This is a genomic window from Mycobacterium sp. TY815, from assembly GCF_030755135.1.
Classification (GTDB): Bacteria; Actinomycetota; Actinomycetes; order Mycobacteriales; family Mycobacteriaceae; genus Mycobacterium.
Genome location: NZ_JAUFRX010000003.1, coordinates 1 through 115,343, shown reverse-complemented (window position 1 = coordinate 115,343; position 115,343 = coordinate 1). Strand labels below are relative to the sequence as shown.

The following is a 115,343-nucleotide window of genomic DNA, read 5'->3' as shown; positions in this document are numbered from 1 at the left end:
GCTCGCCCACGTACGTGATCCGCGTTCCGGTGGCCCCGACCAGCAGCTGGGCCAAAATCTCGCAGGCACGGTAAATGGGCTCCGCCATCGGTCACTGCTCCGCGGCTCCAGTGGGGTGCGCCCGCTCGGCACGACGCGCCGCCTTGGCCGCCGCCTCTTCCGCATCCATACGGGCCGCCTCGGCCAGCGACGGGGCCCCGCCGCCCAGTCGCCGCGGCACCCAGAACTCGCCGGCGGGGTGGGGGCCGTACTGCTCCTGGGCGCGGATCAGCAGGTGCTGCATCCGGGAGTGCAGCAGTGTGGTCAGTTCATTGGTCGACAGCGTCGGCTCGATCGGTTCACCGACGATCACCTGAATCGGCACCTTGGGCCGGAAGATCTTCTTGGGGTGGCCCTTCGTCCAGATCCGCTGTGCGCCCCACACGATGTGCGGAACGATCGGCACGCCGGCTTCGATCGCCATCCGGGCAGCGCCGGTCTTGAACTCTTTGATCTCGAAGCTACGGCTGATCGTCGCCTCCGGGTACACGCCCACCAACTCACCGGCCCGAAGGTTCTCGACGGCCGCGGCGTACGACGCAGCACCACTTTCCCGGTCCACCGGGATGTGCCGGAAGGATCGCATCAGCGGGCCGGAGATCTTGTGGTCGAACACCTCCTGCTTGGCCATGAACCGCACTTTGCGGCCCAGCCCCTGCTTGTAGGCCGGCAAACCGGCCAACGTGAAGTCCAGATAGCCGGTGTGGTTGATTGCGACCACGGCGCCACCACTGGTCGGCAGGTTCTCCACGCCGGTCACGGTGATCTTGAGACCCTGCAGGCGGAAGATCATTCGGGCGAGGGTGATGGCGGTGCCGTATGCAGGTTCCACAGCAATTCAGCCTAATGCTCCGGGCTGCCGGATACCCCAAGTGGGCAAAATGCGCAGCCAGACCCGCCCAGGGAGGTGCGCTTTGTCCTTCCCCCTGACGCCACCGCCGGTGCCGGCCGTGGTGCGCCGGCTGGCCGCCGGGCGCCCGCTGCGCGCGGTCTGGCGCAACGAGCTCGGCGACGTCACCTTCCGGGTGGGCGAAACCTCTGGAACAGGCACCGAGTTCATCAAAGTCGGCGGGGTTCACTCCCCCGATTTCGCAGGCGAAGCCCAGCGGTTGCGGTGGGCCGCGCCCTACATCCCGGTGCCACCCGTCATCGACTGCGGCATCGACGACGACGGCGCCTGGCTGCGCACCGGCGGACTGCCCGGTGTGTCCGCGGTGCACCCACGCTGGCAGGCGACGCCCGCTGTCGCGGTTGCCGCGATCGCTGTGGGGTTGCGCACACTGCACGACAGCCTGCCGGTGGCGTCGTGCCCGTTCGACTGGTCGGTCGCCAGCCGGCTGCCGCTGCTGCACCCTGCACACCGCGCGAACCTCCCGAATCCCCCGCCGATCGATCGGCTGGTGGTCTGCCACGGCGACGCCTGCGCGCCGAACACGCTGATCGACGACGCGGGCCGCTACTGCGGTCATGTCGACTTCGGCGAACTCGGTGTCGCCGACCGCTGGGCCGACCTGGCCGTGGCAACGCTGTCGCTGGGCTGGAACTACCCCGGCCGGAACTGGGAGGCGGAGTTCTTCGCCGCCTACGGCATCGAGCCCGACCCGCTGCGGATCGACTACTACCGACGCTTGTGGGAAGACCCGGACCTCTGACGCAGGCTAAACTCGGGGCGTCTCAGCAGAGGTCCCGAGAGGTATTTGTGCAGGTAACAAGCGTCGGCCATGCCGGCTTTCTGATCCAGACCCGGGCGGGCAGCATCCTGTGCGACCCCTGGGTGAACCCCGCCTACTTCGGCTCGTGGTTCCCGTTTCCCGACAACTCGCCGGCTTTTTCAGGTCTGGACTGGGACGCCCTGGGCGACTGCGACTACCTGTACGTCTCTCATCTGCACAAGGACCATTTCGACGCCGGGCTGCTGACGGCTCACGTCAATAAGGACGCGGTGGTGCTGCTGCCGGATTTCCCGGTGCCCGATCTGCGACACGAGTTCGAGAAGTTGGGGTTCCACCGATTCTTCGAGACCACGGACTCGGTGAGCCACCAGTTGTCCGGCCCCAAGGGCGACCTCGACATCATGATCATCGCCCTGCGGGCACCGGCGGACGGTCCGATCGGCGACTCGGCGCTGGTGGTGTCGGACGGGGAGACCACGGTGTTCAACATGAACGACGCGCGTCCGGTCGACCTGGACGTGCTGGCCGCCGACTTCGGGCACATCGACGTGCACCTGCTGCAGTACTCGGGGGCGATCTGGTATCCGATGGTCTACGACATGCCGGCCCGCGCCAAGGAGGCGTTCGCCACCCAGAAGCGGCAGCGCGGCATGGACCGGGCCCGGCAGTACATCGCCCAGGTAGGAGCCACCTGGGTGGTGCCGTCGGCCGGCCCCCCGGCGTTCCTGGATCCCCAACTTCGCGCGCTCAATGACGACCACGACGATCCGGGCAACATCTTCCCGGACCAGATGGTGTTCCTGGACCAGATGCGCCGCCACGGCCACGACCGCGGGCTGCTGATGATGCCCGGCTCGGTCGCCGACTTCACCGGCCCGCAGCTGAACTCACTGCAGCACCCGCTTCCCACCGAGGAAGTGGAGGCGATCTTCACCACCGGCAAGGCCGACTACATCGCCGATTACGCCGAGCGCATGGCGCCGGTGCTGGCCGCCGAGAAGGCTGGCTGGGCTCCCGCCACCGGCGAGCCGTTGCTCGAACCGTTGCGGGCGCTGTTCGAGCCGATCATGTTGCAGAGCAACGAGATCTGCGACGGCATCGGTTACCCGGTGGAGCTGGTGATCGGCCCCGAGACGGTGATCCTGGACTTCCCGAAACGCGCCGTGCGCGAAGCCATTCCCGACGAGAAGTTCCGCTACGGGTTCGAGATCGCACCGGAGTTGGTCCGCACCGTGCTGCGCGACAACGAGCCGGACTGGGTCAACACCATCTTCTTGTCGACCCGGTTCCGGGCCTGGCGCGTGGGTGGTTACAACGAATACCTGTACACGTTCTTCAAGTGCCTGACCGATGAGCGGATCGCCTACGCCGACGGCTGGTTCGCCGAGAGCCACGACGATTCGGCATCAATCACGTTGGACGGCTGGGAGATTCAGCGGCGCTGCCCGCACCTGAAGGCCGACCTGTCGAAATTCGGCATCGTCGAGGGCAATACGCTGACCTGCAACCTGCACGGCTGGCAATGGCGATTGGACGACGGCCGCTGCCTGACCACCCGGGGTCACGAGTTGCGGAGCCGGCGGACATGAGCACCGCGGCCGACCTGTGCTACGACGACGGCGCCGTGCAACTGGACCAGCTGGCGATCACGTTGCGCCGCTATCACTTTCCCTCGGGCACCGCGAAAGTCATCGGCCTGGACCAGGTTCGGGGATACAAGGCCGAGCCACTGGGGCTGCTCACGGTTCGATTCAACATCTGGGGCAGCCCGGACCTGCGGCGCTGGTTGCCGTTGGACCTGTACCGCCCGCTCAAGTCGACGCTGATCACCCTGGACATACCGGGGTCGCAGCCGGCCTTCACGCCGGCGCGTCCCGACGAGTTCCTCGCCTGCCTCGACGAGCTGCTCGCGCAACGCGGCTGATTCCCTCGCCGACTGTGCGGCGGGCCGCACGCTCGGCGTCGAGGGTGCGGCTGGCCGCACGCCGGGCGCAGAACGAGCTAGCGGTCTTCGAGCGCCGCCTTGCCCGCGTTGTAGCCCGGTGTGAACGTGATGCCCGGACCCCCGTGACACCCGGCGCTGCCCAGATACAGGCCCCGCACCGGAATGGGTTGTCCGATATAGCCTCTCGGGCCCGGTCGATTCTGCCCGATCTGATCGGAGCTCAGCAGGCCGTGGCAGTAGTCCCCGCCGGGCGCACCGAACATCACCCCCATGTGCTTGGGCGTGAAGGTGGTGTGGCGGGTGATGCTGCGCTCGAAATTCGGCGCCAGCCGGGTGATCTTGTCGATGACCCGCTGCCCCATCTCGACCTTGGCCTGGCCGTAGTCGGCGCCCCCTTCGATGGGGAACCACAGCGCGAAGGCTGACGCGGCGTGCTTGCCCTGCGGGGCGAGATCCGGATCGTGCACCGAAGGGATCTGCAGCACCAGCGTCGGATCCGCCGGTACGATGCCGCGGCGGCAGTCCTCCCACTGCTGCTGGACCTCCTCCGGTGTGCAGAAGATGCCGATCGACGCCTGCATGGTCGGGTCGTTGAGCGCCTCGTAGGGAGCGACGAACTCCGGCGCCTCGTCCAGTGCGAAGTGCATCTGCAGGTAGCTGCCGCGGTGGTCGATGCGCCCGTAGCGTTCCCGGATCTCGGCGGGCAGCAGCGACGGGTCGATCAGGTCGTTGACCGTGACGTCGGGCGCCACCGAGGAGACGACGATCGGGGCGCTCAGCGTGTCCCCGGCCTCCGTCCGCACGCCGGCCACCCGGCCGTCCGCCACCAGGATCTCGGTCACCTTGGACCGCAACCGCACTTCGCCGCCGTTGTCCTCCAAGACCTGCGCCAGGTGCGCGGTCAGCGCCCCGATCCCCCCGCGCAGCTTCTTCATCTGGACGAAGTCGCCCTCGGGAATTCCCAGCCCGAAAGCCAGGGCGGCGGCGCTGCCCGGCGTGGAAGGACCGCGGTAGAGGGTGTTGACGGCCAGCACCGTCATCGACCCCCGGATCGCACCGTGCTTCTCCCGGTCCGGGAAGTACCGGTCCAGCACGTCGGTGACGGAGCCGAACAGCATGTCGTCGATCGCGGAGCGCTCGAATTCGTTGGTGGCGCAGGCATACATCTCGTCGAAGGTCTTGGGCAGCGTGCCCGCCTCGAAGCGGCCCAGCGCCCGGGTCGGCGCCTGCGCCCACATCAGCAGACCGCCCATCCCGGCCACCGCATCCGCCCCGTGCACCTCGTTGAGGTGGGCGAACATCTTCATCGGATCGCTGTACTGAACGAGAGGATCGTCGCCGACCCCGCGCAGTGCTACCGACATCACCTCCAGGTCCACCGTCGGCAGCGCGTCGAGCCCGAGTTCGCTGATCACCTCCGCCGAGGTCGGGAACTGCACCGAGCCGGCGATTTCGAAGTGATACCCGTCGAACAGCTCCACGGTGGAGGCCATGCCGCCCGCGTAGAGCTTGCCGTCCAGGCAGACGGTGCGCAGACCCGCCCGCTGCAGCATCACCGCCGCGGTCAACCCGTTGTGGCCCGCGCCGATGACAATCGCGTCGTACTCGTTCCCAGTTTCAGACATGCCGACCTCCTGAGTGGGAGGCTGGCACGCAGGCGAAGTTTTGTCAATTATGACGAAACTTAGGCGGTTGCCCAGGTGGCCCAGGAGTCGCTGATGCCCGTCCGCAGGGATTCCAGCGCCACGTGACTCATCCGGGCCAGCTCGCTGAGCGAGCGGTCACCGCCCAGCATCCAGGCCTCCATCGCCCCGAAGATGGCCGCCGCGATGCACCGTGCGATCACCGTGCTGCGCAGCCGCGCGTCACCGGGCTGACCGTTGGTGCAGCTACGACCGAGCAGCTGCGCCTGGATGGCGTCGGCCAGATCGGCCTGCACGTCCCGGATGTGCCGGACGATCCGGCCGGGATCGATTTCGCCGCCGCGCAAGGTCGCAATCTTGGTCACGGCCTCCACGTCATAGGGAAACGCGAAGACAGCCGCCTGCACCGAGTCGATGACCGCCTCGTCGACCGGGCGGGCATCCAGCGCAGCCCGAAACCAGTTCAGACCGGTGTAGTCGGCGAACAGCAGATCGTGCTTGGAACTGAAGTGCCGGTAGAAGGTCCGCAACGAGACTCCGGCGTCGGCCGCGATCTGCTCGGCCGACGTATCTTCCACGCCCTGGGCCAGGAATCGCACCACGGCCGCCTGGCGCAGCGCCTCCCGGGTGCGCTCGCTCCGCGCCGTCTGAGCCGGCCTGACCATGGCAGTAAGGTACCCCAGCCGGTCAGGAATACGTTATGACAATATTGACAAAACTTCGCGGGCCGGGTGAGACTGCGGCCATGGTGTCTCTCATCGCCCACGCCGTCCTGGGTATCGCCGTCATCTTCTGGATCGTCTCCTCCAACCGCCAGGTGTATGCGCGGCCGGCCGTCGGTCCGCTGTTCTCGCCACTGGAAATCACGTACTACGTCGTCGGCATCGCCTCTGTCGCGCTGGGCTGGTACTTCAACATTCGTTTCGTGCAGGAGTACGCCCACATGGGCGTACACAACCCACTCTGGGGTCCGGGCAGCTGGACGCAGTACATCCAGCTGATGTTCACCAACCCGGCCGCCGGCTCGGCCGGCCAGGACTACACGATCGCGAATGTGATTCTGCTGCCGCTGTTCTCGATCACCGACGGCTACCGCCGCGGGTACAAGCGGCCCTGGCTGTTCTTCGTGAGCAGCCTGTTCACCAGTTTCGCGTTCGCGTTCGCCTTCTACTTCGCCACCATCGAGCGCCAGCACCGGCACGAGCGGGCCGCGAGCGTCCGGGTGCCCAAGGTCAACGCCTAGGCACTGATCCCGTCGTTGCGGTAGTCGCCCTGGTGGTGCCAGGTCTGGTTCCCGCCGCGGCGTTTCGCGACGTACATCGCCGCGTCGGCAGCGCAGATCAACTCGTGGAGCGAGGTGCGGTCATCGAATGCGGCGCGCGCGTCGAGTGCGGCGACCGGCTGCCGATCGGCGCCCGCGGTGCCCACGCTGGCGGTGAGGCCGAACGGCAGCGCGGCGATGGCGTCACACAGCCGCTGCGCCCGGCGCTGGACCTCATCGGGGTCGCAGAAGTCGGCGATGACGAACTCCTCACCACCCACCCGGGCCAGCAGCGCGGTGTCGTCGGTGCACTCCCGCAAGGCACGGGCAACCGCGACCAGCGCGGCGTCGCCGGCGCTGTGTCCGTGTTGATCGTTGAGAAACTTGAAGCGGTCCAGGTCGATCATCGTCACGACGAGGCGTGCGGAGAGCTCGCGGTCCTGCGCAATGCGGGCCTTGACATAGCGGTCGAACGCGCGCCGGTTGAGCAACCCGGTCAGTTGATCGCGTTCCGCACGCATCGCATCGGCGCCAAGCACATAGACGACCGCCTGAATGCCGAAGGGGACCGCAAGGTTGAGCAGCAGCACGAGCGACAGTCCGCACGCTGCGCCGACGACGTGGTACATGGCGGCAATCCGGAGTCCGGCAGAGGCGGCGACCACAATCGCGACCGCAAAGTTGTAGGCCATCAGCCGCGGGGTGTGGAAGAGCGCGATGTAGAACGCCATTGCCGCAAAAGTCGTGCACGTGAACATTTCGACGATGGGATCGCTCTGCGCCAGGGCGATCAACGCGATGCTGGCGTTTGAGACCACCGCGAACGTGATCGCCTGCACGCGGGTCGGCCAGCACACGGCCCACAACAGCGAGCCCGCCGCGGCGCCGACGCTGGCGGCGACGGCACAGCCGATCTGGATCCCTGTCTGCGGCCCGGTCGGCGTCCAGATGGTTGCGAGGGCGTCGAGGACCAGCCCGCCGGCAATGACCGAGATGATGGACCGGGCCAAGATGCACATTCGTCGCGCTTCCAGCAGCGAACTCAACTGGTCGTAGTGGTCCGCGCGTCTCCACCACACGCCAAGCAGCCCCATGACGCTTCCCCCCACCACAGGCCCGGAAGAATCGCAGCGCGGCCGCCGGTCCACTTCAGCAAATGTTCACACAGAATGCCCACATTTGCCGTCGGCTAATGCTCAGCCGGCAGGTTCGAGAATTTCGGTGCCCACGAAGGGCACCAACGCCGCCGGCACGCGCACGCTGCCGTCGGGCTGCTGGTGGTTCTCCAGGATCGACACCAGCCAGCGGGTGGTGCCCAGCGTCCCGTTGAGCGTGGCCGCGGTCTGCGGCTTGCCGTTGGCGTCGCGGTAGCGCGTGGCCAGCCGGCGGGCCTGGAAGGTGGTGCAGTTCGACGTCGAGGTCAGCTCCCGGTAGGTCGCCTGGGTGGGCACCCAGGCTTCGCAGTCGTACTTGCGCGCCGCCGACGAGCCGAGGTCGCCCGCCGCCACATCGATCACCCGGTAGGGCACTTCGATATGCGCCAGCATTTCGCGCTGCCAGCCCAGCAGCCGTTGATGCTCGGCCTCGGCCTCCTCCGGCCGGCAGTAGACGAAGCCCTCCACCTTGTCGAATTGGTGTACCCGGATGATGCCGCGGGTGTCCTTGCCGTAGCTGCCGGCCTCGCGCCGGAAACACGACGACCAGCCGGCATACCGCAGCGGCCCGTTGGTCAGGTCCAGGATCTCCCCGGAGTGGTAACCGGCCAACGGCACCTCCGAGGTGCCCACCAGGTAGAGGTCGTCGGCCTCGAGCCGGTAAATCTCGTCGGCGTGCGCGCCCAGGAAGCCGGTGCCTGACATCACCTCCGGACGAACCAGCACCGGCGGGATCATCGGGATGAAACCGTTCTCGACGGCCACCCGCAGTGCCAGTTGCAGCAGACCGAGCTGCAGCAGCGCGCCGCGTCCGGTCAGAAAGTAGAACCGGGAGCCCGACACCTTGGCGCCGCGTTGCATGTCGATCAGCCCCAGCGATTCGCCGAGCTCGAGGTGGTCCTTCGGGTCGGTCAACGTGGGCGGCTCACCGACCACCTCCACGACGGCGTAATCGTCCTCTCCTCCGGCCGGGACCCCGTCGATGATGACGTTGGAGATGGCCATGTGGGCGGCGGTGAACGCCGCCTCGGCCGCAGTCTGATCGGCCTCGGCGGCCTTGACCTGCTCGGCGAGGTCCTTGGCGCGCTGCAACAGCGCCGGGCGCTCCTCGGGGGACGCCTTGCCGACGCTCTTGCTGGCGGCCTTCTGTTCGGCACGCAGCGAGTCGGCGGCCGAGATCGCCGCGCGGCGCGCGGTGTCGGCGCTCAACAGGGCGTCTACCAGGGCCGGGTCCTCACCGCGGCTGAGTTGCGAGCGTCGTACGGCGTCGGGCTCCTCCCGGAGGAGCTTGAGGTCGATCACGGCCGCAAGACTACTTCCCGGGTCTCTGCCGGATCTCACATGCGCAACGATTTTCACGCCTCTGCACCGGTCCTGTCAGAATGGAGCCGATGTTGGACGCGCCCGAGAAAGAACCGGTACCCGACCCTGCCGCCGACGAGGCGCCAGAGCCGTCGGTTGTCGAGGAATCCCAGGCGGCCGACACCCTCGAACCCCAGGAGCCCCCGCAGCGGTCCCGCTGGCCGCGCTCGCTGCAGGCATCCTCGACCAGGCGAGGTTTGCTCCTCACCGCGCTGGGCGGCCTGCTCATCGCCGGTCTGGTAACCGCGCTGCCCACCGTGGGCACCGGCCCCGGACGGCTGGCCGGTTTCATCGACAGCGACCCGGTGCCCAGCACCGGTTCCAAGGGCAACGCCGCGTTCGCGCGTGCCAACAGCGGCGACTGTCTGAACTGGCCGGACGGCACGCCGGAATCGGCCAGCATCGTCAACTGCGCCGACGACCACCGTTTTGAGGTCGCCGAGTCCGTCGATATGCGCACCTTCCCCGGTACGGAGTACGGCCCCAGCGCCGCGCCCCCGTCTCCGGCCCGCATCCAGCAGATCAACGCCGAGCAGTGTGATCCGGCGGTGCGCCGCTACCTGGGCCCGAAGTTCGACCCCAACAGCAAATTCACGGTCAGCATGCTGTGGTCGGGCGACCGGGCCTGGCGCCAGAACGGCGAGCGCCGCATGCTATGCGGGCTGCAGCTGCCCGGCCCCAACAACGAACAGGTCGCCTTCAAGGGCAAGGTCGCCGATATCGACCAGTCGAAAGTCTGGCCGGCGGGCACCTGCTTGGGTATCGACCCGGCGACCAACCAGCCTGTCGATGTGCCGGTGGACTGCTCGGCCCCGCACGCCATGGAGGTCACCGGCACGGTCAACCTCGCCGAGAAGTTCCCTAACGCGCTGCCGCCGGAAGCCGAGCAGGACGGTTTCATCAAGGACGCGTGCACCAAGATGACGGACGCCTACCTGGCGCCCATCAAGCTGCGCACCACGACGTTGACGTTGATCTATCCGACGATTTCACTGCCCAGCTGGTCGGCGGGCAGCCGCGAGGTCGCGTGCAGCATCGGCGCGACCCTGGGCAACGGGGGCTGGTCCACACTGCTCAACAGCGCCAAGGGACCGCTGCTGATCAACGGTCAGGCGCCGGTCCCGCCGCCGGACATTCCTCAGGAGCGGCTGACCCTTCCGCAGATCCCGGCGCAGCTGCCGACTCAGCAGCCGTCGGCGCCGCAGCCTCAGCAGCAGACACCGCCCACCCCGCAGGGTGACCAGCATCTACCCAACCAGCAGCCGGTGGTGACGCCCACCCGGGCGCCCTCGTCTCCGGCGAGCCAGGCACCCTCCCCCACCCAGGCACCACCGCCGGCCGACGGAGGTGCGCCGGCCCAGGCGCCCGACGGCGCGCCGGCCAACGAACCGCCTCCCAATTAGCCGGTGGCCGTGGGGATGGACCCGCAGCGGTTCGACGAGTTGGTCTCCGATGCACTCGACTTGATCCCGACCGAGCTGACCGCCGCGATGGACAACGTCGTGGTGCTGGTCGCTGACCGGCATCCCGAGGAGGATGACCTGCTCGGACTGTACGAGGGGGTGGCGTTGACCGAGCGCGACTCCGACTACGCCGGAGCGCTGCCGGACACCATCACCATCTATCGCGACGCGCTGCTGGACGTCTGCGAATCCGACACCGACGTAGTCGAGCAGGTCGCGATCACGGTGATTCACGAGATCGCCCACCACTTCGGCATCGACGACGACAGGCTCGATGAGCTGGGTTGGGCCTGATTGCCGGGCTCCGAGTAGGCGCGGCAACCAAGTTCTGTCGGCCCACGGTGCTATGAACGGCATATGAGCACAGGCTGCCGCGATTGCCGGGCAGGCTTAGATCACTGCCACGGCACCGTCATCATTCACTGGTCGGGCCGGCCGGAATGCACCGAGCCGGACTGCGTCGCCCCGGAGTTGTTCACTCACGCATTCGTCGTCGACTGCGACGTCGTCGGTTGCGCCTGCGCCGAGTCGTTCGCGGAACCGATCAGATCAGCGCATGGGATCGGTGCTTGACGCCACAGGGTCTTTCCCGGCGTGCTTCGCCGGGTCCGCGATGCCGGGTTCGGGATAGAACGGCGGCGTCAGGCCACCCCAGCGCACGCAACTCCATCGCCCATCGGTGATGGGAGCCAGCGCCACCGATTCGGCGTTGTCCAGCGGATTGTCGAGGACAAAGGTGCCGTCCACGCCCGCCAGCACCGCCGCCGCCAGCCGGATCGCCGCGCCGTGGCTGACCACCACGATGTCGCCGTCGAAGCGTTCGTCGTCCAGATAGCGCATGCGCAGCTCGGTGAGCACCGGCACGTACCGCGCCAGGACGTCGTTGGCGGTTTCGCCGCCAGGCAGCGCCACGTCCAATTCGCCGAGATGCCAGCGCTTGTAGATGGCCTGGAACTCGGCGACCGCCTCGTCGTCGTTGCGGTTTTCCAGGTCACCGACCTGCACCTCGTGGATGCCGGCCACCTCCTGAGCCGGTAGGTCGAGTTCAGTGGCAATGACCGCCGCGGTTTGCGAGGCCCGGACAGCCACGGAATGCGCCAGGATGGCCGGGCGACTGTGCCCGCCGCGCGCGAACGCCCGCGCCTGATCACGCCCCAGCGGGGTCAGTGCCGCTCCCGGCGGCAGGGTGTCCAGCCGTCGTTCGACGTTGCCGAACGATTGCCCGTGGCGCACCAACACCAACCGGCCGCTCATCGTTGTATCTCCCCATGTCGCAGCCCCGCCAGCCAGCTCGAAGCCTCTTCCGAAGCCGGCGGGAGCACCCCCGCAGCCTGACCCGTCGGCCAGGAACCCAAATAACGCACATCGGCACAACGACGGTGCAACGCCATGAGTGCCTGAGCGACCGCATCGTCATCGATGTGGCCGACGCAATCCACGAAGAACATGTACGTGCCCAGCCCGGTACGGGTGGGACGCGACTCGATCCGGGTGAGGTCGATGCCGCGCATCGCGAACTCGGTCAGCGCCTGCAACAACGCGCCCGGGACGTTCTCGATCCGCAACACCGCCGCGGTGCGATCGGCGCCGGTGCGGGCCGGCGGCGGACCGGGTTGTCCGATCAGCACGAAGCGGGTGCGCGCGTTGGACTCGTCGACCACGCCCTCGGCGATCACCTCCAGGCCGCGGTGCGTCCCGGCCAGCGGTGTGGTGACTGCGGCATCGACCCCGCCGTCGGACACCTGCTGCGCGGCGTCGGCGTTGGAGTAGGCCGGTTTGAGCTCGGCGGCGGGCAGATGGGTGCGGACCCAGCGCCGCACCTGCGCCGCGGCCACCGGGAAAGCGGCCAGCGTGCGCACGTCCGCGGCGGTGCGGCCGGGCCGGACCACGATGCTGAACGACACATCCAGCGTGGTCTCGGCGTAAATCTGCAGCGGTGAACCGATGGCCAGGCTGTCCAGAGTGGGCGCCAGCGAGCCGTCGATCGAGTTCTCGATGGGCGCGCAGGCGTAGTCCGCGGCGCCGTCGCGCACCGCGTCCAGGGCGGCGGGGGTGCTGTCGACAGGCAACGGCTGCAGCGCCTGCGGGTCATGGCCAGGAACCAGCCCGTTAGCGGCCATTTTCAGCAGAGCAGCCTCGGTGAACGTCCCCTCCGGACCGAGGTAAGCGATGCGGGCCACGACACAACCCTAACGGCGCGGGTCCGTCGCGCCGGGCCTTGCTCCGCCCGCCCGGCTAAGTTACCTTAGGCTTACCTAACAAACAGGAGGTTACGGTGCTACCGGTCGCATATCCGACACCCACCACCGCCGAACGCATCCGCAGCGCCTGTTCACGGGCCGATGGTGCCCTGCTGGCAGTCGAGGGCCAGGAGCCGGTGACTGCGCCCGTCCACCACCTGCTGCACGACGGCTCCTTCGCCGTGGCCGTTCCCCGCGGGGGTGCCACCGACCTGCAATGCGGCACACAGGCGTTGCTGGAACTCACCGACTATGCGCCGCTTCCGGTCCGCGAACCCGTGCGTTCGCTGGTATGGGTGCGGGGTCAGCTGCACCGGATTCCACCTGGTGCGGTGGCCAAGATGCTGGACCTGATCGCCACCGAGGACCCGAACCCGGTGCTGCTGCAGGTAGATACACCGCGGTCGACGGCGTCGGACGACGATGAACCGCGGTACACCCTGCTCCGCCTGGTGATCGACTCCGTCGTGGTGACCGATGCCACCGGTGCCGAGCCGGTCTCCGTCCGCGACCTGCTCGCCGCCCGGCCCGACCCCTTCTGCGAGATCGAGTCGACGTTGCTGTGGCACCTCGCCACCGCGCACAACGACGTCGTCGCCCGGCTGGTCTCCCGACTGCCGGCGCCGCTGCGCCGTGGTCAGGTACGCCCTCTGGGCCTGGACCGCTACGGCGTGCGGTTCCGCGTGGAAGGCAACGACGGTGACCGTGACGTCCGGCTGCCGTTCCACAAGCCGGTCGACGACATGAACGGTCTGCGTCAGGCCATCCGCGTTCTGATGGGATGCCCGTTCGTCAATGGGCTGCGCGCACGCCGATAACGGGCTTGGCGACGTAAGTTAACCGGGTGAACGGTGATCGACCACCGGCCCGATTGCGCAGACCCGACCCGACTCCGCCGGGCCAGCCAGTCGGTCCGGAGCCCGCCCCGGTGATCCGCCGGGACGCGCGGCCACCGCGTGCGCCGGGACGGGCCGCCTTAACGCCCCCACCACCCGCGGGACGAGCCGGGGCACCGCCGCCGCCGGGACGGGCGTCCACACCACCGCCGCCCGCGGGACGAGTCGCCGCGCCACCGCCACCGGCTCCGCCCAAACCCCGCCGGAGGAAGCGCGGCAAACGCCGGTGGCTGCGCACCGCGGCCTTGACGCTGATGATCCTGCTACTGCTGGCGACCGCGGGCGTGCTGGGCGGCATGCTCTGGTTCGACTCCGCCGTGCACCGCCAGTCGGTGCTGACCAACTACGCGGACCGTCCTGCTCCTGGACGCGGCACCAATTGGCTGCTCGTCGGATCCGACAGTCGCCAGGACCTGTCCCCCGAGCAGCAGGAGCAACTGGCCACCGGCGGCGACGTCGGGACGGGACGGACCGACACCATCATGGTGGTGCACGTGCCGGGGCTCGGGTCCAACGCGCGGACCACCCTGGTATCGATCCCCCGCGACTCGTACGTGCCGATCCCGGGGCACGGCCGCGACAAGATCAACGCCGCCTTCTCGCAAGGCGGTGCGCCGTTGCTGGCGCAGACCGTCGAGCAGGCCACCGGCTTACGTCTGGACCACTACGCCGAGGTCGGATTCGGCGGATTCGCCGTGCTGGTCGACGCACTGGGCGGGGTGAGCGTGTGCCCCGCCGAGCCGATACGCGATCCATTGGCGGGTCTGGACCTGCCTGCCGGGTGCCAGCAGTTGGACGGCCGCAGCGCCCTGGGTTACGTCCGGACGCGCGCCACCCCGCGGGCGGATCTGGACCGGATGATCCATCAACGGGAGTTCATGTCGGCGCTGCTGCACCGCGCGACCAGCCCGACGGTGTGGCTCAACCCCTGGCGCTGGTATTCGGTGCCGCACGCGGCGGCCGGCGCGCTGACGCTCGACCGCGATGACCACGCGTGGGACCTGGCCCGGCTCGGCTGGGCGCTGCACGGCCCCACCACCCCGATGACGGTCCCGATCGGAGAGTTCACCGACACCGGCGTGGGCTCAGTGGTGGTCTGGAATCACGACGCCGCTCGCGACCTGTTCGACGCGCTGGCCGCCGATGCGCCGGTGCCGGCGACGGCTTTGCAGGACCAGCCGTAAGCCGGGCACGACGCCGATCAACCGCTGCTCTCGCTCGCCTTCCGCTTCTCCAGCCACGCCTTGGTGCGGCCGGGGTGATTCGTGGCGATCCACGCCACCCCCACCTCACGGCAGAAATCGATGTCGTCGTACTCATCGACCGTCCAGCAGTAGACCGACCTGCCCTGGGCGGCGGAGCGATCCACCAACTGCGGGTAATCGCGCAGCGCGGCCAGCGACGGCCCCACTGCGGTGGCTCCGACCGCCGTCGCGGCGCTGCTGGTGAGATATCGACCGGTCTTGCCCAGTAACACCGTGGGCAACATCGGCGCCGCCCTGCGCACCCGCCACACGGCGGCGGCGGAGAACGACATCACCACCGCACGCGATCGGTCCGCGGACGGCGGTGCGGCGATGCCGAAGCGGTGCAGCAGCGCCAGCAGTTTGCTTTCCACCAGTGAGCCGTACCTGACCGGATGCTTGGTCTCGACGAAGATCTTCACCGGACGGTGCCAGTCGAGCACCATCGCCACGAGTGCGTCGAGCGTCAGCAGGCCGGTGTCACCGTGCGCGCCATCTGGTCGCCAGCTGTCGTGCCACACGCCGTATTCCAGTTCGCGCAACTCGGCCAGCGTCGCGGTGCTGACCAATCCCTCACCCGTCGAGGTTCGGTCCAGGCGGCGGTCGTGCACGCAGACCAGGTGACCGTCGCGGGACAGCCGGACGTCGCACTCCACACCGTCGGCGCCTTCTTTGAGCGCAAGGTCATAGGCGGCCAGAGTGTGCTCCGGGCGGGACGACGACGCCCCCCGGTGGGCGACCACGAAAGGGTGCCCGGCGAGGACCTCATCCGCCCGCGTCATACGCCTATGCTGCCGGTTCCTGTCCCTCCAGCTCAACCGGAGCGGCTGCTGCTGAAGGCGCGGGCCGATCGGCTTCGACGACGAGCCAGCGGTGCGCCGGGCGTTCGACGGGCTTGCGCTCGAATCCTTCGAAGACGCGTCCCACTCCGGCGACCGTGACCGCGGCGGCCAGATAACCGAACACCACCATCACGGTGTTGTTGGCGATGCCCTGCGCATCGCTGGACAAGCTGGTGGCGATGGCGAACAGCGACACCACGTAGCTGACGGTCCAGGCGAGCCACCACAGGTAGATCGGCTTGCGCACCCGTTCGTAGTGGTCCTCCACAAGTGCGAGTTCGATGACGTAGACGGGCGCCATCACCAGGTTCGCGAAGGGCAGCAGGCAGCCGGCCCACATTCGACGGGGCGAGCGGTGCTCGGGCAGCCCGTGGTAGCTGAAGGCCTCAGCACGACGGGCGATCAACCACTTCACCAGGACGACGAAGGATCCCAGCATCACTGCCATCGCTGCCACGCTCGCGGCAATCCCGATCCAGTCCGCCGCCAGGGCGACCAGCGAGTTCAGCAGCGAATCGCGGTTATAGATCAGCAGTCCATAGCGCGCCGCGTACACCAGCGCAGCGCCGGCCAGCACCAACTGGGTTGCGAACAGCATCACCCGCACGACTTCGGGACTCGGCCCCGCCTTGACCGTGGCGTCCGGTGACGTCGGCGCAACCGGACTGACGCGGTCGACCAGACCCCAGCGGGGAATCACCGTGTAACGCGGTGTGGGGCCCAACGGCCGGCGCATCCGCCGTATCGGTGGTGCGGCCCCCGGCCGCACCGCTATCCAGCGGAAACCCGGCGGAAGCCGGGGCGGCGTGCGCGGCGCGGGCGAGGGCTGGGGCCCGGCTTGCGCGCTCCACCGAGGGTCACCCGGGGGCGCGTCGGCCAGCGGCGCCATCAGGGCGCCCCGGCAGCGTGGGCACCAGGTGCGCTGTCGTTCGCGCACATTCCACCGCGTGCCGCACTGGGAGCACACCTGAATCACCGGACCAGCCTAATAGGTGCTGGGCGACAGGCGGCGGAGCGGCGGGGCCATAGCACAGCCAGCGACGTGCCCAACAGGCGCCACACCGGGCATAGGCGTGACGTAGGACACAGCTAAATGGAGCTATCCACAATTTCCACAGGTTTATCCACAATTGGGATGGGTGGCGGACACAGCCTCTATCGGCCAGCTTTCGGTGGATCTGTGGATAACACAGCGATAACAGCGAGTGTCGATCGACAGCCTCGACAACGCTCCGAGCGAATAGATCGCCGTTTCGATGCCGCGCGGATACCCGGCTCCCTGGACCGCCAAACGTGCGAACCGGCTTCGGCGATATGTCTGCGAGATCGCCACTCCACCACCGCAAACGTGCGGTTGGGGCCGCAACGGAGGATTGCTACAAGACGCGCGGGCGTCCGGTTTTCCAAGCCGCGAATCAAGCGTTATGATCGCGGACGCGGGGCTTCATTGTGACTCACCTCACTCGACTCTTTGGGCGCGGCGAGGTGGACGTGCAGTTGGAAGGCAGTTAATGGCCACACATTCGTTCGGTCCGGGTTCGACACAGTCGAACTCGTACTCGGGGTCGCCTGCCTGGAATCAGGCGTACCGAGTCGCCGCACTGCGCGCCGGTCTGATCGCGCTCGCGCTGCTGGCTGTGCTCGCCCTGATCGCGTTGTCCTGATCCCAGCTTGATCGCCGCGTATACCGGGTATTCGGGGCGGGTTCCCGGGGGTCGTCCTTGCGGCACGCGCGGTCATGGAGCAGGGTTGAAGATGCCAGGTTGCCGCGTGGCGGGACCCCGCGAATGACACGTCAGACGATCCGCTCATCGAAGGAAGGAAAGCCGTGGCTGAATACACCCTGCCCGACTTGGACTGGGACTACGCAGCACTAGAGCCGCACATCTCTGGTCAGATCAACGAGATCCACCACAGCAAGCACCACGCCACCTACGTCAAAGGCGTCAACGACGCGGTCGCCAAGCTCGAAGAGGCGCGCGCCAAGGGTGACCACTCGGCCATCTTCTTGAACGAGAAGAACCTGGCCTTCCACCTCGGCGGTCACGTCAACCACTCCATCTGGTGGAAGAACCTCTCGCCGGACGGCGGCGACAAGCCCACGGGCGACCTGGCCGCCGCGATCGACGACCAGTTCGGCTCGTTCGACAAGTTCCAGGCGCAGTTCAGTGCGGCTGCCAACGGCCTGCAGGGCTCGGGCTGGGCCGTGCTCGGTTACGACACCCTGGGTGGCCGGCTGCTGACCTTCCAGCTCTACGACCAGCAGGCCAATGTGCCGCTCGGGGTGATCCCGCTGCTGCAGGTCGACATGTGGGAGCACGCTTTCTACCTGCAGTACAAGAACGTCAAGGCGGACTACGTCAAAGCGTTCTGGAACGTGGTCAACTGGGCCGACGTGCAGTCCCGCTACGAGGCCGCCACGTCGAAGACATCGGGGTTGATCTTCCCCTGATCGTCTGACTTCAGGGCCGGGGCGTCGCGCGACATCGCGCGGCGCCCTTGTCTTTTGGCGCCACAACGACCGCTTCGCATGTTGCTGATCGGTAACACCGCCGCCGACCTGCCGTGTCGAGTTGCACGGCGCCAAAACCCCGCGCATGCTTGATCATTCGAGCTACCATTTGTTCGAGCTACCAGCGTGGTTACTTCGAATGAAGGCGTCACGGAGGCAATATGGATGCTGGGTCTGGCCGGCCTATAGGGGTGTCCCCCTTTCATGCTCGCGGTGCCCTGAAAGGGTTTGTGATATCCGGGCGTTGGCCCGATTCCACCAAAGAATGGGCGCAACTGTTGATGGTGGCCGTGCGTGTCGCCTCACTGCCCGGATTGCTGTCCACCACAACGGTGTTCGGCGCGCGCGAGGAACTTCCGGATGAGCCCGAACCCGGAACCGTCGGCCTGGTCCTCGCCGAGGGCACCGTATTCGGCGAAACGGCCATCCAGCCAGGATATTTCGCCGACCATCAGCCTCCTGCGTTGCTGATGCTGCATCCGCCGTCGGAGACGACGCCGTCGTTGCCGGAGTGCACCGGCGCCGCCTCTGGCTGTGTGCTGCTGCCCGGCCTGCCCTATTTGGGTCTTGAGCACCGGGCGGCCTGGGTGGAAGCGGAGGCCGACGGCACCATCACGTCGATGGTGAGCCGCGTCGGCGTGGACCCGATCAGCCACCCGGACACTGCAATTCTGGCGATGCTGCTCGCCGCGTAGCGGCGGCTCGCCACCCGGCGGCCCGCCCGCCTCCATGCGACCCGTGGCGATCGCAAGCGCGGCGCAGCCGCGCGCCGCGGGTCGCCACCATCCAAACCGTGGCGATCGCAAGCGCGGCGCAGCCGCGCGCCGCGGGTCGCCACCATCCAAACCGTGGCGATCGCAAGCGCGGCACAGCCGCGCGCCGCGGGTCGCCACCATCCAAACCGTGGCGATCGCAAGCGCGGCACAGCCGCGCGCCGCGGGTCCCCACCATCGGTCCCCCGTAGCCCCCACCGGTCACCCTGCGCCGGGCAGTCACCTCTGCTTGCCGCCGCTTCCCGGGTAACGTCGGCGGACGCCGCGACGGCGCCCACGGCGGCCCGGGCGCAAACTCCCCAGCGCATCCGCGGCGAGGTGTCCGCGCCCCGGAAACCAGCAACCCGACATCGGCCGTCATCCGAAGAGAGCCGACGCCGCCCGTCCGGCCGCGGGTCCGCCGGGACTGCTCAGCCAAACCGCCGACACGGGCCTGCAGATGGACCGATAGCCGGTGGACGATGCCTCATTGGCGCCGAGCAGCAAAGTGACCGGTGGTCGCTTTTTGGCTTTCTGCTGGTTGCCGAGAGTTTCCCGCCGAGGCCTCCCGAACGCCGGCGGCTGCGGCGTTCAGCGCCTCCTGCGGTGAATCACGGCGCGGGCGCGCGCGGTGTATTCTGCGGATAACCTGTGAAATCCGGTCAATTGGTGGACACCAGATGCATTCGTTTGGATGCTCGTCGGGGGTGCCGGTCCCGGTCGCCCTGCGTGCTGCAACCGGTTACGATCAGGTTTGCACTTGGTGGTCGACAAAATCAGTCGCTACCATGATCAGCAAATACCTATTGATACCGCTTGCTCTTATAGCCCCGGTGGAGGTCATATCGATGAGCACGACGTTCGCTGCCCGCCTGAACCGACTGTTTGACACGGTGTATCCGCCCGGACGAGGCCCGCATACCTCCGCGGAGGTGATCGCCGCGCTCAAGGCGGAAGGCGTCACGATGTCGGCTCCCTACCTGTCGCAGCTACGTTCCGGCAATCGCACGAACCCGTCGTCAGCAACCATGGCCGCCCTTGCCAACTTCTTCCGGATCAAGTCCGCCTACTTCACCGACGATGACTACTACGAGAAGCTCGACAAGGAGTTGCAGTTCTACGCAACCGTGCGTGACGACGGCGTGCGCCGTATCGCAGCGCGGGCGCACGGCCTGCCCCCGGAGGCGCAGCAGAAGGTGCTGGACCGGATCGACGAGCTGCGCCGCGCCGAGGGACTCGACGCCTGATACCGGCCGGTCGGTTCATACCTGACCTGGCGAGCTGGCCGCGCGCTGCTCGGATTAGGGTTGGCCCAGCGCTCGCACACGCACCGCGTCAGCTACGAGATACCGGGAGGGCGGCCGGGAATGGGCCTGTTCCGCAAGCGAAAGAGCCGTGCGACCCGTCGCGCCGAAGCCCGCGCGATCAAGGCCCGCGCCAAGTTGGAGGCCCGCCTGTCGGCGAAGAACGAGCGGCGCCGCATCAAGTCCGCCCAAAAGGCGGCCGACAGGGCGCTCGCCGCGCAACTCAGGGCGCAGAAGGATAGCGACCGGGTCGCGCTGAAGGTCGCCGAGACCGAGCTCAAAGCGGCGCGCGAAGGCAAGCTGCTATCGCCCACCCGGATCCGTCGCACGCTGACTGTGTCCCGCCTGCTGGCCCCGGTGCTGACGCCGCTGATCTATCGGGCGGCCATCGCCGCCCGCGGCTACATCGACCAGCGCCGGGCCGATCAACTTGGCATTCCGCTTGCGCAGATCGGCCAGTTCTCCGGCCACGGCGCCCGGTTGTCGGCGCGGGTCGCCGGCGCCGAGCAATCGCTGCGTGCGGTTCAAGAGAAGAAGCCGAAGGATCCGGAAACCAAGCAGTTCGTCGGGGCTATCAGTGAGCGGCTCGCCGATCTGTCCGCGGCCATCACCGCCGCGGAGAACATGCCGACCCAGCGGCGCCGGGCAGCGCACGCCGCTATCTCGAGCCAACTGGACGGGATAGAAGGCGACCTGCTGGCCCGCCTGGGAGTGTGATGACAGCGCATCGGCGCCGGGCACGTCCGGCTGTGCTGTGGGCCGCCGCGGCCATCACCGCCGCCACGACGGCCGGCGCCGCCCCGGTGGCCGCACAGCCGCCGATGGCGGCTGAGTCCTACCCGGTGACTTGTCAGGCGACGTCAGCCGACAGGCACGTGCTGGCGCGGTCCGCCTCCTTGCGGCTGACGACGGCCAGCACCGCCACATCGGCCCCTTCGGCGAAACCGGCGGACCCCAACGGCGAGCTGCCCACGTGGCCGTTCGCGGTAGGAGCCATCGCCGCGGTCGCCGCCGTCGCGATCTGGTCCGTACGGCGCAGGCCGTAGTTCTCGCGCGCGTGCTGGCATGATGGGACCCGAGCGTCCCACGACCACTTAGCGACGACCAAGCTGCAAAGGAGCGGCCGCATGGCAGACCCGCAGGATCGACCGGACGGCGAGCCGCAACCGAATCCGCCGGCCAAGAAGGCCCCCGCCAAGAAGGCAAGCGCCGCGAAGGCGCCCGCCAAGAAGGCTCCGGCGAAGAAGGCCGCCGCGGCCAAAGCACCGGCCAAGAAGGCCCCCGCGAAGAAGGCGACGGCCAAGAAGATACCCGCCAAGAAGGCTGAGCCACCGAAGTTGGCGGAGCAGCCCGCCGAGGCGCCCGCCGACCTCCAGCAGCGCGCAGAAACCAACGGTCAGCTCGCTGCGGCCAAAGATGCCGCGGCTCAAGCGAAGTCGACGGTGGAGAGTGCTGCCAACCCCCTGCCGCGGGAGACACCCGAGTCGTCTCCGCTGCAATCCCCCGGCCCATGGCTGGTTGCGATCACGCTGAGCCTGCTGGCCCTGCTGTTGGTCCGGCAGCTGCGCCGCCGCTGATCGTGGCAGAGACTTTCCGCCCGACGGCTGACCTGGTCGACGACATCGGACCCGACGTGCGCAGCTGCGATTTGCAGTTCCGCCAGTTCGGCGGCCGCACGGAATTCGCGGGTCCGATAACGACCGTCCGGTGCTTCCAGGACAACGCGCTGCTCAAATCGATCCTGTCGGAGCACAGTTTCGGCGGGGTTCTGGTGATCGACGGCGGTGGCTCGCTGCACACCGCACTGGTTGGGGATCTGATCGCCGAACTGGCCCGCTCGAACGGCTGGGCCGGCCTGATCGTCAACGGCGCGGTACGCGACGCCGCCGCCCTGCGGGGCATCGACATCGGCATCAAAGCGCTGGGCACCAACCCGCGCAAGAGCACCAAAACCGGCGCAGGCGAACGCGACGTCGAAATCACCTTGGGCGGCGTGACTTTCGCGCCGGGCGAGGTGGCCTACAGCGACGACGACGGCGTTGTCGTCGTCGCTGCAGGAGATTAGTCCGCGACTAGACCGCTACCGGGGCAGGCTTTTTCGCGAACCGCAAGCCTTCGTCGGCGATCTTGCCGCGCCGGATCAGGTGGATGTCGCGCAGATAGTTCTGATTCAGTCGCCACGGGGTCCGCGAACCCTGCTTCGGCAACTCGTCGAGCGAGCGCAGCACGTAGCCGGGGGTGAACTCCATGAACGGCCGGTCCTCGACGTCGGGGGCCGGCTCGTCGACCACCACCGTGTCGTAGCCGTTGTCATCCATGTAATTCAATAGACGACAGGCGAATTCGGAAACCAGGTCGGCCTTCAACGTCCACGACGCGTTGGTGTAACCGATGGTGTAGACCATGTTCGGGATGCCCGACAGCATCATCCCCTTGTAGGCCATGGTCTTGGTCAGGTCCAGCGGCTGGCCGTCGATGCTGGTGGTCGCGCCACCGAACAGCTGCAGGTTCAAACCCGTTGCGGTAACGATGATGTCGGCCTGCAACTCGGTGCCGGAGTTCAACCGGATTCCGTTGGGGGTGAACCGTTCGATGGTGTCGGTCACCACCTCGGCCTTCCCGTGGCGGATCGCGCGGAACAGGTCTCCGTTGGGCACCAGGCACAGCCGCTGGTCCCACGGGCTGTAATGCGGCCCGAAATGCTTTCGCACGTCGTAACCCTCGGGCAGCTGGCGCTGCGCCAACCCCATCAGCATCTTGCGCATCCGCCGCGGCCACTTCTGGCAGGCACCGTAAAGTGCCGCCTGCTGCACCACGTTCTTCCACCGGACCGCGGTGTAAGCCGCCTTCTCGGGCAAGTAGCGGTTCAGCTTGTCGGCGATGCTGTCCGACTCCGGCTGCGACACGATGTAGGTCGGCGAGCGCTGCAGCATCGTGACGTGCTTGGCGCCCGAATTGGCAAGTGCTGGAACCAGAGTCACGGCCGTGGCGCCGCTGCCGATCACGATGACGTTCTTGCCCTGGTAATCGAGGTCCTCGGGCCAATGCTGCGGATGGATGATCGGGCCGGTGAAGTCCTCGGCACCGGCGAACGTGGGAGCGTAACCCTCCTCGTAGTTGTAGTAGCCGCTGCACAGAAAGAGGAACGAGCAGGTGAGTTCGCTGTGGGTGCCGTTGCTGTCGATCTGCAGGGTCCACTGGTTCTCGGCGCTGGACCAGTCGGCGGCGATCACCCGTTGCTGGAAGCGGATGTGCTTGTCGATGCCGTACATGGCCGCGGTGCTCTTGACGTAGTCCAAGATCGGCTTGCCGTCGGCGATGGCCTGCCGCTCGGTCCACGGGCGAAAGCGGAAGCCCAGCGTGTACATGTCCGAGTCGGAGCGGATCCCGGGGTAGCGGAACAGATCCCAGGTGCCACCCATATCTGCCCGCTTCTCCAGGATGGCGTAGCTCTTCGTCGGGCACCGGTCCTGCAGATGCCAGGCCGCGCTGACCCCCGAAATGCCGGCGCCCACGATGACAGCGTCAAGGTGCTCAGTCATGTCGGCCACGCTATCAACGCGGTGTCGAGTCGGTCAACGATATGTCGATCGACTGCATGAAAACCGCCAGAGAGCTGCGAATATGCAGCTCCAAGCGGAGTGGCAGGGTTATATTGCGCGGCGGCAACGGCGGCAACGGGGGCCAATCCGATCCGGCGACCGGCACCGGCGGCAGCGGCGGCGACGGGGGCAACGCCGTCGTCGTCGGAGACGGCGGCAACGGGGGCAGCTCCGGCGCCGGCAATGCTCCGGGCACCCCCGGCCCGGGCGGCACGGGCGGCTCGGTGCTGGGTGAGGACGGCCGCGCCGGGTTGCCGTGACCGGCGTCGACAAGGTGTCGAGACTCTCGACACGGTGTACGCTGCCTGCGTGGCCACCTCCCGCGCGAGCAAAGCGCCGCTTCCGCGGGGCCGCCGCAGCACGCGGCCTTCCGGCGACGAACGCGAGCTGGCCATCCTGGCGACCGCCGAACGGCTGCTGGAAGATCGCCCATTGGCCGACATCTCCGTCGACGACCTGGCCAAGGGCGCCGGCATCTCCCGGCCCACCTTCTACTTCTATTTCCCGTCCAAGGAAGCGGTGCTGCTGACGCTGCTGGACCGGGTGGTCAACGAGGCCGACACGGCACTGCAGGCGCTTGCCGACCGTCCCGAATCCGGCCGCGACGACATGTGGCGCACCGGGATCAATGTGTTCGTCGAGACCTTCGGCGCACACCGCGCGGTGATCCGGGGCGGTCAGGGCGTCCGGGCCATCAATGCCGAGGCGCGGGACTTGTGGTCGGTGTTCATGCAGAAATGGATCGCCTACACCGCATCCGTCATCGAGGCCGAACGCGAGCGCGGTGCCGCGCCGGTGACCCTGCCGGCGCTGGAGCTGGCTACGGCGCTGAACCTGATGAACGAGCGTGCGTTGTCGGCGTCGTTTCTCGCCGAGGAGCCGTCGGTGCCGGAGACCACCGTGCTGGACACCCTGGTGCACATCTGGGTCAGCGCCATCTACGGCGACAAGCGCTGACCTGTCGGACCCGCATGCGAACATATGTTCGTGCGCTGTGAGGCGTCCATTCTGCATGCGGACCTGGACTCGTTCTATGCCTCCGTCGAACAGCGGGACGACCCCGGTTTACGGGGCCGCCCGGTAATCGTCGGCGGCGGCGTCGTGCTGGCGGCCAGCTACGAGGCCAAGGCCTACGGGGTGCGCACCGCGATGGGCGGGGCGCAGGCGCGCCGGCTGTGTCCGCATGCCGTGGTGGTGCCGCCCCGGATGAGCGCCTACTCGAAAGCCAGCGACGCCGTCTTCGAGGTGTTTCGCGACTGCACACCGCAGGTCGAGCCGCTGTCGGTGGACGAGGCGTTTCTCGACGTCGCCGGTTTGCGCCGGGTGTCGGGCACGCCGCTCGAGATCGGCGCGCGGCTGCGCCAGGATGTGCGGTCGCGGGTCGGGCTGCCCATCACCGTCGGCATCGCCCGCACCAAGTTCCTCGCCAAGGTCGCCAGCCAGGAGGCCAAGCCCGACGGTCTGCTACTGGTCCCGCCAGATCGGGAGCTGGAATTTCTGCACCCGCTGCCGGTGCGCCGGTTGTGGGGGGTGGGTGCGGTGACCGCCGAGAAGCTGCACACCCACGGCATCACCACGGTCGCCCAGGTCGCCGAACTCGGTGAATCGATGCTGGCCTCCATGGTCGGCCCGGCGATGGGTCGCCAGCTATATGCGTTGTCGCGCAACATCGACCGCCGCCGGGTGACCACCGGGGTGCGGCGCCGCTCGGTGGGGGCGCAGCGCGCACTGGGCCGCGCCGGCACCACCATGTCACCCGCCGAGGTCGACGCGGTGGTGGTCAACCTGATCGATCGGATCACCGGGCGGATGCGCGCCGCCGGCCGCACCGGACGCACAGTGGTGTTGCGGTTGCGATTCGAAGACTTCAGCCGGGCAACCCGGTCGCAGACGATGCCGTGGGCCACCTCGGCGACGGCCCCCATCCTGGCCACTGCCCGCCGGCTGGTGGCGTCGGCGGCGCCGTTAATCGCCGAACGCGGCCTGACGCTGGTGGGGTTCGCAGTCTCGGGCATCGACCGCAGCGGAGCGCATCAGTTGGCACTGCCATTCGACGGAGACTCGCCGGCGGTGGATGAAGCGATCGACCAGGTGCACCGCCGTTACGGCAAGTCTGCACTCACGCGCGCCGTGCTGGTCGGACGCGACCCGGGGCTGGAGGTGCCGCACCTACCGGACTGACCAGTCCAGCAGCTTGTCGACGGACCACGTGTTGATGATGCGATCGATAGGAACCTCCGCATCCAGCGCCCGCTGCGCGCCGTAGCCGAGGAAATCCAGCTGCCCCGGCGCGTGGGCGTCGGTGTCGATGCTGAAGACGCAACCGATGTCGCGCGCCAGATTGAGCAATCGCGTCGGCGGGTCTCGGCGCTCGGGACGGGAATTGATCTCGACCGCGGTGCCGTGGTCGCGGCAGGCGGTGAAAACCTTCTCGGCGTCGAACTTCGACTCCGCCCGGATACCCCGGCCGCCGGAAACCAGGCGGCCCGTGCAGTGTCCCAGCACATCGGCGTGACCGTCGGAGACGGCGCGCACCATCCGCCGCGTCATTGCCGCGGGCTCCATCGACAGCTTCGAGTGCACGCTGGCCACCACGATGTCCAGGCGGTCGAGGAGCTCGGGTTCCTGATCCAGAGTGCCGTCCTCGAGGATGTCGACCTCGATCCCGGTGAGAATGCGTAGCGGCCCGAACTTCTCCCGCAACTCGTCGATCACGTCGAGCTGCTTGCGCAACCGCTCCGGTGACAGCCCGTTGGCGATCGTCAGCCGCGGCGAGTGGTCGGTCAGCGCGCAGTACTCATGCCCGAGGGCGGCTGCGGTCGCCATCATCTCCTCGATCGGCGCAGAACCATCGGACCAGTTGGAGTGCAGGTGCAGATCTCCACGCAGCGCCGCGCGAACCTCGGCGCCACCAAGATCCTTTGCCGTCGAACGTAATTCGACCAACTGGTCGGGTTCCTGGCCGGCCCAGGCTTGCGCGATGACCTTCGCGGTCTTGGGCCCGATGCCGGGGATCGACTGCCAGCTGTTGGCCTGGCCGTGCCGCTCCAGGGCGGCTTCGTCCAGCCGCTCGAGGATGTCGGCGGCATTGCGATAGGCCATGACCCGCCGGGAATCCTGGCGGTCGCGATCCTTGTAGTACGCGATCTGGCGCAGCGCGAGAACCGGATCCATCAGAGCAGCTGCCCGGCGATGAACCCGGCGAATACCACCCCGAAACCGCCCATTTCACCGACGATCAGCAGGGCCATCATGACGCCGGTCCCCCGCACCGGCGGGTCGAATTGGTTCTCGGTGTCACGCCGCGCGCCGTGCACGATGTAACTCACGATCGCGCCGACAAAGAACAACACCGCCACGCCCGTCGCCGTCAGATTCACCCACGCCGGCCACGCACTGAGTTCGACGAACGGCGCGAACAACAAGGTGGCGAACGCATACAAGAGCGCCGCCCGGTGGGCGATGTCGACATAGACGTGGGCACGGTGATCTTCGGCGACCATGATCTGGCGGTACTTCCATACGCCGAGGGCCAGCGCGAGCAGAAAGATAAATCCCGTTGCGAGCAGGGTGAGTTTGGTGTCGAGTCCGAGAACCATCGTCTGACCGAGTCTAGTGTCGAGATCATGCGATTTGCATTCAAGACCTCACCACAGAACACCACCTGGCCCGATATGTTGGCTGTCTGGCAGGCCGCCGACGACATCGACGTATTCGAATCGGGCTGGACTTTCGACCACTTCTACCCGATCTTCTCCGACTCCACCGGCCCCTGCCTGGAAGGGTGGACGACCCTGACCGCGCTGGCCCAGGCCACCAAACGGCTGCGGCTGGGCACCCTGGTCACCGGCATTCACTACCGCCACCCGGCGGTGCTGGCCAACATGGCCGCCACGCTGGACATCATCTCGGGCGGCCGCCTCGAGCTGGGCATCGGCGCGGGCTGGAACGAGGAGGAATCCGGCGCGTACGGCATCGAACTCGGCAGCGTCAAGGAGCGCTTCGATCGGTTCGAGGAGGCCTGCCAGGTGCTGATCGGATTGCTCAGCGACGAGACCACCACGTTCGACGGCACTTACTACCAACTCAAAGACGCCCGCAACGAGCCGAAGGGGCCGCAACGTCCGCATCCGCCGATCGCCATCGGGGGCAGCGGAGAAAAGCGGACCCTGCCGATCACCGCGCGGTACGCCCAGCACTGGAATTTCGCCGGCGGGACGCCCGAGGAGTTTGCGCGCAAGCGCGACGTGCTGGCAGCGCGCTGCCAAGACATCGGGCGGGACCCGAAGGAAATCACGCTGTCCGCCCATCTCGGCCTGGGCCCCGACCGCAACTACGGGCAAGTCCTGGAAACTGCGGCTGCACTGGGTGCCGAAGGACTGGACCTCGGCATCGTCTACATCGCCCCGCCACACGAGCCCGCCGTTCTGCAGCCGCTGGCCGAGGCGATCCGGGATTCAGGTTTGCTGAGCTAGCGCGAGCAAACCCACCCAGGACCGGCCTCGCGCCCCCGCCAGCTGACCCAGGGGGTTATATGGCGAAGCGCAGAAGCTCTTCGGCCGTTACCAGACGCTCGTGCTTCGCCGGAAACTCACGGCTCTTAACCGGGTGGCGAACCAGTGACCAGGCGATTCGACCCATTTTTGTCCGTGGAACTGGGTTCATGTGCACGGTGGTAACTCCTGCGATCGATTGACGCGACCGTGGCTCCTGGGCGGCCCGAGCTTGCCTTTATGTGATGGAGCGCACAAACAGTTATTAGACACCCGTGCGCTGGCAAACGTTCGACGGCACGCCGAACATTTATCAAATGTTTCAGGTGTGACTGATGTGATTACGTCAACGGCGCTGCGGTGGGCTTGATCGGCGCCGGAAGTGCGCTGGCACCCATCAGATGGCGGTCCACCGCCGCGGCCGCCGACCGGCCTTCAGCAATCGCCCAGACGATCAGCGACTGGCCTCGGCCCATGTCGCCGGCGACGAACACACCGGGGACCGACGTCTCGTAGTCATCCCCACGCGCGACGTTGCCCCGCTCGGTGAACTTCACCCCGAGCTCGGTCAGCAGACCGGGCTTCTCCGGACCGACAAACCCCATGGCCAACAACACCAGGTCGGCGTCCAGCTCGAAGTCCGTGCCTTCGACCTTGACGAACTTCCCGTCCTGCATCGCCACTTCGTGCACCTTGAGCGCGGTGACATGCCCGTCCTCGCCGAGGAACTCCTCGGTGTTCACCGAGAACACCCGCTCGCCACCCTCCTCGTGGGCCGAGGCGATCCGGTACATGAGGGGGTAGGTCGGCCACGGTGTGGACGCGGCGCGGGTCTCCGGCGGGCGCGGCATGATCTCGAACTGGTGGATCCGGGCCGCACCCTGTCGGTGCGCGGTGCCCAGGCAGTCCGCTCCGGTGTCGCCGCCGCCGATGATCACCACCTTCTTGCCCTTGGCGGTGATTGGAGGCTCGCCGTCCGGCCCCAGCACGTCGTCACCCTCCTGGACGCGGTTGCCCCACGGCAGGTACTCCATCGCCTGGTGGATGCCGTCGAGGTCGCGGCCCGGGATCGGCAGGTCGCGCCACGCGGTGGCCCCACCGGCGAGCACGATGGCATCGAAATCGGCCAGCAGCTGCTCGGCGGTGATGTCCTCACCGACGTTGACGCCGGCCCGGAACTGGGTGCCTTCGGCAGACATCTGCGCCAGCCGGCGGTCCAGCACCCGCTTCTCCATCTTGAACTCGGGAATGCCGTACCGCAGCAGTCCGCCGATTCGGTCCTCGCGCTCGAAGACGGTGACCTTGTGTCCGGCGCGGGTGAGCTGCTGCGCGGCGGCCAATCCGGCCGGGCCGGAGCCCACCACGGCCACCGTCTTTCCGGTGTCGCAGTGCGGAAGTACCGGCTCCACCCAGCCTTCGTCGAAGGCCTTGTCGATGATCTCGAGTTCGATCTGCTTGATCGTCACCGGATCCTGGTTGATGCCCAGCACACACGCCGGCTCGCACGGCGCCGGACACAGCCGACCGGTGAAGTCGGGGAAGTTGTTCGTCGCGTGCAGCCGCTCAATCGCGTCGCGGAAGCGGCCCCGGCGCACCAGGTCGTTCCACTCCGGGATCAGGTTGCCCAGCGGACACCCGTTGTGGCAGAACGGGATTCCGCAGTCCATGCAGCGGGTCGCCTGCTCGCGCAGGCTCTCGGTCTCGAACTCCTCGTAGACCTCTTTCCAGTCCTTGAGTCGCAACGGAACCGGCCGCCGCTGGGGCAGCTCCCGGTGGGTGTACTTGAGAAAGCCCGTTGGATCAGCCATGTGCCGCCGCCATAATCGCCTTGTCGACATCGGTGCCATCGCGTTCGGCATCAGCGATCGCTTGCAGCACCTTCTTGTAGTCACGCGGCATCACCTTCACGAAGTGCCGCTGCTGGTTACGCCAGTCGCCCAGAATACGTTGGCCGACAGCAGAATCGGTGGCGTCGACGTGCGCCGTAATGATGCCGTGCAGGAACTCCGCGTCGTCGGAGTCCAGAGCCTCAGCGTCGACCATTTCGATGTTGAGGTTGTTCGGCAGTTGTTCGTCGGGGTCGTAGACGTAGGCCACCCCACCGGACATACCGGCGGCGAAGTTGCGCCCGGTACTGCCCAGGATGACGACCCGGCCACCGGTCATGTACTCGCAACCGTGGTCGCCGACTCCCTCGACGACGGCGTGTGCTCCGGAGTTGCGCACCGCGAACCGCTCGCCGACCACGCCACGCAGATACACCTCACCGCTGGTGGCGCCGAACAGGATCACGTTGCCGCCGATGATGTTGTCCTCGGCGACATAGCCTTCCGGCGCATTGTCCGCAGGCCGTACCACGATCCGGCCGCCGGATAGGCCCTTGCCGACGTAGTCGTTGGCGTCCCCGTAGATACGCAGGGTGATGCCCTTGGGGACGAAGGCCCCGAAGCTGTTGCCCGCCGACCCCTCGAAGGTGATGTCGATGGTTCCGTCCGGCAACCCTTGTCCGCCATAGGCTTTGGTGACCTCGTGACCGAGCATGGTGCCGACGGTGCGGTTGACGTTGCTGATCGTGGTCGAGAACCGCACCGGCTTTTGGGAGTCCAGCGCCTCGCGGCTCATCACGATCAACTGCTGATCGAGCGCCTTGTCCAGGCCGTGGTCCTGCCGCGAACTGCAGTACAGGTCCTGGTTCATGAACGCCGACTCCGGTTCGTGCAGCACCGGCGCCAGGTCCAGGCGGTGCGCCTTCCAGTGCGCACGGGCCAGGGTGGTGTCCAGCGCTCCTGCCTGGCCCACCGCCTCGTTGACGGTCCGGAAGCCCAACTGCGCCATATACTCCCGCATTTCTTCGGCGATGAACATGAAGAAGTTCTCGACGAATTCCGGCTTGCCGGTGAAGCGTTCGCGCAGCAACGGGTTCTGGGTGGCCACCCCGACGGGGCAGGTGTCCAGGTGGCAGACCCGCATCATGATGCAGCCGGCGACCACCAGAGGTGCAGTGGCGAAACCGAATTCCTCGGCGCCGAGCAGCGTCGCGATCATCACGTCACGGCCGGTCTTGAGCTGGCCGTCGACCTGCACCACGATCCGGTCGCGTAACCCGTTGAGCAACAGGGTCTGCTGCGTTTCCGCCAGCCCCAGCTCCCACGGCGCGCCCGCGTGCTTCATCGACGTCAGCGGCGTCGCTCCGGTGCCGCCGTCGTGTCCGGAGATCAGCACCACGTCGGCGTGCGCCTTCGAAACGCCGGCCGCAACCGTCCCCACCCCGTTCTCCGACACCAGCTTCACGTGCACCCGCGCGGACGGGTTCGCGTTCTTCAGGTCGTGGATCAGCTGCGCGAGATCCTCGATCGAGTAGATGTCGTGGTGGGGCGGCGGGGAGATGAGCCCGACGCCGGGCGTGGAGTGCCGCACCGACGCCACCCACGGATACACCTTGTGACCCGGAAGCTGGCCGCCCTCACCAGGTTTGGCGCCCTGCGCCATCTTGATCTGGATGTCGGTGCAGTTGGTCAGGTAGTGCGAGGTGACCCCGAACCGGCCGGAGGCCACCTGCTTGATCGCGCTGCGCCGCCAGTCCCCATTGGGGTCGGCGTCGAAACGCTTGACGTCCTCGCCGCCCTCGCCGCTGTTCGACCGGGCGCCCAGCCGGTTCATCGCGATGGCCAGCGTCTCGTGAGCTTCCGCCGAGATGGAGCCGTAGCTCATCGCGCCCGTGGAGAAACGCTTGACGATCTCACTGGCCGGCTCGACCTCTTCGATCGGCACCGGCGGACGCAGGTCGGCACGGAATTTGAGCAGGCCGCGCAGCGACGCCATCCGCTCGCTCTGGTCGTCGACCAGCCGGGTGTACTCCTTGAAGATCTTGTACTGACCCGTGCGGGTGGAGTGCTGCAGCTTGAAGACGGTCTGCGGGTTGAACAGGTGGTACTCGCCCTCGCGGCGCCACTGGTACTCCCCGCCCACCTCGAGTTCGCGGTGCGCCCGCTCGTCCGGCCGGTCGAGGTAGGCCAGCGAGTGCCGGGCCGCGACGTCGGCGGCGATGTCATCCAGCGTGATACCGCCGGTGGGACAGGCCAATCCGGTGAAGTACTCGTCGAGCACGTCCTCGGAGACGCCCACGGCCTGGAAGAGCTGCGCGCCGGTGTAGGAGGCCAGCGTCGAGATGCCCATCTTGGACATCACCTTCAGCACGCCCTTGCCCGCGGCCTTGACGTAGTTGTTGAGCGCTTTACTGCGTTCGATGCCGTCGATGACGCCGCGGTCGAGCATGTCCTCGATCGACTCGAACACCAGGTACGGGTTGATCGCGGCCGCGCCGCACCCGACCAGCATGGCCATGTGGTGCACCTCGCGGGCGTCGCCTGCCTCGACGACCAGGCCCACGTGCGTGCGGGTGCGGTCGCGCACCAGGTGGTGGTGCACTCCCCCGACCGCCAGCAGCGACGGGATAGGCGCCATCGTCTCGTCGGAGTTGCGGTCGGACAGGATGATCAGCCGGGCACCGTCGGCGATCGCCGCCGATGCCTGTGCCCGCACGTCGTCCAGCGCGGCCGCCAGCCCGGCGCCCCCCTCGGCAACCGGGTACAGGCAGTGAATCACCTTGGAACGCAAGCCATGCGGCCGCCCGTTGACCTCGTCCTCGGGGTTGAGGTTGATCAGCTTGGCCAGCTCGTAGTTGCGCAGGATCGGCGACGGCAGCGAGATCTGGTGGCAGGACGTCTCGTCCGGGTTGAGCAGGTCGCGCTCCCCACCCGTCGTGCCTTGCAGGCTGGTCACCACCTCTTCGCGGATAGCGTCCAGCGGCGGGTTGGTCACCTGAGCGAACAGCTGGTGGAAGTAGTCGAACAGCATCCTCGGACGCTTCGACAGCACCGCGATCGGGGTGTCGGTGCCCATCGACCCGAGCGGCTCGGCACCGGTACGGGCCATCGGGGCCACCAGCAGGTTGAGTTCTTCGTAGGTGTAGCCGAACGTCTGTTGCCGCACGACCAGCCGGTGGTGCGGCATGCGCACGTACTTGTTGGCCGGCAGCTTCTCCAGCGGAACCAGGCCGTTGTCGAGCCACTCCTGGTACGGGTGCTCGGCGGCCAGCTCCGCTTTGATCTCCTCGTCGGAGACGATGCGGCCCTGGGTGGTGTCCACCAGGAACATCCGGCCCGGCTGCAGCCGCATCCGCTGGACCACGGTGGAGGGGTCGAGGTCGAGTACGCCGGCCTCCGACGCCATCACCACCAGGCCGTCTTCGGTCACCCAGATCCGGGAGGGCCGCAGTCCGTTGCGGTCCAGCACCGCGCCCACGATGGTGCCGTCGGTGAACGTGATGGACGCAGGTCCGTCCCACGGCTCCATCAATGCCGCGTGGTACTGGTAAAACGCCCGGCGCGCCGGGTCCATCGACTCGTGGCGTTCCCACGCCTCGGGGATCATCATCAGCACCGCGTGGGCCAGACTGCGTCCGCCCAGGTGCAGCAACTCGACCACCTCGTCGAACCGCGCGGTGTCCGATGCCCCCGGCGTACAGATCGGGAACAACTTCTGCACGTCGTCCTGCGACCCGAAGATGTCGGTCTCGATCAGCGCCTCCCGGGCGCGCATCCAGTTCTCGTTGCCGGTGACGGTGTTGATCTCACCGTTGTGCGCGACGCGCCGGAAGGGGTGCGCCAGCGGCCAGGACGGGAATGTGTTCGTCGAGAACCGGGAGTGCACGATGCCCAGTGCGCTGGTGATCCGGCTGTCCTGCAGATCCAGGTAAAAGGCCTTGAGCTGCGGGGTGGTCAGCATCCCCTTGTAGACGAACGTCTGCCCGGACAAGCTCGGGAAGTACACCGTCTCGCGACCCGGACCGTCCTGGCCCGGGCCCTTGGTACCGAGTTCGTGCTCGGCCCGCTTGCGGACGATGTACGCGCGGCGTTCCAGCGCCATCCCGGAGGCACCGGCCATGAAGACCTGCCGGAAGGTGGGCATGGCGTCACGCGACAGCGCGCCGAGCGAGGAATCGTCGGTGGGCACGTTGCGCCAGCCGAGCACCTGCAAACCCTCGGATTCCGCGATCTTCTCCACCGCGGCGCACGCCGCGGCGGCGTCCTTGGCCGACTGCGGCAGGAAGGCGATGCCGGTGGCGTAGCTGCCCGCTTCGGGCAGCTCGAACTCCACGACCTCGCGCAGGAAGGCATCCGGGACCTGAATCAGGATCCCGGCACCGTCACCACTGCGCGGTTCGGCGCCGGCGGCACCGCGGTGCTCGAGGTTGAGCAGTGCGGTGATGGCCTTGTCCACGATGTCGCGGCTCCGCCGGCCGTGCATGTCGACGACCATGGCCACACCGCATGAATCGTGTTCGTATGCGGGGTTATACAGCCCGACGCGCTTGGGCGTCATTCCCACCTAACCCTTCAGCAGACTTTCTGCACGGCCGCTTTGCGAATCGACTTTCCGGATCGAAGGGACCGCATCCGGAGGTTGCGGGCTGAACCCCCTCGGTCTCATCGACAGGCTGTCCGCCAAGCGGAGATAATCAGGTCAGGGATTCGTCCGTGCAGCGTTGAACGGTAGCCCCGTACCTATTTCGACAAGTCGTAAAACGATATGACAAAACCCGCCTGACATGCCAACTTACCAATACTAACCTTTCTGCTGGCAGCTCCGTAAATTCGCTGTTACCAGCGATCGACAGGATTGCGGCCTGGCCTGCGACCACGGGCGATGGGGCAGCACTGTGGTGAGAATCGCATTGTGATGCCGGTGTCTGCGCCCTACGCCGTAAAGTTTGCTACGAGGGCCGATGGGGTGGCCGCGCCTCGGTGTTGCGGGTCTGGGGAGCCCGTCACACCGGCAACATGACGCGCGATAAGGCGTGGCAGCAATGTCCGCGCAATCGGCAGGGGGACCCTCGGGTGGAACGGTGCCGGTGCTGGGTCGGCTTCTCGGCAGAGTTTGCGCGGTTGGAACGCGGCTGGCGCGGACCGGTCGGTGACCGATACTGGACGTCAGCATCCGGCGTTGGCTGACCAGCCTGTGCACCCGAGGAGCCCATGAACGAGCCCCAAGAGTTTCTGCGGAACCGAATGCGGTCCGAGCAGCAGGTCTTGCGTCCCAGACCGCCCGCCGCTCCCGCCGAGCGGGCACCGCAGCCGTCGCAGCCTCCCCCACCGTCCCCGCCGCCGGTCAAACCGCCGCCAGCACAACCTCCGACTCCGAACAAACCGCCGCCGCCACCCCCGAGTGCGGATAAGCCGCCGCCAGCACAACCTCCGACTCCGAACAAACCGCCACCACCACCCCCGACTGCGGACCAGCCGCCGTCGACACCACTTCCGACCGCGGGCAGCCCGGCACCACCACCTCCTAGTTCAGACAAGCCGCCTCCGCCATCGCACAAACCCGTGCCGCCCCAGCAACCGGTGCGGCCCGCACCGCCGCCGGCACCGCACCGTGACGTGCCGCGCCAACCGCCACCGCCCTTCCCACCGATCGCGCCACCCCGGCGTCCCGAGGGTCCGCCACCACCGGGTCCCTGGCCGGGCGCGGCGACCGGCCCGGCCACCCGCACCCCGGCCCAGCCCGCCGAGCGGGGCTGGCGGCGCATGGTCCGTGCGGCAACGTTCGGACTGGTCAACCCCGGCCCGTCGGCGGCGCAGCGCGACGCCGCGCAATTCGAGGCGACCGTCCGGACCGCCCTGCACGGCAACCACAAGGTGGGTGTGCTCGGCAAGGGCGGCGTCGGCAAGACGTCGGTGGCCGCCAGCGTCGGCTCGATCCTGGCCGAGCTGCGCCAGCAGGACCGCATCGTCGCGATCGACGCCGACACCGCCTTCGGCCGGCTCAGCAGCAGGATCGACCCGCGCACCACCGGTTCGTTCTGGGAGCTGACCGCCGACAAGAACTTGCAGTCGTTCGCCGACGTGACGTCGCGGGTGGGCAGGAATGCAACCGGGCTCTACGTGCTGGGCGGCGAACCGCTGACCGGTCCGCGCCGGGTCCTGGACCCCGCGATCTACCGGGAAGCGGCGTTGCGGCTGGATCGGCATTTCGCGATCTCGGTCATCGACTGCGGGTCGACGATGGATGCCGCGGTGACGCGCGAGGTGCTGCGCGATCTGGACGCCCTGATCGTGGTGTCCTCGCCATGGGCGGACGGCGCCGCGGCCGCGGCCAAGACGGTCGAGTGGCTGTCGGACCACGACCTCGGCGATCTGCTGCAACGCAGTGTCGTGGTACTGAATGACTCGGACGGCCATGCCGACAAGCGCACCCGCTCGCTGTTGGCCCGCGAGTTCGTCGACCACGGGCAACCGGTGGTCGAGGTGCCGTTCGATCCCCACTTGCGACCCGGCGGCGTCATCGACGTCACCGGGGAGATGGCTGCCGCGACCCGGCTGAAGTTCCTGCAGGTGGCGGCCACGATCACCGGATATTTCGCGTCCCGCGCGCAGGGGCCGCGCAACCGCACGCCCGCCTGAACCAGTCAGGCCCAGCGCGCCGCCGGGTCGGCCGTCGCCTCGAGTTTGGTGATCAGCCCGCCGCGGACGGTCAGCACCACCACGGCGAACAGCCGGCGTTCGGCGAAGGCAAGCAGCACCGGTTGGCCGGCCGGACCACCGACCAGGGTCGCTCCGGCACCCAGGTAGCGCAGCAGATTGGTGGCGACCGCCGCGGGCCCGTGATTGACCTGCGGCGGCGGCATCGGGTCGGCCAGCACCGTACCCACTCCCCATACCGTCGGATCCAGCACGGCCGTCAATCCGGCGATGTCGCCGTTGGCACAGGCGGTGATGAATTTCTCGGTCACGACGTGGTGCTCGGTCGGGGTGACATCCGTGGCCGGAAAACGATGCACACTCGCATCTTTGAACTTCGCCCGAGCGCGCCGGGCCAGCTGCCGGCAGGTGCCGGCCGGACGGCCGACGGTCTCGGCGATGGCGTCGAAGGGGACGCCGAAGACGTCGTGCAACACGAAAGCGACCCGCTCGCCGGGACTGAGCCTGCGCAGGACTTCCAGCAGGGCGCTGCGAATTTCGTCGTCCAGGGTGATCCGGTCAGCCGGGTCGACGAGACGCGCGTCGGCGGGCAGCAAATCGTCGGACTGCGGCCGCTCGTATCGGGCTCGCGCCGAACGGATCTGGTCGAGGCACAGCCGGCTGGTCACGACGGTGAGCCAGCCCCGGACATCGTCCACCTCCTCCACACCGGTGCGAGAGAGCCGCAGAAATGCCTCTTGCACAACGTCTTCGGCTTCACCGACGTCGCCGAGGATCTGGTAGCCGAGATTGACCAGATACGGACGGTGCCTGCGCCAGGCCTCGGCGAGAGCAGGTGGGTTCATAGGACTTCGACGATTTCGCGAGCAGAAAAGTTACGGGTGCCGGGACGTAACTTTTCCACCTGCCATCCCGTCCTTGGTTGCGCACGCACGTCATTGCTCAGAGGAGTCCCCATGAACGATCCGCGCCCGCCCCGGTATCTCAAGCCGATGAACGCGTTGATGAAGGCCGTACAGAAGCTCGGCATACCGACCGGGCCCGCGATGGTGTTGACCGTGCCGGGCCGCCGATCGGGGCAGCCGCGCAGTACCCCGATGACGCCGTTCCACGTCCGCGGCGCTCTCTACGTGGTCGCCGGGTATCCCGGCGCGGACTGGGCGGCCAACGCCCGGGCGGCCGGCACCGGCACGCTGGCACGCGGACGCCGCCGTCGACAGGTCCGGATCGTGGAGCTGAACTCAGACGACGCCCGTCCGGTCCTCCGCGAGTTCCCCGCCAAGGTTCCCGTCGGCGTGGCGTTCGCGAAGCGGTCCGGGCTGGTACGCAACGGCACTGCCGCGGAGTTCGAAGCCCTGGCCGGCCGGCTGGCCGTGTTCCGGTTCGACCCTGTGGAGCAGACGTAGGCCCGCAACGCATACGGCGCGAGAAATCGCCCGGATTTCTCGCGCCGTATCTGCCGTATATGCGGTCGTCGGATGGCGGTCACGCCGACTGAGCAGTCACCCGCTCGCGCACTGCGAAACCGTTGCGCTCGGCCAGCGACCGCAGTTGCGCCAGCGCGAAGGCGCGCGGGCGGCCGGAGTCGGGGATGACCACACCGGCCCAAAGTCCTTCGGCGCCAGGCGATTCCACGGCCTCTTTGGCGCACAGCCAACGGCGCGGGCAGGCCCGGCACAACGTCTTGGCCTCGTCGTCGGGGGTCGTCGTCCAACGGTCGGGGTCTTGGGTGCACACGCCCAACTGCGGGACCTCGTAAAGAGTTGTTGCGGTCATGTCTTTGCATTCCTCCATAAAGCGTTGCGCGTTCTGCCCCTCTGTTGCAGAAGGCTAGCGCACCAACCGTCGCAGTGCAACAGTTCATTCTGCAGCATTTCCGCCACGGTGCTACGGCTTTGGAGCGGAACAGGCGAGCTTACTGATCGAACCTGCGATTACCAGGGGTTATACCCTGTCAATCAGCTGTGCGTAGCCTGCTGATCAGCTGGTTCCGTTCACAGCATTTCAACAAAATGTTCTCAGCGGCACCCACTGGCGCTATGGTTAACCGTAGCGGTAAGACGGTTTGATGGCCCAGACCCCGTCCGGGCAGCTCGGCGCGAAAGCGTAGCGAAGGTATAGCAATGGAAGGGTGCAACGGTTACGATGTTGGTCAGCGAAAGGTGTGCTGCACGGCCCGCCGCGCTGCCCGCCCCGACAACCGCGAGCGAGGATTGCACCCAGATGCCCAACGCCGAATCGACTGTGGGGCCGGCTGCGCTGGCCGCATTCAGCGGCGGTGCGACCGCACCCGGGTGCAGCATCACGGACATGGGCCGCCGCAGGCGATCCACGTGGCCGGCCAATGACCAGCAGGCCACCGGGGTAGACCTGCGAGCTGTGACGAAGGACGGAATGTGGCGCTTTCCCGATGAGCGCGTCGACGACTGCGAGAGCGGTATGTTCGTCGTCGGACTGCGCGAGAGCCCGTCCGTCAGCGACAAGAAAAACGTCCCGTTCGGCGATCCCACTGGAGGCAAGGCGTTGACGTTCGAAGTCGTCAGGCCGACGAATCCGCCTGAAGAGCCCCGTCAGGACGACCAGACCGGTGACGCCGACCCAGGAGTGATCCGGGCCGGCGCCGCCGCCGCGGCACGCCGTCGCGAACTCGACATCAGCCAGCGCAGCCTTGCCGCCGACGGCATCATCAACGCGGGCGCGCTCATCTCTTTCGAGAAGGGCCGCAGCTGGCCCCGGGAGCGGACCCGCGCCAAGCTCGAGGAAGTACTGCAGTGGCCGGCCGGCACGATCGCCCGGATCCGCGAAGGTGACACCGTCGCCAGCCAGCCGGCTCCCGCGCCGGCCGCCGACCCGATCACCGAGGCTCCCTCGGCCACCGACGGCCCGGCGTCGCTGATCGCCCAGGCCGTGGCCGCCGCCGTCGACACCTGCAGTCTGGCCATCGCGGCCCTGCCCTCCCCCGAGGATCCGGAGTTCACCGAACGGGCGGCACCGATCCTGGCCGACCTGCGCCAGCTCGAGGCGATCGCCGTTCAGGCGACGCGGATCAGCCGGATCACCCCGGAACTGATCAAGGCGATGGGCTCGGTGCGGCGGTACCACGACAAATTGATGACGCTGGGGGCCACGGCCCCGGGCGCGACGCTGGCGCAACGGTTATATGCCGCGCGCCGGCGTGCCAATCTCTCCACGCTGGAAACTGCACAGGCGGCCGGCGTCACCGAGGAAATGATCGTCAAAGCGGAAGCCGAAGAAGTCTTGCCGGCCGAAATCGCCGAAGCGATCGAAGCGCTGATAAGTCAGATCAATTGACATGGAACCCGGGCGCAATCACACGCCGGGGCTGATCGTCCGGGGAAGGCTCGCGCCACCCCGTAATTCCGCTGTGAAGTTGACTGTGCCGTGCGCTCGAAAAGGCCACGCGCACTCGAAAATTCGTGCATCGAGCCCTGTCAGAGCGCTGCTAAGCTCAACATACGGTGCGAAGGTGCATAAAGAAATGACCGTGCACACCAACAAGCCAACGTAAGGAACCACTCAAATGTCGGGTAGCGCGATGTGCAAGACCACCAGCAACTTCATCTACGCCCAGTTGTTTTTGCTGGGTGAAGGCATTCCCGACCCAGGCGACATTTTCAATGCCGGCTCCTCATTGTTCAAAGGTGTCGCCGACAAGATCGGCCTCGCAATTCCGGGCACCAACTGGATCGGCCAGGCAGCGGACGCCTATTTGAATCAGAATGCCGCGCAGCAACTGCGCGCGAAGTTGATGGGCGACATCGACGACCTGACCGGCAACCTGATCTCCAACCAGGCCGAGCACGTGTCGGACACCCGCGACGTGTTGCGCGCGATGAAGAACATGGTCGACGGCTGCTACAAGGCCTGCAAGAAGCTGGAGAAGGTGTGGCTGATCGGCGACGCCCTCTCGGTGGCCATCGCCATCCCCTGCTGCGCGCTCGCGATGGCCGTCACCGGCGGCGCGCTGCTGTACCTGACGATCATGACCGCGATGAACGCGGCCAGCATGATCGGATTGGGCGGACGCCTGCTCGACATCCTCACAAACCTGCCGGCTCTCGCGGGCCTGATCCCCGGGATCATCGACGGCATCATCGACACCATCTGGCCGCCGAAGCTGCCCGACATCCCGATCCCCGGCTTCCCCAGCATTCCGGGCCTGCCCGAATTCACCTGGCCCCCGACCCCGGGCCTGCCGGACTTCAACCTGCCGATCCCCGGCCTCCCCGACTTCCAGTGGCCGTCGATCCCCGGGCTGCCGGACTTCGGCGGGATCCTTCCTTCGTTCCCCGACTTCGGCGGCGGCCTCCTCCCGGGCTTCCCCGGACTTCCCGGCTTCCCCAGCATCCCCGGGTTCGGCGGGGGCGGCGGCCTGATACCCGGCTTCCCCACGCTGCCCGGGATGCCCAGCGTCCCGAACCTGTTCCCCGGACTCCCCAGTCTCGGCGATCTGTTCCCCGGTGTCGGCAACCTGGGCAAGCTACCCACCTGGACCGAATTGGCCGCTCTGCCGGACTTTTTGGGTGGGTTCGCCGGCGTGCCGGCACTGAGCTTCAGCAACCTGCTCAACTTCGCGCAGCTGCCCGGCGTCGGCCAGATCACCTCGACGATGGGCCAATTGCAGCAGCTCATGGCGGTCGGGGGCGGACCAGGACAAATGGGCAGCATGGCCGGCCAACAGGCCCAGATGATCTCGTCGCAGGTCCAACAGGGCGGTCAGAAGGACGATGACGGTGCGGCAGCCGGATCCGATGGCGAGCGCGCACCGGTCCAGGCGGGAGCCGGTGGCCAACAGGGCCAGCAGGGCACCGTCCTGTAATTGCAAACAGTCGGCCACTAAACGGCCAAACCCATAGCAAGCCAAAGCCATAGCGAGTAAAAAGTTAAGCGTAGAGGAGGGTCTACCCCATGTCCGGAATTCTGGAAGTCGTTCCTTCATTCCTGAAGGTGCTGTCAGGCATGCAAACCGAGATAGCCGGCCAGTTCGGAACCGCGACCAATACCGTCAACGGGATCAGCGGCAAGGTCTCGATGACCCATGGCTCGTTCACGTCCAAATTCAACAATGCGCTCCGCGACGTGGAGACCGGCCGCAGCAACACCGGCAAGGGTGTGCAAGGAGTGAGCAACGGCCTGGCAACCAACCTCGTCCAGGCCGCAACTGCATACCTCAACTCCGACCAGGGGCTTGGCGGCATCATCGACAAGATCTTCGGCTGATCGTGTCCGGTCCGCTGGCTTCCGGTCGCGCGGGCTTCGCGGGCCCGGCCGACGACGTCGTAGGCGTCGAGGTCACCATCGACGGCATGCTGGTGATCGCCGACCGGTTGCACCTGGTGGATTTCCCGGTCGCCCTTGGGATCCGCCCCAACATTCCGCAGGAGGACCTGCGCGACATCGTGTGGGAACAGGTTCAGCGCGACCTCACCGCACAGGGCGTTCTCGACCACAACGGGCAACCGCACCCCGGGGTCGCGAAGATGGTCGAGACGATCAGCCGGGCGGACCGGACCTTGGAATGCCGGTGGTGGCGCCGTGACAGGGGCGGCGACGCCGGTGGCCTGATGGTGCGATTTGTGGTGTGCCGCAAGGACGATACGCATGTGGTCGCAGCACGCGACGACGACATGCTGGTGCTGCAACTGGTGGCGCCGCAGATCGGGCTGGCCGGAATGGTGACCACCGTGCTGGGTTCGGCCGAACCGGCCGGCGTCGAACCGCTCACCGGTGTCGCGAGCGAATTGGCCGAATGCACGACGGCCGCGCAGCTCGCCCGGCACGGGGTCTCGCCCACCCAGGCGCGCATCTACACCGAGATCGTCAGCGACCCGACGGGCTGGGTGGAGATCATTGCGACCCAGCGCCATCCCGGCGGGACCACCACGCACACCTCGGCCGCCGCAGGCGTTCTGGACTCCAAGCACGGTCGGCTGGTCTCGCTGCCGCGTCGGGTCGGCGGCGAGCTGTACGGCAGCTTCCTTCCGGGTACGCAACAGAATCTGCAGCGCGCTCTCGACGCCTTGCTGGAGCTGCTGCCCGCCGGCTCCTGGCTCGATCACGCCCAGGCCTCGGCCTGACGGCGTCCGACTTCCGAAAACGACCGACAGACTTCCGAAACGAGAAAGGGACCCGACAGTGGAACTGCCCGGGAACGACTATGACAGCGACGATCTCGCTGCGCTGGATTTCTCCGGCGGCGGCACCGACGTCGAGGAGTCGGCTCTTGATGCGCTGGGTGACTATGCGCCCCCGGCCCAATCGGATGACGCCGGAACGGGGCTCGACGCGCTCGACGGACTGACGGAGCAGGACGAAGACGAAGAACTGGCGCTGTTCACCGTGACCAACCCGCAGGGGTCGGTGTCGGTAACCGCGCTCATGGACGGCCGGGTGCAGAACATCACCGTGACCGACAAGGCTTCCAGCATGTCCGAAACTGCGCTCGCCGAGGAGATTTTCATCATCGCCGACCTGGCCCGGCAGAAGGCGCGGGCCGCTCAGCACACCCTGATGGTCGAGACCATGAGCGAGATCACCGGCGACAACAACCAGCAGAGTGCGCTGCTGCACGAGTTCGTCGAAAGCACGCTGCACCTGCCCACCCCGGAAGAGGCGGCGGCACGGGAGGCCGAGGTGTTCGCCACCCGGTACGAAGTGGACTACACCGCCCGCTACAACGGTGATAAATGACTGATCGCCTGGCCGGTCTGTTCGACAGTGCCGTCGGCATGCTGCCGTTGTCCGAGGCACGGTCGCTCGACCTGTTCACCGAGATCACGAATTACGACGAAGCGGCGTGCGACGCCTGGGTCGGCCGGATCCGCTGTGGCGACACCGACCGGGTGACACTCTTCCGCGCCTGGTATTCACGGCGCAATTTCGGACAACTCTCCGGCGCCGCCCAGATATCGATGAGCACGCTCAACGCGCGGGTTCCCATCGGCGGAATCTACGGCGACATTACTTACCCGATCACCTCGCCCCTGGCGGTGACCATGGGCTTCGCGTCATCGGAAGCGGCTCAGGGCAATTACTCCGACGCGCTGGAAGCGATCGACGCGAGTGCGGTGTCGGGCTCAGAGCATCTGGTGTCGTGGATGCGGGCGGTGATCTACGGCGCCGCCGAGCGCTGGACCGACGTGATCGATGAGGTCAAGGGGGCCTCGAAGTGGCCGGACAAGTTCCTCACCGGTGCCGCCGGCGTTGCGCACGGCGTCGCCGCCGCCAACCTCGGCCTGTTCACCGAAGCGGAACGCCGGCTCACCGAAGCCAACGACTCACCGGCCGGTGAAGCGTGCGCCCGGGCGATCGCCTGGTTCCTGGCGATGGCGCGGCGCAGCCAGGGCAACGAGGATGCCGCCGTCGCGCTGCTGGAGTGGTTGCAGACCACCCACCCGGAACCGAAAGTGTCTGCTGCACTCAAGGATCCGTCGTACCGGCTGAAGACGACGACGGCCGAGCAGATCGCCTCCCGGTCGGACCCGTGGGATCCGGGCAGCGTGGTGACCGACAACTCCGCGCGCGACCGGTTGCTCGAGGAGGCTCAAGCCGAACTGGAGCGCCAGATCGGGCTCAGCCGGGTCAAGACGCAGATCGAGCGTTACCGGGCGGCCACGCTGATGGCACGCGTTCGCGCCGCCAAGGGCATGAAGGTCGCCCAGCCCAGCAAGCACATGATCTTCACCGGGCCGCCCGGGACCGGCAAGACCACAATCGCCCGCGTGGTGGCCAACATCCTGGCCGGGCTCGGCGTCATCTCCGAGCCGAAACTGGTCGAGACCTCGCGGAAGGATTTCGTCGCCGAGTACGAGGGTCAGTCGGCGGTCAAGACCGCCAAGACCATCGACCAGGCCCTCGGGGGAGTGCTGTTCATCGACGAGGCGTACGCGCTGGTGCAGGAGCGGGACGGCCGCACCGACCCGTTCGGCCAGGAGGCGATGGACACGCTGCTGGCCCGGATGGAGAACGACCGCGACCGGCTGGTGGTGATCATCGCCGGCTACAGCAACGACATCGACCGGCTGCTGGAGACCAACGAGGGCCTGCGTTCGCGCTTCGCCACCCGCATCGAGTTCGACACCTACAGCCCCGAGGAAATCCTCGAAATCGCTAAAGTCATTGCGGCTGCCAATGATTCGACGCTGAGCCCGCAGGCCGCCGACGAGGTGCTGGAAGCCGCCAAGGTGCTGCACGACCGGACGCTGCGCGGCCGGCCGGCCCTCGACATCGCCGGAAACGGCCGCTACGCGCGGCAATTGGTGGAGGCCGCCGAGCAGTGCCGCGATATGCGTTTGGCTCAGGGTCTCGACATCGAGGCTCTCGACGTGGACCGTCTACAGGAGATCAACGGCACGGACATGGCCGAGGCGATCGCCGCGGTCCATGCACACCTCAACATGAGAGAGTGACACATGGGGCTTCGCCTGACCACCAAGGTTCAGGTTAGCGGCTGGCGCTTCCTGCTTCGCCGAGTCGAACATGCCATCGTGCGGCGCGACACCCGCATGTTCGACGATCCCCTGCAGTTCTACAGCCGCTCGGTGTGGCTCGGTGTGGTCATCGCCGTGATCATCCTGGCCGGTGCGGGGTTGCTCGCGTTCTTCAAGCCGCAAGGCAAACTCGGTGGCACCACCCTGCTGACCGATCGCGCGACCAACGAGCTCTACGTCATCATCTCCGGGCAACTGCACCCCGTCTACAACCTGACATCCGCACGGCTGGTGCTGGGCAGCCCGTCGAGCCCGGCGACCGTCAAGTCCTCCGAGCTGAGCAAGCTGCCGCTGGGCCAGACTCTCGGCATTCCCGGTGCGCCCTACGCGACTCCGGTGTCCGGTGGCAGTACCTCGGTCTGGACGTTGTGCGACACCGTCTCCCGGGCCGACACCGCATCGCCGGCGATACAGACCTCGGTGATCGCCATGCCGCTGCAGATCGACTCCTCGATCGACCCGGTCGATTCGAATGAGGCGATGCTGGCGACCTATCAGGGCCAGGACTGGATAGTCACCGAAAAGGGCCGCCACTCAATCGATCTCACCGATCGCGCGCTCACCTCGGCGATGGGTATTCCCGTCACCGCCAAGCCGGTGCCCATCTCCGAGGGCATGTTCAACGCACTGCCCAGCCAAGGGAACTGGCAGCTGCCACCGATACCGTTCGCCGGCGCGCCCAACAACCTCGGTTTGTCCGACGATCTGGTGATCGGCTCGGTGTTCCAGATCCACACCGAGAAGGGTCCGCAGTATTACGTGGTGTTGCCCGACGGGATCGCCATGGTGAACTCGACCACCGCGGCGGCGCTGCGCGCCACCCAATCTCACGGTCTGGTCGCGCCGCCGGCGGTAGTACCGAGCGTGGTGGTGCGGATACCGGAACGGGTGTACCCCTCGCCGCTTCCGAACGATCAGTTGAAGATCCTGGCCCGGCCGGACGAACCCACACTGTGCTGGAGCTGGGATCGCGCGGCCGGTGACCAGGCACCCAAGACCACCGTGTTGTCCGGGCGGCATCTTCCGATCCCGGCGACACAGATGAGCAACGGAATCAAGCAGATTCAGGGCACCGCAACGATCTACATCGACGGCGGCAAGTTCGTGCAGCTGCAGTCCCCGGATCCGCGGTATGGCGAGTCGATGTACTACATCGACCCCGAGGGCGTGCGCTACGGGGTACCGAATGCCGAGGCGGCCAAGGCCCTCGGTCTGGGTTCACCGAAAACCGCGCCCTGGGAGATCATCCGGCTGCTCGTGGACGGGCCGGTGCTCTCGAAGGAGGCGGCGATGCTCGAGCACGAGACGTTGCCCGCGGATCCGACTCCCCGGAAAGTTCCGGGCGGCACCCCGGGGGCACCCCAGTGATGGCGGAAAGATCATGACGACCAAGAAGTTCACCCCGACGATCACGCGCGGTCCTCGGCTCACCCCGGGCGAGATCAGCCTGACGCCACCCGATGACCTCGGCATCGACATCCCGCCGTCGGGCGTGCAGAAAGCACTGCCCTATGTGATGGGCGGTGCGATGGTCGGCATGATCGCGATCATGCTCGCCGGCGGCACCAAGCAGCTGTCGCCCTACATGCTGATGATGCCGCTGATGATGGTCGTGATGATGGTCGGCGGTATGGCCGGCGGCACCGGTGGTGGCGGCAAGAAGGTCCCCGAGATCAACGCCGACCGTAAGGAGTACCTGCGCTACCTGGCCGGGTTGCGCGGGCGGGTGACATCGTCGGCCACCTCGCAGGTGGCGTTCTTCAGTTACCACGCACCGCATCCGGACGATCTGCTGTCGATCGTCGGCACGCAGCGGCAGTGGTCGCGTCCGGCCAACAGCGACTTCTACGCGGCCACCCGCATCGGGATCGGCGATCAGCCGGCCGTCGACCGATTGCTCAAACCCGCCGTCGGTGGCGAACTGGCGGCTTCGACCGCGGCACCGCAGCCGTACCTGGAACCGGTCAGCCACATGTGGGTGGTCAAGTTCCTGCGCACCCACGGCCTCATCCATGACTGCCCGAAACTGCTTCAGCTGCGTACCTTTCCGACGATCGCGCTCGGCGGGCACCGGCCGAACGCCGATCGGATGCTGGCGGCGATGATCTGTCATCTCGCGGTCTTCCATCCGCCGGACCTGCTGCAGATCCGGGTGCTCACCGAGGACCCGGACGACCCCGAGTGGTCCTGGCTCAAATGGCTTCCGCACGTTCAGCATCAGACCGAGACCGACGCCGCGGGACCGGTGCGGATGATCTACACCCGGCCGGACGGTCTGGCCGACCTGGCCGCCCGCGGACCGCACGCGCCCGACACCCTGCCCACCGGCCCCTACGTCGTCGTGGTCGACCTCACCGGGGGCAAGGCGGGATTCCCGCCCGACGGCCGCGCGGGCGTCACGGTGATCACCCTGGGCAACCACCGCGGTTCGGCCTACCGCATCCGCGCCAACGAGGACGGGTCCGCCGAAGACCGGCTGCCCGGTCAGCAGTTCCGGCTCGTGACCTCGACCGCCGACAGCATGACGCCGCTGGAAGCCACCCGCGTCGCCCGCAAACTGGCCGGCTGGTCGATCACCGGCACGATCCTGGACAAGACCCAGCGGGTGCAGAAGAAGGTCGTCACCGAGTGGCACCAGATGGTCGGTGCCAAGAGCGTCGAGGAGATCGTCCCCAGCCGCTGGCGGATGTACACCGACACCGACCGGGACCGGCTCCGGATCCCGTTCGGCCACGAACTCAAGACCGGCAACGTCATGTACCTCGACATCAAGGAGGGTGCGGAGTTCGGCGCCGGGCCGCACGGCATGCTGATCGGCACCACGGGGTCGGGCAAGTCGGAGTTCCTGCGCACGCTGATCCTGTCCCTGGTCGCGATGACGCACCCGGATCAGGTCAACCTTCTGCTCACCGACTTCAAGGGCGGGTCGACGTTCCTGGGCATGGAGAAGCTGCCGCATACCGCGGCCGTGGTCACCAACATGGCCGAGGAGGCCGAGCTGGTCAGCCGGATGGGTGAGGTGCTCACCGGAGAGCTCGACCGGCGTCAGAACATCTTGCGCCAGGCGGGCATGCAGGTCGGCGCTGCCGGTGCCCTCTCCGGCGTCGCCGAGTACGAGAAGTACCGCGAGCGTGGTGCCGACTTGGCCCCATTACCAACACTTTTCGTGGTGGTCGACGAGTTCGCCGAGTTGTTGCAGAGCCACCCGGACTTCATCGGGCTGTTCGACCGGATCTGCCGGGTGGGCCGGTCGCTGCGGGTGCACCTGCTGCTGGCCACCCAGTCGCTGCAAACCGGCGGCGCCCGCATCGACAAGCTCGAACCCAACCTCACCTATCGAATCGCGCTGCGCACCACCAGCTCTCACGAGTCCAAGGCGGTGATCGGAACGCCCGAGGCGCAGTACATCACCAATAAGGAAAGTGGCGTCGGGTTCCTGCGGGTCGGCATGGAGGACCCGGTCAAGTTCAGCACCTTCTACATCGGTGGCCCGTACATCCCGCCGGCCAGCGCCGAGACCAACGGCGACGGCAGCAAGCGCAGCGCCCAGGCCGTCAAGCAATCCGTCAAGATTCATCAATTCACCGCAGCTCCGGTGATCGAGCCGGTGACGCCCCCCGTCGGTGAGGAGGTCGTGACGACATGACCGACACTGAAGTTCGCGCCCTGCGTGAGGTGGTGCTCGACCAGCTGGGCACCGGCGAATCGCGGGCCTACAAGATGTGGCTACCCCCGCTATCCGACCCGACGCCGCTCAACGAGCTCGTCGCGCGCGACCGGCGCCAGCCACTGCGGTTTCCGCTCGGAATCATGGACGAGCCGCGCCGGCACCTCCAGGACGTGTGGGGCGTCGACGTATCCGGAGCGGGCGGCAACATCGCCATCGGCGGTGCCCCCCAGACCGGGAAGTCGACGCTGCTGCAGACACTGATCATGTCGGCGGCGGCCACCCACTCGCCGCGCAACGTGCAGTTTTACTGCATCGACCTCGGCGGCGGCGGCCTGATCTATCTGGAGAACCTGCCGCACGTCGGCGGCATCGCCAACCGCTCCGAGCCCGACAAGGTCCAGCGGGTAGTCGCCGAAATGCAGACGGTGATGCGGCAGCGCGAGCAGATGTTCAAAGAGCACCGGGTGGGCTCGATGGCGATGTACCGCCAGCTGCGCGACGATCCCAACCAACCCGTGGCGGCCGATCCCTATGGCGACGTCTTCCTGATCATCGACGGGTGGCCCGGCTTCGTCAGCGAGTTCAGTGACCTCGAGGGCGCGGTGCAGGACCTCGCCGCCCAGGGTCTGGCCTTCGGAGTGCACGTCATCATCGCCACGCCGCGATGGACGGAACTGAAGTCACGCATCAGGGACTATCTGGGCACCAAGATCGAGTTCCGACTCGGCGACGTGAACGAAACCCAGATCGACCGGATCACCCGGGAGATCCCGGCGAACCGTCCCGGCCGGGCGGTCTCGATGGAGAAGCACCACCTGATGATCGGCGTGCCAAGGTTCGACGGCGTGCACAGCACCGACAATCTGGTGGAAGCGATCACGGCCGGGGTCAACCACATCGCATCTCAGACCACGGAGAAGGCTCCGCCGGTGCGGGTGCTGCCCGAGCGCATTCATCTGTACGAACTCGACCCGAACCCGCCCGGCCCCGACGCGGACTACCGCACGCGCTGGGAGATCCCGATCGGGCTGCGCGAGACGGATCTGACGCCGGCCCACGCCCACATGCACTCCAACCCGCACCTGCTGATCTTCGGGGCGGCCAAATCCGGCAAGACCACCATCGCGCACGCCGTCGCGCGCGCCATCTGCGCCCGCAACAGTCCCGACCAGGTGCGGTTCATGCTGGCCGACTACCGCTCCGGCTTGCTGGACGCCGTCCCGCAAAGCCACCTGCTGCAGGCCGGTGCGATCAACCGCAACAGTCAGAGCCTGGACGAGGCCGTGCAGGCGCTGGCCGTCAATCTGAAAAAGCGGCTGCCGCCCCCTGATCTGACGACCGCACAATTGCGCTCGCGTTCGTGGTGGAGCGGATTTGACGTCGTGCTTCTGGTCGACGACTGGCACATGATTGTCGGCGCCGCGAGCGGCATGCCACCAATGGCGGCACTTGCGCCGCTATTGCCGGCCGCGGCGGATATCGGATTGCACATCATTGTCACCTGTCAGATGAGCCAGGCGTACAAGGCGACGATGGACAAGTTCGTCGGCGCCGCCTTCGGGTCCGGCGCACCGACGCTGTTCCTCTCCGGAGAGAAGCAGGAGTTCCCGTCCAGTGAGTTCAAGGTAAAGCGCCGGCCCCCTGGCCAGGCATTTCTCGTGTCCCCCGATGGGAAGGAGGTCATCCAGGCGCCGTACATCGAGCCCCCTGACGAGCTCCCAGAATAAGTGCACGGACCACCCCCAACCCCCGGTTAGGATTATTTCAACGCAAGTTCGGGAGCCAGTTCGGGAGCTGAGGAATCAAGCCCCAGGGGGACGCTAGCCACCGGCTTTATCCCGGCTATAAACGGCGAAGTTTAGGCCCGGAAGACAAATGCATCGGGCATAACAGAACAAATGGAATTTCGGCGTTTCCCGTCCCGGAGTAAACACCGAACAGGAACCAGAGGGGAGTTGATCATGTTTTGGCACGCCATGCCACCGGAGCTGAATACCGCGCGGCTGATGGCCGGAGCTGGTCCCGCTCCCATGCTGGCCGCTGCCATGGGTTGGCAGGCGCTCGCGGCGGCTCTGGACGCCCAGGCGGTCGAGCTGACCGCACGCCTGAATTCGCTGGGCGAAGCCTGGACCGGTGGCAGCAGCGACAAGGCGATCTCCAACGCCCTGCCGATGGTGACCTGGCTGCAGACGACCTCGACCCAGGCCAAGACCCGGGGCCTGCAGGCCGCGGCGCAAGCCGCCGCCTACACCCAGGCCATGGCGACCACGCCGTCGCTGCCCGAGATCGCGATGAACCACGTCACCACCGCGGTGCTGACGGCCACCAACTTTTTCGGCATCAACACGATCCCGATCGCGATGAACGAGATCGACTACTTCGTCCGCATGTGGACACAGGCCGCCGTCGCGATGGACATCTACCAGGCCGAGACGCTGGCCAACACGATGTTCGACAAGATCGAGCCGATGGCGTCCATCCTCGATCCGGGGATGAGCCAGGGCATGTCGTCGACCCAGATGCTGGCGATGCCGAGCAGCCTCACGTCGAGCCAGCTGCAGGCGACGGCAGGGCAGGTCGCCGAACTCAGCGGCCCTATGCAGCAACTCGCCCAGCCGGCGCAGCAGATGACCTCGATGTTCAGCCAGATGGGCGGCAGCTCGGGTGGCCCCAGCGCCGGACTCGGCGAGGACGAGGCTCAACTCGGCCTGGTCGGCGCCAGCCCGCTGTCCAACCACCCGCTGGCGGGCGGTTCCGGTGCGAGCGTGGGCGCAGGACTGCTGCGCGGCGAGGCGCTGCCGGGTGCGGGCGGCACATTGGCCCGCACTCCGCTGATGACCGGCCTGATCGACAAGCCCGTCGGCCCCGCGATGATGCCGGCGGCAGCCGCCGGCGAGTCGGCGACCGGTGGCGCTGCCCCGGTGGGCGCGGGCGCCATGGGCCAGGGTGCCTCCGGCGGTGGCAGCTCCCGACCGGGCCTGGCGGCCCCGGCGCCGGTCTCCCAGGAACGCGACGAACCAGAAGAAGACCTGTGGGACGACGAGGACGAATGGTGAGAGTCCCACGGCCACAACAGACTTCCCGGCCAACCGGGCCGGAAGACTTGCCAACCACGGCGAGGAATGGAAAGAGAGAAAGTAGTCCAGCATGGCAGAGATGAAGACTGATGCCGCTGCCCTCGCGCAAGAGGCAGGTAACTTCGAGCGAATCTCGAGTGATCTGAAGACTCAGATCGACCAGATCGAGTCGACCGCGGGTTCGCTGCAGGGTCAGTGGCGCGGTGTCGCCGGTCAGGCCGCCCAGGCCGCCGTCGTGCGCTTCCAGGAAGCCGCCAACAAGCAGAAGGCTGAGCTCGACGAGATTTCCACCAACATCCGTCAGGCCGGCGTTCAGTACCAGCGTGCCGACGAGGAGCAGCAGCAGGCGCTGTCCTCGCAAATGGGCTTCTGACAATAAATCCCCCCACCGACCACCAGAAAAACGGAGCAAAGACATGACAGAACAGCAGTGGAATTTCGCGGGCATCGAGGCCGCGGCCAGCACCATCCAGGGAAACGTCTCCAGCATCCACTCCCTGCTCGACGAGGGTAAGCAGTCGCTGACCAAGCTCGCCGCGGCGTGGGGCGGTAGCGGTTCGGAGTCCTACCAGGCCGTTCAGCAGAAGTGGGATGGCACCGCTCAGGAGCTCAACAACTCCCTGCAGAACCTGGCCCGGACGATCAGCGAAGCCAGCCAGGCCATGCAGTCGACCGAGGGCAGCGTGACCGGATTGTTCGCATAAGAAGCCGCTCTATACGCGTAGAATCTCGAAGCACGAGATTGGGCGAGTTCAACCCATTCGGGGGATCTCGCCCCTTCTCGTGCTTCCCTCATTTGGCGAGCTTCTGAGAGGTTCTCATGCCAGCCGACTATGACAAGCTCTTTCGGCCCGCTGAGGATTTCGACTCGCCGGACGACGACGCCGGGCAAAGTTTCTTCGACCCGAATGCGGCATTTGCCGCACCGCCTGCCGGCAATGGCGACACCGGGGCTCCGGCCGCTTGGTCGCCGCCGATCCCCCCGCCCGCGGCCGCGGTAGACGCTCCCCTACCCCCCAACCTGCCTCCGATGCCGATCGGCGCGCCGCCCCCTGCGCCGCCCCCTGCGCCGCCCCCTCCGCCGCCCGAGCCCCCACGGGTCGAGGCCGAACCTCCGCAGGCGGCGGCGGCCGCGTCAGCCGGACCGGCTGGCGCGGGCCCCAAATCCCCACTGCCACCGATGCCCATCGGCGGACCACCGCCGCCGCCACCGCCCGCACTGCCCGAGTTCACCCCAGAGCCGCCGCCGGTCGCGCCCCCGGTCGCAGCCGAACCCAAACCCGAACCGGAACCGGTGCCCGAGCCGGCACCCGAGCCGGCCCGGCCTCCGATGCCTGTGGGCGGACCACCACCCGCCCCACCGCAACCCCCAACGGCGCCAACCGAACCCGCGCCACCCCCGCCCCCGATGCCCATCAGCGGACCACCACCGGCGTCACCAGAACCGCCCGCACCACCCGAACCCGAACAGGCTCGGCCCCCGATGCCTGTCGGCGGACCACCACCCGCGCCACCGCAACCCCCAACGGCGCCAACCGAACCCGCGCCACCCCGGCCCCCGATGCCCATCGGCGGACCACCACCCGCCCCACCAGAACCGCCCGAAGCCCCTCCGGCGCCGCCTAAGCCGCCGCCGCCCGAGCCGGCGCCGCCGCACGCACCTCATGCAGCGGCCCCACCACTGCCGCGCGACCGTTCTTCCGGCCCGATGCCGGTCAACGGATCGCCCCCGCCCCGCGAAGCCCCGCCCCGCGAAGCCGCACCGCCCGACACCGGCCGCCGGGTTCGGTTGTCGGCACCGCCACCGCAACCACCGCCGCCCGCGCCGGTCGAGCCGCAGTCCGAGCCGGCTCCGCCTTCCCCACGCCGGCGCCACCGCTATCTGCCCGACCCGGACTCGGGAGAAGCCGATCCCCAAGCGGGCACCTACTTCCGGGTCCCAATGCCGCCCACAGCCCAACCGGCGCCCGGGCAGGCACCGACGGGACAACCACCACGCTCGCAGGGCGGCAGGCGACGAGCCCCGTCCGGCCCGATTCCCGTGCGGCCCCGGCCGGCATCGGCGGCGGAATCACCGTCGGCCCCGCCTGCCCCCGGCCCGCCTGCCCCCGGGCCGCGGCCCGGCCCCGCGCCGCGAGCGACCCCCGCCCCGCGGCCGGCCCCGGCCTCGGTGCGAGCCCCGGCCCCGGCTCCAGAGCAGCCACCGCCTGCACCGGCCGCCGCACCCCAACCGGTGCCGGTGCCGCCGAAGGCCGCCAAACGCGTGCCGCAGCGGGGTTGGCGCGGCGCCCTCTACAAACTGACCAGGATCAACGCCGGCTTGTCCCGCGACGAGAAGTACGAGCAAGAGCTGCGTGCCCGCGTCATGCGGAAGGCGCGCGGCTCCTACCAGATCGGCATGCTCGGGCTCAAAGGCGGCGTCGGCAAGACCACGACGACGGTGACCCTGGGCACCATGCTGGCGCAGGTGCGCGGCGACCGAATCCTCGTCCTCGACGCCGATCCCGGTTGCGGCAACCTCGCCGAGCGCGCGGGTCGCACGTCACCGTCGTCCATTGCGGACCTGGTGGCCGACGAAAATCTGTCGCACTACAACGACGTCCGGGCACACACCAGCGTCAACGCGCACAATCTGGAGATCCTGCCGACCGCCGAGTACACCACCGCCCAGCGTGGTCTCAGCGGCGACGACCTGCGGTTCGCGGTCGACACGGTGTCAAAGTTCTACAACCTGGTGCTGGCCGACTGCGGGCCCGGTCTGTTCGACCCGGTGACGCGGGGCGTGCTGGAGACCGCGTCGGCGATCGTCATCGTCACCAACGTGTCGCTCGACAGTGCGCGCCAAGCCGAGAGCGCCCTGGAATGGCTGCGGCACAACGGCTACCAGGACCTGCTGAGCCGGGTCGCGGTGGTGATCAATCACGTCGCGGTTGGTGAAACCAACGTCGCGGAGAAGCAGTTGGTGAGACAGTTCCAACAGCTGGTCCAACCGAACCGGGTTGTGCTGCTGCCCTGGGACAAGCACATCGCGGAGGGTACCGAGATTCAGCTCGACCGGCTCGACCCCGTCTATCAGCGGCGGGTGCTCGAGTTGGCCGCGGCTTTGTCCGACGATTTTGAAAGGGCTGGACGACGTTGAGCGCACCTGCCGTTGCTGCCGGCTCTACCGCCACGGGGGCTGCCCCCGCCCGGCCCGCCACCACACGGGTCACGATTCTCACCGGTAAGCGGATGACCGACCTGGTGCTTCCGGCGGCGACGCCGATGGGCATCTACATCGACGAGACCGTGTCCGTGCTGGCCGACCTGCTCGAGGACACGCCGGCCGACGTGCTGGCCGGATTCGACTTCAACGCGCAGGGGGTCTGGACCTTCGCTCGGCCCGGCTCGCCGCCGCTCAAGCTCGACCAGTCCCTCGACGAGGCCGGCGTGGTCGACGGATCGTTGCTGACGCTGGTGTCGACGAGCCGCACCGAGCGGTACCGGCCGCTGGTCGAGGACGTCATCGACGCGATCGCGGTACTCGACGAATCCCCGGAATTCGACCGGTCGGCGGTCGATCGCTTCATCGCCGTCGCGATCCCGGTGCTGGCGCTGCCCCTCACCGCCATCGCGATGCGGGCCTGGTGGATCACCGGGCGTCACTGGTACTGGCCGGTGGCCATGGCGGTAGTCGCGGTCTGCATCCTGATCGCCTCGTTCGTGGCGAAGCGGTTCTACCAGCGACCCGAACTCTCCGAATGCCTGCTGATCGCGGCGTATCCCGTGCTGGCCGCCGCGGCGGCCATCGCGGTGCCGTTGCCGCGGGGGACCACGTCGCTCGGGGCTGCGCAGCTTGCCGCGGCAGCGACGGCGGTGCTGTTCCTGACGCTCGCCATCCGCGGCGGTCCGCGCCAACGCCACGAGGTCGCGTCGTTCGTCGTCATCGCGATGATCGCGGTGATCGGCGCTGCGGTGGCCACCGGCTACGGCTACCGGGAATGGGTGCCGGCGGGGGCCATCGCGTTGGGCCTGTTCGTCATCACCACCGCGGCCAAACTGACCGTCGCTGTCGCCCGCATCGCGCTGCCCCCGATTCCGGTGCCCGGCGAGACCGTCGACAACGAGGAACTGCTCGACCCGGTGACCGCCGACGAGGCCACCAACGACGAGACCCCGACCTGGCAGGCCATCATCGCGTCGGTGCCGGCATCGGCGGCGCGGCTGACCGAGCGCAGCAAGCTGGCCAAGCAACTCCTGATCGGCTATGTGACGGCGGGCGCGGTGATCCTGGCCACCGGAGCGATCGCGGTCGTCGTGCACGGACACTTCTTCGTGCACAGCCTGGTGGTGGCGGGTCTGCTGACCGTGCTCTGCGGCTTCCGGTCGCGCCTTTACGTCGACCGTTGGTGTGCCTGGGCGTTGCTGGCGGCGACCGTCGCGATCCCGACCGGTCTGACCGTCCGGCTCAGCCTGTGGTACCCGAATTGGGCGTGGCTCATCGTGGCCGGCTACCTCGTCCTGGCCGTCATCGCGCTGACCATCGCCAGCGCCATGGCACCGATCCGCCGGCTGTCACCGGTGATGAAGCGCATCTCGGAGCTGATCGACGGGGCAGTGGTCGCCTCGATCATCCCCTTGCTGCTGTGGATCACCGGTGTCTACGACATGGTGCGCAACCTGCGGTTCTAGATCGGCGCCGCGACCGAGCCGGCCGGCGGCGTGCCGCCACCCGCGCTCGCGACCGGAGCGCTCACCAACGTGGTCTTGCCCGCTGCGGCGCCGTCCGCCGATTGCGCGTCCGCGCCGTCCTTGGCCCCGTCGTCCTTGGCGTCGTCTTTGTTCTCGTCGTCGGCGGGCTTGGTGTCACTGGCGAGCTGAGCCGAACTGCCGCCGCTCTGGCCCGCCTGCGAGACCGCTTGCTGGATGCTCTGACCGACCTGCTGCCCCATCGGGGCCATCTGCTGCGCCATCGGCGCCAGCTGCACCAACTGCGGAATGGTCGCGGCGACCTGCGGGGACAGCGCTTCGGCCTGCGCCCCGATCGTCGCGCCGACCTGCGACACCGCACCGCCGGACGCGGCACCCATCAGTTGCTGCGCCGCGGCCGCCGGACCGCCGGCCATCGCGGCGGCCGCACCCGCGCCGGCGCCCGCGCCGAGCAGTCCGCTGGACTGGCTGGTCATGGCTCCCATCACGCTGTCGCTCAGCGACTGGCCGTCGGAGGCGAAACCGTACTGCGCCAGTGCCTGGCCCAACGACTGATCGGCCCGGGTGTAGATGTCGGCCGCGGTGCTCATGCTGGACGCGGTGCGCTTCAGGGAGGCGGTGACGCCGGGCAGTCCCTCGCTGACCAGCGATTCGATGCCGGGCATGGTCTGGCCGATCGCGGCCGACATCGCGTCGGATCCCGGCACGGTCATGGGTGCCGGCGGCGCGGGAAAGACGAGTTCGCCGAGTTTGCTCGCGGCAGCGATCAGGCGGGCGGGATCAACGGCCAGCGGTTCAGCCATCGCAGCGTCCCTTCTCTTGAATCGGAAATCTCATCGCCGGCCGGGGCCCGTCAGGGTGTCTCGGTCAGCGCACTGTCGAGCAGCGCGGCCACGTAGCGCCAGTACAGGAACTCGATGACGGCCGGACGTTGCGCCTCGGGATCCGCCGCCGCGTAAGCCTGGTGCAGCGCCAGGTCCCGGCAGTGGGCGGCGTAGGCATGGAAGGCCCGCAGGTGCGCCACCTCGCGGCCGGTGGCCGTGCTGGTCATCGGCTTCATCAGGTCGAACCAGAGCATGTGTCGCTCGTCGTCGGGTGTCTTGGCGTCCGCCGGCGCGGGCGGCAGCAGGTCCAGCAGATGCAGGTCATCGGTCTCCTGCAGCTGGGCCGCGGCCGAGGGGTCGACCACCTCCAGTCGCGGCCGGCCGACCATCTTGCCACTCTCCGGGATGTCGTCCTCCTCGAGGATGACCTTGGCCGCACCCACGTCGGTGTTCGCCAGCTGCTCTGCGGTGCCGATCACCGCACGCAGCTTGAGGTCGTGAAACGCCGCCCAGCCCTGAATCGCCATCGCCGGATACGTTGCGCTGCGGGCTTTTTCGTCGATCGGGACGTTACGGTCGGCGCTGGCCAGGTGCACCTTGGCGGGCAGCTCGACGCCCTCCGGGATGTAGGCCAGGCCGTAGCTGTTGGCCACCACGATCTCGCCGTCGGTGGTCACCGCGGTGACCCAGAAGAATCCGTAGTCGTCGTCGCCACCGCTGTCGCGGGCATTGAGCGCGGCGGCGACGCGCCGGGCCAGCCGCAGCGGGTCCTTCTTGGCGCCGCGCGCCGAGGCGGCGGCGACCGCGTCCTTTGCGGCCCGGGCCGCCGACACCGGGACGGACGGCAGGGCCGTCACGTCGTCGGCCGGCGGCGTCTTGTCCTTCTCTTTGTCGTCGTGGCGCTGGGGCGGAGCCGGCCGCGCCGGAGCCGAGGTACGGGCCGAAGCCGCGCGGGGTGTGGGCCCGGTCGGGGCCCGGCCGGCGGCGCCCAGCGGCGCCCGCCCGCCGGCAGCACGTGTGCCGGCGCCGGAAGCGGCCGCCGAACCGGCCGAGGGAGCGGCCCCCGAGGAGGCGGTGCCCATTCCCATGCCGGTGGACGAACCGCGCCCGGCGGCGGCGGGGATACCGGTGGCCGCCGCCGGCGCCATGGCCGGCGATGAGTCGTCACCGCGGTGCGACGGTCCGGACCCGGCCGCCTGCCCGGGTTGTGCCGGGGCGTCGACCGCCGCCGCCGGAGCGACGTGGGGGCTGTCGGTCCCCGGGGTGGACGGCGTCGAGGGCGTGCCCGGATCGGTCGGCAACATTGGCTGGTCGGGCGACGGAGGTCCGCCGGGCGTGGGAGCCGGGGCGGGCCCCGGCGCCGGGGTGACGCCCGGAGTCGGGTTCGACGGGGATGGCGCGGGAGCGGGCGCCGGGGCAGGTCCCGGGGTGACGGGCTTGGCCGGCTTGTCGTCGGGATTGGGCTTGACCGGGGTGACCGGGGTGACCGGGGTGACCGGCGTGGACGGGTTGACCGGCGTCACCGGTATGGACGGGTTGAGCGGCGGAACGGGCGTGACGGGGGTCGTCGGGTTCGCCGGGTTCACCGGCGTGCTCGGGTTCAGCGGGTCGTACGGGTTGGCCGGCACCGGCTCGAACGGTCTGGGTGTCACCGGGGTGACGGGTGTACCGGGGTTGAGCGGGTTGTACGGGTTGGCCGGCACCGGCTGGAACGGCGTGGGAGCCGGGCCGCCGGGAGTCGGCGTGCCCGGCGTCGGCACCACCAGGGTCGGCACCTCCGGAGTGGGCGGCGTCACCCGGTTCAGCAGGTCTTGGAGCGCATTGTGCGGGGGTTTCCAATTCTTGGATTCCAGCACCTGTTCGGCGGCTTCGGCGATCAAACTGGCATTGGCCTGTTGGGCCGACCGCACCAGCGAATTGATTGCGTTCTGCCGCTCTTCTGGCTCCAGCTCGGTGTCATTTTCCAGGATGGTGATTTCCCGATGCGCGCCGTCGACATTGTTGCCAATTTCGGATTTCGCCTGCGCTATCAAATTGGCGATGTGCTGGTGCCAGGTGATGACGGTCGCCAGATAGTCCTGCAGTGTGCTCATTTCGGTGAGATTGGTGCCGAGCGCGCCGTTGGCCGCACTCGCGGCGCCGCCGGACCAGACGCCCCCATGAAAGACCTCGACCTGCTGGTGCCGGGCGGCGTCGATGACGTCGGTGACCTTGTGCAGCATTCCGTTGAAGGCCTGGGCACGGTCGTAGAAGGCGTCCTCATCGGCCTCGGGCCAGCCGCCCTCCAGCATCTGACCGGCATATTCGCCTGTCGGTCGTGGAATGCCCATCGCCTACTCTCCTCCAACGGCAGCCGGGTCGCATCTGCCGGTCAACTATCTGATTACCAAGCCTAACCGAGGTGAATGCCTGCCAGCTGCGGCAATTTCGCGATCGAAGTGCGCACGGAAAGCCGTTGCACGGCAGCACAAATTGACGAATACGCGAGCGAAACACGCAGCGGGGCGCGCGGATTAAGCGGTGGGTAGCGCCTTTTCAGCCGTGGTTATTGCCGGCGGCTTTGGTCATCGCCTCGAGAGCCGCGGTCAGCTGCTCACCGGCAGCCGAGTTGTACTGGGTCGCCGCCTGTTGGGCGTTCTGCAGGGCCTCGTTGATCCGCGCGCCGACGGCCTCGGCGCCCAGTTCCTTGATCAGGCCCTCGTTGATCCGCACCCCGGTCAGCCACTGGTGGCCGTTGATGTTGACCTCCACGGTTCCGGCTTCGTCCTCGCCGCGGAAGTTGCCGGTGTTCATCTGATTCAGCGTGCCTTCCAGGGCCTGCTGAAATCGCGCCGCCAGGGCCAGGGCCGCCGCGACATGCGGGTCCATGTCCATGTCCATTACTTCGACTCCTTCATGTCCTGCCGGCGACGCTGACCGATAACGGCCTCGGTCCACGCCCTGTCCTCGGTGTAGAGAGCTTCGTCATCCTGTTGTGCGCCTTTGGATTTCGAGCCCCCGCCGCCCTGGCCGTGGCCACCCATCGGCATACCCATGCCACCGCCCGAGGCGGCGCCGCGCCCCGTGGCCGCACCCTGGCCGACGCCCCCGAGGTCACCCGCACCCGCGGGCCGCATCGATTCGCCGGCCTCCATTCCACCGGTCGCCGGCGCCAACGGCATCGCGGGCATGCCGCCGCCACCGCCCCCGCCGCCGAGCGACATCGGTTTCATGCCAGGCTCTTTGCCCAAACTGGCGGCGGCTTCACGGACCGAGGCCAGATCGGCACCCGCGCCGGACGGCATGCCGCCGCCAGCACCGGCGCCGCCGGTGGACGGGATCATCGGGGCCTGCATACCGGTGCCCGAGCCGCCACCGGCCATGGCCGCCGCCTGCATCACCTGCGTGGGGATCAGGCCCGGCGTCTGCGCCGGCGGGGGCGGGTCGATCTTGACGGCAGCAGGGGGCTTCGGCGGGTTCACCGCTTCCAGTTGCGCCTTGGTGTTGTACTCGTTGAGCACCTCTTCGGACTTCGACTGGTACTCCGCGTAGAGCTTGATGGCCTGGTCCTTGTAGGCCGGATCTTTAGACAGCTCTTCAAGTTTCGTGATGTCGGCCAACGTCGGGTGCGAACGGCGGGCCCACACCTGCAGCTGCGCGATGTACTGCCCCTGCTTGGCCAGCGATGTCGCCAGCTTGGCCATGTGGGTGACCCACTCGCGCTGCTGATCCAGGGATGCCTCGCACGCCGTGGCCGCGTCGCCGGTCCAGTTCTCGAAGACGCGGAATCGCTTCATGTCGCCCTGCAGGGCGAAGCTGAGCTGGTTCCAGCCGTCGGCGAAGGCGGCCAGCGACGCCCCCTGATCGCCCGACTCGAGCTTGGTCGCCGCGGCTTTGAGGTCGGTGAAACCGCCGTCCCCGGCGCCCGACACCTGCGCCGTGTCCTGCAGACCGGCGGCGCTGTCACCGCCCTCGCCGCCGGCGGTCTCGCCGGCCACCTCGCCGCCGTCGCTGTTGAGCGCCTGCCCGCCTTCTTCGTCGACGTCCCCGTAAGCCTTGGCCGCGTTCCGCAGCGACGTCGCCAGGCGGGACCGCTCCCGGTTACCGGCGGTCAGGAAGTCCCTCATGTTCTCGGCGGACAAGGCGAGCTGCTGGGCGGCGTTCTTGGCAGCGGTGAGACCGCATGGCGCGGCGGGCGCGTCGTTGGGCGGCGTCGCCATCGGCGCCTCGACCTCATCGGCCCGCGAAAGAATTTCCTGCTGGTCTACCGTGACGGTCTGCGGCTGAGTCATATCGGATCGTCCTCCTTAATGCTCTAACCATTATCGTCGCTAAATTTCGAGGTCTCTGCACCAAATTCGCGAACGCCGGCTACTTCGGTAAGGCCAGTTGGTAACGGCTTTCCTCCGGTGGGGAGACACGGCGGATCGGCAACTGCCGGTGGCGCGGAGTGCTGACCATGTTGTGGCGCAGCACGACTTTGTCCACCCCGGGGTGCGGGCCGAGATACGTCGTCGCGTTCTGCCACGTCACCTTGGCCACCTGGCCGATCTGTGCGCCGATGAGCCGGGCGAATTCCTCGAAATGCGGGCCCAGCGTCACGTGCGCACCCGCCGCCGCCGCGCGGACCACGAACTGGGTGAACGTCTGCGCGTCACCCAGGTTGAGGCTGGCGTCGACGTCGTCGAACGGCAGGTACACCGGGCACCGGTTCACGGTCTCGCCGATCAGCACACCGGCCGAGCCGATCGGGATCTGGCAGTGCCGGTCGGCGATGAGGTTCTGTCCGGTGAGCGCAGGGCGTTGTCCGCCGTAGAGCCGGGTGAACCCGCGCGGCGTCTTCGGCTTGCCCATCGTGGTCAGCAGCACCGTGGCCTGCGGCAGCATCCCGGGCCTGATGCGCACCCGGGTGACGGTGCGGTCGGCGCGCGCCGACCACCACAGGTCGGGACCGCCCGGGGCGGTGTAGGCCGCGGTGTAGCAGTCGCGTCCCTTGATCATCGACCACTTCTCCCGCTCGAAGCCCTCGAAGCCGATGTCGATGGCGTGGTCGTAGTCGTCGAAGCTGCGCCCGCATACCGCGTCCACGCCGTGGCTGGCGAGGTTGTCGGCGATGCGGGTGGCCGAGGCGACCAGGTAGCGGGCCAGTCCGGCGACGCCCTCGTCACGGCGCTGGGCGGATTTGCGGGTCAGTTCCGGATCGGCGCGCAGCATGATCCAGGTGCGGCGGTGGGCCGGAGCCGGATCTGCGCCGAGCACCTGCTGGTACAGGTTCACTACGTCCGGGGCGGCGGTGGTGCCCACCCGGAAGCCGGCCGAGACGATGTCGGCCTCGAGGTCGGGGCAGTGCACTTCCAGCAGGTGTTCCAGCAGCCGGGTGTCCAGCGCGTCGTCGGTGTGCGCCTTCCCCTCGACGATCACCGTCGGGGTGAACGGCCGCGGCTTGAGTTCGATGACGGCGATCAGGTGGCTGCGCCGCCAGCGGACCGCGACGTGGTCGCCGGGCTTCACCGTCGCCCCCACCACGGGCTCAGACGGAATGTCCGGTGGTTTGCGGCGCCGCCGCAGCCACCGGAAAACCGTTACCACCCAGCCGGTGAGGCGGCGTCCGAAGAAGCTGACGAAGGCGACGACGGCGCCCGCCGCCGACAGCGCGATGCCGGCCCACCAGTAGCGCGTGGGCAGGAACAGCAGGATGGCGGCCGGTGCCAGCACCGCCAGCACCAGGGTGTGACCGGTGCTGAACTTCAGCCGCAGCGGGTTGGTCATCGCCGGCGCCTCAGCGCCCGGGCGGCCAGCGAGCCGAACCCGAGCGCCACCAGCAGGCCGACGATCGACAGGGTGACCACCGTGATCGGCAGCCGGTCGGGGGCGGGCGTCATCACTGGTGGGGGCATGCGCCGGACGTTGTACGGGATGGTGGCGCCGCCGGGCGTGATGTCCCACGTCAACGCGGCGAGCGCGTTGACCACTCCGTTTCCTACCAGATCGTCGATTCCACCCCCCGGGTGTCGCGCGGTGGCCTCGATGCGCTGCATGACCTGTCGCGCGGTCAGTTCGGGGAACCGCTGACGCACCAGCGCCGCGATGCCGGAGACGTAGGCCGCGGCGAACGAGGTGCCGGCGATGGGCACCGGTCCCTCCTTGCCCTGCAGGGCGTTCACCGGTTCCCCGGCGTCGCCGAGTGATTCGATGTTCTCCGCCGGAGCCGCCACGTCCAGCCACGGCCCATGCATCGAGAAGGTGCTCGGGACACCGCTTTGACCGATGCCACCCACAGCGATCACCGATCCGGCGTACCAGGCCGGCGTGACCACGGTCTGCACCTTGTTCCAGCCGCGGGGGTCGCCGGGGTTGGCCGCGTCGGGCAGCGGATTCTGCGCGCAGTCACCACCGGTGTTACCCGCCGCGACGACGATCACGGCGTTCTTGACGTTGACGGCGTAATCGATGGCCGCGCCCAGGCTCGCCTCGTCGATCGGTTTGGTCACCTTGTAGCAGGCCGCTTCGCTGATGTTGATGACGTTGGCGCCGAGGTTGGCGGCGTGCACCACCGCGCGCGCCAGGCTGCGGATCGAACCGGCGGCCGGGGTGGCATTGGGATCGTTCGGGTTCGGTTGGGTGCCAACGGGTTCGAACGCTTCTGAGGTCTGGCGAAGCGAGAGCAGCCGGGCATCGGGTGCCACCCCGACGTAGCCGTCGGTGGGGGCGGGACGGCCGCCGATGATCGCCGCGGTCAGCGTGCCGTGGGCATCGCAGTCGGACAGCCCGTTGCCGGCCTGGTCGACGAAGTCGCCGCCGGGCTCTGCCGGAACGCGGGGCGAGGCGTTGACGCCGGTGTCGATCACCGCGACCGTCACCCCGGCGCCGGTGGCGAACTTGTGGGCTTCGGCGACGCCGATGTAGGCGTTGCTCCACGGCGGATCGTGGAAGGTGGAATCCGGCAGCACGGTGGGTGCCGAGCACTGGACGCGTTGTTCGGTGGGCTGATCGGGGCCGGTCACATCCGGTGGGAGGGCCCCGGGATCGATCGGGGGCGGAGTGATTGCCAGTGCCGGCGGCGCCGCGAACGGTGCCGTTGCGACGGCCAGCGCCACCGCCATCAGCAAGATCCGGTGCACCCCCGAATCACTCCGTTCATTGAGTTCGTGCGGCGTGTCAATCCTGGCAGCAGTTTAGACGTAACGGGTGCGTAAACGGCGCTATTCAGGCCGGGTTGTTATGTCGCATGGACGTCGAAGGGCGGGTGCGCAAGAGACGTCGCGGGGTCAGCCGGGCAGCCTTCAGGACGCTACATCTGCGGCCGGCGCCAGCCAGGAGCGAAAGGTTTTGTATCGCAGAGTTATTCGTGGTTCCGGCGGGTACGTGGTACCGGCGGGCAAGGCAAAGATGGACAGGCCTGAACTTCGCGCGCAGTATCTAGGGGCCGACCATGACCGGGCTCGATGATTGTGCGGAGAGGTGCCCATGAGTAACAGGATCCTGGGACCCCTGATGATCCTCCTCATCGGGCTGGGACTGATGGCCTTCGGTTCTTACTACGCATTTCGGACCGTTGTGGAATGCGACAACAAGGTCATGCACAGCGGAGACAGCTGCAGACAGCGCAGGCAGCCGACCAAGACCTACGAGGAGAAGCGCGACTCTGATCACACGATCGGGTGGGTGGTACTCGGTGTCGGTTCCGCCATGGCGATCGCCGGCATCGGGCTGGGGATCAGCGCTGCGGTGCGTCGTCCCGCTTCACCGGGATTCATGCCTCCCGGCGGTCCGGGGAGTCACCCGCCGCGCGGCGCGGCGCCGTGGTATCCGCCGCCACCCGGCGGCCAGCTTTACTACCCTCCCCCGCAGTATCCGCCACAAAGTCCCCCGTGGCCGCAGCGATAGTGCCCTCGCGCACCGCCGGTGACGTTACACCTGCAGTTACTATTGTAAATACGGTACTTGCTACGATAGGGCCTGATTCCCCCGGCAGAGAGTGCGAGGTTAGAAGATGGCCACACCCGTAATCGTTGGCGCGGTCCGGACGGCGATCGGCCGGTCCTTCAAGGGCACGCTGGTCAACACCCCGCCCGAGACGCTGATCACCGCGGTGCTGCCCGAGGTGGTGCGCCGTTCCGGGGTGGACCCGTCGGCCATCGACGACATCATCTTCGCCGAATCTCATTACGGCGGCGGCGATCTGGCGCGCTACGCGGCGACGGCCACCGGGCTGGAACACGTGCCGGGCCAGTCGGTGAACCGGCACTGCGCGGGCAGTCTCACCGCGATCGGCAACGCCGCCGCCCAGATCGGCTCGGGGATGGAGCGGGTGCTGATCGCCGGGGGCGTGCAGTCGCTGTCGATGACGCCGCTGACCAACTGGCGCATCCCCGGCCCGGAGCTGAAGTTCGAGGAGCGGTGGATGCCGCCCACCCATGTCGAGACGCCGGACGCCCCTGCCAAGGACATGTCGATCACCGTCGGGTGGAACACCGCGCAGTCGGTCGGCATCACCCGCGAGGAGATGGACGCCTGGGCGGCCCGCTCGCACCAGCGGGCTGTCGCCGCGCAGGACGCCGGCAAGTTCGCCGACGAGATCCTGCCGCTGAAGGTCACCCAGTTCGACGGGTCGGTCACCGAGTTCGCCGTGGACGAGCACCCGCGCCGCGACACCACGGTGGAGAAACTGGCCGGGCTGAAGGTGCTGCACCCGGAGATCGAGGGCTTCTCGATCACGGCCGGCAACAGCAGCGGCACCAACGACGCCGCTGCGGCGGTGGCACTGGTGGACGCCGACTACGCCGCCGCCGAAGGGCTGACCGTGATGGGCAAGGTCCGGGCCTGGGCCGCCGCCGGGGTGGCGCCGCGCGATTCAGGGCTGGGCGCGGTGAAGGTGATCGGCAAGGTGCTGCAGCGCGCCGGCCTGTCGGTCGACGACGTGGCGCTGTGGGAGATCAACGAGGCGTTCGCCTCGGTGCCGATCGCCGCGTGCCGGGAGTACGGCATCGACGAGGAGAAGGTGAACTTCTTCGGCAGCGGCTGCAGCCTGGGCCACCCGATCGCGGCGTCCGGGGCGCGGATGGTGACGACGCTGACCTATGAGCTGATGCGGCGCGGCGGCGGGATCGGGGTGGCCGCGATGTGCGCGGGCGGCGGTCAGGGCGGGGCGGTCGTCGTCGAGGTCTAACCGGCAGTCACAGCTCGATCGGCACGTGCTTCTCGGCGCACGCCTCGCGCACCGCGGTGATCACATCCTGGGTGCGCAGCGTCTGCAGATCCTCGACGGTCACCGACCCCTTGGCACTGCGGTGCTGGGCGGCCACCCGTGAATCCCTCAGTCGCTCAGCACGTTCCACGATATTGCGGGCGAAGCGTCCGTTCTGCATGAGGTCGACGCCGTGGGTGCCGTCCGGTGCACGATACGAGCGCAATGTTGCACAGGCCGCCGTCAGCGCCTCGGCGGCGCTCGGCTCGATGACCGTGGCTCTCGGATCGCCGTAACGCACGGCAATTTCCACCAGCTCGTCGGGCGTGTACGACTCGAATCGCAGCTTGCGGTTGAACCGTCCGGCCAAACCGGGGTTCACCGTGAGGAATTCGTCGACTTCCTTTTCGTAACCGGCGCCGATGAAGCAGAAGTCGAACCGGTGCACCTCGAGTGCGACCAACAACTGGTTGACCGCCTCCATGCCGATCATGTCCGGCCGCCCGTCCTGGTGTCGTTCTACCAGTGAATAGAACTCGTCCATGAACAGCACACGGCCCAGCGAACGGTCAATCAGCTCATTGGTTTTCGGACCGGACGCACCGATGTGCTCGCCGCAGAAGTCGGCCCGCTTCACTTCGACGATCTCGGGATGCCGGACGATACCCAAGCCGGCATAGATCTTGCCGAGTGCTTCGGCGGTGGTGGTCTTTCCCGTCCCCGGCGGACCGACCAACAACATGTGATTCGTCTGATTGGCCACCGGCAGCCCCGCCGCCAGCCGCAACGCACGGACCTCGATCTGGTCCTCCAACTCGGCGACCGCGCGCTTGACCTCGGCCAGTCCGACCTGATTGTCGAGCAGCGCGCGACCCTCCTGCAACAGTTGCCCGCGGCGCTCCTCGTGTTGGGCATCGGTGCGCTGCTGCACGGAACGCTGAGTCTTGACATCCCATTTGTCCGTACGGGTGCCGATGGTCTCCTCATCGGTGACCAGGAGTTGCAAGCTGGAGTCGGCCAGCGCCTGTTTGGCGGTCACCAGCAGCGCACCGTTGATCGTTGCGCGGGACAGCCACTCTTGCGCCTGCGCTTCGTCGCCGAGCTGGCGGTGCGCCATCCCACGCACATAAGCGAGGTCAGCCGCGATCAACGGGTAGTCCGCGGAATCGATTGCCGTGATGGCGTTCTCGTTGCGGTCGCGGCGCGGCCCGGCGCCCGCCGGGTGCACCTCCACCCGGTCGGTCCAGCTGAGCGCAACCCGCGCCTGCCCCAGGTGGGCAGCGGCGTGCGCCGCCAACGCGCAGGTCGCCGCCGTGACCGCCGACATGATGATGGCCTGCGGAGGTAGCACCGTCGCCGCCACGGAGACAGCGTCCGGCCACCGCTGCGTGGCGAACATCAGGTACGCCTCGATGTACTGCTGCCACTGGTGGTTCTCCCAGGTGTCCAGCAGGGCGGGGTCACGCAGCAGGGCGTCGGCCTCGGCGTACTGGGCCGCATCGACCAGCGCGCTGGCCAGAGCCAATCCGGCGTGCGAGGCCTCGGTCACCGAAATCGACAGGTACGGGCCCGCTTTGACGGGCGCCGACAATCGCACGCCAAGCCGGTTCGTCTCGCGGTGCAATCGCGACCCGTACACATACAGCTGCCGCACCGTTGTCAGCGACTCGTCACCCGCGGCGATCCGGCCCAGCCAGGCATCGGCCATCGACGGGTCGATCTCGGTTGCCTCTCGGAATCGCGCCCCCGCCCCGGCAGGGTCCCGGTCCAACAGCGACATGCCCTGGTCGAACCGCTTGCGTGCAGCGGTCGTCATGGTGCCGCTCGTCATGGTGAATCCGCCGTTGCCAGGTCGCCACTGCGCGTGGGTTCAGTTGATACGTAACGATTCTCGGCCCGGAACAGCTCGACCTCCACGGTATGAACCTGGCCGGCAGCCGCAACCGAAATGGTGGCGGGACCGGTCTGCGTGATGAGCACCGTCGCCGAGCCGCGGTGTTCAGTGTCCGGCTCGCCCACGGAGACAATGGTGTTCGGGCGGGGTGCGGGAGTGACGGTGCCGTCCACCACGCTGACCGTGGTACCGGCCATCGGCTTGGCCAGGTCGGTGACGGCGACATCGGGAGTTCGAACAGTGCTCCAGCGCTTGAGGTTTCGTGTGTGCACGGTGATCCGCTCGCCCGCCCCGGCCAGCCTGACCACGATGCGTTTGGCGAGCGCGTCTTCTGCGGCGATGTGCACCCGGCTGAATTCACCCGGGTCGTCGAGAGGCAACATCATTCTGTTTCCGTCGTCGACTTTGCCGAGCAGAACTCCCGAGGGGCCGATCGGGATCACCAGCGGATCGGTCAAGGGTCCGCGCCGGATTCCACGCAACCGGGGCAACGGGCCGCAGAGACTGGCTGCGAGTGCCGCGGCCTGTTCACCCGGCAATGTCTGCAACAACATGCCCGGTGGAGCCGTCGGCGGTTGCGCAGTGCGGACGGTGACCGTGGCCGTGATGCTGCCGTCGCCGAAAAGCGTGATGTTCTGGGTGATGCCGTCAGCGCGCATCGTCCACGCGTGCGCCAGATTGTCGGTGGTGATATCGGCGGGCCGGTACCAATACGTGGTCAGCCAGCCCCGCTCGCCGCGCACCGAACCCCAGCGGCGGTTCAACACCTCCAGCGCGGAGGACCCCAGCCGTCGTTCCAGCTCGACGATGTCGGTAGCCGTTGCGACCTTGGCGCGGATTCCGCGCTGGCGCATCGCCGCGCTGATCCGTTGCGCGGCGGCCAGGGTTGCCGTGCCCACGGAAGTCCTGGACCGCAGCGGTTCGGCGTTGGCCATCGCGGGAATGCGCACGACGAGCCAGGTTTCGCGCTGCCCGGCATAGGGCGGCGTGCCGATCAGTGTGTCGTAGACCCGAGGGTAGTCGCCGGTGTGCCGCCGCCGGGCACCGGTGCTGACCACGCTGAGCGATGCCAGCCGCAGCCCCAGAGTCTGCCGTAGCAACGGCACGAGATCGCCGATGTCAAAGGCATTCTCGGTGTGGGTCGAGGTCGAGCCGGTGAAGAGGGTCGCCGTGTGCGACTTGCCCAGTAACTGGACGGCGGCCACCGCGGTCCCATCTTGGAAACGCACTCCGCCGCCGGCGCGGTCGTTGGCCACGGTATGCGGCTCGGACCACCGCATGGGACGTCCGCGCCGCCACCACAAGCTGAACCACGAGCACGCCGTCTGTCCCCGCCAGCGAACGACGGTGACCGCCAGCCCCAGGACCAAACCCGTTGCCGCCCCGGCATAGCCGGTGATCGCCCACCCGGTCAGGGTGGCCAGGAAGATGCCGCCGATGACGATCGGCCGGATGTCGCGTGTCATCGTTCCCGCCGGACCCGGGTGATCAGGGCGGCGGCTGCCACTGCTGCCATGACGAGTCCGGCGAAGATCACCGCAACGGTGCGGGCGCGGTGATCCGGTGGTGGCGGCGGCGCGGCCGGAGTGATGATCCGGCTGTGCGCTGCGGGTGGAAGCCGCTCCCCCGCAGGCACATCGAAGGTCAAGGCAGCCACCGGGTCCACCACCCCGTAGCCGACCTGGTTGTCCACTCCGCGCGGTGGACTGTGTGCTGTCTGGATGATGCGGTTGATGATCTGGTGAGCGGACAGCCCTGGATACTTGGCGCGCACCAGAGCCGCGACGCCGCTGACATAAGCGGCGGAGAAGCTGGTCCCCCAGATCGGCATGTTCTTCTCGCCGGGCCGGATTGGGGGGTAGGCGTTGACAGGCCCACCGGACTGCGGCGACAGCCCCATGATGCCGACGCCGGGCGCCGCCGCCGCCACCCAGGGCCCGGCCAGGCTCTTGCTGATGACGGCGCCGGTGTTGTCGACCGCGCCCACCGACAACACGTAATCGGAGAACCATGACGGCGACGAGACGGTCTTGACCTGATGCCAGTCCCGCGGGTCGGCGGCGTCCAGCGGGTCGAAGGAGGGGTTCTGGGCACAGCCGTCTTCGCTGTCATTGCCCGCGGCGGCGACGATGACCGCATCCTTGACCGTCGCCGCGTACCACACCGCCGCGCCGATGGCCGCCTGATCCAGCGGGTCAGCGGCAGGTACGCACGATGTCACGCTGATGTTGATCACTTTGGCGCCCATGTTGGCGGCGTGCACGATCGCACTCGCCAAGGTCGCGATGGAGCCCGCCTTCTTGCGGACCTCCATGTCGCCGGGTCCGGGATTGGCCGGCTCGTAGGCGCGCGACGACTGGCGGATGGAGATGATCACCGCGTGCGGGGCCACACCCATGACGCCGTCGGGTGCCCCCGGCGGTGGGGCGGGTACCTCTGGTATGTCGGCTCCGCCGGGGCCGGGATCCCCCGGCCCGTTAGACGGTTCGTCGCCGGGTGGCGGTGGCGGTGGCGCCGGTCTGGTCTCGGTGACGGTGACCGGGGTGGGCGGCGGCGGGGCCGCGGGAGGAGGCGGCGGCCCCCCGGGTGGCGGCGGCGCGCCCTCGACCGGAGGTGGTCCGGCGGGCGGCGGGAACGCCGCCGTGGCGGGCATCGGGGCGGGCATCGGGCTGCCCTGCGGCGCGGCGCCGATCACCGACGCCACGATGGTGCCGTGGGCATCGCAGTCCATCAGGCCGTCGCCGCCCATGATGTAGTCGCCGCCGGCGACCACCCGCAATCGCGGGCTGGGGTTGATGCCGGTGTCGATGATCGCGACCGGCACCCCGTTGCCGGTCGAGTACTGCCAGGCCTTGCTGATGTTCAGCATGGTGAAACCGGGCGCGGTGACCCCCACATTGGGATCGGCCACGGTGATGGTCCGCGCACACATGTTGCTCTGCCGCATCGGTTGCTCCGCGGCCGGCCTACCGTCCGCGGGCACCCGGGACGGGTCGATTGTCGGTGGCGGAATAGCCTGTGCCACCGGATAACACGTCGACAGGCCCAGCACGATGCCGGCCAGCGCAGCGGCGCTCAGCCTCCTGCCGGTCGTCGCTGTCCGGCTCATCGCATGCGCACCCACGTGAACAACCCGCCGATCCAGGCGGCCATGGGCAGCGCGGCGATGATGGCAACGATCTCGACCCACTCCGCGGCCATCCGGACCAGCGGGGTGAACCTGGTGACCGGCACGAGCAAGGCCGCCAGCAGTCCGGCCGCGGCGAACGCCACCAGCAGCACTGTCGCAACCACGAGTGCCTGGGCCGACGAGGCCGGCTCATGCACAACGTGTTTGACAATTCCCGCACAGGTCGCGACGGCCGCCCCCGACACCAACGCAACGGCCTGCCGTCGGTCGGCGAAGGCCCTGCCGCGGCTGATGAAGATCACCACGAACAGCGCGGCGAGTACCGCGGCCGCCGACGCCCGGTCGCGGCCCGGCATCAGCGACGACCACACCGCGGCGGGCAACGCTGCCGCGGCGCCGACGCAGATTCCCGTCAGCACGTTGTTGGCGCGCCTGGCCGCCGCAGCGATTTGTGTGCCGCGCGGGGTGGTATCGGTATTGGCCTCCTCGTCCGCACCGTCGTCGACGGGTGCGACGGCGTCTGTGGGCAGTCCGGCGCTGCGCCGGAACAAATCGCGCCCGGTGATCGAACCGAAGTACGGCGGCCGGATCCGCGCGACCCACAGCGCGATCGTCGGGGCCAGGGTCAGGACAATCAGCAGGGTGATCAATGTGCACATCCCTAGCCACTGGGCGGGTACGGGCCACCACATCCGCACCGCTGCGACAGTTCCGCCCAGCGCGCACAGCGTCACCACCGTCGCTGCCGCGCTGACGTAGCGTCCCGTCGCTGCACTCATCCCCCAGGTCAAGACGCCCGCCGTCAGCGTTGCGATGAAAACATGGGCCGCACCGAGATGACCCGGCGCACCCGCACCCAGCGCCACCGCGAGGAGTGGCACCGCCAGCCACCCGAACCCGTCGAACATGTCGGTGCGATGCGGCCACCACCTCCACACCGCAACGGCCCCGGCTGCGGACAGTAGCCCGACGCTGCCGGTGACCACGCTGGCCGCCAGCGCGTCAGACGAAATACGCTGCCGCACAGCCAGTCCCAATATCGTTGCGGCGACGGCTGCGGTGATGGCCAACGCGGTGCAGGCCGCGGTGTGCACGGTGACCGGTTCGAAAAGCTTCTTGCCCACCCGGGCCAGGCCGGTGGACAGCGATTCGTACTGCGGCTCGAAAGATTCACCGTCGACCGCGGGAACGAGCGCCAGTGTGGCGCCGTCCTCGACGCCCAGTTCGTCAAGGGTCTTCGTCACATCCAGGCGCACGCCGTTGGCTTTGTGCAATTCGTATCCGGCGCCGGCGTCCAGGCCGCTTAGGCCGCGACGCTTGAGTTCGTCGTTGAGCAGCTCGACGGCGTTGTCGATGAAGACCTCGATCGGAACCGATGCGGGGTAAACCTGCGAAAGAAGGTGTTCACCGCAGACGACGGCCACCGCACACCGGGCGGGAAACGACACCTTCGCCATTACCGTGGCCTGTCGGCATCCGGAATGTACTTGTCCGCGAGCCCCGCAGTGATCTCGAACAACCGCAAACGAGATTGCTTTCTCAATTCGTGGCGAGTATCGATGATGCCGCCCTTGGCCAAATACGGGTCGTACGGCATGAATTCGACGGTGGCCCCGGATTGCCGGAAGCGTTCGGTGAGATATTTACGTGCGTCCGGGTCGTATTTTTCGCGGCTGTCGTTGAGGATGACGGTGCTTCGGGACACCAACTCGTGATAACCCATCGACCGCAGCAGGTCGATCGAACGTGTCACCGGCAGGGAGGTGTCCGCGGTCAGACCTGAGACGAAGACGAGGGCATCACACGCGTCGAGCACCGCCTTCATCACCGGGTGTTCCAGGTCGTCCGACGTGTCGACCACGATGACGGTGTGGGTGCGGCGCAACCGCGAGAGCACCCCGGCGAACATCGACGGCACCAGTGGCCGTGGTTGGTCCGAGGCGCGGTTGCCGGCCAGTACGTCCAGGCCAATGCTGTTCTGGCCCAAATGCTCTCGAATGTCGGCGTAGCCCTGGACGTCGGTGTCGTTCAGAACGGCCGAGTAGTCCCCGGGCGGGGATTCATCGATCCGGCCGGCCAGCGTCCCGAACCCCGGGGCGGCGTCGATGGCGACCACGTTGTCGGGCCGGCATTCCCGGAACACGCCGCCGATGCACGCGGTCATCGTGGTCTTGCCGACCCCGCCCTTGCCCGAGATCACCCCGATCACGTACTGCTTGCGGATGTGGCGGCGGATCCGCGTCTGCAATTCGCGGTAGTGCCGTTCGGCCGGCGACTCCCCGAGATTGATCGTCTGAAAAGACAACGCGTAGAGGAACTTTCGCCAGCCCGATCCGGGTGGCACTTTCCGCGGAGCCACCATGTCGGAAATGCGCAGGGTGCCGGAGACGGATTCCTGGTGCTGGTAACGCCCGGTCTGTTCGGCGGCGTTCGGGCCTGCATTCCACGTATTCGTCACGGCGCGATCACTAACACTTGGCTGCTACCTCTCGACTACACAACTTTGCGGTACGAATGCCAGTCCTGCTCTGCCGGCAGGCGCCGCATCATGCGGTGTACGGCCGCGGCGACGTTGCCGCTCGTCCCAGGCGCGACGATCATCCAGGTTCGCCCGCCGGATTCGACATCCTCGGCAACCAATCGCCCCTCGAGGGTGTCGATGATCGTCACCGCACTGGGGCCGACGTGAGTGCGCTGGAACCGTCCCGTCTCCACCCCCGACTGCGTCGCGACGATCGAGGCCTGTGCTGACCGGGCCGGATCCGCGGCCAGGATCAGCAGCCGCATCTGATCAGCGTCCACACCCTGTCCGGCCAGAAAGGTGCGCAGTTCCTCGTGGCCGGCCGCCGCGGTCCGCAGCGCACCGGCATCCAGGGTGACCGGCCGTAACGGTGCCGGCGCGAGGTGGCCGCACAACCGCTCGATCTGCCTGTCGAGCACCGTGTTCGCCGTTCCCTCGGCGGTGGCCGTGCCCGCGCCGCTGATGCGAATCACGTCCGCCGAGCGCTCCAGCGCGACCCACCACTGGGCGAACCTGGCGAGCAGGACCCGGGCCGGTTCGTCGTCACCGGGCGCACGGATGTGCAGGATCAACGCGACGTCGCGGCGCGACAGTACGGTCAGCCACTCCACGACGGTGGGATCGACGGAGTCGGTCCCATCGACGACTCCGGCCGCACGCAACTCAGCGGTCACCGGATGCTGCCACGCCAGCCACTTGGACTCCACGCTGGGCAGATGCGGCCGCAGACTCAGCTCGGGAGCGACAGTCTCGATTCCCGTGAGTACTTGCAGGGCCCAGAGGCCGTCGACGGTGGTGGTTAACACGTTGTCTCTCAATGCAGGCCAAGGGCGCACGCTGTGCATGCGCCCCGCCGGCCCACTCGAAGTGGCTAGGTGAACAAGGTGCCCATCTGGGCGTCGGTCGCTTGCGCCATCTCGTCCACGTTGTGAACGGTGTGGGCATGGCGGCTGACGGTCTGGATCAGGTCTTCCAGGCCGCGCAACATCTGCTGCTGGGCGTCGAAGAATGCCGTTGCGCCGTGGCCCTGGAAGAAGTCCCCGAGGGCCTGGGTCATGTGCAGGACATCGGCGTGGATCTCCATCAGTTGCGCGGCCTGCGAACCGACCTCACCGGCGAAGCCGATGACGGCGCCATGGTTGTAGACGATCTGATCTGTCATGAGAGTTGGTTCCTTTGTAAATGGTGGGGCGAATTCGGGTGTGGACAGCGCTGTGGGCTAGACCGCTTGGGCTCCCCCGCCGAACACGCCATTGAGATCGTGTGCGGCGTCGGCTTCGTGGTTCTCCATCAGGACCGCCGCCCGGCCCAGGCCGTGTGCCAACCGCTGGCCGCCGGTCATGATCTGCTGCAGATCGTGGTGAATGTGGCCCGCAGTGTTCAGCGATGTCGAGCCGGCGTCGCCTGCCCAGCCGGTCGCGCTGATGATGTTTTCGTGGCCGCTCAAATATTGGTTCGCGATCGTCAGAGCTTCTTGCAGCCTTGTTTCAATTCGCTGCTGAGTACTGCGCAGAAGTTCTGGAGTGACAACGGTGGCATTTGCCATTATTTACGTCTCCCTCAATTAATTGAGCTTCCCGAGCTGGGGTCTGCGTAAAACTAGACCAGCTTCCGCGGGCTGTCACTTCACCCGATGCCGTTGCTACACAGGCATTAAGCAGGTTGTTTAGTGGACACGAGAAATCATGGCGTGTCAAACGGTGGACGCCGAAGTAATGGTCGAAACTGTTAGCTGCGGGTATTTGAGAATGAATTCATAACTCGGTCGCGCCGTCGGCTGCGCCGTCTCCATTCGTATCCGTCAGGCGAAGGTCCCACAGCCCGTCACCGTTGGTGTCGACGTATCCGGTGACTCCGTCGGGACCGGCGCAGACGACCCGGTCGGCCACCCCGTCACCGTCCGAGTCGAACAACCGGTCGTCGAGCCGGCCCTGCCCGTCGAAATCGACCAGCGGACCTCCGGTGTGTTGCACGCCGTCTCGGCCGAACCACCGGACGTGCCCATCACGGTCGACCGCGACCGCCCACGCCCCGGACCCGTCGTCCACGAAGTAGGTGTCCGGGTTGCCGTCGTTGTCGAGATCGAGCACCGCGTGGTCGGCCCAACCGTCGCCGTCGAGATCGGCCAGCGCGTCGTCTCGCAGCCCGTCACCATCCAGATCCAGACCGATCGCGTCCAGCGTGCCGTCGCCGTCGAGGTCCAGATCGGGCGGGCGAGTCCAGATGGCGGCGGTGCCGTCGTCTGCGCCCAGGCAGTAGTCCATACGGGTTTCGACGTCACGGCGGTGCTGTCGGTTCCCTGATCGTGACAGAAGCGCGCGTTCGCTGCACATCAGCCCGGCAGGGCATTGATCCGGACTCTGGCCCCGGTGCAGCAGACCGACTTCGGTCAACTAATCCGTTTGGCCGGACTTCCGCGTGTTCCACCACGCCAGCAGCTCCGCCGTCGCCTCCTCGTTCGACAGCGGCCCGCGGTCCAGCCGCAGCTCCTTGAGGAACCGCCACGCCTCCCCCACCTGCGGGCCGGCCGGGATGTCGAGCAGCCGCATGATCTCGTTGCCGTCCAGGTCCGGGCGCACCCGGTCCAGGTCCTCCTGGGCGGCCAGTTCGGCGATCCGCTCCTCCAGCCGGTCATAAGACGCACGCAGCCGCGCGGCCCGGCGCTTGTTGCGCGTCGTGCAGTCCGCCCGTACCAGCTTGTGCAACTGCGGAAGCAGTGGTCCGGCGTCGGTGACATACCGGCGCACCGCGGAGTCGGTCCACTTGCCTTCGCCGTAGCCGTGGAACCGCAGGTGCAGGTACACCAGCTGGGACACGTCGTCGACCATCTGCTTGGAGTACTTCAGCGCCCGCATCCGCTTGCGGACCATCTTGGCGCCGACCACCTCGTGGTGGTGGAAGCTCACCCCGCCGTTGGGTTCGTGGCGGCGGGTGTCGGGCTTGCCGATGTCGTGCAGCAGCGCGGCCCAGCGCAGCACCAGATCCGGACCCTCGTCCTCGAGTTCGATGGCCTGGCGCAGCACGGTCAGCGAATGCTGGTAGACGTCCTTGTGCTGGTGGTGTTCGTCGATGGCCATCTGCATGCCGCCGATCTCGGGCAGCACCACCTCGCCCATCCCGGTTTGCACCAGCAGGTCGATGCCGGCCACCGGGTGAGCCCCCAGCAGCATCTTGTCCAGCTCGACGGCCACCCGCTCGACGCTGATCCGGGCCAGCTGCGGGGCCATCTGCTCGATCGCCGTCAGCACCCGCGGGGTCACCGTGAAGCCGAGTTGGGAGACGAACCGTGCCGCGCGCAGCATCCGCAGCGGGTCGTCGCCGAACGACACCTCCGGGGGCATCGGGGTGTCGAGCACCTTGGCACGCAGCGCCACCAGCCCGCCCAGCGGGTCGAGGAACTCGCCCAGCCCCTCGGCGGTGATGCGCACGGCCATCGCGTTGACGGTGAAGTCGCGGCGCACCAGGTCGTCTTCCAGGCGATCGCCGAACCGCACCTCCGGATGGCGCGACACCTGGTCATAGGTGTCGGCGCGGAACGTGGTGATCTCCAGCCGGTGTCCGTCCTTACCGACTCCGACCGTGCCGAACTCGATGCCGGTGTCCCACAGCGCGTCGGCGAACGGCCGCGCGATCTGCTGAATCTCCTCCGGCCGGGCGTTGGTGGTGAAGTCCAGATCCGGGCTCAGCCGGCCCAGCACGGCGTCCCGCACCGACCCGCCCACCAGGTACAACTCGTAGCCGGCCGCGGCGAACGCCGCGCCGAGCTCGCGCAACTGGGGCGCGTACTGATGCAGTGCGACCGCGGCGGCGGTCAGCAGTTCGGCATCCGGGACGGGTTGGGCCACGTTCGGTGAGCCTAATAGGAATGCCGTGGTGACTCAGCGCACGTCCGGGCACCGCCCCGCGCCATCGAGTGTGCGTCCGCCGACTCCGGTGTGCGCCCACCACGGCCCTACGGCGAATATCGCGCGGCCACCGCACACCCGATGCCACACCCGCGCTTTGTCGCGTGGAGGCGGGCAAACACCCAGCCGCCCGATCCAGAGACTGCTGTGACGAATGTGTCGCACGCGACTCACGTGACCAAAGGTGCCCGTCGACGGCGAGTGCATCAGGAAGACGGGCCCGTGCCAGCTAATATCGCTTGGGTGTCGGAGGGCGAACAAGCCAAACCACGTCGACGCCGCGGTCGGCGTCGTGGTCGTGGCGGCGCACGTCCGGCTGAGAACAATACGGAAAGCCAGCCGGCCGCCGACACGGTACCCACCCCGGCTGCCGCTGCCAAGCGCCGGCCCCGGCCGCGGCGGGCCCCCGACCGGATGCGCACCGTGCACGAAACCTCTGCCGGCGGCCTGGTCATCGACGGGATCGACGGCCCCCGCGAAACACAGGTGGCGGCCCTGATCGGACGCATCGACCGGCGTGGCAGGATGCTCTGGTCGCTGCCCAAGGGCCACATCGAGATGGGTGAGACTGCCGAGCAGACCGCCATCCGTGAGGTCGCCGAGGAGACCGGGATCCGCGGCGGCGTGCTTGCCGCGCTGGGGCGCATCGACTACTGGTTCGTCACCGACGGACGACGGGTGCACAAGACCGTGCACCACTATCTGATGCGGTTCTTGGGTGGGGAGCTGTGCGACGAAGACCTGGAGGTCGCCGAGGTGGCGTGGGTGCCGATCCGGGAACTGCCGTCCCGGCTGGCCTACGCCGACGAACGCCGTCTGGCCGAACGGGCCGACGAGCTGATCGACAAGCTGCAGAACGACGGCGAGCACGCGCTGCCGCCGCTCCCGCCGAGCGCGCCGCGACGCCGGCCGCAGACCCACTCCCGCACCCGTCACGCCAACGACCCGGAGCCGGGCAAGAACGGTCACGGGCGGGGGCCGTGACGGCGTCGCGCGATAGCGGGGCCAGGTTGGTGCGGCTCGCCGTAGTGATCGGCATCCTGGCCGGTTTCGGGATGTTGCTCACCGCGCCCGGGGCCCTCCCGCGCGCCGGTGCCGGCGAGCCCACCGCGACGCCGTTCGTCCAGGTCCGCATCGACCAGGTGTCACCGGATGTCGTCACCACCACCAGCGACCCCGTCGTCACCGTCAGCGGCATGGTCACCAACATCGGCGACCGCCCGGTGCGCGACGTGATGGTCCGCCTCGAACACGCGTCGGCGGTCGAGGCCACCACCGGCCTGCGCACCTCGCTGGACGGCAGCACCGACCAGTACGAGGCCGCCGCGGACTTCCTCACCGTGTCCCCGGAACTGCAGCGGGGCCAGCAGGCCGGCTTCACCCTGTCCGCGCCGCTGCGCTCGCTCACCAAGCCGTCGCTGGCCGTAGACAAGCCGGGCATCTTCCCGGTCCTGGTCAACGTCAACGGCACCCCCGACTACGGCGCGCCCGCCCGGCTGGACAACGCGCGATTCCTGCTGCCGGTGGTGGGCGTCCCGCCGGACAAGGGCGACCGGGGCACCGAAGCCGTCCCCGCCGTCGCGCCCGAAACCACCAAGCCGGTGTGGATCACCATGCTGTGGCCGCTGGCCGACCGGCCCCGGCTGGCACCGGGGGTTCCCGGCGGCACCATCCCGGTCCGGCTGGTCGACGACGACCTGGCCAACTCCCTGGCCAACGGCGGCCGCCTGGACACCCTGCTGGCCGCCGCCGAACTTGCCACCAGCCGCGACGTCGACCCCGACGGCGCCGTCGGGCGCGCGCTGTGTCTGGCCGTCGACCCGGACCTGATCGTCACCGTCAACGCCATGACCGCCGGCTACGTCGTGTCCAACGGCGCCGACGGTCCCGCGCAACTGCCCGGCACCCCCACCCACCCGGGCACCGGCCAGGCCGCCGCGACCACCTGGCTCAACCGGCTGCGCGCGCTGGCCCACCGCACCTGCGTGGCGCCGCTGCCCTACGCCCAGGCCGACCTGGACGCCCTGCAGCGCGTCAACGACCCCGGCCTCAGCTCCACCGCCACCGTCAGCAACGGCGAGATCATCGACCGCATCCTGGACGTCACCTCGGTACGCGGCACCGCCCTGCTGCCCGACGGCCCGCTGACCAGCCGCGCGGTCAGCCTGCTCAGCGCCAACGACAACACCGTCGCTGTCGCCGCGGCCGACCTGACCGCCCAGGACGCGGCCGACGCCGGCAGCGCCAACGTCACGCCGCACCGGCTCTCGCCCCAGGTGGTGGCCGCGCCGTTCGACCCGGCAGTCGGGGCCGCGCTGGCCGGGGCCGGCACCAACCCGACCGTCCCGACCTATCTGGACCCGTCGCTGGCGATCCGGGTCAACCACGACTCGCCCACCGCGCGTCGCCAGGATGCGCTGGGCGCCATGCTGTGGCGCAGCCTCACCCCCGAAGCCGCCCCGCGCACCCAGATCCTGGTGCCGCCGGCGGTGTGGTCGCTGCAGGGCGATGACGCGCAGTTCATCCTGACCGCCTTGGCCACCTCCATCCACTCCGGTCTGGCCGTGCCGCGACCGCTGCCCGCCCTGGTCGCCGACGCCGCCGCCCGCATCGAACCCCCCGTGCCACCCGGCGCCTACCCGTCGGAGCGGGGCCGGTTCAGCGACGAGATCACCGGTGAGATCAGCGGCCAGGTGGGCCGGCTGTTCAAGCTGACCTCGGCCCTGATGACCGACGAGCGCACCGGCCTGACCGGGCCCCAGTACACCGCGCCGCTGCGCGAGGACATGCTGCGGGCGCTGAGCGAGTCGGTGCCGCCGGACACCCGCAACGGCCTGGCCCAGCAGCGCCTGGACGTGGTGGGCACCACGGTCAACGACTTCTTCGGGTCGGTGACGATCGTCAACCCGGGCGGCTCCTACACGCTGGCCACCGAGCACAGCCCGCTGCCGCTGGCGCTGCACAACGGCCTGGCCGTGCCGATCCGGGTGCGGCTGCAGGTCAACGCCCCGCCGGGGATGACGGTGACCGATATGGGCGAGATCGAGCTGCCGCCGGGATACCTGCCGCTGCGGGTCCCCATCGAGGTCAACTTCACCCAGCGGGTCGCCATTGACGTCGGCCTGCGCACCCCGGACGGCACCACCCTGGGCGAACCGGTGCGGTTGTCGGTGCATTCCAACGCCTACGGCAAGGTGCTGTTCGCGATCACCCTCACCGCGGCGGCGGTGCTGGTCACGCTGGCCGGCCGCCGCCTGTGGCACCGCTTCCGCGGCCAACCCGACCCCGCCGACCTCGACCGCCCCGACCCCCCTGCGCCCGGACGTACGCGGCCGCCGAGTGAGCGGGCGATCGAGCAACGGGTTCACGAAGAGCACCGCGTATGAACCCCGCACCCCGAGGGGTGCAACCGGCGCCGCAGTCGGCGCCGCCGCCACCCAAACATCAGCTGTCTCAGCCGCGCAGCACCGTCCCACCGCCGGGGCTGCCGCCGCGGCCGGGCTGGACTCCGCAGCAGCAACGGCCGGCGGCGCCCGCGCGCCCCCGCCAGGAGGAGCTCTCCGACGCCGCGGTGGTGTCGCGGTCCTGGGGCATGGCGTTCGCCACCCTGATCAGCAGGCTCACCGGTTTCGCCCGGATCGTGCTGCTGGCCGCGATCCTGGGCGCGGCGCTGTCGAGCTCGTTCTCGGTGGCCAACCAGCTGCCCAACCTGGTCGCCGCCCTGGTGCTGGAGGCGACGTTCACCGCCATCTTCGTGCCGGTGCTGGCGCGCGCCGAGCAGGACGACCCCGACGGCGGGGCGGCCTTCGTGCGGCGGCTGGTCACCCTGGCCACCACGCTGCTGATCGTGGCCACCGTGTTGTCGGTGGTCGCGGCGCCGCTGCTGGTGCGGCTGATGCTGGGCCGCAACCCCGAGGTCAACGAACCGCTCACCACCGCGTTCGCCTACCTGCTGCTGCCCCAGGTGCTGGTCTACGGCCTGTCCTCGGTGTTCATGGCGATCCTGAACACCCGCAACGTCTTCGGGCCGCCGGCCTGGGCGCCCGTCGTCAACAACGTCGTCGCCATCGCCACACTCGGGGTCTACCTGGCCGTCCCGGGCAAACTGTCGGTCGATCCGGTCGAGATGGGCAACGCCAAGCTGCTGGTGCTCGGCGTCGGCACCACCCTGGGCGTGTTCGCCCAGACCGCGGTCCTGCTGGTGGCCATCGGCCGCCAGCACATCAGCCTGCGCCCCCTGTGGGGACTCGACGACCGGCTCAAACGCTTCGGCACCATGGCCGCCGCGATGGTGCTCTACGTGCTGATCAGCCAGCTCGGCCTGGTGATCGGCAACCAGATCGCCAGCGCGGCCGCGGCCTCCGGACCGGCGATCTACAACTACACCTGGCTGGTGCTGATGCTGCCGTTCGGCATGATCGGCGTCACGATCCTGACCGTGGTCATGCCGCGGCTGAGCCGCAACGCCGCCGCCGACGACATCCCCGGCGTGCTGGCCGACCTGTCGCTGGCCACCCGGCTGACCATGATCACGCTCATCCCGGCGGTGGCGTTCATGACCGTCGGCGGCCCGGCGATGGGCAGCGCGCTGTTCGCCTACGGAAACTTCGGCCAGGTCGACGCCGGATACCTGGGTGCGGCCATCGCGCTGTCGGCGTTCACCCTCATTCCCTACGCCCTGGTGCTGCTGCAACTGCGGGTCTTCTACGCCCGCGAACAGCCGTGGACCCCGATCGTGATCATCATGGTGATCACGTCGGTCAAGATCGCCGGCTCGCTGCTGGCCCCGCACGTCACCAGCAACAAGGATCTGGTCGCCGGCTACCTCGGGACGGCCAACGGCCTGGGCTTCCTGGCGGGCGCCGTCGTCGGCCATTTCCTGCTGCGCCGCAGCCTGCGCCCGAAGGGCGGAGCGCTGATCGACCTCGGCACCCTGCGCACCATCCTGGTCGCGATCTCGGCGTCGCTGCTGGCCGGGCTGATCGCCCACGTCGCCGACCGGCTGCTCGGGTTGCACCGATTGACCGAGCATGGCGGCATCGGCTCGCTGCTGCGCCTGTTCGTGCTCGGGGTGATCATGCTGCCGATCCTGGGCGGGGTGATGCTCGGCGCGCGTGTCCCCGAGGCGCAGGCGGCCGCCGCGGCCATCCAGCGCAAAATAGGGCGCGCACGGCGGGCCCCGGCCACGACAACGGTGTCGTCCGCGGGTCGCTCCGTCACGTACCCTGAGCAAAGAAAATCGTCCCTGCCGGGGGGACATGCGGTCCAGGAGCCGATCCGGCGCAGACCTCCGGTAGCCAGGGCCGGGCTAGCGAAAGGACCGGAGGTGACCGACCGCACTTCGGATAACGCCGCACCGAGTTCGATGGCGGGCGACGACTTCCAGCCCGACATTCCGGTCCAGCGCGGCGGCGGCGAACCGGTCTCGCGGGACTCGCTGCGGGGCGATGCGGACCCCCGCGGCCCGCTTCCGTTCGACGCGCCCCGCGAACGCGACGCCGAGCCGCCCCAGGACGATCTCAACCTCGTGCCGGGGGCGCGCATCGCCAACGGCCGCTACCGGCTGCTGATCTCCCACGGCGGCACCCCGCCGCTGCACTTCTGGCAGGCCCTGGACACCGCGCTGGACCGCCAGGTCGCCCTGACCTTCGTCGATCCGGAAGGATCCCTGCCCGAGGACGTGCTGCAGGAGATCCTGTCGCGCACCCTGCGGCTCAGCCGGATCGACAAGCCGGGCATCGCACGCATCCTCGACGTCGTGCACACCGGCTCCGGCGGCCTGGTGGTCTCGGAGTGGATCCGCGGCGGATCGCTGCAGGAGGTGGCCGACACCTCGCCGTCTCCGGTCGGGGCCATCCGTGCAATGCAGTCACTGGCCGCGGCCGCCGACGCCGCCCACCGCGCCGGTGTCGCACTGTCCATCGACCACCCCAGCCGGGTGCGGGTCAGCATCGACGGCGACGTGGTGCTGGCCTACCCGGCCACGATGCCCGACGCCAACCCGCAAGACGACATCCGCGGCATCGGCGCCTCGCTGTACGCGCTGCTGGTCAACCGCTGGCCGCTGCCCGAGTCCGGCGCGCGCAGCGGGCTGGCCCCGGCCGACCGCGACGCCAACGGCCAGCCGGTCGAACCGACCGTCGTCGATCGGGACATTCCGTTCCAGATCTCCGCGGTCGCCGTCCGCTCCGTCCAGGAGGACGGCGGAATACGCAGTGCGTCAACGCTTTTGAATCTGCTACAGCAGGCCACCGCGGTGGCCGACCGCACCGAGGTGCTCGGTCCGATCGCCGAACCCCCTGCCCCGGCGTCGCCTCGGCGCGCGGCCGAGCGCGGCGGCGAAATCTACTCGCGGCGCCGTCGCAACCTGCTCATCGGGCTCGGCGCGGGCGCGGCCGTGCTGCTGGTGGCGCTGCTGGTGCTGGCCTCGGTGGTGAGCAAGATCTTCGGTGACGTCGGCAGCGGCCTCAAGGGTGACCAGCTCGGCCTGAACAACCCCAGCTCCTCGGCCGCCTCCGAGTCACCCGGCAGCTCGACCCCGTCCGGAAGCTTCGTCAAGCCCACCAAGGCCACGGTCTTCTCCCCCGGCGGCGACGCGGACAACCCCGGCGACGCGGGCAACGCCATCGACGGCAACCCGGGCTCGGTGTGGCAGACCGACACCTATTCCGACTCCGTCCCCTTCCCCGGATTCAAGAACGGGGTCGGGCTGATGCTGCAGCTGCCCAAGCCGACAACGGTCGGTGTGGTGTCGCTGGACATCTCCAGTACCGGGACCAAGGTCGAGATCCGGTCGTCCTCCTCGCCGAGTCCGTCGAAGCTGGAAGACACCACGGTGCTGACCCCGGCCACCGCGCTCAAGCCGGGCCACAACACCATCCAGGTCAACGCGTCCTCGCCGACGTCGAACCTGCTGGTGTGGATCTCCACGTTGGGCACCACCGACGGCAAGAGCCGCGCCGACCTCTCCGAGATCACCATCCAGGCCGCTTCCTGATCCGGGTGAAGTGCCCGGCGGACGCCGATTGGTTACCGTCCGGCGGTGGGATTCTGGGGAGCAGGACGGCAGCGCAGTGACGCAGAATTACTGGCCGCACACGTCGCCGGCGACCGCCGCGCCTTCGCCGAGCTGTTCCGCCGCCACCACCGCCGGCTCTACCGGTTGGCGCGGCTGTCCAGCCTGAGCCGCGAAGACGCCGACGACGCGTTCCAGGACGCCATGCTGTCCGCGCACCGCACCGCACGCTCGTTCCGGCACGACGCGACGGTGAGCACCTGGTTGCATCGCATCGTGCTCAACGCCTGCCTCGACCGTCTTCGTCGCGCCCAGGCCCGCACCGCGGTTCCGTTCCAGGACGTGTACCCGGTCGCCGACCGCACGTCGCAGGTGGAGACCGCCGTCGTCGTGCACCGGGCATTGCTGCAACTGCCGGTCCAGCAACGCGCCGCGGTGGTCGCGGTCGACATGCAGGGCTACTCCATCGCCGAGACGGCACGGCTGCTCGGCGTGCCCGAGGGCACCGTCAAGAGCCGCTGCGCCCGCGGCCGGGCCCGCCTTGCCCACCTGCTGGGTTACCTGGACGCGGATGCCAGCGCCATCGGGGCGAATTAGCGGCCGAGCCACCCATACCGGACACTGGGGCGGATGAGTGCCGCCGACGACGACTCCCTCCGGGATCCGCCCCTGACCGTCGAACTGCTGGCTGATTTGCAGGCGGGCCTGCTCGACGACGAGACCGCCACCAGTGTGCGGCGGCGCATCCGCACCGATCCGCAGGCGGCAGCGACGCTGCAGGCGCTGCACCGGGTGCGCCGCGACGTCGCCGCCGCCGGCGAATCCCCGGCTCCCGAGGCGCCCCCCGAAGTCGTTACTGGCGTCGCCGCATCCCTGAAGACATCGCGCGCCGCGCACGCCGCCCGGCCACCGCTGCGTCCGGCCCGAGTCATCGCCGGCGTCGCCGGGGTGGGCGCGGTGCTGGCGGCGATCGGTATCGGAACGGTGTCGCTGCTCAACGAAACGGATTCCACGCCCAGCGCGCCGGTCACCGCCGATCACATCACCGTGTCCACGCCTGTCCCGGTGATCCCGCTGTCAGACGCCGAAATCCGCGACCTGACGCGCCGCCCGCCCGATTTCGGTGGGCTCGCCAACCCCTCGCAGCGGGCGTCGTGTCTGGGCGGCCTGGGCTACCCCGCCACCGAGCCGGTGCTCGGCGCCCAGCCGGTCGAGGTCAACGCCCGCCCCGGTGTGCTGCTGGTGCTGCGTGGCGACACCCCCGACACCCTGTTGGCCTACGCGGTGGCCCTGAACTGCAGCGCCGCCGACACCGGGTTGCTGGCCACCACCGCCATCCCGCGCGCGTAGCCGGCGCATCGGTGACGTGGTCGGTGTCGTGCGTCGCAGGCGGGAACACCCACGCCTACGCTGGCGTTCGTAGGATTGCAGATCACGCTTCGATCAGCTTTCGTTCCGAAAGGCACGCATGACCGCTTCCTCAGACACCATCCACGACGTCATCGTCATCGGTTCGGGCCCAGCCGGCTACACAGCGGCCCTCTATACCGCCCGCGCGCAGCTCAAGCCGCTGGTCTTCGAGGGGACCTCGTTCGGCGGCGCGCTGATGACGACGACCGAGGTGGAGAACTACCCCGGATTCCGCGACGGCATCACCGGCCCGGAACTGATGGACCAGATGCGCGAGCAGGCGCTGCGATTCGGCGCCGACCTGCGCATGGAAGACGTCGAGTCGGTGTCGCTGGACGGGCCGGTCAAGTCCGTGGTGACCGCCGACGGCGAGACGTTCCGCGCCCGAGCCGTCATCCTGGCCATGGGCGCGGCGGCCCGGTACCTGCAGGTGCCCGGTGAACAGGAACTACTGGGCCGCGGCGTCAGCTCGTGTGCCACCTGTGACGGCTTCTTCTTCCGCGACCAGGACATCGCCGTCATCGGCGGCGGCGACTCCGCGATGGAGGAAGCCACCTTCCTGACCCGGTTCGCCCGCAGCGTCACGTTGGTACACCGCCGCGAGGAGTTCCGCGCCTCCAAGATCATGCTCAACCGGGCCCAGGCCAACGAAAAGATCACCATCCTGACCAACAAGGCGGTCCTCGGCGTCGACGGCGACACGTCGGTCACCGGGCTGCGCCTGCGGGACACGGTCACCGGGGAGGAGACCACGCTGCCGGTCACCGGGGTGTTCGTCGCGATCGGCCACGAACCGCGCTCGGCGCTGGTCCGTGACGCGGTCGAGCTGGACCCGGACGGCTACGTCCTGGTCCAGGGACGCACCACCAGTACCTCCCTGGACGGCGTGTTCGCGGCGGGCGACCTGGTCGACCGCACCTACCGGCAGGCGATCACCGCCGCCGGCAGCGGCTGTGCGGCGGCGATCGACGCCGAACGCTGGCTGGCCGACCACGAAGCGACGGGACCCGCCGACAGCACCGAACTGATTGGAGCACAACGATGAGCGATTCCGGCAAATCCGCCACCATCGAGGTTTCCGACGCCTCCTTCGACAGCGACGTGTTGTCCAGCAATAAGCCTGTGCTGGTGGACTTTTGGGCCACCTGGTGCGGTCCGTGCAAGATGGTCGCCCCGGTGCTGGAAGAGATCGCCGCCGAACGCTCGGCCGACCTCACCGTCGCCAAGATCGACGTGGACGCCAACCCCGAGACGGCGCGTGATTTCCAGGTCGTCTCGATTCCCACCATGATCCTGTTCAAGGACGGCGAACCGGTGAAGCGCATCGTCGGCGCCAAGGGCAAGGCGGCGTTGCTGCGCGAACTCGCCGACGCGGTTCCCAACCTGTCCTGACGCCCGGTATCGTGCGTTTCTCTTGCAGAAACGACCCCCGGATTGGCCTGGGGTTTTCTCGATATCGGCGAGGATCTGCGACAATAGCGATTAACTGCGCCGCTTTTCGCGGCGATGTCAATTAGTCCCGGAGGGCCCTTGGTATGCCGAGTCCGCGCCGCGAAGACGGCGACGCGCTGCGCTGTGGCGACCGCGGTGCCGCTGTCACCGAAATCCGCGCTGCGCTGGCCGCGCTGGGGATGCTGGAAGGCTCCGACGACGATCTGACCACCGGTCGGCACGTCGCCGCCGACGTGTTCGACGGTGAGCTCGACCACGCGGTGCGTGCTTTCCAGCAGCATCGGGGGCTGCTGGTCGACGGCATCGTCGGCGAGGCCACCTATCGTGCGTTGAAGGAAGCCTCCTACCGCCTCGGCGCACGCACGCTGTATCACCAGTTCGGTGCACCGCTTTACGGCGACGACGTCGCGACACTGCAGGCCCGACTGCAGGATCTCGGCTTCTACACCGGTTTGGTAGACGGGCATTTCGGCTTGCAGACGCACAATGCGCTGATGTCCTACCAGCGCGAGTACGGGCTGTCCGCAGACGGTATCTGCGGCCCGGAAACGTTGCGGTCCTTGTACTTTCTCAGCTCCCGTGTCAGCGGCGGTTCACCGCACGCGATTCGGGAGGAAGAGCTGGTGCGCAGCTCCGGTCCCAAGTTGTCGGGCAAGCGGATCATCATCGACCCGGGCCGCGGCGGTAGCGACCACGGCCTGATCACACAGGGCCCGGCCGGTCCGATCAGCGAAGCAGACGTGTTGTGGGACTTGGCAAGTCGCCTGGAGGGCCGGATGACGGCCATCGGCATGGAAACCTTTCTCTCCCGGCCCACCAACCGCAGTCCGTCGGATGCCGAGCGCGCCGCCACCGCCAATTCCGTTGGCGCAGATCTGATGATCAGCCTGCGGTGTGAAACTCAGACCAGTCCGTCGGCCAACGGCGTTGCGTCCTTCCACTTCGGGAATTCGCACGGTTCGGTCTCTACCATCGGGCGCAACCTCGCCGACTTCATTCAGCGGGAAGTGGTGGCCCGCACTGGGTTACGTGACTGCCGAGTCCATGGCCGGACGTGGGATCTGCTGCGGCTGACCAGGATGCCCACCGTGCAGGTCGATGTCGGTTACATCACCAATCCGGGCGACCGGGAAATGCTGATCTCGACGCAGAGCCGTGACGCGATCGCCGAGGGTATCCTCGCTGCCGTGAAGCGGCTGTACCTGTTGGGCAAAAACGACCGGCCCACTGGGACTTTCACCTTCGCCGAACTGCTGGCCCACGAATTGTCCGTGGAGCGCGAGCGCGCCAGCAGGCTTAGCGGTTCCTAGTCTCGCTCAGTTCTGGTCTCGCTCAGTTCTGGTTTCGCTCAGCGGTTCCTGGTCTCGCAGTCTTCCGCCGGCTGCGTTCCCAACGCGGCCTTGCTGTTCTCCACCTTGCCGGCGGGAGTCCCGCTCCCTACGGACGCCGCAGACGCCGCCCCCACCGGTTGCTGCAACTGAGCGTTCTCCAGCAGCCGCTCCAGGGCGGCCTCCACTTCGGCCTTCCAGCCCAGCCCCTTGTCCAGTTCGAGGCGCAGCCGCGGAAAGTACGGGTGCGGGGCGACCACGACGAAGCCGGCGTCGATCAGAAAGTCGGCGTCGATGATGCAGTGCTCGACCGAGCAGTCGCCGAGAGCATCGAGCACCGGTTGTATGTCGGGATCCACCGGCTCCGGTAACTCGGTCGCGGCCTCGGTGCGCCCGAAGGCTTCCAGAGCGCGCACACCGCGGCGCACCAGTTCCTCGATGACCCGGGTGATCAGCTGGTGTGGAAGATCGTCATCGGCTTGGCCGCGTTCGATGCCCATCGACGTCAGCAATACCGCATCCGCGGAGACGGGCGCGGTGGGAAAACGGCCGGCGCGCGGCACGGCGCGCGGCGGGGCATACAGAACGTAACCCAGGCACGGCGGATCGGCCTGGCTGCGTTCGTCGGGTATCGCCGTCGCGACCTGGCCGCAGGAGCCCCACTCCAGCATCACCATGGACAGCCATGCTTCTTTTTCGAACTCCGGGTCGGCGAGGTGCTCGTCCTTGCCCAGGGTGCCCGGGTCGACCTCCCAGAAGACGCATCGGCGCGCGTGCTTGGGAAGCTGCTCGAAGGCTTCGAGCCGCAGCGCTGTAATCCGAGCTGACACTAGTCTCCTAGCCTCCGTGCGGTACCCGAGCCCATGGCTTCACTCCTGCGCGGGCGGCGGCCCGCAGTGCGGTCTGCCCGACTCTCGTGAGGCGGATGCGCACCGGCAACCCTTCCAGGATAGGAGAGTCGGTCGGTGTCCGGCCAGTATTCGCGGTGTGACTCGCCATTCCGTGCCCGGTCCGCTCCTCGCGCCGCGGCTCGCACCCGACCCGAGACCCGGGACCGCTGCGGCAACCCGCAGGAACGTGAATTCGCTTGATGCACACCACATCTCCGTTGAACGGGAGTGCCCACGGCAGTCGGCTCGAGGCGCCGGACCGGCTGAGTGTCACAGTGACGTAATTACAGAATATGTCCGGTCATGCCCTGTCACGGCTTCTTTTCGGTCATCAGATCGATGATCCGCTGCAGATCGTCGACCGACCCGAACTCCACCACAATCTTGCCCTTGCGTTTGCCGAGCGCCACCGTGACCCTTGTGTCGAACGCGTTCGAGAGTCGCTCAGCAACGTCCTGCAGACCCGGCATCTGGATCGGCTTCCGTCGTGGCGGCGTGGGTGCCGCCCCGCCACCGCGGTTTGCCAGGGTGACCGCTTCCTCGGTGGCTCGCACCGACAGTCCTTCCGCGACGATGCGGCTTGCCAGCTCCTCCTGCGCCTCCGGGCCCGCATCCAACGACAGCAGGGCGCGGGCATGGCCGGCCGACAGGACGCCGGCAGCTACCCGACGCTGCACCGGGATCGGCAGTTTGAGCAACCGGATCATGTTCGTGATCAGCGGACGCGAGCGGCCGATTCGCGCGGCCAGTTCATCGTGGGTGACGCCGAACTCGTCGAGCAGCTGCTGGTATGCCGCCGCCTCTTCCAACGGATTCAGCTGCACCCGGTGGATGTTCTCCAGCAGCGCGTCGCGTAGCAGATTGTCGTCGCCGGTCTCGCGGACGATCGCCGGGATGGTCGACAGGCCGGCCTCCTGGGCGGCCCGCCAGCGCCGCTCCCCCATCACGATCTGGTAGTGGGCGCCGCTCTGGGATCCCGGCACCGCGCGGACCACGATCGGCTGCAACAGCCCGAATTCGCGGATCGAATGGACCAGCTCCGAGAGCGCCTCGTCGTCGAACACCTGGCGGGGCTGCCGCGGGTTGGGCTCGATGTCCGACGGCGCGATCTCCCGGTACACCGCGCCCATCGCGGCAGCGTCGGGCAGTGGGCCACCGATGACGACATCGGCTGCCGCCGAACCCAACCGGGGCCCGAACGCGGAGTTCGCGCCTTCTGAGCCCTCGACCGGTCCGGTGGGAATCAGCGACGCCAGTCCGCGGCCGAGGCCGCCCTTCCTGCGTGACGGATTGGTCATCACTCATCCCCTCCCGGCAGATGGTCGATCGCGTTGGGCAAGTTCACGACTGGCGTCGAGGTAGCTCATCGCGCCGCGCGAACCGGGATCGTAATCGATGATCGTCATGCTGTAGCCCGGCGCCTCGGAGACCTTGACGCTGCGAGGAATCACAGTCCTCAGCACCTTGTCCCCGAAGTAGCGGCGTACTTCCTCGGCAACCTGGTCGGCCAGTTTCGTCCGGCCGTCGTACATCGTGAGGATGACGGTGGTGACGTCCAGCTGTGGGTTGAGGTGTGCCTTCACCATCTCGATGTTGCGCATCAGCTGCGACACACCCTCGAGGGCGTAGTACTCACACTGGATCGGGATGAGCACCTCCGGGGCGGCTACCAACGCATTGATGGTGAGCAGGCCCAGCGAGGGCGGGCAGTCGATGAAGACGTAATCGAAGTCGAAGTCGTCCAGCTCGGCCAGTGCGTTGCGCAAGCGATTCTCCCGCGCCACCATGCTGACGAGTTCGATCTCGGCGCCCGCCAGGTCGATGGTGGCCGGCAGACAAAACAGCCGCTCGCTGTGCGGGCTACGGCGCAGCGCCTCGCGCAACGAGACCTCTCCGATCAGCACCTCGTACGAGGACGGCGTACCGGACTGGCGATCGGCGATGCCCAGCGCGGTGCTTGCGTTGCCCTGCGGGTCGAGATCGATGACGAGCGTCTTCAGTCCCTGCACCGCCAGCGCCGCCGCCAGGTTGACCGCGGTGGTTGTCTTGCCCACCCCGCCCTTCTGGTTCGCGATGGTGAACAGGCGGCGCTGGCGTGGGCGCGGCAGCGGATCGTGCGTGGAGTGCAGCACCCGCACTGCGCGCTCGGCCGCGGCGCCGATCGGGGTGTCGAAGTCGGTTGATGTTTCACGTGAAACATTCACGGTGGGATTGTGCGCCCCTGCCGCCGTCGCCGCTACTCCGTGAGTATTCATGGCGCTCACCTGTTCCGCCGCCGCACCGGGCGTCCGCGACGCGCTACCACTGCGGTAGTCGGTTGTTCCAGAATGTTCACGCCACACCTCACCACCCTGACATCTGCGGCACCCATCGACTCCATCACACGCCGGTGCTCCTGCACTTCGTCGGGAGCGCGCTCCCCCTTGATCGCGATCATCAGCCCGTCTTCCTTCAGCAACGGCATACTCCACTTCGTCAACTTGTCCAGCGCCGCCACGGCACGGGACACCACTGCGTCCGCACCGCCCACGATGTTCCGGACGGCTCGCTCTTCCGCGCGGCCCCGTACGACCTCGGCGGTGATTCCGAGATCGCCCACCACCTCGAGCAGGAAATCGCTGCGGCGCAGCAGCGGTTCGAGCAACACCACCTCGAGGTCAGGACGGGCGATCGCCAACGGAATGCCGGGCAGTCCTGCCCCACTACCCACGTCGACAATCCGCGTGCCGAGGCCCAGCAACTCCTCGACCACCGCGGAGTTCAGGAGATGACGGTCCCACAGCCGGTCTACCTCACGGGGTCCCAGCAGGCCTCGTTCCACACCGGCGGTTGCCAGAACCGCGGCGTAGCGCTCAGCGATCTCAAGGCGGGGACCGAATACTTCTCTGGCCGCGGACGGCGGTCCGGATGCGGTAGGGGTTCCGGCATCTGCCGGGGCATCTGCCGGCGACTGCGGTTCTGCGGGGTCGTGCGAATCGACATGTTTCACGTGAAACATTCCCTCCGCTCTTCGCCGCCCGACCCCATAATCCCTGCCGTGCCGGCGCCGCGGGAAACTACATCGCTGTAAGTCCCAGAGTCACGGCGAGGTCACGGTTGGTCACGACTCAGTCACGCAGCACGACGACGCGGCGCGACGGCTCGACACCCTCGCTCTCGCTGTGAACGCCGGGGACGGCCGCCACCGCGTCATGCACGATCTTGCGCTCGAACGGTGTCATGGGTGACAACGCTTCGCGTTCACCGCTCTCCGCAACGCGCCGCGCCACCTTGTCGCCCAGCGACGCCAACTCCTCCCGACGGCGACGACGCCAGCTGGCGATGTCGAGCATCAGTCGGCTGCGCACCCCTGTCTTCTGGTGCACCGCCAGACGCGTCAACTCTTGCAGCGCATCCAGAACTTCGCCACCACGACCGACCAACTTGTTCAGGTCGTCACTTCCGTCGATGCTGACGACTGCGCGGTTGCCCTCGACGTCGAGGTCGATGTCCCCGTCGAAGTCCAACAGGTCCAACAGTTCTTCCAGATAGTCACCGGCGATCTCGCCCTCGGCGACCAATCGCTCTTCCAGGTCGTCGGATTCGTCCGCGGCTTCGCCGTTCTCCGCGTCGGTCGTGCCTTCCACTGCGTCGAGTTCGGTGGTGTCGGCTTCCGTCATGGCTCTCTCTCCCCTCATCCACGGGTTGGTGTTCACGGCGTTGCGCCGCGATGTCTTGCTTGGTGTTCTGGGGTTGCGGCCCGGTAGGCCAGCCCCGGCAAGTCAGGCGCCTACTAGCGCTTGCGCTTCTTCGGCCGTGCCCCCGGCCGCGGGGTACGGCCCGGGCCGCTACTTCGGTTGGCCGGTTTGGGCGACGGACTCTGCGGGCTCTTCCCGGCCGGCGGTTTGGCAGCTTGCCCGTTCGGCTCCAGCCCGTCGGCATCCGTCGAGCCGGACTCCCCCGACTCGGTGTCGACCACCGATCCCGTCGTGGTCGCGGCGGCGGACTTGGTGCGCTTGGGTTTGACTCCCGGCGCAGGCGCATTGGCCGCCCGCCGTTCCAGCGCCTCCTGCTTCTTCGCCTCGTCCTCTTTCTCGATCATCCCGAACACGTAGTGCTGCTGACCGAACGTCCAGATGTTGTTGGCGAACCAGTACAGGATGATCGCCAGCGGCAGGAACGGGCCGCCGACCACAACGCCCAGTGGGAACACATACAGCGCGAGCTTGTTCATCATCGCGGTCTGCGGGTTGGCCGCGGCCTCGGGACTCTGCCTGGCCACCGAGGCGCGGCTGTTGAAGTACGTCGCGACACCGGCCAGGATCATCACCGGCACGCCTACCGCGATCACCGCGGGACGGCTGAAATGCTCGAAGGCGTCCAGCCCGCCCTTCTGAGTCATCGAGGCGCCGATCGGTGCGCCGAACAGATTGGCCTTCAGGAAGTTCTGCACGTCGAGGGCCGTGAAGACATAGTTGCCGATCATCTTGTTCTGCTCGACCGACATCGACTGCAATCCGATACCACCGGTGGTCCGGTTGAACGAGCGCAGCACGTGGTAGAGCCCCAGGAACACCGGGATCTGGGCCAGCATCGGCAGACAGCCGAGGATGGGATTGAAACCGTGCTCGCGTTGCAGCTTCTGCATCTCGAGGGCCATCCGCTGGCGGTCTTTGCCGTACTTCTTCTGCAGGGCCTTGATCTGTGGTTGCAGTTCCTGCATCTGCCGCGTCGTGCGAATCTGCCGGACGAACGGCTTGTACAGCAGTGCGCGCAGGGTGAAGACCAAGAACATCACCGACAGCGCCCAGGCGAAGAAGTTATCCGGGCCCAGCAGGAACGCGAACGCCTTGTACCAGAGCCACATGATCCATGAGACCGGGTAGTAGATGAAGTCCAAGCTGAAGAAATCAAACAACAGATTCACTCTCCCCTTGCTTCGCCGGGCGGCCGTCGACCGCTTCCGGCGAGACGTCCTCGTCGACCGGGCACTCGCAGCGCTCCGGAATTGGATCCCATCCTCCCCGATGCCAGGGACCACACTTGCCGAGCCTGACCGCCGCGAGCCAGGTTCCCCGAATCAGTCCATATTCGGTGAGTGCCTCCACGGCGTATTGACTGCAAGTAGGAATGAACCGACACGTCGCCGGGCGCAGCGGCGACACCATGTGCCGGTAAAGCTGGATGAGGTAGATCAGCGCCCGCACCACCGGGGCGCCCGCCCGGACCGCGCGCACGGGGGCGCCCACCGATGTACTCACCGCTCGGAGCCGGCCGTGTCGAACGCCCGCTTCAGTCCGCTGCGAAGCTGTTGATCGAGCCAGGCGGAGGACACATGCCGGCTGCTGGGCAGCGCGCGGATCACCACCCGGTCGCGCGGATGCAGGCCGGCCAACAACGGACGCGCGACATGCCGCAGGCGGCGGGCGACCCGGTGGCGTTCGACCGCAGTCCCCACCCGCTTGGCGATGATCAGACCGACCCGTGGCCCCTCGTCGTCCTCACGCTGGCTGGCCCGTCGGACATGCACGATGACATCGGGCTGCACAGTGCGCATCCCGTACTTCACCGTCGCGTCAAACTCGGCCGACCGCCTCATGCGGTTCCGTGCGGAAAGCACCGCTGGGAAACCTGAATGGCGATCAGGCAGTTAGAGAGCGGCGACCCTTAGCGCGCCGGTTGGCAACGATCGCCCGTCCTGCGCGGGTGCGCATGCGCAGCCGGAATCCGTGAACGCGGGCTCGACGCCGGTTGTTCGGCTGGAACGTCCTCTTGCCCTTGGCCACCGCGTTCTCCTCGCTGTGTATGGCATAACAGTCCGCCCGCTGATGCTCGGCAACTCGTGGGCGAAGGTGTTCTCGCTTGCTGGCCGGCGCGGTCCCCGAGGTGCTGATCCGGGTCGCAGCCGTATCGCCGACTTTCGGGCGACTGTTTGAGGGTACTGACGAGGCTTCTCCTGGTCAAACCTCGCCCGCCCCAGCAGACCCAGGACCCTTGCCTCGTGCGCGGCAAACACCGGTGCCGCGCATCATCGCTGATAGCAGGATCATGAAGAACGCCAGCAGAATACAAAGAACTGTTGGCAGCCGGAGCGAAAACTGTTAGCTTCGGGCGGGGTAGTTTCCAAGCCGGTACGGACTTGGGACTTGGTTGACAATGACACTGAAGCGAGGATGGCGGATCGACTAGCTGATCGGGCAATCACGTGGTTGTCTACAGCGCGAAGATCGCGAGCCGTTGCCGGTAGGCTGCGGCTTGCTACTGACCTTCCTTTCCACATTTGTGGATAACCATGTGGACAGGTGCGTTGTTGCTACCGAAACGTTGTACTCCGACCGTCGGACCAGGGAGATGCGTCGTTGACCGATGACCCCGGTTCCGGATTCGCCACAGTGTGGAACGCGGTCGTCTCCGAGCTCAACGGTGAGGCCGGCAACGGGTCCGCTCTCGCCGCCCCCCTGACCGCGCAGCAAAGGGCATGGCTCAAACTCGTGCGGCCGCTCACCATCGTCGAGGGATTTGCTCTGCTCTCGGTGCCGAGCGTATTCGTGCAAAACGAGATCGAACGTCACCTGCGCACCCCGATCACCGACGCGCTCAGCCGTCGCCTCGGACAGCAGATCCAACTCGGCGTCCGCATCGCTCCTCCGCCCGCTGACGACGACGCCCTCTCCTCTCCCGACATGCCGGCCCCGATCGAAGATTCCGAACGGCCCGACCGCCCCGGCACCGAGGACGACCAGGGCGACACCGTGGTGGGACCAGGGCACAACTGGCCGAACTACTTTGCCGAGCGCCCGACGGCCACCGACACCGCGGCCGCGTCAGGCACCAGCCTCAACCGTCGCTACACCTTCGACACCTTTGTCATCGGTTCCTCCAACCGGTTCGCCCACGCCGCCACCCTCGCGATTGCCGAGGCACCCGCCCGTGCGTACAACCCCCTGTTCATCTGGGGAGAGTCCGGCCTGGGCAAAACCCACCTGCTGCATGCCGCCGGCAATTACGCCCAGCGGCTGTTTCCCGGGATGCGCGTCAAGTACGTCTCCACCGAAGAGTTCACCAACGACTTCATCAACTCGCTGCGTGACGACCGCAAGGTGTCGTTCAAGCGCAGCTACCGCGACGTCGACGTGCTGCTGGTCGATGACATCCAGTTCATCGAGGGCAAGGACGGTATTCAGGAAGAGTTCTTCCATACCTTCAACACCCTGCACAACGCCAACAAGCAGATCGTCATCTCCTCCGACCGGCCGCCCAAGCAACTTGCCACCCTGGAAGACCGGTTGCGTACCCGTTTCGAGTGGGGACTGATCACCGACGTGCAGCCGCCGGACCTCGAGACGCGCATCGCCATCTTGCGCAAGAAAGCACAAGTCGAACGCCTGGCCGTGCCCGATGATGTGCTGGAACTCATCGCCAGCAGCATCGAACGCAACATCCGCGAACTCGAGGGCGCGCTGATCCGGGTCACCGCATTCGCATCGCTCAACAAGACCGCGATCGACAAGTCGCTGGCCGAGATCGTGTTGCGCGACCTGATCGCCGACGCCAGCGGCATGCAGATCAGCGCGGCCACCATCATGGCGGCCACCGCCGAGTACTTCGACACCACCGTCGAAGAGTTGCGCGGCCCGGGCAAGGCCCGCCCGCTCGCCCAGTCGCGCCAGATCGCCATGTATCTGTGCCGGGAACTCACCGACCTCTCCCTGCCCAAGATCGGGCAGGCCTTCGGCCGCGATCACACCACCGTGATGTACGCCGAACGCAAGATCCGCAACGAGATGGCCGAGCGCCGCGAGATCTTCGACAACGTCAAAGAGCTCACCACCCGCATCCGGCAGCGCTCCAAGCGCTGAAATTGCGGTCCTCGCCACATTTTCTGCAAAAAACTTCTCTACCTCGAGTCACACCCGCATCAGCTCCGCGGTGTGGGTAGCCCTGTGCACAACCCGGTCAAACTGGAGTGCAGCACCGGCCTTTTGGTGCACATCGGTGATTCGTCCCCAACGGTGCACCGCGGATCACACAGGCCCGTCCCCAGCAATCCACAGCCCCATCCGGCCCCAAGCTGGGGCAAGGCCGTCCTGTCCCCAGATTGCACAGCCCTTAATACTGATATTGAGATCTCTTCGTCATTTCTTCTTTGAAGAACACGCCTGGGGACATCCGTACGGACGGATGCGCAGAGCATCCCCGCAAGCGCCTTGTCCCTGCCGACGATTAGCTTTCAAGTTGGACTCATAAGCTCTACGGTTGTTGTTCGACTGCTGTTGCGGCCGTCCTGGCGAATCACTTCGTCAGCGGCGTTCGTCACGGAGGGTCCCCAACGCCGGCGGGGGAGCTGGGCACGGATTTGGACGTCACGTTAGGTGAAGGGACGCAATGGACGCGGCTACAACACGGGCTGTCACCGATTTGAAGTTTCGTTTGGTCCGGGAGTCCTTCGCCGAAGCGGTGTCGTGGGTAGCCAAGAACCTCCCGTCCCGGCCGACCGTCCCGGTGCTCTCCGGGGTGTTGCTCACCGGGACCGACGACGGCCTGACGATTTCCGGATTCGACTACGAAGTTTCCGCCGAGGTGCAGGTTGCCGCCGAAATCGCCTCACCGGGAAGCGTTTTGGTATCCGGGCGGCTGTTGTCCGACATCACCAGGGCGCTGCCCAACAAGCCGGTGGATTTCTACGTCGACGGCAACCGTGTCGCGCTGACCTGCGGAAGCGCCCGGTTCTCGCTGCCGACGATGGCCGTCGAGGATTACCCGACGCTGCCCACGCTGCCCGACGAAACCGGGTCATTGCCGGCCGAGCTGTTCGCCGAGGCGATCGGGCAGGTCGCGATCGCCGCCGGCCGCGATGACACGCTGCCCATGCTGACCGGTATCCGGGTCGAGATCTCCGGCGAGACGGTGGTTTTGGCGGCCACTGACAGGTTCCGCCTGGCGGTGCGCGAGCTGACCTGGTCAGCGCTGTCGCCGGACATCGAGGCGTCGGTGCTGGTGCCCGCCAAGACCTTGGCCGAGGCGGCCAAGGCCGGCGCCGACGGTTCGGAGGTCCGGCTGTCGCTGGGCGCCGGAGCGGGTGTGGGCAAGGACGGCCTGCTGGGCATCACCGGGAACGGCAAGCGCAGCACCACCCGGTTGCTCGACGCGGAATTTCCGAAGTTCCGTCAGCTGCTGCCCGCCGAACACACCGCGGTCGCGACCATCAACGTGGCCGAGTTGACCGAGGCGATCAAGCTGGTGGCGCTGGTGGCCGACCGCGGAGCACAGATCCGGATGGAATTCGCCGACGGGATGCTGCGACTGTCCGCTGGCGCCGACGATGTGGGGCGGGCCGAGGAGGACCTCGCGGTGGACTACGCGGGTGAACCGTTGACCATCGCCTTCAACCCGACTTATCTCACCGACGGACTCGGATCGCTGCACTCTGAGCGGGTGTCGTTCGGATTTACCACGCCGGGCAAGCCCGCGTTGCTGCGCCCCGCGTCGGCCGACGACTCGGTGCCCAGCGGTAGTGGCCCGTTCGCGGCGGTGCCCACGGATTACGTGTACCTGCTGATGCCGGTGCGGCTGCCCGGCTGATCGGTAGGGCCGTGTACGTCCGGCATTTGGCTTTGCGGGATTTCCGGTCGTGGGCCCGTGCCGACCTCGACCTGGAGCCCGGCCGCACCGTATTCGTCGGCCGAAACGGCTTCGGGAAGACGAATCTTGTTGAGGCGCTCTGGTATTCGACGACGCTCGGCTCACACCGGGTGGGTACCGACGCGCCGTTGATCCGCGCCGGCGCGGATCGTGCGGTGGTGTCGACGATCGTGGTCAACGAGGGTCGCGAGTGTGCGGTCGACCTCGAGATCGCCGCCGGCCGGGCGAACAAGGCCCGGTTGAACCGGTCGCCGGTGCGCAGTACCCGGGAGATAGTCGGTGTGCTTCGGGCGGTGTTGTTCGCGCCGGAGGACCTGGCGCTGGTGCGCGGCGACCCGGCGGAGCGGCGCCGCTATCTGGATGATCTGGCGACGGTACGCCGGCCCGTGCTGGCCGGGGTGCGCGCGGACTATGACAAGGTGCTGCGGCAGCGCACCGCGCTGCTGAAATCCCTGTCGGGGGCCAGCTTCCGCGGTGACCAGGGCGCACTGGACACCCTCGAGGTGTGGGACAGCAGGCTGGCCGAGCACGGTGCGGCGCTGATGGCAGCCCGTATCGACCTGGTGAACCAGCTGGCGCCGGAGGTGGAAAAGGCGTATCAGCTGTTGGCACCCGAATCACGTCCGGCGGCGATTGGGTACCGCGCCAGCACGGACGCGGTGGTGCCGGTGGCGGCGGCCGATCCGCAGTCGTTGGAGGCAGTTCTGCTCAGTGCCTTAGCGGCTCGCCGCACCGCGGAATTGGAGCGCGGTGTCTGCCTGGTCGGCCCACACCGTGATGACGTGGAACTGCGCCTGGGTGACCAGCCCGCCAAAGGCTTTGCCAGCCATGGTGAATCGTGGTCATTCGCGGTGGCGCTGCGGCTGGCGGCATACGAACTACTGCGCGCCGAGGGAAGCGACCCGGTGTTGTTGCTGGACGACGTATTCGCGGAACTGGACGTCAAACGGCGCCGCGCGCTGGCCTCGGTCGCCGAATCTGCCGAGCAGGTCCTGGTGACCGCCGCGGTCCCGGAAGACATTCCCGACGGGTGGGAGGCGCGGCGGGTCCACGTGGAATTGCGCGAGCGTGAGATCGGGCCGGTGTCGGAGGTGCGGGAATGACCGAGGACCAGCAGGACGAGGTCAACCAGCGCGGGCTCGATCTGGTGCGGCGGACCCTGGAGGAGGCTCGCGCGGCGGCCCGCGAACGTGGCCAGGACGCCGGGAGGGGACGTGCCGCTCCCCTGCCCCGCCGGCGCGGGGCCGGCGGCCGGCGCAGCTGGTCGGGACCGGGACCTGATCCGCGGGACCCGCAGCCGTTGGGCAGGCTCGCCCGTGACCTCGCCAAGCAGCAGGGCTGGACCACGCAGGTCGCCGAGGGCACCGTGTTCGGTCATTGGACTTCGGTGGTCGGCGCGCAGATCGCCGAGCACGCCACTCCGGTGGCACTTACTGACGGGGTGCTCAGCGTCACGGCCGAATCCACGGCCTGGGCCACGCAGCTGCGCCTCATGCAGGCGCAACTGTTGGCCAAGATTGCCGCCGCCGTCGGCAACGGTGTGGTGACCTCGCTGAAAATCACCGGGCCGACCGCGCCGTCGTGGCGGAAAGGCCCCCGTCACATCGCCGGGCGTGGCCCGCGCGACACCTACGGCTAGGGTGGTTGGGCCGGGTGAACGGGACACAAACCACAGCCGTCTCAGAGCCGCCAGAAATTGACGAACGCTTATCTGGAACGTCGGGACGCGGCTACAGCGAAGAAATTGAGCGCACGGCGCAATCAGATGGGCGGAAACGCGCCCACAAAATCGGTGCTGACGGTGCTTCACGGTAGAGTAGGCCCATGCGACCGCTGCGGTGACTAGACCGCTCGCATGCAACCCCAAGGAGAGCATTCCGACCGTGGCTGCCCCGAAGAAGAAGGCACAGAACGAATACGGCGCTTCAGCCATCACCGTCCTGGAGGGACTGGAGGCTGTCCGCAAACGTCCGGGCATGTATATCGGCTCCACCGGGGAGCGTGGTTTACACCACCTCATCTGGGAGGTGGTCGATAACTCAGTCGACGAGGCGATGGCCGGCTACGCCACTAAGGTGGACGTGCGGTTGCTCGACGACGGCAGTGTCGAGGTCGCCGACGACGGCCGTGGCATCCCGGTGGCCATGCACGCCACCGGCGCACCCACCGTCGACGTGGTCATGACCCAACTGCACGCCGGCGGAAAATTCGGCGGCGAAAACAGTGGCTACACCGTCAGTGGTGGTCTGCACGGCGTGGGTGTCTCCGTCGTCAACGCGCTGTCCACGCGCCTGGAAGTCGACATCAAACGCGACGGCCACGAATGGTCGCAGTATTACGAACGCGCCGTGCCCGGCACTCTCAAGCAGGGCGAGGCGACCAGGAAGACCGGAACTACGATCCGGTTCTGGGCGGACCCGGAGATCTTCGAAACCACCGAATACGACTTCGAGACGGTGGCGCGCCGGCTGCAGGAGATGGCATTCCTGAACAAGGGCCTGACCATCAATCTCACCGACGAGCGGGTAGAGCAGGACGAGGTCGTCGACGAGGTCGTCAGCGACACCGCCGAGGCACCAAAGTCCGCCGAAGAGAAGGCGGCCGAATCCAAGGCTCCGCACAAGGTCAAGCAGCGCACGTTCCACTACCCCGGTGGCCTGGTGGACTTCGTCAAGCACATCAACCGGACCAAGAGCCCGATCCAGCAGAGCGTGATCGACTTCGAAGGCAAGGGCACCGGCCATGAGGTCGAGATCGCGATGCAGTGGAACGGCGGCTACTCCGAGTCGGTGCACACCTTCGCCAACACGATCAACACCCACGAGGGCGGCACGCACGAAGAAGGCTTCCGCAGCGCTTTGACCTCGGTGGTGAACAAGTACGCCAAAGACAAGAAGCTGCTCAAGGAGAAGGACCCGAACCTCACCGGTGACGACATCCGCGAGGGGCTGGCCGCGGTGATCTCCGTGAAGGTCGCCGAACCGCAGTTCGAGGGTCAGACCAAGACCAAGCTGGGCAACACCGAGGTCAAGTCGTTCGTGCAGAAGGTGTGCAACGAGCAGCTCACACATTGGTTCGAAGCCAACCCCTCCGAAGCCAAAACCGTTGTGAACAAAGCGGTATCGTCCGCGCAGGCGCGGATCGCCGCACGCAAGGCCCGGGAACTGGTGCGGCGCAAGAGCGCCACCGATCTCGGTGGTCTGCCCGGCAAGCTCGCCGACTGCCGCTCGACCGACCCCCGCAAGTCCGAACTGTATGTGGTGGAAGGTGACTCGGCCGGCGGCTCGGCCAAGAGCGGCCGCGACTCGATGTTCCAGGCGATTCTGCCTTTGCGCGGCAAGATCATCAACGTCGAGAAGGCCCGTATCGACCGGGTGCTGAAGAACACCGAAGTCCAGGCCATCATCACCGCACTGGGCACCGGCATTCACGACGAGTTCGACATCACCAAACTGCGCTATCACAAGATCGTCCTTATGGCCGACGCCGACGTTGACGGACAACACATTTCGACGCTGCTGCTCACGTTGTTGTTCCGGTTCATGCGCCCACTGCTCGAGCACGGCCACGTGTTCCTGGCGCAGCCGCCGCTGTACAAGCTGAAGTGGCAGCGCATCGAGCCCGAATTCGCCTACTCCGACCGGGAACGCGACGGTCTCCTGGAAGCGGGTTTGAAGTCCGGTAAGAAGATCAACAAAGAAGATGGCATCCAGCGCTACAAAGGTCTGGGCGAGATGGATGCCAAGGAACTGTGGGAAACCACCATGGACCCGACGGTCCGGGTGCTGCGGCAGGTGACGCTCGATGACGCCGCCGCGGCCGACGAACTGTTCTCCATCCTGATGGGTGAGGACGTCGAGGCGCGCCGCAGCTTCATCACGCGTAATGCCAAAGACGTTCGCTTCCTAGATGTCTGACGAAGTTTGACCCCGGTCCGCGTTTCAACCAGCAGGCGAGGAATCTATGACTGACACAACGCTGCCTCCAGGTGACGGTGGGGTAGACCGGATCGAGCCGGTCGACATTCAGCAGGAGATGCAGCGCAGCTACATCGACTACGCGATGAGCGTGATCGTGGGCCGCGCCCTGCCGGAAGTCCGCGACGGGCTCAAGCCGGTGCACCGCCGCGTGCTGTATGCCATGTACGACAGCGGTTTCCGGCCGGATCGCAGCCACGCCAAGTCGGCGCGTTCGGTCGCCGAGACGATGGGTAACTACCACCCGCACGGCGACGCGTCGATCTACGACACCCTGGTGCGCATGGCGCAGCCGTGGTCGCTGCGCTACCCGCTGGTGGACGGACAGGGGAACTTCGGTTCGCCGGGTAATGACCCACCAGCCGCGATGAGGTACTGCGTCACCGGTGATGCGTTGGTTCGGCTGCCGTTTGGGCAGTCAGCTCGGATTGCGGACCTAGTCCCGGGAGCTGAACCGAACTCCGACAACCCGGTCGAACTCAAGGTCCTCGATAGGCACGGGAATCTGGTCGCGGCCGATCGTTTGTTCCACTCGGGCTCCCACCAGACATACAAGGTGTGCACCGCGGAGGGCTACGAAGTAACCGGCACCGCCAATCACCCGCTGCTGTGCCTGGTTAACGTCGGTGGCGTTCCGACGCTGCTGTGGAAGTTGATCCAGGAAATCGGCCCGGATGACCACGTCGTCTTGCAGCGCACGCCGCCGATGGAGTTCGGCCCGGCGGAGTGGCACGACACGATGGAAGCTCTCCTACTGGGAGCCTTCATCAGTGAAGGGTTCGTGTCCGAATCCCGAGCGGGATTCAACAACGTCGACCGTGACTACTTCAATATGGTGGTTGCGGCCTACGATGCGGTCGTCGGCGGTAAGCGGTACCTATCTCAACGCACGATTGCGTCGGGCTCCATGCTCAATGAGCTTGACATCCATAATGTTTCGGCGCTGAAAGAATCACGGTTGGGTCAGCTCTGTGGGCAGCGCTCGGCCGACAAGTGCGTGCCACAGTGGCTGTGGCACTCCGCCGCCGCGGTCAAACGGGCATTCCTGCAGGCGTTGTTCGAAGGCGATGGATCCTGCTCTGCCCTGCCACTCAACACGATTCAAATCTCTTATTCCACGCGCAGCATGCAGCTGGCAATGGACGTGCAGCAGATGCTGCTTGAATTCGGCATCGTGTCGCGCAGGTACCTTCATGCGACCGGTGAGTACAAGGTCGTCATCACCAACCGCGCCCAAGCCGAGATGTTCGCGACCGAAGTAGGTTTCGGTGGCGCCAAGCAGAGCAAGCTGGCGGCAATCCTTGAGTCGATGCCTACATGTGCGGGCAGGGACAACGACCATGTTCCAGGCCTGGCCGTGTTCATTCGCCAGCACGCGGGTGGCACCTGGGCTGACCGGGACTGGTTGAATCGACACAACGTCGATCGGATCCAGCGTTGGCGCACCCGTGGCAACGAGATCCTCTCGCATATCGCCGATCCTGACGTGCGAGCCATCGCGACCGATCTCACCGACGGCCGCTTCTACTACGCAAAAGTCGCCTCCGTCACGGAGGCGGGCGTGCAGTCGGTGTACAGCCTGCGGGTGGTCACCGATGATCACGCGTTCCTGACCAATGGATTCGTGAGCCACAACACCGAGGCCAGGCTCACCCCGTTGGCCATGGAGATGCTGCGCGAAATCGACGAGGAGACAGTCGATTTCATCCCCAACTACGACGGCCGGGTGCAGGAGCCGACCGTTCTGCCCAGCCGGTTCCCCAACCTGCTGGCTAACGGGTCCGGGGGCATCGCCGTCGGCATGGCCACCAACATCCCGCCGCACAACCTGCGCGAGCTGGCCGAGGCGGTTTTCTGGTGCCTGGAAAACTACGACGCCGACGAAGAGGCGACGCTCGCCGCAGTGATGGAGCGGGTCAAGGGTCCCGACTTCCCCACCTCCGGTCTGATCGTCGGATCACAAGGCATCTCCGATGCCTATAAGACCGGCCGCGGGTCCATCCGGATGCGCGGAGTCGTTGAGGTGGAAGAGGATTCGCGCGGCCGCACCTCGCTGGTGATCACCGAGTTGCCGTATCAGGTCAACCACGACAACTTCATCACCTCGATCGCCGAACAGGTCCGCGACGGCCGGCTGGCCGGAATCTCCAACATCGAAGACCAGTCCAGCGACCGGGTCGGGTTGCGCATCGTCGTCGAGATCAAGCGCGACGCCGTGGCCAAAGTGGTGCTGAACAACCTCTACAAGCACACCCAGCTGCAGACCAGCTTCGGTGCCAACATGCTGTCCATCGTCGACGGGGTGCCACGCACCCTGCGGCTGGACCAGATGATTCGTTACTACGTCGAGCACCAACTCGACGTGATCGTCCGGCGCACCACCTACCGGCTGCGAAAAGCCAACGAGCGGGCCCACATTCTGCGTGGTCTGGTCAAGGCACTCGACGCGCTCGACGAGGTGATCGCGTTGATCCGCGCGTCGCAAACCGTCGATATCGCCCGCCAGGGCCTGATCGAGTTGCTCGACATCGACGAGATCCAGGCCCAGGCGATCCTGGACATGCAGCTGCGGCGGTTGGCGGCTCTGGAGCGTCAGCGCATCGTTGATGACCTGGCCAAGATCGAAGCCGAAATCGCGGACCTGGAAGACATTCTCGCCAAACCGGAACGTCAGCGCGGCATCGTGCGCGACGAACTCGGCGAGATCGTGGAGAAGCACGGCGACGACCGTCGTACCCGGATCATCGCGGCCGACGGGGATGTCAGCGACGAGGACCTGATCGCCCGCGAGGACGTCGTCGTCACCATCACCGAGACCGGCTATGCCAAGCGCACCAAGACCGACCTGTACCGCAGCCAGAAGCGCGGCGGCAAGGGCGTGCAGGGCGCCGGGCTCAAGCAGGACGACATCGTGCGGCACTTCTTCGTGTGCTCCACCCATGACTGGATCCTGTTCTTCACCACCCAGGGCCGGGTCTACCGGGCCAAGGCGTACGAACTGCCGGAGGCCTTGCGTACCGCCCGCGGTCAGCACGTCGCGAACCTGCTGGCCTTCCAGCCCGAGGAGCGCATCGCCCAGGTCATCCAGATCAAGAGTTACGAGGATGCGCCGTATCTGGTGCTGGCCACCCGCAACGGACTGGTGAAGAAGTCGAAGTTGACCGACTTCGACTCCAACCGTTCCGGCGGCATCGTGGCCGTCAACCTGCGCGATGGCGACGAACTGGTGGGTGCGGTGCTGTGCTCGGCCGACGACGACCTGCTGCTGGTGTCTGCCAACGGCCAGTCCATCCGGTTCTCGGCGACCGACGAGGCGCTGCGGCCGATGGGCCGCGCCACCTCCGGCGTGCAGGGCATGCGGTTCAACGCCGACGACCGGCTGCTGTCTTTGAACGTGGTGCGGGAGGGGACCTACCTGCTGGTCGCCACCGCCGGCGGCTACGCCAAGCGCACCGGGATCGAGGAGTATCCGGTGCAGGGCCGTGGCGGCAAGGGCGTGCTGACGATCATGTACGACCGGCGGCGTGGCCGGCTGGTCGGGGCGCTGATCGTCGACGACGAGAGCGAGCTCTACGCGATCACCTCCGTCGGCGGAGTCATCCGGACCACGGCCAAGCAGGTCCGCAAGGCCGGGCGGCAGACCAAGGGTGTTCGGCTGATGAATCTCGGCGAGGGTGACACCTTGCTGGCCATCGCGCGCAACGCCGAGGAGAGCGCCGACGCCGAGGTGGAGGGCGAGGAGTCGGGCGCCTGACCGGGCGGGGGGTCGGCACGTGGCGATCCCGGCATAGACTCAGCTACCTGAGCAGACATGTAAGGAGTCGGGGTGAGTTCACCGAACGAGCCGGGCGGCCCCAGTCAGGGTGACAACCCGAACGGGGACGGGCTGGGCGAACGTGCCGGTGCGCACCGGGCGGCGACCGGTCCCGGCCGCCTTCCGGAGGGCGCAGACTCGCCGCCCTGGCAGCGCGGCGCCACCCGCGCCGGGTCGCAGACCGGGTCCCGCCCGGCGGCCGACCCGCCCACCGACGTGCGGACGCAGACCAGCTCGGAAGCTCGGCTGAACCGTTTCATCTCCGGGACGTCGTCGCCGACGCCCGGCCCACAGGCGGAGGTCCCAGCCGTGCGCAGCGAAAACTCACCGGCCGAGGCGTATGCCAGCGAACTGCCGGATCTCTCCGGTCCGATCCCGCGGGCCACGCCACGCAAACCGGAACGGCCCGCTGAGACACCCTCGACGTCCACCGCGCGCCCGGCCAGTGGCGAGGCGCGGGAGTCGCGGGCGGTCGCGGTGGGTTCCCGCCGTGGCCGCGGGCCGGTGCGGGCCAGCATGCAGATCCGGCGCATCGACCCGTGGAGCACGCTGAAGGTATCGCTGCTGCTGTCGGTGGCCCTGTTCTTCGTGTGGATGATCGCGGTCGCGTTCCTCTACCTGGTGCTCGGCGGCATGGGCGTGTGGGCGAAGCTGAACAGCAACGTCGGCGATCTGCTGAACAACACCAGCGGCAGCAGCGGCGAACTCGTCTCGAGCGGAACGATTTTCGGCGGGGCCGTGCTGATCGGTCTGGTCAACATCGTGCTGATGACGGCGATGGCCACCATCGCCGCCTTTGTCTACAACCTGACGACCGACCTGATCGGCGGGATCGAAGTGACGCTGGCCGACCGGGATTAATTGGGGACGTTTTGGGAGTCAGGCGGCCCGTGCGGTAATCTCGTCGCTCGGCCGTACTGGCAGTACGGGCCTATAGCTCAGGCGGTTAGAGCGCTTCGCTGATAACGAAGAGGTCGGAGGTTCGAGTCCTCCTAGGCCCACGATCATGTGCCCGTCAAAACGTCGTGTGAAGTTCACGCTGCCCCTGGCAGCGGCCGCCGCCCTCGGCGCGGCGGCGGTGGTTCGATCGCGCCGCGACGTCGAGGTCTGGCACGTGGCGCCCGATGTCACCCCTGGCGACGTGCCTGACAAACCAGAGGGGCCTTAGCTCAGTTGGTAGAGCACCGCCTTTGCAAGGCGGGTGTCAGGGGTTCGCCGGTTATCTCTAGGAGAGGTAGATGAAAGTGGGTGTGACCAGCGGTGATACCGCCACGGTCATATCCATGACGGGGCCATAGTTCAACGGTAGAACGGGGCCTTTGCAAGGCTCAAATCGGGGTTCGATTCCCCGTGGCTCCACCTTTGGTCGGTACGGCCGGCGGTGACACTACGCCCGTCTGATCCGCCCGATGCCGGGCAGGAACCGGTCGACAGCCTCACAGTAGTCGCGGTAGGCCTGGCCGTGGGTGGCGGTGAGGTAGGGCTCTTCGATCAGGCGGACCTGCAGTTGACTACCGATGATGATCATCACGACGCCGGCGAGTGCAATACCGTTGGGAACCGCAAAGGTTAGTCCGATAACCATGACGTTGATCGACGTGTAGATGGGGTTGCGCACGATCGCGAAAATGCCGGTGGTGACCAGTGGCGGGCGTTCGGTGGGGTCGACAGTGGTGCGCCACGAAGATCCCATTGCGCGTTGGGCGCCGAACGCGGCGAACACGCCCAGTGCGGCGAGCATGATGCCGGCGACGCGGCTGGGCCCGTGGTCCAACAGTGGCACTGGCTGCAGGCCCAGCAGTTCGGCGATGGGGGCGGCGATGCCGGGCAGCAGCATGCCGGAGGCCAGGGTTCCTCGGGCCCACCACTGTTTGGGTGTGCGAGGGATGCGGATGCCGCTGTCGCCGGTGCGATGGCGTTGAATACGGGCTCGCACGTAGCCGTCGAGCAGCCAGAAAGCCGCGACGAGGAGCAAGGCGATGATGGCGTACATCGCGGACATCGTGGTCGGCTTTCGTGGTCGCGGGGGTGGCAGGTCAGATCTTTCGGGCGGCCCCGATGAAGAGGAGCCCGCGAAGGTGGTGTTCGATGCGGGCGGTGCCGTGCAGGCCGTGGCGGGCCAGTTCAGCGGCGAATTCGTCTGACTCGAAGCGGTTTTCGCGTGGGTGCACGGTGAATGTGCGGAACGCCCAGGTGTCGAGCATGCGGCGTGGAACTTCCTCGAACAACAGCAGCCCACCGGGGCGCAACACTCGGGCGATCTCGGCGACGGCCAGCTGCCAGTGCGGGACGTGGTGGATGATGCCGAAGTCAACGACGGTGTCGTGGCTGGCGGTCGGCTGATGGATGTCGCAGACATCGCCGACTGACAGGGATACGGGCCTGTGATGGAGGCGTTTGCGGGCGAGCTCGACCATGGTGTCGTCGAGGTCGAATGCGGTGACGTGGCGGGCCTGGAGCCGGTCGAGGATGACTTCGGAGCCGACACCTCGTCCGCAGCCGGTCTCGAGTACGTCCTGGCCGGTGAGGTCGCCACCGGCGAGGCGGCGAAACCATGCGGCTTCCCGATGGTGTTGATGGGCAGCCCGAATCGGGTTGTTCATCGCTGCCCGTTCGATGGTGTTGAGCTTCACCGCGCCACCTCAGCCTTCATCAATCGCAAGCGCTGTCATCGACTAATTCCGATCAATCTATGTTGTAGGCTATCATCGCGATATGTCGATGAAAAGTATGGGTGCTGCGCCGCCGAGTGCATCGCGCGACGAGTTGGCGGGGGCGGTGGCGTTGTTTCACAGTCTGTCCGATCCCACCCGGTTGGCGATCGCCCGCCGCCTAGCTGGTGGTGAGGCTCGGGTGGTGGATCTGACCGGTGAGTTGGGATTGGCGCAATCGACGGTGTCGTCGCATCTGGCGTGCCTGCGCGACTGTGGGCTGGTGGATTTCCGGCCCCAGGGCCGCGCCTCGGTGTATCGGCTGGCCCGGCCGGAACTGCTGGACATGTTTCGCGAGGCCGAGGCGGTGTTGGAGGCGACCGGCAACGCCGTCGCCTTGTGCCCCAACTACGGCCACCCGACTGAACGGAAGGTAGCGCGATGAGCGAGGCGTGCGGCTGCGGCAGCGACGACCGCAACGAAGGCGAGCAGGAACCCGAACGGCTCTGGGAGATCACCGAACTACGCGCGGCCGCAGCCGCGGGGGTGGTGCTGCTGGCCGGCTATGCGGTCGGCTGGTCCGGCGGCCCCCATGTGGTCGAAATCGGCCTGTATGCGCTGGCGTTGGCGATCGGGGCCTACACGTTCGTACCCTCGACGCTGCGCCGGTTAGCGCAAGGCAAGATCGGGGTCGGCACGCTGATGACGATCGCTGCCATCGGCGCGGTGATCCTCGGCGAGGTCGGCGAAGCCGCCATGCTGGCGTTCCTGTTCTCCATCAGCGAGGGCCTCGAAGAATACTCACTGGCCCGGACCCGCCGGGGACTGCGCGCGTTGTTGGCGCTGGTGCCCGACGAGGCCACCGTCCTGCGCGACGGCGCCGAAATCACCATCCCGCCAGCGGAGTTGCGGGTCGGTGACCGGATGCTGGTCAAGCCCGGCGAACGGGTCGCGACCGACGGCACCATCACCTCGGGGCGCACCGCACTGGATGTCTCGGCCATCACCGGCGAATCCGTTCCGGTGGAGGCCGGACCCGGCAGTGATGTGTTCGCCGGATCGATCAACGGCACCGGGGTGCTCGAAGTCGAGGTCACCTCCAGCGCTGCTGATAACTCGTTGGCCCGCATCGTGGCGATCGTGGAGGCTGAGCAGTCCCGCAAGGGCGCCAGCCAGCGCCTGGCCGACCGCATCGCCAAACCGCTTGTTCCGGCGATCATGGTCGCGGCCGCGCTGATCGCCGCCATCGGTTCCGTGTTGGGTGATCCGCTGGTGTGGATTGAACGTGCCCTGGTCGTGCTGGTGGCCGCCTCCCCGTGCGCGCTGGCCATCTCGGTGCCGGTCACCGTCGTCGCCGCGATCGGCGCCGCCTCCAAGCTCGGCGTCCTCGTCAAAGGCGGCGCCGCGCTGGAAGCCCTCGGCGCGGTGCGCACCGTCGCGCTAGACAAGACCGGCACCCTGACCGCCAACCAGCCCACCGTCATCGACGTCGCCACCACCAACGGCAACAGCCGCGACCACGTGTTAGATGTGGCGGCGGCGTTGGAGGCCCGCAGCGAACACCCGCTGGCTGCAGCGATTCTCGCCGCCACCGAGGGGCCGGTCCAACCAGCTGAGGATGTGGAGGCGGTGACCGGGGCCGGACTGCTCGGCCACCGTGACGGCCACCGGCTACGGCTCGGGCGCCCCGGCTGGCTCGACCCCGGACCCTTGTCCGAACACGTCGCGGCCATGCAGGCCGCCGGCGCCACCGCCGTGCTGGTCGAAGACAACGGTCAGGTCATTGGGGCGGTCGCGGTGCGCGACGAACTGCGGCCCGAAGCCGCCCAGGTCGTCGAACACCTGCGCCGCGGCGGCTATCAGGTCGCCATGCTCACCGGCGACAACCAAGCGACCGCCCAAGCCCTGGCCCGCCAGGTGGGGATCGATACGGTGCATGCCGATCTGCGGCCCGAAGACAAGGCGGCGCTGATCGGTCAACTGCGCCAACGCTCCTCGACGGCCATGGTCGGTGATGGCGTCAATGACGCCCCCGCTCTGGCCACCGCCGATTTGGGGATCGCGATGGGTGCGATGGGCACCGACGTGGCCATCGAAACCGCCGACGTCGCCCTCATGGGTGAAGACCTGCGCCACCTCACCCAGGCCCTGGCCCACGCGCGGCGAGCCCGGCGCATCATGCTCCAAAACGTCGGCCTCTCACTGGGATTGATCGCAGTGCTCATCCCGCTCGCCCTCACCGGTGTGCTCGGCCTGGCCGCGGTCGTCGCGGTGCACGAACTCGCCGAAATCGTCGTCATCGCCAACGGTGTCCGGGCCGGGCGCACCAAACCACTGGCACAGCCAGGCCGGGACCATGATCCGGTGGCCGAAGTAGCCGCCTCCGCGATATCGCGTTGACCACCGGCATCATCCATCGCGTAACCAGCCAGGCGAGGAGGTCAGCAAGGTGTGGTGTTTGCCGATGACTTATCACGCCTTTGCGTCACGGCCGGCAGCGGTCAGGCCGAGACTGTGCGCTCGCCGCCAGGCGGCCGCCAGGTTTGCGCTTCGGCTCTTGCCTGATACCTGGCAGAGGTACGTGCTGCATTCTTTGTTGTTGGTCTGCCACCGCAGTTCGGCGTAGATACGCAGGTATCTGCGCCGCAGGACGACCCGTCCGAGCGCACCACCACTGTCGTTCACCACACGGCATCGGCGGCCGCCTGCGGCGTGGTCCTGCTCAAGGGCTTGCCCCTGCTTGGTCCAGTGGACCGGCGCTTTCCACTGCTCGTCGCGGACCGGGGTGCGATTCCAGCCCACGATCGCGCCCGGTGTTTAGACCATCGTGAGGTGCCGGGCGCCGGGCCTGTCGCTTACGCCGAAGAGCGCGCCGCGTTGCGCGCCGGTGAGCAGCGTAATGTCGTCGAGTTCACTGGCGGTGTAGCCGCCGGCCGCGAGTTGGCCGAGTACGTCGCCGACGAGACGGGGCATCTCCTCGGCCACGCCGGGGCGGGGGCCATACATGCGGCCGGTCTCGTTGAGCAGCCGGAACATCGAGCGGTACTGGTAGTCGGAGAGCACACCTCGCTCGCGGGCCCGCACGACCAGCGACGACGCGCTCACACCCCAGGTGAGGCGCAGCTCATCGAGTTCATGCACGGCCCGCACTGACACGCGGTCCAAGTCAAAGCCGATGTCGGCGATGGGGGCGAGGAACTCGGCGGCGAAACTGTTGGCCCGCCGCTCGGCCTCGGCGGGGCTGACCAGCGTCATCGCATCCATGACCAGGTGGCCGAGTTCGTGGGCCAGCGTCATCCGCATGCGGTCGGGCGGCCGGGCCGCGTTGACGTACACCAGGTGCGGGTGATACTCGCTTGCTCGCAGGGTCACCGCGTCGATCTCGTCGTCGAGGAAACCATCGACCACAACGAACACCCCTGCGGCTTCGAGCAATTCGGTCATCGAGCGGATCGGGCCGGCGACGCGCCACAGGCGGCGCAGAACCTGGGCGACGGTGATCTCTCCGAGCTCGGAGGCGTAGTCGGCCGGGTCGAGATCGGGAAGCGCAAGCTTGGGGTTGATGTCGGCGCGGGACACCAGGCGGCCGATCCGCATCGCGACAAGATTCGCGCGCGCCCACACGCGGTCACGCTTCCACTCGGCCGCACTCAGGTTGGCCCGGAAGTGGCTGCCCTGGGCCGGGGACCGGGTGAAGGGCACGCACAGCGCTTCCGGGCGGCATTCCATGGCCTGCGCGTAGTCGAGCAAGGCCTTCCCTGCCAGGGGCAGCAGCCCCGCCTCGACCCTGCTGACGTGCGAGGCCGACACCCCGGCCTCGTCGGCCAGGCGCTTTTTCGACCACCCACGCGACAACCGGGTCAACTGCACCATCACGCTGTTCGCCGCGTCGTCGTACGGGTCCGGTGCCGTCACAGATCGCCTCCCCAACCGTCTCGGTGCTGTCTTTCGACACTAGCCCGCCGCCGCCGCGAATTCGCGCAGAAACACCGTTTGATCTGCGTTTTCCCAGTTCACGCCCACTAACGGACGTGGGGCGTGTGTGGCTGGTGTGACGATAGCGCAACTCCAGCCCGTGACGCCTGCAGACCGGCTGCTCCGTATGCGATCGGCGTGTCTTCCGGCCTCAAACTTTACCCCGGTCCGCACGATTCTATGCAAGGTTTTCGGCTGAAAGGCGGGGTCGTGACAGCTCCGATGGATCAACCCAACACACCCGACCGTCCGGTCTCCCGCAAGGAGGCCCGACGGCTGCTCAACCAGGTGGCGGTCGGGGTGGGGGCGATGCTGCTGGCCGCCGTCGATGACTGGAACGCCTTGTCGGCCCGGCACTCCGCACATCTGCGAACCGTGATGCAAGGGCTCGGGCGCGGCACATATGTTGCGGCCGCCGTCGCGGCGGGCACCGATGTGTGGCTGAGCACCCGCGGCATGCATCCACCCGGACACACGGTCGTCAAGCCCTACCGCTGGCCCGAGATCAACAGCCGCGGCAAGACGCACATGATGATCCACCACAACGAGATGGAACCGACCACCCCGCGGCGGACCGCGTTCTTCACCCAGGATTCGGCGACCCTGGGCCTGATCGGCGATCCCACCCATTGCGAGCTGACCTGGGACTACGACATCGTCACCGACACCCATATCCGCCGGATCTGGGTCAGCGCGCCGGGCGTCGACTGGGACCGCTTCGAGGTTCCGATGGCCAAGGTGCAGGCCCAATACGCGACGTGGCGCAAGCGCGACATGAAGTGGCTGCCCGGGGCACTTCCTGCCGACACCGCCGCAGCCGCGCCGATGCCGGCCCGCCAACCGCAGGAAGACCTGCGGCCCGACATCCAGGTGCGGCCCCGGCGCCCCGAGGAAACCCGGGATGCCGAGTGAAGGC

General features: G+C 67.6%; 103 protein-coding genes, 2 tRNA genes and 2 pseudogenes (1 of these 107 running past the window's edge). 59 read left to right on the top strand and 48 right to left on the bottom strand.

From position 1 onward, the window contains the following. Window positions 1–88, bottom strand: the 5' portion of a protein-coding gene (locus QXK92_RS26325) for a 1-acyl-sn-glycerol-3-phosphate acyltransferase (protein ID WP_306246696.1). 668 nt of this gene lie to the left of the window's left edge; 88 of the gene's 756 nt are visible here — the first part of the coding sequence; the start codon lies at window positions 86–88; the stop codon falls past the left edge of the window. Between the two features lie 3 nt (window positions 89–91). Then, window positions 92–871, bottom strand: coding sequence for a 1-acyl-sn-glycerol-3-phosphate acyltransferase (locus QXK92_RS26320; RefSeq protein WP_306246694.1), 780 nt, complete (start codon window positions 869–871; stop codon window positions 92–94). Window positions 872–953: 82 nt separating this feature from the next. Here QXK92_RS26320 and QXK92_RS26315 point away from each other — a divergent pair, with 82 nt between their 5' ends. From QXK92_RS26315 to QXK92_RS26305, 3 genes are read left to right on the top strand one after another with little or no spacing between them, the layout of a single operon-like run. Further along, window positions 954–1,691 (top strand): phosphotransferase, encoded by a 738-nt coding sequence (locus tag QXK92_RS26315; RefSeq protein ID WP_306246692.1) that lies wholly within the window; start codon window positions 954–956, stop codon window positions 1,689–1,691. Between the two features lie 47 nt (window positions 1,692–1,738). After that, window positions 1,739–3,301 carry an MBL fold metallo-hydrolase gene (locus QXK92_RS26310; protein WP_306246690.1) on the top strand — a complete coding sequence of 521 codons (1,563 nt, stop codon included), beginning with the start codon at window positions 1,739–1,741 and terminating at the stop codon, window positions 3,299–3,301. Next, the gene (locus QXK92_RS26305) at window positions 3,298–3,636 is read left to right on the top strand and encodes a hypothetical protein (RefSeq protein WP_306246688.1); all 339 of its coding nucleotides are present in this window, start codon (window positions 3,298–3,300) and stop codon (window positions 3,634–3,636) included. Before QXK92_RS26310 ends, QXK92_RS26305 begins: the two co-directional genes overlap by 4 nt. Before the next feature lie 77 nt (window positions 3,637–3,713). Here QXK92_RS26305 and QXK92_RS26300 read toward each other — a convergent pair whose 3' ends face one another. Both QXK92_RS26300 and QXK92_RS26295 read right to left on the bottom strand, forming a co-directional pair. Next, entirely contained in the window at window positions 3,714–5,282 is a 1,569-nt protein-coding gene (locus QXK92_RS26300) for an NAD(P)/FAD-dependent oxidoreductase (protein ID WP_306246686.1), read from the bottom strand. 59 nt (window positions 5,283–5,341) lie between these two features. Continuing rightward, window positions 5,342–5,965, bottom strand: a complete 624-nt coding sequence (locus QXK92_RS26295) for a TetR/AcrR family transcriptional regulator (protein ID WP_306246684.1) — start codon at window positions 5,963–5,965, stop codon at window positions 5,342–5,344. Between the two features lie 80 nt (window positions 5,966–6,045). Between QXK92_RS26295 and QXK92_RS26290 the strand changes: the two genes are divergently transcribed. Beyond that, window positions 6,046–6,543: a DUF2834 domain-containing protein gene (locus QXK92_RS26290; protein WP_306246681.1), complete on the top strand. Its 498-nt coding sequence runs from the start codon at window positions 6,046–6,048 to the stop codon at window positions 6,541–6,543. On the opposite strand, the gene QXK92_RS26285 is transcribed toward QXK92_RS26290, so the two are convergent. Further along, window positions 6,540–7,655, bottom strand: a complete 1,116-nt coding sequence (locus QXK92_RS26285; protein WP_306246679.1) for a GGDEF domain-containing protein — start codon at window positions 7,653–7,655, stop codon at window positions 6,540–6,542. The genes QXK92_RS26290 and QXK92_RS26285 overlap by 4 nt on opposite strands. A gap of 102 nt (window positions 7,656–7,757) precedes the next feature. Continuing rightward, entirely contained in the window at window positions 7,758–9,017 is a 1,260-nt protein-coding gene (gene serS / locus QXK92_RS26280) for a serine--tRNA ligase (RefSeq protein ID WP_306246677.1), read from the bottom strand. An 80-nt stretch (window positions 9,018–9,097) separates the two neighbouring features. Here serS and QXK92_RS26275 point away from each other — a divergent pair, with 80 nt between their 5' ends. From QXK92_RS26275 to QXK92_RS26265, 3 genes and pseudogenes are all read left to right on the top strand, one after another. Further along, complete coding sequence (locus tag QXK92_RS26275) at window positions 9,098–10,480, top strand: septum formation family protein (protein WP_371934602.1); 1,383 nt, start codon at window positions 9,098–9,100, stop codon at window positions 10,478–10,480. A gap of 3 nt (window positions 10,481–10,483) precedes the next feature. Continuing rightward, window positions 10,484–10,901: pseudogene (locus QXK92_RS26270) on the top strand (metallopeptidase family protein). Then, on the top strand, window positions 10,898–11,113 hold the full coding sequence (locus QXK92_RS26265) for a hypothetical protein (RefSeq protein WP_306246673.1): 216 nt from the start codon (window positions 10,898–10,900) through the stop codon (window positions 11,111–11,113). Before QXK92_RS26270 ends, QXK92_RS26265 begins: the two are co-directional and overlap by 4 nt. Here the strand turns inward: QXK92_RS26265 and QXK92_RS26260 are convergent. Both QXK92_RS26260 and pheA read right to left on the bottom strand, forming a co-directional pair. Beyond that, entirely contained in the window at window positions 11,090–11,794 is a 705-nt protein-coding gene (locus tag QXK92_RS26260) for a histidine phosphatase family protein (protein ID WP_306246671.1), read from the bottom strand. The genes QXK92_RS26265 and QXK92_RS26260 overlap by 24 nt on opposite strands. Further along, window positions 11,791–12,720: a prephenate dehydratase gene (pheA, locus tag QXK92_RS26255; RefSeq protein WP_306246669.1), complete on the bottom strand. Its 930-nt coding sequence runs from the start codon at window positions 12,718–12,720 to the stop codon at window positions 11,791–11,793. Before pheA ends, QXK92_RS26260 begins: the two co-directional genes overlap by 4 nt. 95 nt (window positions 12,721–12,815) lie before the next feature. Between pheA and QXK92_RS26250 the strand changes: the two genes are divergently transcribed. Next, complete coding sequence (locus QXK92_RS26250) at window positions 12,816–13,598, top strand: DUF2470 domain-containing protein (protein WP_306246667.1); 783 nt, start codon at window positions 12,816–12,818, stop codon at window positions 13,596–13,598. Here the strand turns inward: QXK92_RS26250 and QXK92_RS26245 are convergent. Next, window positions 13,573–13,896 carry a hypothetical protein gene (locus tag QXK92_RS26245; RefSeq protein ID WP_306246665.1) on the bottom strand — a complete coding sequence of 108 codons (324 nt, stop codon included), beginning with the start codon at window positions 13,894–13,896 and terminating at the stop codon, window positions 13,573–13,575. The two genes, QXK92_RS26250 and QXK92_RS26245, sit on opposite strands and share 26 nt — an antisense overlap. Window positions 13,897–13,906: 10 nt before the next feature. Between QXK92_RS26245 and QXK92_RS26240 the strand changes: the two genes are divergently transcribed. Next, on the top strand, window positions 13,907–14,860 hold the full coding sequence (locus QXK92_RS26240; RefSeq protein ID WP_371934617.1) for an LCP family protein: 954 nt from the start codon (window positions 13,907–13,909) through the stop codon (window positions 14,858–14,860). 17 nt (window positions 14,861–14,877) lie between these two features. Here QXK92_RS26240 and QXK92_RS26235 read toward each other — a convergent pair whose 3' ends face one another. Then, window positions 14,878–15,702, bottom strand: a complete 825-nt coding sequence (locus QXK92_RS26235) for a glycerophosphodiester phosphodiesterase (protein ID WP_306246662.1) — start codon at window positions 15,700–15,702, stop codon at window positions 14,878–14,880. A 4-nt stretch (window positions 15,703–15,706) separates the two neighbouring features. Then, the gene (locus tag QXK92_RS26230; protein WP_306246660.1) at window positions 15,707–16,738 is read right to left on the bottom strand and encodes a DUF4328 domain-containing protein; all 1,032 of its coding nucleotides are present in this window, start codon (window positions 16,736–16,738) and stop codon (window positions 15,707–15,709) included. Between the two features lie 535 nt (window positions 16,739–17,273). On the opposite strand from QXK92_RS26230, the gene QXK92_RS26225 reads away from it, so the two are divergent. From QXK92_RS26225 to rraA, 8 genes are all read left to right on the top strand, one after another. After that, window positions 17,274–17,426, top strand: coding sequence for a hypothetical protein (locus QXK92_RS26225; protein WP_306246658.1), 153 nt, complete (start codon window positions 17,274–17,276; stop codon window positions 17,424–17,426). A gap of 164 nt (window positions 17,427–17,590) precedes the next feature. Continuing rightward, window positions 17,591–18,214 (top strand): superoxide dismutase, encoded by a 624-nt coding sequence (locus QXK92_RS26220; protein WP_055576932.1) that lies wholly within the window; start codon window positions 17,591–17,593, stop codon window positions 18,212–18,214. A gap of 221 nt (window positions 18,215–18,435) precedes the next feature. Continuing rightward, window positions 18,436–18,969 carry a hypothetical protein gene (locus QXK92_RS26215; RefSeq protein ID WP_055576933.1) on the top strand — a complete coding sequence of 178 codons (534 nt, stop codon included), beginning with the start codon at window positions 18,436–18,438 and terminating at the stop codon, window positions 18,967–18,969. Between the two features lie 905 nt (window positions 18,970–19,874). Continuing rightward, entirely contained in the window at window positions 19,875–20,273 is a 399-nt protein-coding gene (locus QXK92_RS26210; protein ID WP_306246656.1) for a transcriptional regulator, read from the top strand. Window positions 20,274–20,393: 120 nt separating this feature from the next. Further along, window positions 20,394–21,047: a DUF6474 family protein gene (locus QXK92_RS26205; RefSeq protein WP_306246654.1), complete on the top strand. Its 654-nt coding sequence runs from the start codon at window positions 20,394–20,396 to the stop codon at window positions 21,045–21,047. Continuing rightward, entirely contained in the window at window positions 21,047–21,376 is a 330-nt protein-coding gene (locus QXK92_RS26200) for a hypothetical protein (RefSeq protein WP_306246652.1), read from the top strand. Before QXK92_RS26205 ends, QXK92_RS26200 begins: the two co-directional genes overlap by 1 nt. Before the next feature lie 81 nt (window positions 21,377–21,457). Beyond that, the gene (locus tag QXK92_RS34160) at window positions 21,458–21,907 is read left to right on the top strand and encodes a nucleoid-structuring protein H-NS (protein WP_371934329.1); all 450 of its coding nucleotides are present in this window, start codon (window positions 21,458–21,460) and stop codon (window positions 21,905–21,907) included. 2 nt (window positions 21,908–21,909) lie between these two features. Beyond that, a complete protein-coding gene (gene rraA / locus QXK92_RS26190) occupies window positions 21,910–22,395 on the top strand; it encodes a ribonuclease E activity regulator RraA (RefSeq protein WP_306246650.1) in 486 nt (161 codons plus the stop codon). 7 nt (window positions 22,396–22,402) lie between these two features. Here rraA and QXK92_RS26185 read toward each other — a convergent pair whose 3' ends face one another. Continuing rightward, entirely contained in the window at window positions 22,403–23,872 is a 1,470-nt protein-coding gene (locus tag QXK92_RS26185) for an NAD(P)/FAD-dependent oxidoreductase (RefSeq protein WP_306246648.1), read from the bottom strand. 56 nt (window positions 23,873–23,928) lie between these two features. Here QXK92_RS26185 and QXK92_RS26180 point away from each other — a divergent pair, with 56 nt between their 5' ends. Genes QXK92_RS26180 through dinB form a run of 3 tightly spaced genes read left to right on the top strand, consistent with a single transcriptional unit; the run spans window position 23,929 to window position 26,113 of the window. Then, the gene (locus QXK92_RS26180; RefSeq protein WP_306246646.1) at window positions 23,929–24,192 is read left to right on the top strand and encodes a PE-PGRS family protein; all 264 of its coding nucleotides are present in this window, start codon (window positions 23,929–23,931) and stop codon (window positions 24,190–24,192) included. A 49-nt stretch (window positions 24,193–24,241) separates the two neighbouring features. Continuing rightward, a complete protein-coding gene (locus QXK92_RS26175; RefSeq protein WP_306246644.1) occupies window positions 24,242–24,889 on the top strand; it encodes a TetR/AcrR family transcriptional regulator in 648 nt (215 codons plus the stop codon). A 24-nt stretch (window positions 24,890–24,913) separates the two neighbouring features. Next, complete coding sequence (gene dinB / locus QXK92_RS26170; RefSeq protein WP_306246642.1) at window positions 24,914–26,113, top strand: DNA polymerase IV; 1,200 nt, start codon at window positions 24,914–24,916, stop codon at window positions 26,111–26,113. Here dinB and QXK92_RS26165 read toward each other — a convergent pair. Then, window positions 26,102–27,106, bottom strand: coding sequence for a PHP domain-containing protein (locus QXK92_RS26165; protein WP_306246639.1), 1,005 nt, complete (start codon window positions 27,104–27,106; stop codon window positions 26,102–26,104). The two genes, dinB and QXK92_RS26165, sit on opposite strands and share 12 nt — an antisense overlap. After that, window positions 27,106–27,531: a hypothetical protein gene (locus QXK92_RS26160; protein WP_306246637.1), complete on the bottom strand. Its 426-nt coding sequence runs from the start codon at window positions 27,529–27,531 to the stop codon at window positions 27,106–27,108. The genes QXK92_RS26165 and QXK92_RS26160 overlap by 1 nt, the downstream gene beginning before the upstream one ends. Window positions 27,532–27,558: 27 nt before the next feature. Between QXK92_RS26160 and QXK92_RS26155 the strand changes: the two genes are divergently transcribed. Next, complete coding sequence (locus tag QXK92_RS26155; protein WP_306246635.1) at window positions 27,559–28,407, top strand: LLM class F420-dependent oxidoreductase; 849 nt, start codon at window positions 27,559–27,561, stop codon at window positions 28,405–28,407. 359 nt (window positions 28,408–28,766) lie between these two features. Here the strand turns inward: QXK92_RS26155 and QXK92_RS26150 are convergent, their stop codons facing one another. Both QXK92_RS26150 and gltB read right to left on the bottom strand, forming a co-directional pair. Continuing rightward, window positions 28,767–30,233, bottom strand: a complete 1,467-nt coding sequence (locus QXK92_RS26150; RefSeq protein ID WP_306246634.1) for a glutamate synthase subunit beta — start codon at window positions 30,231–30,233, stop codon at window positions 28,767–28,769. Beyond that, complete coding sequence (gene gltB / locus QXK92_RS26145) at window positions 30,226–34,809, bottom strand: glutamate synthase large subunit (RefSeq protein ID WP_306246632.1); 4,584 nt, start codon at window positions 34,807–34,809, stop codon at window positions 30,226–30,228. Before gltB ends, QXK92_RS26150 begins: the two co-directional genes overlap by 8 nt. Window positions 34,810–35,462: 653 nt before the next feature. Here gltB and QXK92_RS26135 point away from each other — a divergent pair. After that, window positions 35,463–36,890, top strand: coding sequence for a MinD/ParA family protein (locus QXK92_RS26135; RefSeq protein ID WP_371934601.1), 1,428 nt, complete (start codon window positions 35,463–35,465; stop codon window positions 36,888–36,890). 5 nt (window positions 36,891–36,895) lie between these two features. Here the strand turns inward: QXK92_RS26135 and sigI are convergent, their stop codons facing one another. Next, window positions 36,896–37,753 (bottom strand): RNA polymerase sigma factor SigI, encoded by an 858-nt coding sequence (gene sigI / locus QXK92_RS26130; protein WP_306246631.1) that lies wholly within the window; start codon window positions 37,751–37,753, stop codon window positions 36,896–36,898. A 111-nt stretch (window positions 37,754–37,864) separates the two neighbouring features. Between sigI and QXK92_RS26125 the strand changes: the two genes are divergently transcribed. Continuing rightward, the gene (locus tag QXK92_RS26125) at window positions 37,865–38,314 is read left to right on the top strand and encodes a nitroreductase family deazaflavin-dependent oxidoreductase (RefSeq protein WP_306246629.1); all 450 of its coding nucleotides are present in this window, start codon (window positions 37,865–37,867) and stop codon (window positions 38,312–38,314) included. Window positions 38,315–38,393: 79 nt separating this feature from the next. Here QXK92_RS26125 and QXK92_RS26120 read toward each other — a convergent pair whose 3' ends face one another. After that, window positions 38,394–38,684 (bottom strand): WhiB family transcriptional regulator, encoded by a 291-nt coding sequence (locus tag QXK92_RS26120; protein ID WP_306246627.1) that lies wholly within the window; start codon window positions 38,682–38,684, stop codon window positions 38,394–38,396. A gap of 447 nt (window positions 38,685–39,131) precedes the next feature. Between QXK92_RS26120 and QXK92_RS26115 the strand changes: the two genes are divergently transcribed. The 12 genes from QXK92_RS26115 to QXK92_RS26060 all read left to right on the top strand — a co-directional run bounded on the left by QXK92_RS26115 (window position 39,132) and on the right by QXK92_RS26060 (window position 52,869). After that, complete coding sequence (locus QXK92_RS26115; protein WP_306246625.1) at window positions 39,132–40,220, top strand: FHA domain-containing protein; 1,089 nt, start codon at window positions 39,132–39,134, stop codon at window positions 40,218–40,220. A 229-nt stretch (window positions 40,221–40,449) separates the two neighbouring features. After that, entirely contained in the window at window positions 40,450–41,748 is a 1,299-nt protein-coding gene (locus tag QXK92_RS26110; protein WP_306246622.1) for an EspA/EspE family type VII secretion system effector, read from the top strand. Between the two features lie 89 nt (window positions 41,749–41,837). Next, window positions 41,838–42,149, top strand: coding sequence for an ESX-1 secretion-associated protein (locus tag QXK92_RS26105; RefSeq protein ID WP_306246620.1), 312 nt, complete (start codon window positions 41,838–41,840; stop codon window positions 42,147–42,149). Between the two features lie 2 nt (window positions 42,150–42,151). Beyond that, window positions 42,152–43,006 (top strand): ESX secretion-associated protein EspG, encoded by an 855-nt coding sequence (locus tag QXK92_RS26100; protein WP_306246618.1) that lies wholly within the window; start codon window positions 42,152–42,154, stop codon window positions 43,004–43,006. 58 nt (window positions 43,007–43,064) lie between these two features. After that, complete coding sequence (locus tag QXK92_RS26095; protein ID WP_306246616.1) at window positions 43,065–43,619, top strand: DUF2694 domain-containing protein; 555 nt, start codon at window positions 43,065–43,067, stop codon at window positions 43,617–43,619. After that, entirely contained in the window at window positions 43,616–45,337 is a 1,722-nt protein-coding gene (eccA, locus tag QXK92_RS26090; RefSeq protein WP_306246614.1) for a type VII secretion AAA-ATPase EccA, read from the top strand. Before QXK92_RS26095 ends, eccA (QXK92_RS26090) begins: the two co-directional genes overlap by 4 nt. 3 nt (window positions 45,338–45,340) lie before the next feature. After that, window positions 45,341–46,786, top strand: coding sequence for a type VII secretion protein EccB (gene eccB / locus QXK92_RS26085; protein ID WP_306246612.1), 1,446 nt, complete (start codon window positions 45,341–45,343; stop codon window positions 46,784–46,786). A 13-nt stretch (window positions 46,787–46,799) separates the two neighbouring features. Further along, complete coding sequence (gene eccCa / locus QXK92_RS26080; protein ID WP_306246610.1) at window positions 46,800–49,064, top strand: type VII secretion protein EccCa; 2,265 nt, start codon at window positions 46,800–46,802, stop codon at window positions 49,062–49,064. After that, a complete protein-coding gene (eccCb, locus tag QXK92_RS26075; protein WP_306246609.1) occupies window positions 49,061–50,815 on the top strand; it encodes a type VII secretion protein EccCb in 1,755 nt (584 codons plus the stop codon). Before eccCa ends, eccCb begins: the two co-directional genes overlap by 4 nt. A gap of 234 nt (window positions 50,816–51,049) precedes the next feature. Beyond that, window positions 51,050–52,144, top strand: a complete 1,095-nt coding sequence (locus QXK92_RS26070; protein WP_306246607.1) for a PPE family protein — start codon at window positions 51,050–51,052, stop codon at window positions 52,142–52,144. A 91-nt stretch (window positions 52,145–52,235) separates the two neighbouring features. Continuing rightward, entirely contained in the window at window positions 52,236–52,538 is a 303-nt protein-coding gene (locus tag QXK92_RS26065; RefSeq protein ID WP_055581190.1) for a WXG100 family type VII secretion target, read from the top strand. A gap of 43 nt (window positions 52,539–52,581) precedes the next feature. Continuing rightward, entirely contained in the window at window positions 52,582–52,869 is a 288-nt protein-coding gene (locus QXK92_RS26060) for a WXG100 family type VII secretion target (protein WP_055581191.1), read from the top strand. Between the two features lie 127 nt (window positions 52,870–52,996). Here QXK92_RS26060 and QXK92_RS26055 read toward each other — a convergent pair whose 3' ends face one another. After that, window positions 52,997–53,734, bottom strand: a complete 738-nt coding sequence (locus QXK92_RS26055) for a hypothetical protein (RefSeq protein ID WP_306246605.1) — start codon at window positions 53,732–53,734, stop codon at window positions 52,997–52,999. Here QXK92_RS26055 and QXK92_RS34155 point away from each other — a divergent pair. Together QXK92_RS34155 and eccD (QXK92_RS26045) are read left to right on the top strand one after the other, a co-directional pair. Further along, on the top strand, window positions 53,649–55,304 hold the full coding sequence (locus tag QXK92_RS34155; protein WP_371934600.1) for an AAA family ATPase: 1,656 nt from the start codon (window positions 53,649–53,651) through the stop codon (window positions 55,302–55,304). The two genes, QXK92_RS26055 and QXK92_RS34155, sit on opposite strands and share 86 nt — an antisense overlap. Next, window positions 55,301–56,836, top strand: coding sequence for a type VII secretion integral membrane protein EccD (gene eccD, locus QXK92_RS26045; RefSeq protein ID WP_306246601.1), 1,536 nt, complete (start codon window positions 55,301–55,303; stop codon window positions 56,834–56,836). The genes QXK92_RS34155 and eccD (QXK92_RS26045) overlap by 4 nt, the downstream gene beginning before the upstream one ends. Here the strand turns inward: eccD (QXK92_RS26045) and QXK92_RS26040 are convergent. The 6 genes from QXK92_RS26040 to mycP (QXK92_RS26015) form a co-directional block, all read right to left on the bottom strand. Next, the gene (locus QXK92_RS26040; RefSeq protein ID WP_306246599.1) at window positions 56,833–57,657 is read right to left on the bottom strand and encodes a hypothetical protein; all 825 of its coding nucleotides are present in this window, start codon (window positions 57,655–57,657) and stop codon (window positions 56,833–56,835) included. The genes eccD (QXK92_RS26045) and QXK92_RS26040 overlap by 4 nt on opposite strands. 50 nt (window positions 57,658–57,707) lie before the next feature. Continuing rightward, window positions 57,708–60,008, bottom strand: a complete 2,301-nt coding sequence (locus QXK92_RS26035; protein WP_306246597.1) for a secretion protein EspK — start codon at window positions 60,006–60,008, stop codon at window positions 57,708–57,710. 205 nt (window positions 60,009–60,213) lie between these two features. Then, window positions 60,214–60,558: a YbaB/EbfC family nucleoid-associated protein gene (locus tag QXK92_RS26030; protein ID WP_306246595.1), complete on the bottom strand. Its 345-nt coding sequence runs from the start codon at window positions 60,556–60,558 to the stop codon at window positions 60,214–60,216. After that, window positions 60,558–61,949 carry a secretion protein EspB gene (locus QXK92_RS26025; protein WP_306246594.1) on the bottom strand — a complete coding sequence of 464 codons (1,392 nt, stop codon included), beginning with the start codon at window positions 61,947–61,949 and terminating at the stop codon, window positions 60,558–60,560. Before QXK92_RS26025 ends, QXK92_RS26030 begins: the two co-directional genes overlap by 1 nt. A gap of 79 nt (window positions 61,950–62,028) precedes the next feature. After that, window positions 62,029–63,426 (bottom strand): type VII secretion protein EccE, encoded by a 1,398-nt coding sequence (gene eccE, locus QXK92_RS26020; protein WP_306246592.1) that lies wholly within the window; start codon window positions 63,424–63,426, stop codon window positions 62,029–62,031. Next, window positions 63,423–64,778 (bottom strand): type VII secretion-associated serine protease mycosin, encoded by a 1,356-nt coding sequence (gene mycP / locus QXK92_RS26015; protein ID WP_306246590.1) that lies wholly within the window; start codon window positions 64,776–64,778, stop codon window positions 63,423–63,425. Before mycP (QXK92_RS26015) ends, eccE (QXK92_RS26020) begins: the two co-directional genes overlap by 4 nt. A gap of 346 nt (window positions 64,779–65,124) precedes the next feature. Between mycP (QXK92_RS26015) and QXK92_RS26010 the strand changes: the two genes are divergently transcribed. Together QXK92_RS26010 and QXK92_RS26005 are read left to right on the top strand one after the other, a co-directional pair. Beyond that, window positions 65,125–65,544 (top strand): hypothetical protein, encoded by a 420-nt coding sequence (locus QXK92_RS26010; RefSeq protein ID WP_306246588.1) that lies wholly within the window; start codon window positions 65,125–65,127, stop codon window positions 65,542–65,544. Between the two features lie 106 nt (window positions 65,545–65,650). Continuing rightward, complete coding sequence (locus QXK92_RS26005; protein WP_306246586.1) at window positions 65,651–66,826, top strand: thiolase family protein; 1,176 nt, start codon at window positions 65,651–65,653, stop codon at window positions 66,824–66,826. Window positions 66,827–66,833: 7 nt separating this feature from the next. Here the strand turns inward: QXK92_RS26005 and eccA (QXK92_RS26000) are convergent, their stop codons facing one another. The 10 genes from eccA (QXK92_RS26000) to QXK92_RS25955 form a co-directional block, all read right to left on the bottom strand. After that, window positions 66,834–68,660 carry a type VII secretion AAA-ATPase EccA gene (eccA, locus tag QXK92_RS26000; protein WP_371934599.1) on the bottom strand — a complete coding sequence of 609 codons (1,827 nt, stop codon included), beginning with the start codon at window positions 68,658–68,660 and terminating at the stop codon, window positions 66,834–66,836. An 11-nt stretch (window positions 68,661–68,671) separates the two neighbouring features. Then, entirely contained in the window at window positions 68,672–70,204 is a 1,533-nt protein-coding gene (gene eccE / locus QXK92_RS25995; RefSeq protein ID WP_306246582.1) for a type VII secretion protein EccE, read from the bottom strand. Then, window positions 70,201–71,847 carry a type VII secretion-associated serine protease mycosin gene (gene mycP / locus QXK92_RS25990; RefSeq protein WP_306246580.1) on the bottom strand — a complete coding sequence of 549 codons (1,647 nt, stop codon included), beginning with the start codon at window positions 71,845–71,847 and terminating at the stop codon, window positions 70,201–70,203. The genes eccE (QXK92_RS25995) and mycP (QXK92_RS25990) overlap by 4 nt, the downstream gene beginning before the upstream one ends. After that, window positions 71,844–73,325: a type VII secretion integral membrane protein EccD gene (gene eccD, locus QXK92_RS25985; RefSeq protein ID WP_306246578.1), complete on the bottom strand. Its 1,482-nt coding sequence runs from the start codon at window positions 73,323–73,325 to the stop codon at window positions 71,844–71,846. The genes mycP (QXK92_RS25990) and eccD (QXK92_RS25985) overlap by 4 nt, the downstream gene beginning before the upstream one ends. Then, a complete protein-coding gene (locus QXK92_RS25980) occupies window positions 73,325–74,326 on the bottom strand; it encodes a MinD/ParA family protein (protein ID WP_306246576.1) in 1,002 nt (333 codons plus the stop codon). Before QXK92_RS25980 ends, eccD (QXK92_RS25985) begins: the two co-directional genes overlap by 1 nt. Before the next feature lie 35 nt (window positions 74,327–74,361). Beyond that, the gene (locus tag QXK92_RS25975) at window positions 74,362–75,195 is read right to left on the bottom strand and encodes an ESX secretion-associated protein EspG (RefSeq protein WP_306246574.1); all 834 of its coding nucleotides are present in this window, start codon (window positions 75,193–75,195) and stop codon (window positions 74,362–74,364) included. A gap of 65 nt (window positions 75,196–75,260) precedes the next feature. Then, window positions 75,261–75,551 carry a WXG100 family type VII secretion target gene (locus QXK92_RS25970; protein WP_306246572.1) on the bottom strand — a complete coding sequence of 97 codons (291 nt, stop codon included), beginning with the start codon at window positions 75,549–75,551 and terminating at the stop codon, window positions 75,261–75,263. Between the two features lie 57 nt (window positions 75,552–75,608). After that, window positions 75,609–75,836 (bottom strand): type VII secretion protein EsxD, encoded by a 228-nt coding sequence (locus QXK92_RS25965; RefSeq protein WP_371934598.1) that lies wholly within the window; start codon window positions 75,834–75,836, stop codon window positions 75,609–75,611. 307 nt (window positions 75,837–76,143) lie between these two features. Next, on the bottom strand, window positions 76,144–76,653 hold the full coding sequence (locus QXK92_RS25960; protein WP_306246568.1) for a pullulanase: 510 nt from the start codon (window positions 76,651–76,653) through the stop codon (window positions 76,144–76,146). A 129-nt stretch (window positions 76,654–76,782) separates the two neighbouring features. Continuing rightward, entirely contained in the window at window positions 76,783–78,234 is a 1,452-nt protein-coding gene (locus QXK92_RS25955; RefSeq protein ID WP_306246566.1) for a CCA tRNA nucleotidyltransferase, read from the bottom strand. A 303-nt stretch (window positions 78,235–78,537) separates the two neighbouring features. Here QXK92_RS25955 and QXK92_RS25950 point away from each other — a divergent pair, with 303 nt between their 5' ends. The 8 genes from QXK92_RS25950 to QXK92_RS25915 all read left to right on the top strand — a co-directional run bounded on the left by QXK92_RS25950 (window position 78,538) and on the right by QXK92_RS25915 (window position 89,481). After that, complete coding sequence (locus tag QXK92_RS25950) at window positions 78,538–79,278, top strand: NUDIX hydrolase (protein ID WP_306246564.1); 741 nt, start codon at window positions 78,538–78,540, stop codon at window positions 79,276–79,278. Continuing rightward, a complete protein-coding gene (locus QXK92_RS25945; protein WP_371934331.1) occupies window positions 79,275–81,680 on the top strand; it encodes a hypothetical protein in 2,406 nt (801 codons plus the stop codon). The genes QXK92_RS25950 and QXK92_RS25945 overlap by 4 nt, the downstream gene beginning before the upstream one ends. A gap of 98 nt (window positions 81,681–81,778) precedes the next feature. Further along, window positions 81,779–85,291: a murein biosynthesis integral membrane protein MurJ gene (murJ, locus tag QXK92_RS25940; RefSeq protein WP_371934616.1), complete on the top strand. Its 3,513-nt coding sequence runs from the start codon at window positions 81,779–81,781 to the stop codon at window positions 85,289–85,291. 45 nt (window positions 85,292–85,336) lie between these two features. After that, window positions 85,337–85,906: an RNA polymerase sigma factor SigM gene (gene sigM / locus QXK92_RS25935; RefSeq protein ID WP_306246560.1), complete on the top strand. Its 570-nt coding sequence runs from the start codon at window positions 85,337–85,339 to the stop codon at window positions 85,904–85,906. A 33-nt stretch (window positions 85,907–85,939) separates the two neighbouring features. After that, complete coding sequence (locus QXK92_RS25930; RefSeq protein ID WP_306246558.1) at window positions 85,940–86,659, top strand: hypothetical protein; 720 nt, start codon at window positions 85,940–85,942, stop codon at window positions 86,657–86,659. A gap of 118 nt (window positions 86,660–86,777) precedes the next feature. Continuing rightward, window positions 86,778–87,764 carry a thioredoxin-disulfide reductase gene (gene trxB, locus QXK92_RS25925; RefSeq protein ID WP_306246556.1) on the top strand — a complete coding sequence of 329 codons (987 nt, stop codon included), beginning with the start codon at window positions 86,778–86,780 and terminating at the stop codon, window positions 87,762–87,764. Beyond that, window positions 87,761–88,111 (top strand): thioredoxin, encoded by a 351-nt coding sequence (gene trxA / locus QXK92_RS25920; protein WP_306246554.1) that lies wholly within the window; start codon window positions 87,761–87,763, stop codon window positions 88,109–88,111. The genes trxB and trxA overlap by 4 nt, the downstream gene beginning before the upstream one ends. Window positions 88,112–88,254: 143 nt before the next feature. Then, entirely contained in the window at window positions 88,255–89,481 is a 1,227-nt protein-coding gene (locus QXK92_RS25915; protein ID WP_306246552.1) for an N-acetylmuramoyl-L-alanine amidase, read from the top strand. A 134-nt stretch (window positions 89,482–89,615) separates the two neighbouring features. Here the strand turns inward: QXK92_RS25915 and QXK92_RS25910 are convergent. The 9 genes and pseudogenes from QXK92_RS25910 to rpmH all read right to left on the bottom strand — a co-directional run. Continuing rightward, window positions 89,616–90,329: pseudogene (locus QXK92_RS25910) on the bottom strand (acetyltransferase); the annotation flags it as partial. A gap of 371 nt (window positions 90,330–90,700) precedes the next feature. Beyond that, complete coding sequence (locus tag QXK92_RS25905) at window positions 90,701–91,687, bottom strand: ParB/RepB/Spo0J family partition protein (protein WP_306246547.1); 987 nt, start codon at window positions 91,685–91,687, stop codon at window positions 90,701–90,703. Between the two features lie 3 nt (window positions 91,688–91,690). Beyond that, on the bottom strand, window positions 91,691–92,644 hold the full coding sequence (locus QXK92_RS25900; RefSeq protein ID WP_306246545.1) for a ParA family protein: 954 nt from the start codon (window positions 92,642–92,644) through the stop codon (window positions 91,691–91,693). Between the two features lie 5 nt (window positions 92,645–92,649). After that, a complete protein-coding gene (gene rsmG, locus QXK92_RS25895) occupies window positions 92,650–93,387 on the bottom strand; it encodes a 16S rRNA (guanine(527)-N(7))-methyltransferase RsmG (RefSeq protein WP_306246543.1) in 738 nt (245 codons plus the stop codon). Window positions 93,388–93,496: 109 nt separating this feature from the next. After that, complete coding sequence (locus QXK92_RS25890) at window positions 93,497–94,048, bottom strand: R3H domain-containing nucleic acid-binding protein (protein WP_306246542.1); 552 nt, start codon at window positions 94,046–94,048, stop codon at window positions 93,497–93,499. Window positions 94,049–94,161: 113 nt separating this feature from the next. Continuing rightward, entirely contained in the window at window positions 94,162–95,295 is a 1,134-nt protein-coding gene (gene yidC, locus QXK92_RS25885) for a membrane protein insertase YidC (protein ID WP_306246540.1), read from the bottom strand. Beyond that, window positions 95,279–95,536: a membrane protein insertion efficiency factor YidD gene (gene yidD / locus QXK92_RS25880; protein WP_306247919.1), complete on the bottom strand. Its 258-nt coding sequence runs from the start codon at window positions 95,534–95,536 to the stop codon at window positions 95,279–95,281. Before yidD ends, yidC begins: the two co-directional genes overlap by 17 nt. Before the next feature lie 89 nt (window positions 95,537–95,625). Continuing rightward, window positions 95,626–95,988, bottom strand: coding sequence for a ribonuclease P protein component (gene rnpA / locus QXK92_RS25875; RefSeq protein WP_306246538.1), 363 nt, complete (start codon window positions 95,986–95,988; stop codon window positions 95,626–95,628). Window positions 95,989–96,010: 22 nt separating this feature from the next. Beyond that, window positions 96,011–96,154, bottom strand: coding sequence for a 50S ribosomal protein L34 (gene rpmH, locus QXK92_RS25870; RefSeq protein ID WP_306246536.1), 144 nt, complete (start codon window positions 96,152–96,154; stop codon window positions 96,011–96,013). Window positions 96,155–96,727: 573 nt separating this feature from the next. On the opposite strand from rpmH, the gene dnaA reads away from it, so the two are divergent. The 9 genes from dnaA (at window position 96,728) to QXK92_RS25825 (ending at window position 109,160) form a co-directional block, all read left to right on the top strand. Further along, the gene (gene dnaA / locus QXK92_RS25865; RefSeq protein WP_306246534.1) at window positions 96,728–98,227 is read left to right on the top strand and encodes a chromosomal replication initiator protein DnaA; all 1,500 of its coding nucleotides are present in this window, start codon (window positions 96,728–96,730) and stop codon (window positions 98,225–98,227) included. A 526-nt stretch (window positions 98,228–98,753) separates the two neighbouring features. Further along, window positions 98,754–99,950 (top strand): DNA polymerase III subunit beta, encoded by a 1,197-nt coding sequence (dnaN, locus tag QXK92_RS25860; RefSeq protein ID WP_306246532.1) that lies wholly within the window; start codon window positions 98,754–98,756, stop codon window positions 99,948–99,950. An 11-nt stretch (window positions 99,951–99,961) separates the two neighbouring features. Continuing rightward, window positions 99,962–101,113: a DNA replication/repair protein RecF gene (gene recF / locus QXK92_RS25855; protein ID WP_306246530.1), complete on the top strand. Its 1,152-nt coding sequence runs from the start codon at window positions 99,962–99,964 to the stop codon at window positions 101,111–101,113. After that, window positions 101,110–101,649: a DUF721 family protein gene (locus QXK92_RS25850; protein ID WP_306246528.1), complete on the top strand. Its 540-nt coding sequence runs from the start codon at window positions 101,110–101,112 to the stop codon at window positions 101,647–101,649. The genes recF and QXK92_RS25850 overlap by 4 nt, the downstream gene beginning before the upstream one ends. A gap of 244 nt (window positions 101,650–101,893) precedes the next feature. Then, the gene (gene gyrB, locus QXK92_RS25845) at window positions 101,894–103,927 is read left to right on the top strand and encodes a DNA topoisomerase (ATP-hydrolyzing) subunit B (protein WP_306246526.1); all 2,034 of its coding nucleotides are present in this window, start codon (window positions 101,894–101,896) and stop codon (window positions 103,925–103,927) included. Between the two features lie 46 nt (window positions 103,928–103,973). Then, complete coding sequence (gene gyrA, locus QXK92_RS25840) at window positions 103,974–107,741, top strand: intein-containing DNA gyrase subunit A (RefSeq protein ID WP_306246525.1); 3,768 nt, start codon at window positions 103,974–103,976, stop codon at window positions 107,739–107,741. A 72-nt stretch (window positions 107,742–107,813) separates the two neighbouring features. Beyond that, a complete protein-coding gene (locus QXK92_RS25835) occupies window positions 107,814–108,662 on the top strand; it encodes a DUF3566 domain-containing protein (RefSeq protein WP_306246523.1) in 849 nt (282 codons plus the stop codon). A 66-nt stretch (window positions 108,663–108,728) separates the two neighbouring features. Beyond that, a tRNA-Ile gene (locus QXK92_RS25830) sits at window positions 108,729–108,802 on the top strand. A gap of 287 nt (window positions 108,803–109,089) precedes the next feature. Then, window positions 109,090–109,160: transfer RNA gene (locus QXK92_RS25825), tRNA-Ala, on the top strand. 28 nt (window positions 109,161–109,188) lie between these two features. Here QXK92_RS25825 and QXK92_RS25820 read toward each other — a convergent pair. Together QXK92_RS25820 and QXK92_RS25815 are read right to left on the bottom strand one after the other, a co-directional pair. Continuing rightward, complete coding sequence (locus tag QXK92_RS25820; RefSeq protein WP_016895219.1) at window positions 109,189–109,803, bottom strand: isoprenylcysteine carboxylmethyltransferase family protein; 615 nt, start codon at window positions 109,801–109,803, stop codon at window positions 109,189–109,191. Between the two features lie 34 nt (window positions 109,804–109,837). Beyond that, a complete protein-coding gene (locus tag QXK92_RS25815) occupies window positions 109,838–110,434 on the bottom strand; it encodes a bifunctional 2-polyprenyl-6-hydroxyphenol methylase/3-demethylubiquinol 3-O-methyltransferase UbiG (protein WP_016895220.1) in 597 nt (198 codons plus the stop codon). 82 nt (window positions 110,435–110,516) lie between these two features. Here QXK92_RS25815 and QXK92_RS25810 point away from each other — a divergent pair, with 82 nt between their 5' ends. Together QXK92_RS25810 and QXK92_RS25805 are read left to right on the top strand one after the other, a co-directional pair. Further along, window positions 110,517–110,897: a metalloregulator ArsR/SmtB family transcription factor gene (locus tag QXK92_RS25810; RefSeq protein WP_082658790.1), complete on the top strand. Its 381-nt coding sequence runs from the start codon at window positions 110,517–110,519 to the stop codon at window positions 110,895–110,897. Continuing rightward, window positions 110,894–112,852, top strand: a complete 1,959-nt coding sequence (locus tag QXK92_RS25805) for a cation-translocating P-type ATPase (RefSeq protein ID WP_016895223.1) — start codon at window positions 110,894–110,896, stop codon at window positions 112,850–112,852. The genes QXK92_RS25810 and QXK92_RS25805 overlap by 4 nt, the downstream gene beginning before the upstream one ends. 72 nt (window positions 112,853–112,924) lie before the next feature. Here the strand turns inward: QXK92_RS25805 and QXK92_RS25800 are convergent, their stop codons facing one another. Together QXK92_RS25800 and QXK92_RS25795 are read right to left on the bottom strand one after the other, a co-directional pair. Further along, window positions 112,925–113,254: a hypothetical protein gene (locus QXK92_RS25800; protein WP_016895224.1), complete on the bottom strand. Its 330-nt coding sequence runs from the start codon at window positions 113,252–113,254 to the stop codon at window positions 112,925–112,927. A 15-nt stretch (window positions 113,255–113,269) separates the two neighbouring features. Next, window positions 113,270–114,367 (bottom strand): XRE family transcriptional regulator, encoded by a 1,098-nt coding sequence (locus QXK92_RS25795; RefSeq protein WP_016895225.1) that lies wholly within the window; start codon window positions 114,365–114,367, stop codon window positions 113,270–113,272. 270 nt (window positions 114,368–114,637) lie between these two features. Here QXK92_RS25795 and QXK92_RS25790 point away from each other — a divergent pair, with 270 nt between their 5' ends. Continuing rightward, window positions 114,638–115,339: a hypothetical protein gene (locus QXK92_RS25790; RefSeq protein ID WP_231752585.1), complete on the top strand. Its 702-nt coding sequence runs from the start codon at window positions 114,638–114,640 to the stop codon at window positions 115,337–115,339. Window positions 115,340–115,343: the final 4 nt, after the last annotated feature.

Coding starts and splice junctions, on each gene's coding strand:
- QXK92_RS26305 (WP_306246688.1), top strand. CDS start 3,298: ATGAGCACCGCGGCCGACCTGTGCTACGACGACGGCGCCGTGCAACTG.
- QXK92_RS26300 (WP_306246686.1), bottom strand. CDS start 5,282: ATGTCTGAAACTGGGAACGAGTACGACGCGATTGTCATCGGCGCGGGC.
- QXK92_RS26295 (WP_306246684.1), bottom strand. CDS start 5,965: ATGGTCAGGCCGGCTCAGACGGCGCGGAGCGAGCGCACCCGGGAGGCG.
- QXK92_RS26290 (WP_306246681.1), top strand. CDS start 6,046: ATGGTGTCTCTCATCGCCCACGCCGTCCTGGGTATCGCCGTCATCTTC.
- QXK92_RS26285 (WP_306246679.1), bottom strand. CDS start 7,655: ATGGGGCTGCTTGGCGTGTGGTGGAGACGCGCGGACCACTACGACCAG.
- QXK92_RS26275 (WP_371934602.1), top strand. CDS start 9,098: ATGGAGCCGATGTTGGACGCGCCCGAGAAAGAACCGGTACCCGACCCT.
- QXK92_RS26265 (WP_306246673.1), top strand. CDS start 10,898: ATGAGCACAGGCTGCCGCGATTGCCGGGCAGGCTTAGATCACTGCCAC.
- QXK92_RS26260 (WP_306246671.1), bottom strand. CDS start 11,794: ATGAGCGGCCGGTTGGTGTTGGTGCGCCACGGGCAATCGTTCGGCAAC.
- QXK92_RS26235 (WP_306246662.1), bottom strand. CDS start 15,702: ATGACGCGGGCGGATGAGGTCCTCGCCGGGCACCCTTTCGTGGTCGCC.
- QXK92_RS26225 (WP_306246658.1), top strand. CDS start 17,274: ATGGCCACACATTCGTTCGGTCCGGGTTCGACACAGTCGAACTCGTAC.
- QXK92_RS26215 (WP_055576933.1), top strand. CDS start 18,436: ATGGATGCTGGGTCTGGCCGGCCTATAGGGGTGTCCCCCTTTCATGCT.
- QXK92_RS26210 (WP_306246656.1), top strand. CDS start 19,875: ATGAGCACGACGTTCGCTGCCCGCCTGAACCGACTGTTTGACACGGTG.
- QXK92_RS26205 (WP_306246654.1), top strand. CDS start 20,394: ATGGGCCTGTTCCGCAAGCGAAAGAGCCGTGCGACCCGTCGCGCCGAA.
- QXK92_RS26200 (WP_306246652.1), top strand. CDS start 21,047: ATGACAGCGCATCGGCGCCGGGCACGTCCGGCTGTGCTGTGGGCCGCC.
- QXK92_RS34160 (WP_371934329.1), top strand. CDS start 21,458: ATGGCAGACCCGCAGGATCGACCGGACGGCGAGCCGCAACCGAATCCG.
- QXK92_RS26185 (WP_306246648.1), bottom strand. CDS start 23,872: ATGACTGAGCACCTTGACGCTGTCATCGTGGGCGCCGGCATTTCGGGG.
- QXK92_RS26180 (WP_306246646.1), top strand. CDS start 23,929: ATGAAAACCGCCAGAGAGCTGCGAATATGCAGCTCCAAGCGGAGTGGC.
- dinB (WP_306246642.1), top strand. CDS start 24,914: ATGTTCGTGCGCTGTGAGGCGTCCATTCTGCATGCGGACCTGGACTCG.
- QXK92_RS26165 (WP_306246639.1), bottom strand. CDS start 27,106: ATGGATCCGGTTCTCGCGCTGCGCCAGATCGCGTACTACAAGGATCGC.
- QXK92_RS26160 (WP_306246637.1), bottom strand. CDS start 27,531: ATGGTTCTCGGACTCGACACCAAACTCACCCTGCTCGCAACGGGATTT.
- QXK92_RS26155 (WP_306246635.1), top strand. CDS start 27,559: ATGCGATTTGCATTCAAGACCTCACCACAGAACACCACCTGGCCCGAT.
- QXK92_RS26150 (WP_306246634.1), bottom strand. CDS start 30,233: ATGGCTGATCCAACGGGCTTTCTCAAGTACACCCACCGGGAGCTGCCC.
- gltB (WP_306246632.1), bottom strand. CDS start 34,809: ATGACGCCCAAGCGCGTCGGGCTGTATAACCCCGCATACGAACACGAT.
- QXK92_RS26135 (WP_371934601.1), top strand. CDS start 35,463: ATGAACGAGCCCCAAGAGTTTCTGCGGAACCGAATGCGGTCCGAGCAG.
- sigI (WP_306246631.1), bottom strand. CDS start 37,753: ATGAACCCACCTGCTCTCGCCGAGGCCTGGCGCAGGCACCGTCCGTAT.
- QXK92_RS26125 (WP_306246629.1), top strand. CDS start 37,865: ATGAACGATCCGCGCCCGCCCCGGTATCTCAAGCCGATGAACGCGTTG.
- QXK92_RS26120 (WP_306246627.1), bottom strand. CDS start 38,684: ATGACCGCAACAACTCTTTACGAGGTCCCGCAGTTGGGCGTGTGCACC.
- QXK92_RS26115 (WP_306246625.1), top strand. CDS start 39,132: ATGCCCAACGCCGAATCGACTGTGGGGCCGGCTGCGCTGGCCGCATTC.
- QXK92_RS26110 (WP_306246622.1), top strand. CDS start 40,450: ATGTCGGGTAGCGCGATGTGCAAGACCACCAGCAACTTCATCTACGCC.
- QXK92_RS26105 (WP_306246620.1), top strand. CDS start 41,838: ATGTCCGGAATTCTGGAAGTCGTTCCTTCATTCCTGAAGGTGCTGTCA.
- eccA (WP_306246614.1), top strand. CDS start 43,616: ATGACTGATCGCCTGGCCGGTCTGTTCGACAGTGCCGTCGGCATGCTG.
- eccB (WP_306246612.1), top strand. CDS start 45,341: ATGGGGCTTCGCCTGACCACCAAGGTTCAGGTTAGCGGCTGGCGCTTC.
- eccCa (WP_306246610.1), top strand. CDS start 46,800: ATGACGACCAAGAAGTTCACCCCGACGATCACGCGCGGTCCTCGGCTC.
- eccCb (WP_306246609.1), top strand. CDS start 49,061: ATGACCGACACTGAAGTTCGCGCCCTGCGTGAGGTGGTGCTCGACCAG.
- QXK92_RS26070 (WP_306246607.1), top strand. CDS start 51,050: ATGTTTTGGCACGCCATGCCACCGGAGCTGAATACCGCGCGGCTGATG.
- QXK92_RS26065 (WP_055581190.1), top strand. CDS start 52,236: ATGGCAGAGATGAAGACTGATGCCGCTGCCCTCGCGCAAGAGGCAGGT.
- QXK92_RS26060 (WP_055581191.1), top strand. CDS start 52,582: ATGACAGAACAGCAGTGGAATTTCGCGGGCATCGAGGCCGCGGCCAGC.
- QXK92_RS34155 (WP_371934600.1), top strand. CDS start 53,649: ATGCCTGTCGGCGGACCACCACCCGCGCCACCGCAACCCCCAACGGCG.
- QXK92_RS26055 (WP_306246605.1), bottom strand. CDS start 53,734: ATGGGCATCGGGGGCCGGGGTGGCGCGGGTTCGGTTGGCGCCGTTGGG.
- QXK92_RS26040 (WP_306246599.1), bottom strand. CDS start 57,657: ATGGCTGAACCGCTGGCCGTTGATCCCGCCCGCCTGATCGCTGCCGCG.
- QXK92_RS26035 (WP_306246597.1), bottom strand. CDS start 60,008: ATGGGCATTCCACGACCGACAGGCGAATATGCCGGTCAGATGCTGGAG.
- QXK92_RS26030 (WP_306246595.1), bottom strand. CDS start 60,558: ATGGACATGGACATGGACCCGCATGTCGCGGCGGCCCTGGCCCTGGCG.
- QXK92_RS26025 (WP_306246594.1), bottom strand. CDS start 61,949: ATGACTCAGCCGCAGACCGTCACGGTAGACCAGCAGGAAATTCTTTCG.
- eccE (WP_306246592.1), bottom strand. CDS start 63,426: ATGACCAACCCGCTGCGGCTGAAGTTCAGCACCGGTCACACCCTGGTG.
- QXK92_RS26010 (WP_306246588.1), top strand. CDS start 65,125: ATGAGTAACAGGATCCTGGGACCCCTGATGATCCTCCTCATCGGGCTG.
- QXK92_RS26005 (WP_306246586.1), top strand. CDS start 65,651: ATGGCCACACCCGTAATCGTTGGCGCGGTCCGGACGGCGATCGGCCGG.
- eccA (WP_371934599.1), bottom strand. CDS start 68,660: ATGACGACCGCTGCACGCAAGCGGTTCGACCAGGGCATGTCGCTGTTG.
- eccE (WP_306246582.1), bottom strand. CDS start 70,204: ATGACACGCGACATCCGGCCGATCGTCATCGGCGGCATCTTCCTGGCC.
- mycP (WP_306246580.1), bottom strand. CDS start 71,847: ATGAGCCGGACAGCGACGACCGGCAGGAGGCTGAGCGCCGCTGCGCTG.
- eccD (WP_306246578.1), bottom strand. CDS start 73,325: ATGGCGAAGGTGTCGTTTCCCGCCCGGTGTGCGGTGGCCGTCGTCTGC.
- QXK92_RS25970 (WP_306246572.1), bottom strand. CDS start 75,551: ATGACAGATCAGATCGTCTACAACCATGGCGCCGTCATCGGCTTCGCC.
- QXK92_RS25960 (WP_306246568.1), bottom strand. CDS start 76,653: ATGGACTACTGCCTGGGCGCAGACGACGGCACCGCCGCCATCTGGACT.
- QXK92_RS25930 (WP_306246558.1), top strand. CDS start 85,940: ATGAGTGCCGCCGACGACGACTCCCTCCGGGATCCGCCCCTGACCGTC.
- trxB (WP_306246556.1), top strand. CDS start 86,778: ATGACCGCTTCCTCAGACACCATCCACGACGTCATCGTCATCGGTTCG.
- trxA (WP_306246554.1), top strand. CDS start 87,761: ATGAGCGATTCCGGCAAATCCGCCACCATCGAGGTTTCCGACGCCTCC.
- QXK92_RS25915 (WP_306246552.1), top strand. CDS start 88,255: ATGCCGAGTCCGCGCCGCGAAGACGGCGACGCGCTGCGCTGTGGCGAC.
- QXK92_RS25905 (WP_306246547.1), bottom strand. CDS start 91,687: ATGACCAATCCGTCACGCAGGAAGGGCGGCCTCGGCCGCGGACTGGCG.
- QXK92_RS25900 (WP_306246545.1), bottom strand. CDS start 92,644: ATGAATACTCACGGAGTAGCGGCGACGGCGGCAGGGGCGCACAATCCC.
- rsmG (WP_306246543.1), bottom strand. CDS start 93,387: ATGTTTCACGTGAAACATGTCGATTCGCACGACCCCGCAGAACCGCAG.
- QXK92_RS25890 (WP_306246542.1), bottom strand. CDS start 94,048: ATGACGGAAGCCGACACCACCGAACTCGACGCAGTGGAAGGCACGACC.
- yidD (WP_306247919.1), bottom strand. CDS start 95,536: ATGGTGTCGCCGCTGCGCCCGGCGACGTGTCGGTTCATTCCTACTTGC.
- dnaN (WP_306246532.1), top strand. CDS start 98,754: ATGGACGCGGCTACAACACGGGCTGTCACCGATTTGAAGTTTCGTTTG.
- QXK92_RS25850 (WP_306246528.1), top strand. CDS start 101,110: ATGACCGAGGACCAGCAGGACGAGGTCAACCAGCGCGGGCTCGATCTG.
- gyrA (WP_306246525.1), top strand. CDS start 103,974: ATGACTGACACAACGCTGCCTCCAGGTGACGGTGGGGTAGACCGGATC.
- QXK92_RS25820 (WP_016895219.1), bottom strand. CDS start 109,803: ATGTCCGCGATGTACGCCATCATCGCCTTGCTCCTCGTCGCGGCTTTC.
- QXK92_RS25810 (WP_082658790.1), top strand. CDS start 110,517: ATGTCGATGAAAAGTATGGGTGCTGCGCCGCCGAGTGCATCGCGCGAC.
- QXK92_RS25805 (WP_016895223.1), top strand. CDS start 110,894: ATGAGCGAGGCGTGCGGCTGCGGCAGCGACGACCGCAACGAAGGCGAG.